This is a genomic window from Lentzea tibetensis, from assembly GCF_007845675.1.
GTDB lineage: Bacteria > Actinomycetota > Actinomycetes > Mycobacteriales > Pseudonocardiaceae > Lentzea > Lentzea tibetensis.
This window is the reverse complement of record NZ_VOBR01000003.1, coordinates 111,483-226,825: the sequence shown is the minus strand read 5'-3', so window position 1 is coordinate 226,825 and position 115,343 is coordinate 111,483. Positions and strand designations below refer to the sequence as shown.

Here is a 115,343-nt window from a genome sequence, read left to right as displayed (position 1 = left end):
GCGTCGCGGTGACCATCTCCGCACTGCGCAAGAAGCAGAAGCAGGCCACCATCGGGTTCACCGTGCTCACGCTGATCCTGGTGTACGCGCTGGTGGAGAACGTCATCGAGAAGCCGGACGGCATCGCGATCTCCGCGGGCTTCATCCTCGGCATCGTGGTGATCTCGCTGGTGTCCAGGGTCAGCCGCACGACCGAGCTGCGCGTCGAGGCCATCGAGTTCGACGACGCCGCGCGGCGGTTCGTCACGGACTCGATCGCGCACGACGGCGCGTTGACGATCATCGCGAACAAGCGGCAGGACGGCGACAAGGCCGAGTACGACGCGAAGGAGGCCGAGCAGCGCGGGATGAACCCGGTGCCCGGCGCCGCGGACGTGCTGTTCATGGAGATCGACATCAGCGACCCGTCGGAGTTCAGCAAGACGCTGCACGTGCGCGGCGTCGAGGTGGACGGCCACCGCATCCTGCGCTCGTCGTCACCGGCCGCGCCGAACGCGATCGCCGCGATCCTGCTGGCGCTGCGCGACGCGACGGGCGTGCGGCCGCACGCGCACTTCGAGTGGTCGGAGGGCAGTCCGCTCACGCACCTGTTCCGGTACCTGATCCTGGGACAGGGCGACACGCCACCGGTGGTGCGCGAGATCCTGCGGACGCACGACGAGCAAGACCCCTCGAAGAGGCCGTCGATTCACGTAAGCTGACCCCGGTCCTGCAACCGGGGGAGGACAATTCGTGAAGATTTCCTTGCACCGCAAGCTCTTCGTTCCCATCGTCGCACTCGCGACCGTCGCGGCGGGACTCGTTCCCGCTGCGGCAGCAACGGATTCCACCATCCGGCCGGTGCGCCAGTGCGCCGACCTCGTCCGCGACTTCGACGTGCCGCACGCGATGACGCACGTCAAGTCGGCGACCGTCGTGGCCGCCGGTGCGGAGGCCGAGCACTGCGACGTGCGCGGCACCATCGAACCGAACATCGGCTTCCAGCTGAAGCTGCCGACCAGCACGTACCGCGGCCGGTACCTGCCGTACGGCTGCGGCGGGTTCTGCGGGTACCTGCAGGCGCCGTCGTTCCCGCAGTGCGGTCCGGGCGCGGGTGACGCGGCCGTCGCGGCGACCGATGACGGCCACCTGGCACCGCCGGAGAACCCGTTCGACACGACCTGGGGGAAGAACAACCAGGCCGCGCGGGACGACTACTTCTTCCGCGCACCGCACGTGTTGTCCAAGGCCAGCAAGCGAATCATCCAGGCGTTCTACGGCAAGGCGCCGACCAAGTCGTACTTCTCGGGCTGCTCCAACGGCGGCCGCGAGGCCTTGCTGCTGGCACAGCGTTATCCGGACGACTTCGACGGCATCATCGCCGGGGCGCCCGCCAACCACTACGGCCCGATCGTCGTGCTCCAGGCGTGGCTCGCGCGTCACCCGATCCCCGACGTGAAGCTGCCCGTGCTGCACAACGCGGTGATGGCCGAGTGCGACCAGCTCGACGGGCTCACCGACGACCAGATCGACGACCCGCGGGCGTGCGACTACGACCCCGGCAAGCTGCGGTGCGACGGACCGGACCAGCCGACGTGCCTCACCCAGCCGGAAGTCGACAACGTGCGCGCGCTGTACGCGGGCCCGACGGACGCGGCCGGCCGCAAGCTGTACCCCGGCGGCGGCGAGACGTACGGCTCCGAGCTCGCGTGGCGCGGCTGGATCACGCCGATCCCCGAGTTCGGCGGCTCGATCTCGGCGGGCCTCGCGGACAACGGGCTGCGCCACCTCGCCTACCCGATCGGCACGCCGCACTCGTCGCTCGCCGAGTTCAAGTTCACCGTGCCCGAGCTGCGCAGGCTGACGCCCGAGCTGCTCAAGGCGAACGCGATGAGCCTCGACCTGCGCGACTTCCGCCGCTCCGGCGGCAAGCTGATCATCTGGCACGGCGCGAACGACGAGGCCATCCCGTTCGACGGCACGCTGGACTACTGGCAGCGGCTGACGAAGGGCGTCCCGCAGAGCTGGGCACGCCTGTTCGTCGTCCCGTCGATGTACCACTGCGGGGACGGCTCCGGGCTCACCTCGTTCGACCCGTTCAAGGAGCTGATCGGCTGGGTCGAACGAGGGAAGGCACCGGACAAGGTGATCGCCGAGCGGCGTGACCAGCAGGGCAACGTCACGCGCACGCGCCCGGTGTTCCCGTACCCGTTGCGCGCCAAGTACGACGGCACCGGGAGCACGGACGACGCGGCGAACTTCGTGCCGTTCCGCCCGAAGCCGGCGAACGACCGGATCCACTGGGCGGGCGAGGACCTCTACGCCAAGCCCGGCCCCACCGCACCATGACAGTCGTGAGTGATTGGGAGGCCTATAGCGCTCCCAATCACTCACGAGGCTCTACCTGCGGAAGCGGTCGAGTGCGGCGAGCACGGCGCGTTCCATGCTGCTGCTCTCGTCCGCGGTGTGCCCGGCGTCGTTGAGGATCACCAGCTCGGCGTCGGGCCACCCCTGCGCGACGTCCCACGCTGTGGTGAGCGGGCCGCCGAAGTCGTTGCGGCCGTGGATGAGCACACCGGGGATGCCGGCGAGCTTGCCGAGGTCGCGGATCACCTGGCCGTCGGAGAGGAACGCCTCGTTGCCCCAGTAGTGCGTGACGAGCCGCGCGGAGAGGTAGCGGAAGTCCGGGTCGGCGAACCGGCCGGTGAAGTCGTTGTCCCCGCCGGTGATCGTGGCCAGATCCCACTTGCACCAGTCCCACGCGGCCTTCGCGCGCACCTCCGGGTCGGGCGAGTTGAGCAGCCGCTGGTACGCGGCCGGGATGTTGCCGTCGCGGTCCTCGGGCGGCAGCCCGGCCTGGAACGCCTCGAAGTGGTCAGGGAAGAAGATCCGCAGCCCGCGGGTGATCCACGCGTGCTCGGAGTGCCGCGACGTCGTCACGGCCGGGATCACCAGCTCCGACACGCGGTGCGGGTGCTGCTCGGCGTACACCAGCGCGAGCGTCGAACCCCACGACCCGCCCATGACGAGCCACTTCTCGATGCCGAGGAACTCGCGCAGCAACTCCATGTCCGCGACGAGGTGCGCGGTCGTGTTCGTCTCCAGCGACGTCGCCGGGTCACCCGCGTGCGGCGTGCTGCGAGCGCACCCGCGCTGGTCGAACTGCACGATCCGGTACGCGGCCGGGTCGAAGAACCGCCGGGTGGACGGCCGGGAGCCCGACCCCGGTCCGCCGTGGCACACGACGGCGGGCTTGCCGTCCGGGTTGCCGCTGGTCTCCCAGTAGATGTGGTTGCCGTCGCCGACCTCGAGCATGCCGTGCTGGTAGGGCTCGATCTCCGGGTACACGCCATCTCCCCTCAGATCTAACAGTGCTGTTATATTAGCGCAGTGCTAGGGACCCAGCTGCGTCATCTGCTCGAACTGCTCGACGGCGACGTCATGAAGATCTACGAAGAGCTCGGCGTCGAAGACCTGCGCCCCAGGTACGTGCCCGTCGTCCGGGCGCTGCGCGAGCACGGCCCGCTCTCGATCCGCGACATCGCCACGAAGCTGCGCGTCACGCACAGCGCGGCCAGCCAGACGGTCAACCAGATGGCCAAGGACGGGCTCGCCGAGCTGCGTCCCGGCACCGACGCGCGGCAGCGGATCGCGCACCTGACGCCGAAGGCCGAGGCGCTGATCCCGATCATGGACGCCGAGTGGGACGCGACCGAGGCCGCCCGCGAGCAGTTCGACGGCGAGCTCGCCTACCCGCTCAGCACCCTGGTCGCCGAAGCCATCGCGCTGCTCGAACGACGGCCGTTCCGCGAGCGGATCCACTACGACGGGCCGCCCGCTCCCCCGTCGTGATCGTCCGGGTTTGTCAGACCCTTCGGCTAACGTCGCACAGGTGATCGGGCGAGACCACCCAGCTGGCGTGCTGCGGGCGGAGATCAGCAGAGCCGTGGAGAGCCACGGCGGCCTGGTGCTGGTGACCGGTGAGGCGGGCATCGGGAAGACGACGCTCGTCACCCTCGCGGCGGAAGAAGCACGGGCGCGTGGCGCGCTCGTGCTCGGCGGTTCGTGCTGGGACTCGGACAACGCACCGGGCTACTGGCCGTGGACGCAGGTCGTCCGCGCGCTGCGCCGCACGAATCAGGGCCGCACGCACGCGATCAGCCACCCCGCGCTGTCCGCGCTGCTCGGCGAGACCACCTCGCAGGCCACCGACAGCTTCACGCTCTACGACGCCGTGACGACCGCGCTGGTGTCGGCCGCGCAGGACCGTCCGATCGTGGTCGTGCTGGACGACCTGCACTGGGCGGACGCGGCGTCGTTGAAGCTGCTGGAGTTCGCCGCGCAGCACACCTGGTTCGAACGGCTCGTGCTGATCGGCACGTACCGCGACGGCGAGGTCGACGAGCAGCTGATGTCCCCGTTGCTGGCCAAGGCGACGACCGTGACGCTCACCGGTCTCGACGCGGCCGAGGTCGGCGAGCTGATCGAGCGCACGACCGGCGCCAAGCCCGATCCCGAACTGGTCGCCGAGATGCACCGGCGCACCGGCGGCAACCCGTTCTTCGTCGAACAGACCGCGCGGCTGTGGCACACCGGCAGCACCACGACGATCCCGCCGGGCGTGCGGGACGCGTTGCAGCGCCGGATGTCGTTGCTGCCCCAGCCGGTCAGCGACCTGCTGACCACTGCGGCCGTGCTGGGCCGCGAGTTCCACCGCCCGGTGCTGGCCGCGACGGCGGGTGCACCGGCGCCGCAGGTCGACCGGCTGCTCGACCAGGCGGCGCAGGCGCGGCTGGTGATCTCGCTGGGCGGCGGGCGTTTCTCGTTCGTGCACGACCTCGTCCGCGAGACGTTGTACGCCGGCCTCGACGACCCGGCGCGGTGGCACGCGGCCGCCGCCGACGCGGTCACCGAACCGGCCGAGAAGGGGCGTCACGCCTACCTCGCCGGTGACCGCGTCGACCCGGCCAAGGCCGCGGACCTGCTCGTCGCCGCGGCACGGGACGCGAGCGACCGGCTCGCGATCGACGAGTCGATCGGGTACTTCCAGCGCGCGGCCGAACGCTCGGAGAACCCGCAGCGCAGGGTGATGATCGCGCTCGACCTCGGCCACGAGATGATCCACAACGGCGATCGCCCCGGCGGCTGGCAGGTCTTCGAGGACGCCGCCCGAGTGGCGCGTGAGGTCGACGACCCGGAGCTGCTGGCACGGGTCGCGCTGGTCGCGTACCGGTTCAAGGAGCCGACGGATGCCGTGCCGTTCCTCGACGAGGCGTACGAGCGGATGATCGGCAAGCCGGACCCCGGTCGCACGCAGGAGGAACTGGCCCGCGAGCTCAGCGCGTTCGTGGCGAAGCTGGCCCGTGACGGCGACGACGACGAGGTGCTGACGCACAGCCTGTGGGCGACCCACGACGTCACCTGGGGCCTCGGCAACGCGGCGGAACGCCTCGAGCTCACCGACGAGTTGATCGAGGTCTCCCGGCGCACGGGCTCCGTGACGACCGAGCAGTTCGCGATGTCACTGCGCTGGGTCGCCATGCTGGAGCTGGGAGATCCCGCCTACCTGGACCAGTTCCACGCGTTTCTCGCGCTCTGCGAACGGGCCGGGATGCCGCGTTTCACGTGGGCGTCGTCGATCGACCGGAGCGTCATCACCGCGATGATCGGCGGCTTCGACGAGGCGGAGGCGTTGCTGCGCCAGGCGGACGGGCTGTCGGGCGAGCACGCCTACCCGTCGACGATGCAGGTGCACCTGTGGTGGGCGCTGCGGATGCTGCGCGGTGACCTCGACGCGATCGACGCGATGAGGTCGGACATCGAGAACAGCGGCTACTCCTACCCCGGTCTGCTCGCCGGGCTCGTCGCGCTGCACCGCGGTGACGTGGAGGCGGCACGTCCGCACCTCGCCGAGTTCCCCACCAAGGACGAACGGCACCAGCGCTGGTTCGAGCCGCTGTGGTGGCGGTTCCGCGCCGAGTTCGCGGCCGCGACGGGCGACCGGGAGCTGTGCGAACAGGTGCGCACCGCGCTCATGCCGTACCGCGGTCAGTGGCTGGTGTCGTTGTACGGCTGCGACATCAGCGGTCCCGTCGACCTGTACCTCGGCCTGGTCGAGGCCGCGCTCGGACTGCCGTCGGCGACCGAGAAGTTCACCGCGGCCGTCGAGTCCGCTGAGCGGATGCGGTCGCGCCCCTGGGCGGAGAAGGCCCGCGCCCACCTGGGCATGCCGTTGGGGGACAACGAGTTCCACCGCGAGGGTCCGGTGTGGATGCTCCGGTTCGCTGGCCGTTCAGCGAACCTGCCGGACGCGAAGGGCCTGCGGGATCTGCACGTGCTGCTGAGCCGAGCTGGTGTACCGGTGCCGGCGGTGTCGCTGCTCGACCCGGACGCCGTGCCGTCCGCGCGGCTCGGCGGTGACGACATCCTTGATGCCCAAGCGAAAGCCGCCTACCAGCGACGGCTTTCCCAGCTGGACGAGGAGATCGACTCCGCGTCGCTCGCCGGGAACGACGACCGCGCCGCGGCACTGGACCGCGAGCGCGTGGCGTTGCTGGAGGAACTCCGTGCCGCGGCGGGACTCGCGGGACGAACGAGACGGCTGGGCGACGAGGCGGAGCGCGCGCGGAAGGCCGTGACGGCCAGGATCCGCGACACGCTCCGCAGGCTCGACGACATCCACCCGGAGCTGGCGGCGCACCTGCGCGCCGCCGTCTCCACCGGGTCGACCTGCCTGTACCAGCCGGCCGAGCGCGTTCACTTCCGGTTGTAGAGCCTCATCGTCAGCGCACCGAAGACCACCGTGAACGCGATCGTGTAGCCGAGCGTCCACGACAGCGCGCCCGCGTCGGCGCTGCCGCTCATGAAGCCGCGCACCGCGGACACGAGCTGCGTGATCGGGTTGACGTTCACGAACGCCTGGAGCCAGCCCGGCATCGTCGCCGGGTTCACGTAGACGTTGCTGAGGAACGTGAGCGGCATCAGCACGAGCATGCTCACGCCCATCACGGACTTCTCGCTGCGCATCAGCAGGCCGAACATCGTCCACACCCAGGAGAACGCGAACGAGAACGCCATCAGCACACCGACCGCGAGCACCACGCCGGTGAAGCCGCCTGCGGGCCGGTAGCCGAGCACCAGTCCGACCAGCATGATCGTCGTGGACGCCAGCACGTACCGCAGCAGGTCGCCGAGGATGTAGCCGACCATCGGCGCGGGACGCCAGATCGGCAGCGTGCGGAACCGGTCGAACACGCCCTTCTCGATGTCCGTGTTGACCGCGACACCCGTGTACATCGTGATCATCACGACGCTCGTGACCATGATGCCCGGCAGCAGGAACTGCAGGTACTCGGTCGGCGAGCTGGCCAGCGCACCGCCGAAGAGGTACGTGAACATCAGGATCATCATGATCGGGAACGCGGTGACGTCGAACAGCTGCTCGGGCACGTGCTTGATCTTCAGCACCGCGCGCCAGCCGAACGTGATGCTCGCGCTGAGCGCGCTCGGTCGCGGCGGCCGCGTCTTCGCAACGAGCACGGCCGCCAGCGCCTCCGGCTTCGGGGCTTCCAGTTGCTCGATGGTGGCGGTCATGCTGCCTGCTCCTTGTCGGTCAGTGCCAGGAAGACCTCGTCGAGGCTCGGCTGGCCGAGTGAGAAGTTGTCGACGGTGATGCCCGCGCGGGCGAGCTGGGCGAGTGCTTCCGCGGCCTGCTCGGTCGCGTGGCCCCCGAGACACGCGGTGAGCGCGACCGGGTCGGAGTCGAGCTGGATGTCGGCGTCGAGCACGCGCGTGAGCAGCTGCTGCGCCTCGGCGCGCTGGCCGGCGTCACGCAGCCGCACGTGGATCGATCCGACGCCGACGCTGGCCTTCAGCTCGCCCTTGGTGCCCTCGGCGATGACCTTGCCGCGGTCGATCACCGCGATGCGGCTCGCCAGCTGGTCGGCCTCGTCGAGGTACTGGGTGGTGAGCAGGACCGTGGTGCCCGCGTCCACGACGGCGCGGACGATGTCCCACACCTGGTTGCGGCTGCGCGGGTCGAGCCCGGTCGTCGGCTCGTCGAGGAACAGCAGCTGCGGCGTGGCGAAGATGCTGGCCGCGATGTCCAGCCTGCGCCGCATGCCGCCGGAGTAGTTCTTGACCTGGCGGTCCTTCGCGTCGGTCAGCCCGAACGCCTCCAGCAGCTGCTCGCCGCGTGCCCTGGCCGACTTGCCCGTGTGGCCGAGCAGCCTGCCGAGCAGGATCAGGTTCTCCGTACCCGTCAGGTCCTCGTCGACCGATGCGTACTGCCCGGTGAGGCTGACCAGCGCACGCACGGCGTCCGGATCGGCGCGCACGTCGTGCCCGAACACTTCGGCGACGCCGTCGTCGGGCTTGAGCAACGTCGCGAGCAGCCGGACGGTGGTCGTCTTGCCCGCGCCGTTCGGCCCGAGCAGCCCGTAGACGGTGCCCGCGGGGACCGCGAGGTCGACGCCGTCGACCGCACGGGTCTTGCCGAACACCTTGACCAGGCCTTTGGTCTCGATCGCCAGCATGTTCTTTCCTTTCAGGAGACGTAGGGACGGGCGTTCCTCAGCGCGGTGCCCCACCAGGTGAGCTGGTCGAGCAGCGTGTCGGCCTGGCGTTCTCGTTCACGCAGGTCGTCGTCGAGCAGGTTGATGCCGACGAAGTCGCGCATGGTGACGACGTGCAGCTCGGTGAAGACCGTGCGCAGCTGCTCGACGGCGAACCAGCCCTCGGAGCGGTGGCCGTAGGAGACGAACCCCGCGGGCTTGCCGTGCCACTCGTCGTAGGCGTAGTCGATGGCCTGCTTGAGCGACGCCGGGAAGCTCCGGTTGTACTCGGGGGTGACGATGACGAAGGCGTCCGCGTGGTCGATGCGCTTGGTGAAGTCCCGCATCGGCTCGGTGGCCTGCTCGGGGTAGCGCGCGGGGAAGTCGAACTCGGCCAGGTCGACCGTGGTGACGTCCAGGCCCGCGCGGGCACTCGCCCGGTCGGCGGCCCAGCGACCGATCTCGTCGCCGACCCGCCCCATCCGGGTGGACCCGACGATGACCGCGACCCGCAGTTTCTCCATCTCGCACCTCCTTCACCCAGGAGGCGCGAGATCTCCCGCTAGTTCGAAACTAGCGAGCGTCAGATCACGACCTGGCGGTTGACTGGATCAGTGCCACGTCCGAACAGGAAGCCCATCAGGCGGTCACTGCTGCCCGACCCAGTACGCAAGCGGCTCGACTGCGCCGAGCTGAGGCCGCTCAGGTGGTGGAGCGAGCACTGAAAGCCAAGCTTCACGACCGCTGCGCCGCGAACAGCATCGGACTCGTGCCCAGCGGTGGTCGCGACGACCGGCTCGTCCTGCGTGTGCCCAACGGAACCGAGACGATCGAAGTGCCTTTGTGGTGGGATCACACCGCAGACGAACCTTCGGGCGACGCTGACCCGTTGCGTCGATCCTGACCAGCTCGTCGAGTTCATCGAATCCGACGACGAACTGCAGGCGCACCTGAGGAAGAAGACCATCCCCGGTGTGACCACGATGTCCACGAACCAAGCTGGCAGGTTCGCCGCCCACTCGGTCTTGATCGCGAGCTCTCAGGCGATCAAGGACTGACGAGCTGGCGGAAACGCGAAGACGCCCCCTCTGCCGGGCGGGAGGCCGGGCGGAGGGGGCGTCGGAGGATGCCTGGCGGGGGAATCAGGCCTTGCCTCGTTTGGCGATCTCGTCCACGACGGCGGACTGAGAGTCGATGATCTTGCCGGCCAGTGCGCGCGAGCCGGCGTGGATGCCCTTGCCCTGCGCGTCCTTGGCCATCTGGATGCCGCTGCGCAGGTGCTTGGCGAGCGTCGGGAGGAACAGCGCGTCGAACTGGGCGCCCTTGGCGGCCTTGAGCGCTTCCATGTCCTTGGAGCTCAGCATTCCGGCCATGGCGTGCGTCGCCTTGGCGTCGTCGCCGGGCACCTGGATGTTCCACTGCTTGAGGTAGTCCGCCATCTGGGAGATCTCGCTGTTCTCGGCGTTCGCGATCTGGTCCGCGATGCCGGTGACGAACACGTCGGTCGACCGCTCCGGCGCGAGTTTCGCGATCTCGATCGTCTGGCGGTGGTGCGGGATCATTCGCAGGGAGAACGTCGCGTCCGCCTCGTTGGCGACCGCGTCCTCCTTGCCACCGATCATCGAGCAGCCCGAGGTGAGCAGTGCCAACAAGCTGATCACGACGACGAGCAGACGCGCGTGCATCCGTCCTCCCACTGAGTCTCCTGCCGGGGCATACGGGAGGGATGACCGGACGGTTCAGTTCACTTCGAAGCGAAGTCCGAAGTGGTTGAGGGTCGCGGGCAGCTCGGGCCCGAACGACACGCTCGGCGTGAAGTGGTGACGCGCGCGCAAGGCGGTCAGCACCGCCGCGCCGGTCCGCAGCACCAGGTCCCGGCCGGGGCAGACGCCCGGTCCCGCGCTGAACGGCACCAGTGCGGGCTTGCGGCCGTTGCGCCAGATCTCGGGGGCGAACCGGTGTGCGAACGGCAGCGTCTCGTCGTCTCGGTGGAAGAACGGCGTGTAGATGAGGTACGTCGTGCCGTCCACGGTGGACTCGCGCAGCAGCAGCGGCGTCGTCGGCCACAGGCGGACCGCCTCGAGCACGGCCAGGTCGTCGGGCGGCAGGGTGAGCGCGCGGAACGTCGACATGCCTGCCGCGTCGAACGCGAACAGCCAGTGCGGCACCTGCCCGTACGGGTCGACGCCCGGCGCCACCGGCACGTCCGCGATCGCGGCGGCCAAAGTGCCCTGCTCGGCGCGGTCGAGGTGCACGGCCAGGCCGCGCTGGAACCTCCGCCGCAGCCCGCGCCGCTGCGGGCGCAGGAAAGCCCAGTTCGCGGCACGGCGCAGCGCGGCGAGCGAGTCGGTCAGCCCGTTGTCGTCGCGCGCGCCCGTGCCCAGCACGATCCGGCGCACGATGCGCCACCAGCAGACGGCGAAAGTGTCCCAGTCCAGCGTCGTGGTGTGCTGCAGCATCCGGTCGACCTCGTACTCGACGACCGCCTCGACATCGACGTCCGCGGCCAGCACGATCTCGTTGAACGCCCGGCGCAGCTCGCGCAGCTCCCCGCGTGAGGTGAGCACGCCGTGCGGCTGGAAGTGCCGCAGCGCGGCGGTCTTCTCACGGGTGGCGGGTGCGAACGGTTCCGGCGAGTGCTCCAGCACCCGTTCGACTTCGGCGGGGTCGATGAGCAGCGCGAACTGCCTGCCGAAGATCCGCAGCGGGTACGGCGCGAGACCGTGCTTCGCGCGCAGTCTCTGCATGGCGCGGATACCGCACGCGTCCCACTGCTGCCGCTCGGCCAGCGCCATCACCCGCGGTCTGCGGATGATCACGCCCTTGGCCAGCGGCGTGAGCAGCACGGAAAAGATCATTTGGGGGCCCGTTGGGCCAGCGACTCCCACACCGCGTGCACGGCCTGCCAGACCAGCGACGCGCCGGACTTGCGCGGCGGCTCCATGTCGCGGTCCGAGTCGAGCGAGAGCAGCTCGCGCACGACGGCGACGACCACGTCCGGATGCCCGATCGGCGCCGGGCCCTCGTCGGTCACCGCGATGACCCGGACGTCGAGCCCCTCGACGGTCCGCTCGATCTCGGGGTCGACCAGCAGCAGCGAGCGAACCAGGCTTTGGTGCCGTGACGCGAGATCCAGCACCTGACCGGCCAGCGGACCGCTCGTGACGACGTCGATCGTCGCGCGGTCGCCGTGGTGCCTGGCGAGCACGCGGTCCATTGTGGACAGCCAGTCCGGCGCGGCGGGCGCGCGCAACCAGACGACGCGCAGGTGGTCGGTCAGCTCGCGCCAGGTCGCCGGGATCTCGCCGTGGCTCGCCGCGCCTGCCGGATCGATCACCAGCACGGTCGGCGCGTCCGGTGGACCCTCCACGACCACGCCCGGTCCCGACGCGCGAGCAGGCTCGCCGAAGTCGCGCATGACTCCTCCTCGAGGTCACCTCTCCCGGCGCAGATACCCGGTTTCAACCGCTTCCAACCCCGAAATGTGATGCCTTGACCGCTTTCCGCAGTCAGGTTTATGGTCTAGACCACAACTGGATCGGTGAGCGATCCACTGCTCCCCGGTTCCCGCCCCCTGCTCGGGGTCCACCCCGCCTGGGAACAGTCCAGAAGGAGCTTCACCATGCATTTGAAGCGGAAACTCGCTGTCATTGCAGGGTTAGCGCCCCTGCTGATCTTCACTCTCCCGGCCGCAACGGCGAACGCTCACGGTTACGTTTCGTCCCCGGCCAGTCGTCAGGCTCAGTGCGCACAAGGCATCGTCGCCTGCGGCAACATCAAGTACGAACCGCAGAGCGTCGAGGGCCCGAAGGGGCTGCGCAGCTGTCACGCGAACCTGGGTCAGTTCGCGGAGCTGAGCGACGACAACAAGGGCTGGCGCGTGAGCAACGTCGGCAGCTCGGCGTCGTTCACCTGGACCTTCACCGCACGGCACCGCACGGCGAACTACGAGTACTACATCGGTGGCACTCGGGTCGGTTTCGTGGACGGCGGCAACGTGCAGCCCCCGGCGACCGTCACGCACAACATCAACTTCGGTGGTTTCAGCGGACGGCAGAAGCTGCTCGCGATCTGGAACATCGGTGACACGGTCAACGCGTTCTACTCGTGCGTCGACCTGAACATCGGTGGCGGTGGCGGCAACCCGCCGACCACGACCACGCAGCCCCCGACCACGACGCCTCCGACGACCACACCACCGCCTGCAGGTGGCACGTGGGCGGCGAACACGGCGTACTCGGTCGGCCAGACGGTGACCTACGGCGGCTCCACGTACCGCTGCCGCCAGGCGCACACGTCACTGCCCGGCTGGGAGCCGCCGAACGCGGCAGCGCTCTGGGAGAAGATCTGAATCTCATGCGGCACAACCTGATCGCGGCTCTCGCCGCGGTGCTGGTGCTCGCGGGGTGGGGGGGGGGGGGGGGGGCGGGGGGGGGGGGGCGGGGGGCCGGGGCCCCCCCCCCCCCCACCACCCACCAGCGCCTCGGTCTCGTCGGCCCACAACGACGCGGACGTCATGTTCGCGCAGATGATGATCGCGCACCTCGAGCAGGGCGTGGACATGGCCGTGGTCGCCAAGGCGAAGGCGACCCGCCAGGAGCTGAGGGACCTCGCCGCGGCGGTCGACTCGACGCAGCGCGAGGAGCTCACCACGCTGAAGTCGTGGCTGCAGACCTGGGGCAAGCCGACGACGACGGACCACAACCCGAACGCGCACGCCCACCACGGCGGGCTGCCGCTCATCGACGCGAAGGTGCTCAACGACCTCAAGGACCTCAGCGGCGCCGAGTTCGACACCACCTACCTGAACCTGATGACCGGGCACCAGGGCGGCGCGGTCGAGATGGCCCGCACCGAGATCGCGGACGGCTCCAACCCCGAGACGAAGGCGTACGCGGACCGCGTCGTCCAGTCGCGGCAGGCGCAGGTCAGCCAGATGCTCGGCCTGGTCGGCTGATCACGCGGTCAGCACTCGGTCAGTGGATGGTCAGCGGCGTCTTTGACCCTGCGGGGCATGGACATCCTGATCTCCGGCGCGAGCATCGCCGGGCCGTCGCTCGCCTTCTGGCTGCGGCGGTTCGGCTTCAACCCCACGGTGGTCGAGCGCGCCCCCGCGCTGCGGCCGGGCGGCCAGGCCGTCGACTTCCGCGGCGACGCGCACCTGAGCGTGCTGCGTCGCATGGGTGTCCTCGACGAGATCCGCCGCCGGCAGACCGCGCGGCAGGACTGCGTGTTCGTCGACGAGTCCGGCCGGACGCACGCGGTGCTGCCTGCCGACTTCACCGCGGGCGAGGTCGAGATCCTGCGCGGCAACCTGAGCCGGATCCTTTACGACGCAACGTCTTCCGACGTCGAGTACGTCTTCGGTGACCACATCACCGGTGTGGTGGACGACGGTTCCGGTGTCGACGTGACGTTCTCGCGCGGCGCGCCCCGGCGGTTCGATCTGGTCATCGGCGCGGACGGCATGCACTCCGGGGTCCGGGCGCTGGCGTTCTCCGGCTGGACGCCCGAGTTCCTCGGCTACTACGTCGCGTCGTTCAGCGCTCCCGACTCCTACGGGAACACGATGTGCACGACGCCCGGCCGGGTCGCGAGCCCCGGCCTGTTCCTCTTCGCGTCCGAGGAGCTGGACTACGACCGGCGGGATGTGGCCGCGCAGAAGGAGATCGTCGCGCGGGCGTACGAGGGCATGGGCTGGCACACGCCCGAGCTGCTCGAGATCATGCGTGACGCGGAGGACTTCTTCTTCGACCCCATCACGAGGGTGCGGATGGATCGCATCACCAGTGGCCGCATCGGTCTGGTCGGTGACGCGGGGTACGGCGCGGCGCTCGGCGGCATGGGCACGGGGCTGGCGATCGTGTCGTCGTACGTGCTGGCCGGTGAGCTGGCGGCACATCGCGACCACGTTGCCGCGTTCGCGGCGTACGAGGCGCTGATCCGCCCGTACGCGGCGGGCTGTCAGGGCAATCCCGGACCGTTCCTCGCGCCGAAGTCGCGGACGCGGATCTGGTTGCGCGACAGGATGTTCAACGCGATGGCCCGGCTGCCGCTGGGCGGGATGTTCGCGCGGATGGACATGAAGGCCGCCAACGGGATCACGCTCCCCGACTACGCCAGCGCAGGTCAGAGGTCGTGAGTGATTGGGAGGCCTATAGCACTCCTGATCACTCACGACCTGCTTTCGTCGGCGGCGAGTCTGGCGAACGCCTCGTCGACCTGCGCCCGTGCGGCGTCGTGCATCCAGCCCGGCCCGGTCTCCAGCACCGCCTGGTCCAGCAGCCGCCGCGCCTCGGCCAGCTCACCGCGCCGCCGGGCCAGCTCGCCGAGCCCGGCGTGCGCCAGCGCCCGCGTCGCCGCGAGCCCGGCCCGTCTGGCCAGCTCCAGCGCGAGCGAGTAGTCCCGTTGCGCGCCAACGAGATCACCGAGCGCCACCAGCCGGTCCGCGCGACGGCAGCGCAGCTCGGCGAGCTCCTCGGACGCACTGAGCTGGCCGACGACCTCCAGCGCCTCGTCGGTCAGCTCCACCGCTCTTGCCGGGTCCGTGGCGAGGTTGGCGAGCGCGTCGAGCACCTGGGCGAGCCCCCACCGTTCGCCGAGCGAGCGGAACTTGGTCAGCGCGTCGAGACAGGACCGTTCCGCGCCCTCCCGGTCGCCGCTGACGAACCAGGTGGTGTAGCCGTTGCTGAAGCCGACGAGGCCCTGGATCCACGGGTCGGTGCTGGACTCGATCTCGATCCGCAGCGGGTTGGTCTCCGTGTCCGGGTCCGGCGGCCCGGCCAGCATCGCCCACGCGATCAGCACGAACGGCTGCCTGATCGGCCCGGTGAGCCGCGGGAGGAGCTCGGCGACCTGCTCGGGCGCCGCGTGCGCCGCGATGATCACGTACTCCTCCGTCGCCGACGGTTCGAGCTGGGCGAGCAGCCGCTGGGCGAGCGGCACGACCTCGGCCCGCACCCCGCGCAGGTACCAGTACCAGGACAGCTCGCGGAACAGGTCGAGCGCCAGCGGTTCGTCCGCAGCCACGGCCCAGGCGAGCGCCGCCCGGAGGTTCGCGTGCTCGGCGCCGAGGCGGGCGATCCAGGTGAGCTGCTCTTCGTTGCGCAGGTGCGCGTCCGCCTCCGCGGCCAGGTCGCGGAAGTACTCGGCGTGCCTCCGCGCCGTCGCCTCCGGGTTCTCCAGGCGTTCGGCGCAGAACGCGCGGATCGTCTCCAGCATGCGATAACGCCCGTCGGACACCTCGACGAGCGACTTGTCGACCAGGCCCGCCAACAGGTCGAGCACGTCGTCCGACGCGCACACGTGCGCCGCCGACTCGAGCGTCGCACCGCCGGCGAACACCGACAGCCGCGCGGCCAGGTCCTGCTCCTCCTCGTCGAGGAGGTCCCAGCTCCACTCCACGACCGCGCGGAGCGTCTGGTGTCGTGGCGCGACCGTCCTGCTGCCCCGGTTCAACAACCGGAAGCGATCGTCCAAACGGGACGCCAGCTCGCCGGTCGTGAGCGTGCGGAGCCTGGCCGCCGCGAGCTCGATCGCCAGCGGCAGACCGTCGAGCGCGGCGCAGATGCGGCGGGTGTCGTCGTCCGGGGTGAACTCCGGGCGCACGGCTCTCGCCCGGTCCTTGAAGAGGCTGACCGACGGTTCCAGCTCCAGCGGCGGGACCGGACACAGGACCTCGCCGGTGATGTTCAGCGCCTCCCGGCTCGTCGCGATGACGCGCAGGTCCGGGCAGGCGCCGAGCAGGTCGTGGGCGAGCTGCGCGGCCGCGTCGATCACGTGCTCGCAGTTGTCCAGTACCAGCAGCACTTTGCGGTCGTGCAGCGCAGCGACCAGCCGTTCGCGCGGATCCTGTTGCGGCAGACCGGATTCACGCAGGCCGAGTGCGCCGAGCACGGTCTGCTGGACGCCGGTGCCGTCGCGGAGCTGGGCGAAGTCGACGAAGCACGACTCGCGCGGGTCGCGGGCGGCGGCCTCGACGGAGAGCCTGGTCTTGCCCGCGCCACCGGGACCGGTGAGCGTGACGAGCCGTTCGCGGTCCAGCAGGTCCGCGATGCGCGTCAGCTCCCCTTCGCGGCCGACGAAGCTGGTCAGCTGCGCGGGCAACCCGGTCCGCGCCACCGTCTCCCCGCGCAGCACCGCGAGGTGCACCGCGGCCAGCTCGGGCGACGGGTCCGCGCCCAGCTCGTCGGCCAGCAGGCGGCGGGCGTCCTCGTACACCTCGAGCGCCTCGGCCTGCCGTCCCGCGCCGTACAGCGCGCGCATCAGCTGCCCCCGCAACCGTTCGCGCAACGGGTGCGCGGCCACGAGCTCCTGCAGCTCGGCGACCAGTCCGGCCTCACCGAGCAGCAGGTCGGCGGCGACCCGGTCCTCCAGTGCCGCGACGCGCAGCTCCTCCAGCCGGGCGGCCTGGGCGGTGGCGACCGGGACGTCCACCAGCGCGGGCCCGCGCCACAGCTCCAGCGCCGAGCGCAGCAGTGACGAAGCCGACGCGGCGTCACCCGCCTCCAGCGCGCGGCGCCCGTCGGCGGCCAGCCGCGTGAAGCGGTGCGCGTCGACGTCGTCCGGCGAGACGACGATGCGGTACCCGGCCGGGTGGAACTCGATCACACCGCTGCCGAGCGTGCGGCGCAGGCGGGAGACCTGGCCCTGCAACGCGTTCGCGGCGTCACCGGGCGGGTCCTCGCCGTACAGGCCGTCGATCAGGCGGTCCGTCGGCACCACGTGGCCTGCCTCGAGCAGCAGCAGCGCGAGCAGCGACCGGGGCCGCGGTCCGCCGAGCGCGACCGGGCCGTCCGCCGTGCGCGCCTCGAGTGGCCCCAGGATGCCGAACGTCACGCCGCCGATTCTCGCCTATCTTGATCCGGTGGATGGCGTCCGTTTCGGAATACTCGGCCCGCTGCAGGTCACGTACCAGCAGCGCGAGGTTCGCGTACCGCCCGGACAGCCGATCAGGGTGCTCGTGGAGCTGCTGCTGCACGCGGGCCAGGCCGTGTCGGTCGACCACCTGATGACCGCGCTGTGGGAGGACGAGTCGCCGCCCAGCGCGCGGAAAGCCGTGCAGGTGCACGTGTCGCAGCTGCGGCGGTGCCTCGCGGACCTGCCCGGCGTGACCCTCGCCGGGTCGCGGCAGGGCTACCGGCTCGACATCCCCGCGGACTCGCTCGACCTGCAGGAGTTCCGGCTGCGGGTCGGGCGCGGCGAGTTCCGCGACGCGCTGGCGTTGTGGCGGGGCCCTGCGCTCGCCGACCTCGCGGACACCTCACGCGGGCTGCGCATGGCGTCCGCGCTCGAGGAGGAACGCCTGGCCGCCGTCGAACGCGGCGCCGACGTGGCGTTGAGCAGCGGTGAGCACCACGCGCTGGTCAGCTCGTTGACCAGCGAACTCGCAGCTCACCCGTTGCGCGAGCGTTTGCGCGGCAGCCTGATGCTCGCCCTGCACCGGTCCGGCAGGCAGGCCGACGCGCTCACCGTCTACGAGGACGGCCGCCGCCTGCTGGCCGACGAGCTGGGCCTCGACCCCGGCCAGGAGCTGCGCGACCTGCACGCCACGATCCTGTCCGGTCCCGCGAGCTCCCCGCTCAGCCCGCGCGAGCTGCCGTCGCAGCCGCCTACGTTCGTCGGACGCGCCGACGAGTGCGCCGCGCTGCTCGACGCGCTGGGTTCCGGTTCGACGGTCGCCGTGCACGGGCCGGGTGGGCAGGGGAAGTCCGCGGTCGTGCTGCGGGTCGCGCATCAGGTCGCCGACCGCTTCCCCGATGGCCAGCTGTACGCGGACCTGCGCGGCGCCTCCCCCGGACTCGACCCGCTGCCGCCCGCCGAGGTGGTGCGCCGGTTCCTGCGCGCGCTCGGCACGCCACCGCTCGCCGTCCCGACCGACCCGGCGGAGGCGACCGCGCTGTACCGGTCGCTGCTGGCGCGCCGGAAGGTGTTGCTGGTGCTGGACAACGCGGTCGACGCGGCACAGGTCGTCCCGCTGCTGCCCGGTGGTCCCGGCAGCGCGGTGCTGATCACCAGCAGGCGCGTGCTGGCGACCGTGGACGGACGGCACTTCGCGCTCGGACCGCTGCCCGAGCAGCAGTCCGTCGAGCTGCTGGAGGTGCTGTCCGGTTCGTCAGGCGAAGGCGCGCTCGAGGTGGCCCGCGCGTGCGACCACCTGCCGCTGGCACTGCGGGTCGCGGCGGCCCGGCTGCGCAGCCGCCCGGACTGGACGATGGCCACGCTGGCGCGCAGGCTCGCCGACCAGCGGCACCGGCTCGACGAGCTGAACTTCGACGACCTCGGCGTGCGGTCGAGCCTCCAGGTCAGCGTCGCCGGGCTGCCCGCACGGGCCGTGCGCGCGTTCGCGTTGCTCAGCAGGCTGCACGTGCCGTCGGTCAGCTCCGGTGTCGCCGCGGCACTGCTCGACGTGTCTGATGTGGACCGTGAGCTGGACGCGCTGGTGGACGCGCGGCTCGTGGAACCAGGGGACAGCGGATACCGGATGCACGACCTGCTGCGCCTGCTCGGCACGGAGCTTCCAGTCGATGAACCGCAGGCGCTGGAGCGCGCACTGGCCCACTACCGCGACACGCTCGCCGCCGTGCACGCCCGGCTGCGGCCGCACGCGTTCGGCGCGCTGGGTTCGCTGCCCTCGACCGATGACATCGACTCGCCCGTCGAGTGGATCACCGCCGAGGCCGACAACCTGCTCTCGGCGGCGCGGGCCGTCGCGGACACCGACGGTCTCGCGCAGTACGCGCTGACCATCGCTCACATGCTGTACTCGCACCTCTACAAGCAGGACCGCACGGCCGAGCTGGTCGAGTTGGGCCGGATCGCCACGACCGCCGCACGTCGGTGCGGCACACCGGAAGCAGCGCAGACCGCATTGCTCGTGTCGTCCGCCGCGAACCGGCGGATCGGCTCGTTCGCACTGGCTCGTGAGCAGCTGGCCGAAGTGCTGGAGGCGCGTGCGGACGACCCGTTCGGGCAGGGCCGCGCGCTGACCGGCATCGGGTTGATCCACCGCGAGCTCGGGGAGCTGCCCGAAGCGCTGGCGTGCCTGGAGAAGGCGGTGGACCTCGTGGTGCGGCACGGGCCCGATGGCGCGGAGCGGGTCGCGTTGAGCGCGCTCGCCCAGGTGCACCAGCTGGCCGGGCGGTACGTCCCCGCGCTGGACGCCGCACGGGAAAGCCTTGATCTGGCGCGGAAGCACGACGACCCGGCCGGTGTGGCGTACGCGCTGGCGTCGGTCGGTCAGGCGCAGTTGAGGCTGGGTGATCTCGACGCGGCGCGGCTGGCGTTCGACGAGTGCGTCGAGCTGTGCCGGATCACCGGTGAGCACAACGACGAGTGGGGCGCGTTGCTGTGCCGCTCGGAAGTCCTGCTGGCACAGGGTGATCCCGCTGCGGCTGACGATGCGCGCCAGTGCCTGGCGTTGACGTCGAAGCGCGGTGACCGTTACGGCGAAGGCGCCGCACACCGTCAGCTCGCCAAGATCTTGGGCGATGCACAGCACAAAGGCCGGGCGGCCGAATTGCTCGGCACGCCCGGCCTGCGTTGTGACAACTTGCTGGAATCAGTGCTGGTCGATCAGCCGCAGTGCTCGAAGCCGCTCGTGTAGCCGCCCGAGGAGCCGACCTGGCCGCCCCACTTCACGCACTTGCCGGGGGCCGCCTTGCGGACCGGACCGGCGTAGTAGCCGTAGGCACCCGAGTCGGTGACGCGAGCCGCACCCTGCACCTCGAGGAACGCGGAGGTGCTGGTCTCCTGGCCGAGCGAGACGGACTTGATGGTGGTGACGCAGTTGTTGCCGTTGCCCGAGTTGTAGAGCAGGAACACCTTGCCGCCGGTCACGGCAGCCTGGTCGACGACCTTGTAGCCGTCGCCGCAGACCTCCTCGGGGGTGTACGGGTTGCCGGGCGTGCCGCCGCCACCGCAGTTCTTCGACGTGTAGGACTTGGAGCCCCAGTAGAGGATCTGCGCGCCGTTCCACTTGATCTTCTGCGCGGTGCCGTTCAGCAGCTGCTCGTAGTGCAGGTGCGCACCGGTGGAACCGCCGGTGTTGCCGACGTTGCCGATGGTCTGGCCCTGCGAGACGTTCTGGCCGACGGAGACGCGCTGCGCCGACAGGTGGGCGTACCGGGTGGTGTAGCCGGAGCCGTGGCTGATCTCGATCCAGCGGCCGTAGCTGGTGCTGCCCTCGTTGCGCACCTTGGTGACCGTGCCGGACGCCGACGCGACGACCGCGTCACCCTCGTCCGCGCCGCGGTTCAGGTCGACCGCGTTGGCGGGGCTGTGGTTGGTGCGGGTCTGGCCTTCCCAGACCTGGCCGCACGGGAACGGCATCTGGAAGTTGGTCGCGGCGCTGGCCGAGCCGCCGCCGATCGTGAGCACGCCCACGCTGATCGCGAGGCCGAGGCCTGCCGAAAGGATCTTGCCGATCTTCACTTGAAAACTCCCCTTATCCGATGATTCGACGGACCTTGGTGTACGGATTTCCGTGCCGGTACAGATCGCTGATGCGCACGCTCTTGCCGTCACGCGGCGGAGCGGCTTCCAGGATCTTGTTGTCTCCCAGGTAGATCGCGACGTGCGTCGTCGCGTCCGAGTCGTTGTCCGACCGTCCCCAGAAGACGAGGTCGCCGGGCTGGCGAGCGGACAGCGCCACCGCGCGGCCCTTGGTGTTCTGCGGTCCGGTCCAGCTGCCGATGTCGATGCCGGCGCCCTTCCAGAACGCGTAGAGCGTGAGGCCGGAGCAGTCGTAGCCGAGGCGGTTGTAGTCGTCGCCCTGGCTCGGGTCGCCGTCCGGGTAGTGGTGGATGCCGTAGGACGCACCGCCCTTGCCACCCGCACCCCACGAGTAGTTGAAGCCCTTGCCCATCTGGGACTTCGCCGTGTCGATGACGCGCTTGACCTTCTCGGCGTTCGTGCCCGTGGCCGGCCCCGCGGGGCCGTTGCTGCGGCCGTGGACGACGTTGCCCGGAGGCTCCTCGCCGCCGTCGATGCCGTCGGTGTCGCAGCGCGGCAGGCCCTGCACGAACCCGTCGACGCCGGTCTTCACGTACGTGTCGGGCACCCACAGGTTGTCCGTGGTGAAGTCCCAGATCGTGCCGCCGTCGGCCTGCGCCTGGCACTTGACGGGGACCTGCTGCCCCTCCTCGTACTTGTCGACGACCGATCCCGGCGCGGTCGCCGCGTCACCCTTGTTCTTGCGGCCGTTGAGATCCGTCTTCGCCGGGTAGCTCTTCGGGATGGCGCACTTGGCCATCACCATGCCGTCGGAGCCGGTCTCCACGTAGCCGTCCGGGATCCACAGCCCCTCGACCGTGAGGTCCCAGATGCCCTTGCCGCCGTACTCAGGACCCTTGTCCTGGCAGACGATCTTGACCTTGGTGCCCTTGGCGTACATGTCGGCGACGCGCTGCTTGCCGACCGGCACGTCCGGGTCCTTGACCGTCCGACCGTCCAAAGTGGTCGTGACGGGGAACGAGCGCACCTCCGCCTGCGCCGTGCCCTGCACCATCGGGGCGAGTACCGCGACCGCGGCGAGCGCCGTGAGAATCGCCTTCTTCACGGTCAGCACCGCTCACTCGTGCGGGCGCTGCGCTCAGTGCCTCCGATGCTCAGGTTGCCGTCGGCCCTGGTGCACTTGTTCAGCGTGTTCGTGCCGAGCGACCAGATCTCCGCCTGCGCCTTCCTCGGGTCGCTGCACTGCGTGCCCTCGCGGGCATCTCCGTTGGCACGGACGGCCGCGCAGATCTCGTAGGAGCGGTGCGAGGAGCGGAAGCCCTCCCAGACGTAGACGTAGCCGAAGTTCTGGCCGCATCCCGCGTACTGCTTGACCGACGCGGCGGTCTGGCCGTTCCAGGTGATGTAGGCGGTGGAGCCGATCTGGGTGGACCGGGCGCAGTGCGGGTTCGTCTCGGCGCTGGCGGGCGCCGCTGCGAGGACCATGCCACCGACGGCGAGCACACCGGCTCCGAGGACGCTGGCGATCTTGCTGAACATTCTTTCTCCTCAAGGCTTTCTCAGTCGGTGACGTATCCGGTCATGGCACTGACTGTGCTCAGCCGTCCTGACAGCGACCTGACAGCGCATCTCGCCGACCTGTCAGCGCGGCGCTCCCTCATTCGGCTTACCGGCATGCCGTTTGCGCTGGTCAGAACCTCTGACACTTCGCTGACACCGGGGTCTGACACGCGTGACAGCCGCCACTTCGCGAGGTCTTGCGGGGGCCTTGCGTCGCCTTTTCCCGGCCGTCAGCGCGCGGTGCGCGAGCCGTAAGCGAGGTGTTCCACGCTGCGCACATGACTTGGTGGAAGCGTCCGTGGGTGGCACCGCTGGGGTTCGTGGTGCTCGTGTTCCTGGCTTTCTCGATCCCGCCGTACCTGTCGCTCGACCCGGCGCAGTCGCGCGTGCCCGCGACGTGGGCGGGGCACTACCCGCTGCTGGTCGTGCACGTCCTGTGCGGGTCGGTCGCGCTGGCGACGTGCGGCCTGCAGGTGTGGCCGTGGTTCCGATCGCGGTTCCCGGTGTGGCACCGCCGGATCGGCCGCGTCTACTTCTTCGCCGGCGTCTTCCCTGCGGGCCTGACGGGTCTGGTCGTCGGAGCGACCACGCCGTTCGGGCCGGTCGCGGGCACGAGCAACGTCATGCTCGCCACGCTGTGGCTGCTGACGTCGGTGACGGGCTACCGGATGGCGCGGCAGCGGCGGTTCGGCGACCACCGGCGGTGGATGATCCGCAGCTTCGCGCTGACCGCGTCGATCATCAGCAACCGGATCTGGGGCGTCGTCGCGTACCTGTCGCTGATGTCGTTCTACCCGGAGTCGGAGATCGGGCCGCTGGTCGCGGGCATCTCGACCTGGCTCGGGTGGACCGTCCCGCTGCTGCTCAGCCAGTGGTGGCTGGAGCGGCGCAATCCGGCCCGAAAGAAGGTGACGACCGAGCGTGAGGTGTCGGTAACGTCCAGCGCATGAAGCTGCTGCTCGCTGTTCTGCTCGCCCTGTCGGTGTCCCCCGTGGCCAGCGCTTCCCCGGCCACGACGCACTGCGAGTTCACCCCGACCCCGGAGAACCCGGCCGCGCGCCCGGTCCACCGGCCGTCACCGCGGGCCCGCTCCCAGGGCACCGTGCACGTGACGATCCTGACGAACTACGGCACGGTCGTCGCCGAGCTCGACCGCGCCAACGCACCGTGCGGCGTGCACAACTTCGCGCACCTCGCACGCAGCTTCTTCTACACGCACACGCAGTGCTTCCGGCTGACGAACTACGACCGGCTCGGCGTGCTGCAGTGCGGCGACCTGATCGAGGCGGAGAAGGGCGGCCCCGGCTACAAGTTCGTCGACGAGGTGACCGGGCAGGAGAAGTACCCGCGCGGCACGATCGCCATGGGCAACCAGGGGCCGGGCACGAACGGCAGCGAGTTCTTCGTCGTGCACTCGCAGGCGTTGATCCGCCCGGTCTACACGATCCTCGGTCGCGTCACGCACGGCATGGACGCGCTGGACCGCATCGTGGCGGCCGGCATCATCCCCGGCCCGAACGGCGAGCCGGACGGGCTGCCGCGCAAGCCGGTCCGGATCCTCCACGTGATCGCGCACTAGTCCAAGGGGCTCATGAACGACCACAGCCCGCCTTCGGGGTCGCGGGCGCTGTACTCGCGGAACCCGTACGGCTGGTCCACCGGCGGGTAGACGACGTCGGCGCCACGTTCGACCGCACGCGCGTGGTGGGCGTCGACGTCCTCGACCATGACCGCGGTCGTGGCCGTCGACGCGCCGAGCGTCTTCGGCGACGCGAGCCCGAACTCCGGCGACACCCGGTGCAGCCAGATCACCCCGTCGCCCGCCTGCACCTCACCGTGGACGCAGACCCCGTCCGCGAAGTCGAGCCTGCCCTCACCCAGCCCGAACACCCCGACCAGGTGGGCGTGGGCCGCCGCGATGTCCTCGTACACCAGGATCGAGATCCTGCGCTGCACAGCCGTGTCGAGCATGACCATCTCCTCCATCGTCTCCAGCACGTCACTCGTCTTCGGCGGGAACGCGGCCAGCATCGCGGCCAGGCGTTTGCGCAGCTGCCCGCTCACCGCCAGCCGGTGGTCGACCAGGTCCAGGTGACGGCGCAGCGCGTGCTCCAGGTCCCAGCCGGGGTCGTCGAGCGCGCTCGCGATGTCGTCGAGGTGCAGCCCGATCCGCCGCAGCAGGCAGATCCGGTACAGGCGCTGCACGTCCGCCTCGTCGTACAGGCGGTGGCCGCCCGTGCTGCGCGACGGGGTCAGCAGGCCGATCTGGTCGTAGTAGCGCAAGGTGCGGACGGTCAGTCCTGATGAGTGCGCCAGTTCGCCGACCTTGAGTCCCATGCGGCTCACGGTAGGAGGTGACGTCGCGTCACCTTCAAGTTCAGCCGGTCGAGTGCCGGCGCCGCGCATCCAGGACACCCTGTCGCTGCCCACCGACACGCTATTGCGAGGCCGTGGCTTCCCCTGCTGCTCCGCTCCCGGCAGGTCCGCCGGACAGGAGTCCGCGCGCGATCCGAGCCGCGTTGCTGCCAGAGGAAACGGCCGACTTCGACCGCGACTACCAGCGAGCGCGCAAGATCGCGGCAGAGACGCTGAGCCTCGACGAGCTGCAGCAGACGCTCGAGCACTGGCACCGCATCGCACGGATGACCCAGGCCGATCCTGCCGCGCACCGGCGGATGCTCCTGCGGGCCGAACAGACGCTGCGCACCGGTGTACTGCCCACCGACAGCGTGTCCGCGGAGGACGTGCAGGCACTCCTGCGGGAGCGGCTGGGCCAGTAGTTGTACCGCGTCGAAACCGACCGAGGCACTGCATCAGATCGCCGCGCTGCCTCGTGAAGCCCTTGCCCGCTACGCCCAAGTGCTCGGCGTACTGGAGCTGACGCCGTGGAACGGCGCGCCCTACCACCGCGCCAACCCGGACGGCGCGTTGCGCGTGCTCTGGCTGCCACAAGGACGGGAACTGGCCGCAACGGCCTCTACCGTGGCGCTATGACGACGCTGACCCGCCGCGCGCTCAACCGGGCCACCCTCGCGCGACAGCTGCTGCTCGAACGCAGCACGATGCCGGTGCTCGACGCGGTGGAGCACCTGGCGGGCCTGCAGTCGCAGACGGTCAAGTCCTGGTACACGGGCATGTGGTCGCGCCTCGAAGCCTTCGACCCGCACGAGCTGTCGGCCCACCTGACCGAACGGCGCGTCGTGCGCATGGCGCTGATGCGCTCGACGATCCACCTGGTCACGGCCGAGGACGCCAGGTGGCTGCGCCCGCTCGTCGACCCGCCGATCGAGCGCACCACGATGGGCGCGTTCGGCAGGCACCTGAAAGACCTCGACAAGGAAGCCCTGGTCAAAGCCGGACGGGCACTCGTCGAGGAGCAGCCCATAACATTCACAGAACTAGGGAAATCACTAGAAAAAGAGTTCCACCGGGATCCGGCCGCACTCGCCCAGGCCATCCGCATGTGGGTCCCACTCGTGCAAACACCGCCGAGAGGGACGTGGACCGGTAGCGGCCTGGCGAAACACACGTCCATGGAGAACTGGCTCCACGGAGGACCTGTCACCGAGCCGACAGAAACCCTCGTGACCAGATATCTGAGGGCATTCGGTCCGGCGACCGTCAAAGACGCGCAGCAGTGGTCCGGAGTGACCCGCCTCAAAGAGGTCTTCGCGAGGATGAGCCTCGTCACGTTCACCGACGAACAGGGCCGCGAGCTGTTCGACCTGCCGGACGCGCCGAGGCCGCACGAGGAAACGCCCGCGCCGCCCAGGTTCCTGTACGACTTCGACAACCTGCTGCTCTCGCACGCGGACCGCAGCAGAATTGTCTCCGACTCGTACGATCCCGTACCGCTGATCAAGATCAATGAACAGCCGAACGCGCTCCTCGTGGACGGCTTCACCAAAGGCATGTGGAAAGTCACCAACCACGCGGGAATAGCGACGCTGGCCATTCACACGTTCGGACGGCTACCAAAGAATGAGGCCGACCAAGTGAGACGTGAGGGGTCAGAGCTGCTGTCGTTCCTCCATTCGCAGCAACGTCAGCAAATCGAATTGACCTTCTCTTGATGCTTCCTGTGATCTGCCTCGCCACCGGGAAGTATTTGCGCTGCTCCTGACGTTCCCTCACCTGAACGGCGGTTGTACCCGCCGGTAAGGTTTTTAATACGACCCCCCGTTAGTCCCCCAGTCGGTCCGAGCCGCCGCTCCTGCACCGGCTTATTAGCGCGTGCCTGAATACGCGCGGCCTTCGCCCCCCAGGAGGAAAGCTTGGAAACCGAGTTCGAACCTGCCCGCGTCGACGACGTCGACGAGCTGCTGAGGCTGTTCCGGCTGGTGTACGGCACGTCGTACGCCCTGCCCCTCGGCACGGACGGCGAGGTCATGGCCAGGGAGATCAGCTCCCCGAAGACGACGTGGCTGGTCGAGCGCAAGAACGGCAAGATCATCGCGTCCATCATGGGCACGGTCGAGCCGTCGGACCGCATGGGCAAGATGCAGGCGCTCGTCGTGGACCCGCGGCACCGCGGCGGCGGCATCGCGAACCGGATGGTCGGCGACCTCGCGAAGGTGCTGCTCGCCACCGGCGACGCGGACTCCGTGTACGGCACCGCGCGCACCACGAGCGCCGTGCCGCAGAAGATCCACCTGCGCAACGGGTTCCACGCGCTCGGCATCTTCCCGAACCTGCGCAAGGCCGAGCGGCACGAGACCATGGTGCTGCTCACCAAGTACCGCGACGGCGTGCTCGAGAACCGCCACCCGGTGCACAAGGCGCCCCAGAGCCTCGGCCCGCTGCTGAAGACCGTGCACGAGACCGTCGGCCTGCCGGTGTTCCCCGAGCTGGTGCCGGAGAGCGAGTTCCAGGCCGCCGAGAGCTCCGGCTCCATCGAGCTGATCGACGCGCCGAACTTCGTGCAGCAGCACTTCGACAGCACGATGATCGACCCGGTGCGCCGGTTCTACCCGCTGCACAAGCCGAACGTGCTGCTCGCCGAGTCCACCGGCGCTTACCAGGTGTACGCGCACCTGAGCCGCAAGGACGGCTACTGCACGCTGATCGGCGCGACCCCGTCGCCGATGGACGTGGCGCCGCACATGGAGAAGCTGATCGACGAGCTGAACGGCTACGGCGCGTTCTACATCGAGACGATCGTGCCGCTCTACGCGTTCGAGGAGCTCAGCGCGGCGCTCGCGCACGGCTTCCTGCCCGTCGCCATGTACCCGGCGATGCGCAAGGAGGGCGAGCGCTGGCACGACTACGTCGTCATGGCGCGCACCATGCAGCCGCTGGACTTCCGCGGCCTCGCGATCGACGCAGCGTTCCAGCCGTTCGCCGAGCAGTACATCGACCTGTGGACGCAGAAGTTCCTCAACACCAGCGGAGTGTTCCGGTGAACCAGCACCTCGGACCGGTGACGGTTCCCGACTCGGCACGGCTCGGTGCCGTGCAACAGCTCTGCGACATCGCGGACCCGTACGACCACAGCGACGAAGCGCTGTTCATCGAGGCGATGAACGAGTCGAACCGCTGGCACGCCGAGAGGTCGCCGTTCTTCGCGTCCCTTTGGGATGGTCGGCCCATCGACAACGTTGTCGAACAGCCTTACGTGCACGCGAACTTCTTCAAGATGCACGAGGTGCTGAGCATCCCGCGCGCGGACGTCGCGGTGCACGCCACGAGCTCCGGCACGACCGGGCAGAAGTCGCAGATGTTCTGGGACAGCTGGACGCACCAGGCCGGTCAGCGCATGGTCGCGCGGATCTACGACCACTACGGCTGGATCGACGCCCGCGAGCCCGTGCACTACCTGCTGTACACCAACCAGCCGACGCCGAGCGTCAAGCTGGGCAGCTCGATGACCGGTCAGTTCATGACGGACTTCGCGCCGGTCCAGTCCGTCCACTACGGACTCGCGCACACCGGCACCGGGCACGAGTTCGACGCCTTCGGCTGCATCCGCGCGCTCCAGGAGTTCGCGGACTCCGGCCTGCCGGTGCGGATCTTCGGCTTCCCCGCGTTCCTCAGCTTCACGCTGGACCGCATGCGCGCCATGGGCCTGCCGCCGCTGAAGCTGAACGAGCGGTCACTGGTGCTGTTCGGCGGTGGCTGGAAGTCCAACGCGGACAAGCAGATCAGCAAGACCGAGATGCGCGACAAGATCACCGACATGCTGGGCATCCCGGACGGGCGGGTGCGCGACGGCTACGGCTCGGTCGAGCACTCGATCCCGTACCTGGAGTGCGCGCACCACAACCTGCACGTCCCGACCTGGTCGCGGGCGCTGGTCCGCGACGTGAAGACGCTGGACGTGCTCGGGTTCGGCGAGCCCGGCTACCTCCAGTTCGTCTCCCCGTACATCACCTCGGCACCCGCGCAGAGCGTGCTCATGGGCGACCTCGCGGCGCTGCACGCGCCGGACGAGTGCGGTTGCGGTGCGAAGACCCCGTGGTTCGAGATCCTCGGCCGCGCAGGCGTCTCCCGCAACAAGTCCTGTGCGATCGCGGCTGCGGAACTCTTGAAGGGCAAGTCATGAACCAGCACTACTGGCAGGGAGAGTGGGTCTCCGACACCGAGGCCGACCTCCGGCTCGACACGCTGGAGGACCGCACCCAGCAGGTGATCACGGGACCGCGGCTGAGCCCGCTCGTGGTCATGGCCGCCGCCGAGCGCCTGATCCCGAAGCTCGGTGAGCACCGCGGCAGGCTGGAGGCGTGGGGCCTCGGCGACGCCGAGATCGAGGGCACGCTCGGCACGCTGGCCTACGCGCTGAGCCGAGTGGAGCTGGAGCGCAAGGTCACCCGCGAGCTCGGGGGCGTCGACCCGGCCCGCCTGGCGCGGTTCGACTTCCGCCAGCCCACCTACGAGGCGTGGGTGCCGCTGGGCCTGCTCGCGCACGTCACGTCCGGCAACGCGGCCGCGGCAGGCGTGCTGAGCGGCATCGAGGGCCTGCTGTCCGGGAACCTCAACGTCATCAAGGTGAGCAGCGACGACTCGCGCTTCACCGCCGACGTGCTCGCCGCGCTGGCCGACGAGGACCCGTCCGGCCAGATCGCGGCACGGCTGGTCGTGCTGCACTTCTCGTCGTCGCGTCGCGAGTGGCTGAGCCGCATGTGCGGCGCGGCGGACGCGGTCGCGGTGTGGGGTGGCGAGGAGGCCATCGCCGGCGTCGCCGAGCTGGTGCGCCCCGGCACCCGGCTCGTCGACTGGGGCCCGAAGCTGTCGTTCGCGTACCTGACGGCGGACAATTGGTCCGATGTGGACGCTCTCCGCGCGATCGCGACCGACATCTGCCAGAACGAGCAGCAGTCGTGCTCCAGCCCGCAGGTGATCTACCTGGACACCGAGCACGACTCGGACGTCTTCGCGTTCGCCGCGCGCTTCGCCGGTGTGCTCGGCCAGGTCGCCGCGCCCGCTCGCGAGCCGTCGCAGGCCGAGTGGGCGGAGATCAACAACACCGTCGTCGTGACCAGGCTCGAGGAGCACCTCGGTCTCACCCAGGTGCACGCCGGTGACCACTGGCGGGTCCTCGCGGACACCAGGTCCGCGCTGCGCGCCTCGCCGCTGTACCGCACGGTGTGGGTGAAGCCGTTGCCGCGCAAGCAGATCGCCGCGACGCTGCGGCCGATGCGCCGCTACCTGCAGACCGTGGGCCTGGCCGCGTCGCGTCCCGACACCGCGGCGCTCGCCAGGACGTTCGTGTCCGTCGGCGCGCAGCGGATCACCGTGCCCGGCGAGATGCAGGGCGGCTACAGCGGTGAGCCGCACGACGGCGTGTACGCGTTGCAGCGCTACAGCAACCGCGTCTCGGTGAAGCTCGACGAGCGGTTCGCGTGCGACGCGAGCCTCGACGACCTGGACGAGGTGCGTCAGCTCGCGCCGCCGCCGGTCGCGGTCACGCCGAAGACCGGCTTCGAGACCCTGCAGTCCGCCGACGACCACGCGGACGTGTACTTCCGCAGCGGCGGCAGCGCCGGTGCGCCGAAGCTGTCCGCGTTCACCTGGGCCGACTACGACGAGCACATGCGGTTCGGCGCGGAGAGCCTGCTCGCGACCGGCCTGGACGCGCGCACGGACCGGGTGATGAACCTGTTCTTCGGCGGGCACATGTACGGCAGCTTCATCAGCTTCTTCTCTTCTCTGGAGCGGATGGGCGCCGTGCAGTTCCCGATGGGCGGCGAGTGGCACCAGCTGGACAACATCGCGCAGTCCATCGTGGACAACCGGGTCAACACGCTGCTGACCGCGCCGAGCTTCGTGCAGCGCCTGTTCACCGAGCAGGGCGACCTGCTGCGGTCGTACGGCGGCGTGCGCAAGATCTACTACGCCGGTGAGCACTTCGCGGAGCAGCAGATCGCCTGGCTGCGCGAGGAGTTCGGGGTCGAGGTCGTCCGCTCCGCCGCGTACGGCAGCGTCGACGCGGGCCCGATGGGCTACCAGTGCGAGCACTCGTCCACCCGCGTGCACCACCTGTTCACCGGCCTGCACACGCTGGAGATCCTCGACCCGGACGCGGACCAGCCGGTGCGCGGCACGCAGCCCGGCCGTCTCGTGTTCACCGCGCACACCCGGCGCGGCCAGCGGCTCGACCGCTACGAGATCGGCGACCTCGGCCGCTGGGTGCCCGGCGACTGCCCGTGCGGCCGCCGCACGCCGCGGTTCGAACTGCTGGGCCGCGTCGGTGACGTGTTCCGCATCGGCGCGCAGACCATGAACTACCGCCGGTTCGTCGCGGCCGCCGAGGACGGCTTCGGCTACGCGGGCGCGCTGCAGCTCGTGCTGAGCGAGCACATCGAGGCCGAGCAGCTGACCGTCCTGCTGGAGCAGGGCAAGACGCACGACCTGGCACGCGCCGAGCGCGCGTTCCTCTCCCAGTACAAGGAGCTCTCCGAGGGCGTCGAGCACGACCGCCTCATCCGGCTGCGGGTCGAGTCCGTGCCGCTGGACGAGTTCCACCGCACCGCGACCAGCGGCAAGTTGATCTCCGTCGTCGACCGGCGAGGAAGGGCTATCTGATGACCACGTCATCTCCTCTGGCAGACCTGCGCTCGCTGGTCGAGCACGCACGCGCGAACTCCCCGTTCTACAAGGAGCTCTACGACGGCCTGCCCGCCGACTGGACCGTCGCCGACCTGCCGATCATCGAGCAGGCGAAGTTCTGGGACGCGAACACGTTGCGGGACAACCAGGTCATGACCGGCCCGCACACCGACGGCATCGTCTTCAAGACCGGCGGCACGACCAACGCGCCGCGCGTCTCCTGGTACTCGCGCGACGAGTGGCGCTCGATGGCCGAGGTGTTCGCGACCGGCATGCACGCCGCAGGCGTCCGCGAGGGCGACCGGGTCGCGAACCTGTACTACGCCGGCGAGCTGTACTCCGGGTTCATCATCACGATGAACACCCTCGAGCTGGTGAACACCGTGCAGCTGCCGATCGCCGGTGGCGCGCCGCTCGACTTCACCCTGCAGACGCTGCAGGACTTCCACGCGACCGTCGTCGCCGCGTTCCCCACGTCGCTCGTGCGGCTGGCGCAGTACGTGATCGACAACGCCGGTTCGCTGCCGGAGATCCGGCTCGTGCTGTTCAGCGGTGAGGCGTTCTACGGCGACCAGCGCACGGTCGTGGAGACCGCGTTCCCCAACGCCGTCATCCGCTCCATCGGCTACGGCAGCGTCGACGGCGGCATCCTCGGCGCGTCGGTCGCCGACTCGGAGGACCCCCGCGTCTTCCGCGCGTTCCGGCCGTCGCGGCTGCTGGAGATCGTCGACGTCGACACGAACGAGCCGATCGAGGAGCCGGGTCGTCCCGGCCGCCTGCTCGTCACCGACCTGTCGCGCACGCTGATGCCGATCATCCGCTACCCCGTCGGCGACCTGGCCGAGTGGATCTCCTTCGAGGAGGGCACCTTCCGCCTGCTCGGCCGGGCGGACGAGGGCGCGCGCTGCGGGCCCGTCACACTGCACCTGGACTACCTGCGCTCGGTCGTCGCCGAGGCGCTGGAGTCGCGGCACGTCACCGGTTTCCAGGTCGTGCTGCGCCGCGTGGACGCCAAGGACCAGCTCGTGCTGCGCGTCGCGTGCACGGCCGAGGACCGGGAGTCGTTGTACCCGGCCATTTCCGACGGCGTCGACCGGATCAGCCCGCGGTTCGCCGACCACGTGCGGCGCGGTGTGATCAACCCGCTCGTCGTCGAGTGGGTCGACGCGCTGCAGACGAACCCGCGCACCGGCAAGACGATCCGGCTGGTCGACGAGAGGCCGGTCGCCTGATGCCCGACGGCGACCACCGCCTGATCTGCCTCGGTCTCGTCCCGCGCAAGTCCCTTGGCGTACAGCACTACTCGATCGCACTGCTCATCCCGACCCCCGCCCGCAAGTCGAGCGACGAAAGGCCGATCACCCGATGAACGACGACCAGCAGCTGATCTCGCTCGGCCTCGTGCCGCGCAAGTCGCTCGGCGTGCGGTACTACTCCGTCGCGCTCGTGTTCCCCTCTCCGTCGAGCGACGAGAAGCGGGTGTCCTGATGTCGCGCGACTTCCGGCTGGTGTGGCTGGGCCAGGTGCTCAGCCAGGGCGGCACGCGGTGCTACCAGATCGCGCTGCTGTGGTGGCTGCTCAGCTCGCTGCCCGCCGACTGGCGCGGCCTCGCGTCCGGCGCGTTCCTCGTCGTGGGCGCGCTGCCCGCGCTGGTGCTGGTCGGCCAGATCGGCCGGTTGATCTCGCGCGTGCCGTCGCGGACGGTGATGCTGCGCGCCGAGCTGATCGCGTTCGTGTTCGTCGCGGTGCTCGCGGTGTTCGCGTTCCAGGACGCGGTGCCGGTGTGGTCGGTGTACGTGGTCGGCCTCGTGCTGGCGACGTGCCAGGCGTTCTTCGACCCCACGCTGATGAAGGCGCTGCCCGAGCTCGTCGAGCCGGAGCAGATCCAGAAGGCGGTCGGTTTCGGCACGTCCACGCAGTCCGTCGCGAACTTCGCGGGCGCGGCGTTCGGCGCGGTGCTGCTGGCGTCCGTCGGGTTCCCCGGCGCGGTCGCGATCAACGCGGTGACCTACGGCGTGTCCGCTGCGTGCATCGCCGCCGCGCGGTTCCGGCCGATGCCCGCCGGCCCCGCGCCCGAGGCGTCGAACGGCACCTGGACGTTCCTCGGCACGCTGCCCGGCATCCGGCCGCTGCTGCTGTGCTTCGCCGCGGTGAACTTCTTCTCCGCGCCGACGCTGCTGGTGCTGCCGCTGTACACGAAGTCCGTGCTGGGACTGGGCCCGTCGACGCTGGCGATGCTGGAAGCCGCGCTGTGGCTGGGTCTGCTGATCGGCGCGTTCACCGCGCCGAAGATCCCGGTGTCCGGTCCGGTGACCAGGTTCGGCGCGCTGTGCGTCGCCGCGTTCGGCGTGTTCCTCGCGGTGCCCGGTCTGGCCGTGTCGCCGGTGCTCTACACGGTGACGCTCGCGGTCAGCGGGTTCTGCCTCGGCGTCTGCAACGTCAAGTTCACGACGCTCTTCCAGGAGGTCGTGCCCGACTCGGCGAAGGGTCGCTTCTTCGCCGCGCTCATGGCGTCCGTGGCGACGACGTTCCCGGTCGCGTTCCTGGCGTTCGGCGCGTTCGGTGACGTGGTGAGCGCCCAGGTGCTGTGCCTGTTCCAGGGCGCGGGGCTCCTCGCGCTGAGCCTGGTGCTGGCGCGGCTGCGCGAGCCGGTACGTCATTTGTCCACAGTGTCCAACTGAGACGAACCGGGGCTCCTTCGGCGGCGTGCGCAGTCCATCGCACGTCACGAAGGAGCCCCTCCATGTTGCGCAAGATCCCCGTTCTCGCTCTGCTGCTGTGCGCCGCCGTCGCGACGCCCGCGCAGAGTGCCACCACGCTGCCGGACTCCGTCGCCAGCTGGTGGACCGAGGGCGACACGCTCGTCGTGTCCGTCACCTCACGCGACGCGGCCGCGACGAGATTCCTGGCCACGCTGCCCGGGAAGGTCCGGGTCGTCCAGGAGCCGAAGCTGCTCATGGCGACGGACGTCAAGGGCGGCGACGGCTGGAACAACGGCACCAGCCGCTGCTCGGTCGGGTTCTCCGCGACCGGTTCCGGTGGCAGCAAGCACTTCATCACCGCCGGCCACTGCACGAAGGTGAAGGGCGCCACCGCCCGCTCCACCACCACGCTCACCACGATGGGCACGGTGAACGGCAGCACGTTCAGCAAGACCGGCGACTTCGGCAAGGTGGACGTGACGTCGGCCGAGTTCGCGCTGACGCCGAAGGTCAACGGCTACGGCACCGGTGACGTGACGATCAAGGGCTCGACCGAGGCCGCGATCGGCGCGTCGGTGTGCAAGTCCGGCAGCACCACCAAGGTCACCTGCGGCAAGATCACCGCGAAGAACGTGTCGTTCAACGCGGGCAACGGCGTGATCGTCGAGGGCCTGACCAAGACCGACATCTGCTCCAACCCCGGCGACTCCGGTGGCGCGGTCTACGCGGGAGCGCAGGCGCAGGGCATCGTCTCCGCGGGCACGGCCAACTGCACCAGCGGCAAGCTGACGCTGTTCCAGCCGATCGGCGAGGCGCTGTCCGCGTTCGGCGTGACGCTCGTGCGCGGTTAGTGTGTCGCGGTGCGGAAGATCCTGGTCATCGGTATCGGCGCGGGCGACCCCGACCACCTGACGGTGCAGGCGGTCAAGGCCCTCAACACGGTCGACGTGTTCTTCGTGCTGGACAAGGGCGAGGTGAAGCAGGAGCTGGTCGACCTGCGGCAGGAGATCCTCACCAGGCACGTGACGCGCCCGTACCGGGTGCTCGAAGGCCGTGACCCCGATCGGGACCGCACCGCGGGCGACTACGTGGGCGCGGTGGACGACTGGCGTCGCCGCCGCGCCGACGTGTTCGCGTCGCTGCTGGAGTCGCTGGGTGCCGATGAGGTCGGGGCGTTCCTCGTGTGGGGCGACCCGTCGCTGTACGACAGCACGCTGCACATCCTCGAAGACCTGCTGGCGCGCGGTGTTCCGTTCGAGCACTCGGTCATTCCGGGCATCACGTCGGTGGCGGCGCTGACCGCGCGGCACCGGGTGAACCTCAACCAGGTCGGCAAGCCGGTGCAGATCACCACCGGCCGCAGGCTCGCCGCCGGCTGGCCGTCCGATGTGGACGACGTGGCCGTGATGCTGGACGCGCACTGCGCGTTCGCCGACGTCCCGCCGGACACGTACGTCTACTGGGGCGCGTACCTCGGCATGCCGGACGAGATCCTGATCTCCGGGCGGGTGGGGGACGTGGCCGCCGAGATCGTTCGCGTGCGCGCGGAAGCCCGTGAGCGCAAGGGTTGGATCATGGACACCTACCTGCTGCGCAGGAGCTGATCCACCGAGCGCACGACCAGGTCGCGGCTCGCGACCGGCGACGAGAACCCCAGTATCGACAGGTGCACGACCAGGCTCAGCAGCTCCTCGGGGTCGAAGTGCTGGGGCAGTTCGCCCTTTTCCTGCGCCTCCGCGATCGCGGCGACCTTGTGCACGTACGCCTTCGCCTCGGCCTCGGGGATCGCGTCGAACCCGTTCTCCAGCCGGTGCCACGCGGCGAGCCGCAGCACCTCGGGGTGCTCGACGTACCGGTCGAACAGGCGTCCCGCGTAGCCGGCGAGGTCGTCCGCCGTGATCGGGACGGCCTCGATCGCCGCGTCGACCTGCTGCTTCAGCACCTCGTCGAACAGGCCTTCCTTGCTGCAGAAGTACGCGTAGATCATCGCCTTGTTGGCGCCCGCGTTCTTCGCGATGCGATCGACGCGCGCGCCCGCGATGCCGTGCTCCGCGAACTCCTGCACGGCCGCGGCCAGCAGTTTCCGCTTCGTCTCTTCCTTGTCCCTCACCACTCCCCGATTCTAACCAACTAGTTGGTTGACAGCCAGCCATGGTCGTGCCATGGTTTTGTAACCAACCAGTTAGTTAGGAGCGGACATGAAGGTCGCACTGGTCACAGGCGCTTCCTCCGGCATCGGCGAGTCCACGGCTGTCGCACTGCAGGACGCGGGCTACACGGTCTACGCGGCCGCGCGGCGGGTGGATCGGATGTCCTCGCTGGCCGCGCGGGGCATCAAGGTCGTGAAGATGGACGTCACCGACGACTCGTCGATGGTCTCCGGGATCGCGCAGATCATCGACGAGTCCGGCCGCATCGACGTGCTGGTCAACAACGCGGGCTACGGCTCGTACGGCGCGTTCGAGGACGTGCCGCTGTCCGAGGGCCGCTACCAGTTCGAGGTCAACGTGTTCGGCCTCGCCCGGCTGGTGCAGCTGACCACGCCGCACATGCGGGCGCAGGGCAGCGGCAAGATCGTGAACGTGTCGTCGATCGGCGGCAAGATCTACGAGCCGCTCGGCGGCTGGTACCACTCGACGAAGTTCGCCGTCGAAGGGCTGTCCGACTCGCTGCGGCTGGAGCTCAAGCCGTTCGGCATCGACGTCGTGGTGATCGAGCCCGGTGCGATCAAGACCGAGTGGGCGGGCATCGCGGTCGACAACCTGATGAAGACGTCCGGATCCGGTGCTTACGCGTCGCAGGCCAAGGCGTTGGCTTCCTTCTTCTCGCGGGCCACGGACGGGTCCGAGCCGTCGGTGATCGCGGATGTGATCGTTCGGGCCGTCAAGGCTCGGCGGCCTCGCACTCGGTACGCCGCTGGGTATTTGGCTCGGCCGATTCTGTTCCTGCGGCGGGTTCTGCCGGATCGCGCTTTTGACGCTATGTTCCTGAGCATGATTCGTCGGTTCGCGTAGGTCGCCGTTTTGCCTGGTCAGTTGCGCTTTGCTTGATCAACGGCCCGTTCACGCGGCTGGTCTGGGGATTCGCGGAACGTTCGGGGGCCGCCGATCGTTGCGCAAAAGGAAAGCGCGCGGGGGCAGCGGCGGTCCGCCCTCGGCCCTGGGCCGGTGTCAGTCGACAGGTGCAGGCTGGGGCAGGCGGCGGTGCCCGAGGTGGTGCTGGTCGGCGTGGTGCTGGTCGACAGTGGCGGAGCCGGAGTCAGGCGACGGCGGCCGGAATGGTGCTGGCGGACAGGCCCGAGCGGGTGTCGGCCCGCGAGTTCCGGCCAGAGCAGCCGCCGGTGCCCGGACCGGGTCAACCGACAGGGCCGGCGCGGATCAGTCGACGGTGTCCGGGGCGGAGCGGGCGATGCTCGCCAAAGTGGCCAGTGCCGCGGCCAGCGTCGCCGGCGGTGGCGAGGCCAACGCGAGACGGACGGCGTTCGGGGCATGGCTCGGCCCCACCGCGAACGCGGCGGCCGGGGTCACCGCGATGCCGCGCCGAGCGGCCGCCGCCACGAAGGTCTCGGCCCGCCACGGCTCGGGCAGCTCCCACCACATGTGGTAGGCGCGGAGGTCGCGGCGCAAGGTGAACCCGTCGAGTGCGCGAGTCGCGATCTCCTGGCGTGCCAGTGCGTCGCGGCGCTTCGCGGCGCCGATCTCGGCGACCGTGCCGTCCGTGATCAGGCCGGTCCCCGCGTCCAGTGAGAACCGCGGGGCCGCCCAGCCACCAGAGCGGACGGCGGTGACCACCCGGTCAACAACCGAGCCGGGCGCGGCGATGATGCCGAGAGTCAGGCCCGGCGCGACGCGCTTGGACAGGCTGTCGACGATCAGCGTGCGGTCGCTGTCGATCAGCGGTTCGTCGTGCAGGAAACCGTTGACCCGGTCCTCGATGGCGAACAAGCCGTTAAGGCGCAAGGCTTCCGCGATGTCGGCGCGGCGACAGGAGGACATCGTGACGCCGAGCGGGTTGTGCAGTGCGGACTGCAAGTACACCGCGCGCACCCCCTGGATACCGGCCGGGACAAGGCCTTCGTCGTCCATCGGCAGCGGCACGAGCACGACGCCGAGCCGGGCGGCGATGCCCTTCACGACCGAGTAGGTGAGGCGTTCCACGCCGAGCCGTTCGCCGACAGGCACCAGACTCGCGATGGCGGCCGCGATGGCCTGGCGGCCGCCGCCCGCGAACACGATCTGCCGGTCCGCGGGGATGAGTTGCCGGGCGGCGGCGCGGGCCTGCGGGGTGCCGGTGACACCGACGGGTTGCTGGGCCTCGGCCAGCACATCGGGGCGCAGCATGCGGGTGAGGCTGCGGGCCACGAGTGCGGTTTGCTCTGGCACTACTGGGAAGTTGAGCTCGAGGTCGACGTGCGCGGACGCGGGTTCGGCCAGTGGGAGCTCGGTGACGTCCTCGCGGGCGCGGACGAACGTGCCGCGGCCTACCTCGCCCACCGCTAGGCCGCGGCGCACCAGCTCGCCGTAGACGCGGGACACCGTGGACGGCGCGATGCTGTTGCGGCGCGCGAAAGTGCGCTGCGGCATCAGCTTCTCGCCCGGACGCAGCCGACCGTGAGTGATGTCCGAAGCCAGACGGTCGGCGAGCGCCTTGTAGTCGTCCATCAGAATTGCTCCGAGTACATTGTTCTCATTGCATTGAGGCGAATGTACTCGTTAACGTCGAGTCATGGAACTGGCATTTGACGACGAAGGCGCTGGCCCGGCGCTCGTGCTGGTGCACGGCCACCCGTTCAACCGCTCGATGTGGCGGCCCCAGGTCGAGCACTTCCGGAGCAGCCACCGGGTGATCGCGCCGGACCTGCGCGGGTACGGCGCATCGCCGGTCGTTCCCGGGAAGACGCCGCTCGCCGCGTTCGCGTGGGACATCGCGGACCTGCTCGACCGACTGAAAGTGGAAAACTGCATCATGGCCGGGTTGTCGATGGGCGGCCAGATCGTCATGGAGTTCCACCGGCTGTTCCCGGAACGGTTGCGCGGCATGGTGCTCGCGGACACCAGCCCGGTCGGGGAAACGCCCGAGGGCAAGGAGTTCCGGTACGCCACCGCGGAACGGCTGCTCGCCGAGGGCATGGAGCCGTACGCGGACGAGGTGCTGCCGCTGATGGTCTCGCCCGCCAACGCGGAGGCGTCCAAGATCGTGCTGGAGATGATGCGGGCGTCACCGCCGGAGGGCGCGGCTGCGGCGTTGCGCGGGCGCGCGGAACGGCCGGACTACGTGGAGTCGTTGGCGCACACCGAGACCAAGACGTTGATCGTGGTCGGACGCGAGGACGCGTACACGCCGGTGAACGAGGCCGAGGAGTTGCACAGCAGGATGCGCGACTCGGAGCTGGTGATCGTCGAGGGTGCGGCGCACCTGCCGAACCTGGAGCGGCCGGAGGAGTTCAACGCGGCGCTGGAGCGATTCCTCGGCAGGGCCTGAGCGGTCCCTCAGTAGCGCTGGTACCAGCGGCGCTTGACGACGTCCGTGATCACGCAGGTGATGTTGTCCGGGCCGCCGTTGCCGTTGGCCAGCGCGACGAGCCGCCACGCGGCCTCCTCGCCGTCCTCCACCGAGGCGAGCACCTCGCCGACGTCCTCGATGGACGAGTAGTCCGTGAGGCCATCGGAGCACAGCAGGTAGCGGTCGCCCGCTTTCGCCTCGTGCAGCGTGATGTCCGGCTCGTGCGACCCTCCACTTTGGAGTGCCCGGATGACGTACGCGCGGCGCGGGTGGTTGAGCGCCTCCTCGGGCGTCATGCGGCCCGCGTCGACAAGGGCCTGGACCATGGTGTGGTCGTGCGAGATCTGGATGAGCTCACCGGCGCGCAGCAGGTAGGCGCGCGAGTCGCCGATGTGCGCGAGCTCGAAGGTCAGTCCGTTCCAGCGCATCGCGGTGAGCGTGGTGCCGGTGCCCTCCGGCGCTTCCAGGTCGAGCCTGCGCGCGATCTCCGCGACCGCCGCACCGAGGTCGCCCGCGAACGTCTCCAGTACGTCGATCGCGATGCCGCTGGCGACCTCGCCGTGCGCGTGGCCGCCCATGCCGTCCGCGACCGCCTGCAGGTCGGGGCCTGCGAAGTACGCGTCCTCGTTCTGTTCGCGCATCAACCCCGGATCGGACGCAGCAGCGACCCGCAGCTCGTGTGTCATGCCACCAGTAGAGCAGTTGTGAACTGACTTCACAAGCACTAGTGTTGACCGCATGGACGAGACCGTGAACGCGGGGGACATCGCACGGCTCGTCGACGTGGGACGGGCCGCCGTCAGCAACTGGCGCAGGCGGTACGACGACTTCCCGCAGCCCGTCGGCGGCACCGCGTCCAGCCCGCTGTTCTCGTTGCGCGAGGTCGAGGAGTGGTTGCGGCGCAACGGCAAGCAGTTCCACGTCTCCCCCGCCGACCGCCTCTGGCAGCAGATCAAGGACGACGACCTGCGTCTCGGCGAACGCGTCGCCGAGGCGGGCAGGCACACCGATCCTGCCACCTTCGAGTTCCTCTACGAGCGTTACGCCGAGGCCCACTCGCGCCAGCTCAACGTCACCCCGGACGACATCGCGAAGCTCATGGTCGAGCTGGCCGAGGCCGACCGCGGCACGGTCGTCGACCCGGCGTGCGGCACCGGCACGCTGCTCAAGCAGGCCGGCGGCGCGCGGAAAGGCCAGGAGCTGGACCCGACGAGCGCCGAGATCGCCAGCATCCGGCTGCCCGAAGCGCAGATCCACACCGGCGACTCGTTGCGGCACAACGCATTCGCCGAAGCCACAGCGGACGCCGTCGTGTGCGACCCGCCGTTCCACGAGCGCTCGTGGGGTCACGAGGAGCTGGTCGGCGACCCGCGTTGGGCGTACGGACTGCCGCCGCGCGGCGAGCCCGAGCTGGCGTGGGTGCAGCACTGCCTGTCGCTGACGAGGCCGGGCGGCCGCGTCGCGATCCTCATGCCGAGCGCGGCCACGTCACGCCGTCCCGGCAAGCGGATCCGCGGCAACCTCCTGCGCGCCGGCGCGTTGCGCGCGGTCATCACGGTGGCGGGCGGCCGCGACATCTGGCTGCTGCGCCACCCGCTCCCCGACGAACGCCCACCCGAGCACATCCTGCTGCTGGAGGAGTTCAGCCCCGACGCCGAGCCGAACACGCGGATCATCGACCTGCTCGACGACCACGTCGACCTGAGCCCGTCGCGGCACAGCAGGGCCGACGTCGCGACCGCGTTCCTGCACGCCCGCGCGACCTTCGCACTGCCGGAGCCACCCGCGCTCGAACGCCGCGAGCCACCGCCGATGACGACGATCGGCGACCTGGTCCGCACTGCGCCCGGCAGCGTCACGGTCACCTCGCCGACCGGCGCCAGCTACGACATCGACCCGGAGGTCGTCGACCCGGACTACCTGTCCGGACTGTTGCGCGCGGCGCTGGCCTGCACTCCGACGGGATCGAGCAGGCTGGACCTGAAGCGCACGCCCGTTCCGCTGATCGAGATCGACGAACAACGCCGCTACGGCGAAGCGTTCCGGCAGCTCAAGGCGATGGAGGACGGATTCGCCGAGGCCGCGGAGCTCGTCCGGCTAGGCTTCACCGGACTTCTGGGTGGGCAGCTCGAGCCGTAGGAGGGCGAATGCTGATCGCCGACCGCTACGAGCTCGACGACCTCCCGCTCGGCCGGGGCGGCATGGGTGCCGTGCACCGGGGCCACGACAAGCACCTCAACCGCCGCGTCGCGGTGAAGCTGCTCCAGCTCCCCGGCGGCCACGAGCACGAGCTGGCGCACCGCTTCGCCCGCGAGGCCAGGATCGTCGCCCGCCTCGAACACCCCGGCGCGCCGGTGCTCTACGACTTCGGCACGCACGACCACCTGCTGTACCAGGTCATGCAGTTCATCGACGGCGTCACCATCGCGGACCTGGTGAGCGAGCACGGCCCGCTGCCCGTCCCGTGGGCCGCTTCCGTTGCCGCGCAGTCGTGCGCCGTGCTGGCCGCCGCGCACGGGTTGTCGATCTGCCACCGCGACCTCAAGCCCACCAACCTGATGCTGTGCCCGGACGGCAGCGCCAAGGTGCTCGACTTCGGGCTGGCCGTGCTGCGCGAGAGCGACGTCGCCCAGTTCAGCAGGGCCGGGCAGATCATCGGCACGCCCGCGTACATGGCGCCGGAACAGGTGCGGCTCGGCGTCGCCGAACCGCGCAGCGACCTGTACGCGCTGGGGTGCGTGCTGCACGAGATGCTGACCGGGGAACAGCTCTTCACCGGTCCGACCGCGTACGCGGTGTTCGACCGGCAGGTCAAGGAACGTCCTCCGCGCACCGGGACCGTGCTCGACGACCTGCTCCAGTCGTTGCTGGCCAAGGAACCGGAGCACCGGCCCGCCAGCGCCGCCGAGCTCTTCGACGTGCTGCAGCCGTTCGCGACGAACCTGCCGCCGCTGCCCGGATTCCTGCACCCCGGCCCGAATCCCGGCCACATGTACGCCAGGGTCGCCGGCCGCTAGTCCCGCACCTGAAATTTCACCTGCGAAGCCCGGCTCGACCCGCTGGGACGCAGACCGTCCCCCTGTTGGGATGTCCTTGCGGGCCGCCGAAAGGCCGATCGTGGACGAATGTCCTGACCGTCGCCCGATGATGCGGGTTAACTGGGCGGCCAGCGTGACCGGGGGGATATCTGGAGGGGTCATGAGTGCGCCGCACGCGGGCCGGGCTTTTGCCGTGCCACCGGATCCGGGGCGGGCAGGCACCCTGGACGAGCTCATCGAGGGGCTGCGGTTGTTGAAGGTGTGGGCCGGGAGCCCGTCCTACGACACGATCAAGGACCGCATCAACACGGCATGGCGGACAGCCGGCAGGCCCGCCGGCGAGCTGGCGAGGAAGACCACGGTCGTGGACTGCTTCCGGCCTGGCCGACGGAGGCTGAACACCGACCTGGTGGTGGCGGTGGTGGCGGCGTTGCGCCCGGACGCGGGGTACGTGGCGCAGTGGCGGCAGGCGCTGTGCGCGGTCGTCGGAGAAATCCAGGCGGCGGCGCAGGTCCGGGTCCAGGACCGGTTGCCGCCTGATCTGGTGGGGTTCACCGGCCGGGCCACCGAGCTGGACCTGCTCCGTCGAGCGCTGCACCGCGGCAGCGCGGATGGTGGCCCGGTGGTGATCTCCGCGATCGCCGGGATGGCCGGGGTCGGCAAGACCCAGCTGGCCGTCCACATCGCGCACCTGCTCGCCCAGGACGAGCTGTTCGACCGGGTGCTGTTCGTCAACCTGCGCGGGTTCCACCCCGACCCGGCCCAGCCACCGGCCGACCCGGCCGCCGTGCTGGACGGTTTCCTGCGCCTGCTCGGGTTGCCCGGCCAGCAGATCCCGCACGACCTGCCCGGCCGCTCCGCCGTCTACCGCAACCGGCTGGCCGGCACCCGCACCCTGATCGTGCTGGACAACGCCGCCGACGCCGACCAGGTCCGCCCCCTGCTGCCTGACACCCCCGGCTGCCCGGTGCTGGTCACCAGCCGACGCAGCCTCACCACCCTGCACCCCGCCGCACACCTGGCGGTGGACGTGTTCACCCCTGACGAGGCTCGGCGATTCCTCACCGACGCCATACCCGACGTTCCTGCCGGCGCGGACCCGGCCGCAGCGGCCCGCATCGCCGACCGGTGCGGCCACCTCCCCCTCGCGCTCGGGCTGGTCGCCGGACACATCCGCGACACCCCCGGCTGGACGCTGACCGACCACGCCGACCGGCTCGACGAACGCCACCGCTCCCGCCGCCTGGACACCGGTCTCCAGCTCGCACTCGACCTGTCCTACCGGCACCTGCCCCCCGGCCAGCGGCGGCTGCTGCGGTTGGCGGCGCTGCACCCCGGCCACGACCTCGACGCCTACGCGGCCGCCGCGCTGACCGACACCGACCTGTCCACCGCACGGAGCCACCTGCACCACCTGTGCCGCGACCACCTGCTGCAACAGGCCAGCTCCGGCAGGTACACCCTGCACGACCTCGTCCGCGCCCACGCAGGCAACCAGGCCACCGATGAGGATCCGCCACCCGCACGCCGGGCTGCGCTGACCCGCCTGTTCGACTACTACCTGTCCGCCACCGGCATCGCCATGAACGCTCTGCACCCCGCGGAGACGCACCGCCGGCCACAGGTACCCGAGCTCGGCACGCCCGCTCCGGCGCTGACCGACCCGGACGCCGCCCGCACCTGGCTGGGCACCGAACGCCCGACCCTCGTCGCGGTCGCGGCGCACACCGCCTCGCACGGTTGGCCCACCCACGCCATCCGGCTGTCGGTCACCCTCTTCCGCTACCTCATGGGCGGGTACCACACCGACGCCCTGGCGATCCACGGCCACGCCCACCACGCCGCTCAACGGTCCGGCGACCCGACCGGACTGGCCCACGCACTGAACGGACTCGGCACCACCCACATGCTGATGGGCCGGTACGGGCCGGCCGCCGAGCACTACCGGCAGGCCCTGGCCCTGTGCTGGGATGCGGGCGACCCCGTCGGCCGGGCTCGCACCCTGCACAACCTCGGCGTCGTCGAGACGTGGCGGGGTCGCTACCGGCAGTCCGCCGACCAGTACGAGCAGGCCCTGGTCTTCTTCCGGCAGGGCGGCGACCGCATCGGTGAAGCCCGCTCGTTGGCCTGCCTCGGGACGGTCGAGGAACGACTGGGCCGCTACCAGCAGGCCGTCGACCACCACGGGCAAGCCCTGGCCGTGCACCGGGAGGCCGGCGACCGGGCAGGCCAGGCCAACGCCCTCAGCGGGCTCGGCTGCGTCGAGGTGCGGCTGGGCTGGTGCGGTCCGGCCACCGACCACCTCCACCAGGCCCTGACCCTGTACCGGCAACTCGGCAACCGCACCGGCGAAGCCTGGGTCCTGGACACCCACGGTGCCCTCCACATGCTCCTCGACCAACCCGCCGAAGCGATCGGGCACTACCAGCACGCCATGGCCATCTTTCGCGTGATCGGCGAACGCCAGGGCGAAGCCTGGACGCTCAACGGCCTCGGCGAAGCAGCCCACACCACCGGGCGCCCCGCCGACGCCCTCGCCCACCACACCGAAGCCCTCACCATCGCCGCCGACATCGACGCTCTCGACCCGCAAGCCCGCGCTCACACCGGCCTCGGCCACGCTCACCGCACCCTCGGCGACCTCAGCTCCGCCCGCACCCACTACAAGCACGCGGTGGCCCTCTACACCGAACTCGGCATGCCGGAGGCCGATCAGGTCCAGGCGCACCTCGACGCCTAGGCGGGGATGCGGTTCACCTCGTGGTCGCCGGTCGCCCACAGGTGCTGCACGGCGTACGCGCGCCACGGCCGCCAAGCCGCAGACCTCTTCACCAGAGCCGCGGGTGTGGACGGAAGCCCCAGCGACGACGCCGCCAGCCGAACGCCCAAGTCGGTGGGGATGAACGCATCGGGGTCACCGAGCGCGCGCATCGCGATCACCTCGACGGTCCACGGCCCGAAACCGGGCAACGACGAGAGCGACGCCCGGACGGCCTCCCAGTCGGCCCCGGCACCGAGATCCAGCCCGGACGACAGCGAGTCCAGGAGCGCGCGCATGGTCCTGCGCCGCGACTCGGGCATCGCCAATGAAGACGGATCGACAGCTGAGAGCTCCGGGAACAGGTGCGTCAGCGAAGGATCGGATATCGGCGTCCCGTAAGCCTGGACGAGCCGAGCGGCGTGAGTCCGCGCCGCGGCCGTCGACACCTGCTGCCCCAGCACGGCCCGCACGGCGAACTCGGCACCGTCGACGGTCCTCGGCACCCGCCGCCCAGGAGCCTTGCGCACCAACGGTTCCAGCACCGGATCACGGGACAGCAGGGAGTCGACGGCGATCGGATCGGCGTCCAGGTCGAGCATCCACCGGCACCGCGAGATCGCGACGGACAGGTCCCGCAGGTCGGACAGCGCCAACGAGCAGGCCACGTGATCGGGCAACGGGCGCAGCGACACCACGCCGTGCCCGTGGGGCAGCCGCAAGGTTCGCCGGTACGCGCCGTCGCGCCACTCCTCGACACCCGGCACTGCGGTGGCGATCAGGTGCCCGAACAGGTTGTCCGGGCACAACGGCGCGCGGAACGGGAGCCACAGGGACAGCACCCCCGGCAGCGACGACCCGGACGAACGGCGGCGCAGCTCGGAAGGCGGCAGCGCGAACACCGAGCGCACGGTGTCGTTGAACGCCCGCACCGACGAGAACCCGGCGGCGAACGCGACATCCGCCATCGGGAGCGCGGACGTCTCGATCAGCAGTCGCGCCGTCTGCGCGCGCTGAGCCCGCGCCAGTGCCAGCGGCCCCGCGCCCAGTTCGGCCACGAGTGCGCGCTGCACCTGCCGGGTGCTGTAGCCCAACGCGGCGGCGAGACCCGGCACGCCCGAACGATCAACCACGCCATCGGAGATCAGGCGCATCGCCCGCGCGACGACGTCGGCGCGCTGGTTCCACTCCGGAGAACCGGGGGAAGCGTCGGGGCGGCACCTCTTGCAGGCGCGGAATCCGGCTTGCTGCGCCGTTGCAGCAGTCGGGTAGAACCGCATGTTCTCGACCTTCGGCGGGACCACGGGACAGGACGGCCGGCAGTAGATGCCGGTCGACGTCACCGCCGTGAAGAACCACCCGTCGAAGCGGGCGTCCTTCGACTGAACCGCCCGGACGCAACGCTCCGTGTCCTCGAACATGTCTCCAGCATCGCCGCGGTCACCGCGGACCGCTGGCGAGAAAACGACATCAACCCTCCGCCGTCAGCACGGCAGAGCGGCGTCTCGCGCGATCAGAGCGGCCTGCACGCGGTTGTCACAGCGCAGTTTCGTGAGCAGCCTGGACACATGCGCCTTGATCGCACCCTCGGAGAGGTACATGAGCCGCGCGATGCGCGCGTTGGCCATGCCCTGCGCCAGGTACACCAGCACCTCCTGCTCACGCCTGGTGAGCAGCGAGATCCGCGACCGCGCCGCGTCACGACGCTCCGAGTCGGCACCCGTGAAGTGGTCGACGAGGCTCCGCGTCGCGGACGGCGACAGGATCGCCTCCCCGGCCGCGACCACGCGCACCGCGTTCACCAGCGAGTCGGGCTCGCCGTTCTTGAACAGGAACCCCGCCGCACCGGCGCGCAACGCCGGGAACAGCATCTCTTCCGTCGTCGGCGTGCACAGCATGATCACCTGTGTGCCGGGGACGTGCCTGCGCACCATCCGGACGGCGCCGAGGCCCTCCATGCCGGGCATCGAGGCGTCCATCAGCAGTACCTGCGGGCGGTGCCGGCGCGCCAGCTCGACGGCGCTGTTGCCGTCGCTGGCCTCCCCGACGACCACCACGTTGCCGGAGCGCTCCAGCACTCCGCGGACTCCCGTGCGGATAAGGACCTCGTCGTCAGCGATGCCGACGGTGATCGTGCGCGGCTTGTCCACCAGTTGCAGACCCGCACTCGCCCACGAGTACTCCGACGAGGTGCTCGTCGTCAGCGTCATACGCACTCCCTGTCAGACCGGACCCAGCCACCAGTTTGTTCCCGAACGAGCTGCGGGAAAAGGCATGCATAACGGGCACCGACCGAACCGTCTCGGCTGCGCGTACGTGTAACGGGTTGCATACGTCAGGTCACCACCCCCGACCTGCGGCGTCGCAACGGTGCGACGGCGTTCGGCTGGCTGTTACACCATGGAGAAGAGAACATGTCGAGCATCGCTCGCTGTACGACGTGCGATGTGGCGCTGCCACCTTCGACGTCGGAGCAGCGCCGGTCCTACTGTTCGAACGCCTGCCGCCAGCGCGCATACCGCAAGCGCGTCGCCGCACCCCCGCCAACGCCTCTACCCAGGCAGAACGCGCGCGTGCTGAGCAATCTGCCGGCCGCTCGGGACAGCTTCGTCGGCAGGCAGCAGGAGCTGACGAAGATCGACCAGCTGCTCAGGAGGCACCGTCTCATCACGCTCGTCGGCAGCGCCGGTTCGGGCAAGACGAGGCTGGCTCTGGAGGCCGCCGAACGGCTGCGAAGGGGCCGAACGGACCGCGTGCTGTTGATCGAGTTGGGCGCCGTGACGGACAGCCGTTCGCTCATGCCGGTCGTCGCGGCCGCGTTGGGCGTGACGGAGCACGGCGATGAGCCGATCGGCCAGACGGTCGTCGAGACGCTCAGGAACATGCGCGCTCTCGTCGTGCTGGACAACTGCGAGCACCTGCTGGACGCGTGCGCCGAACTGGTCGACCTGCTGCTCAACCGCTGCCCGGCGGTCCGCGTGCTCGCGACGAGCCGCGAAGCGCTGTGGATCACCGGCGAGGTGAGCTTCCACGTCGAGGGCCTGCCCGTCCCGTCGACCGACCAGGACCTCGTGAACACGGCCGCACCGCGCAGCGACTCGGTGAAGCTGTTCGTCGACCGGGCCCGCGAGCGCAAGCCGGACTTCCGGCTCACCCCGGAGAACACGGCGACGGTCGCGCTGCTGTGCGCCCGGCTCGACGGCATGCCGCTCGCGATCGAGCTGGCGGCGCGGTGGATCCCGCTGCTGCCGGTGTCCGACATCTGCGACCGCATGGACGAGCCGCTGGAGCTGCTGACGCTCGGCTGCCGCAAGACCCCGCCGCGCCAGCGTTCGTTGCGGGAGGCCATCGACTGGAGCTACCGGCTCCTCGCGCCGGACGAGCAGTTCGCGCTGCGCAGGCTCTCGGTGTTCGACGGCGGTTTCGACCTGGCCGCGGCGACCGAGGTCTGCTCGACGGAACGGTCGGCCGAACCGGTGCTGGACGTGCTGTCGAGGCTGCAGGCCAAGTCGATGCTCACCGCGATCCCCGGCACCACCCGGTTCCGGCAGCTGGAGAGCATCCGGCTGCACGCCCGCGAGAAGCTGCTCGCGGCCGGTGAGACGGACATGGCGTACGAGGCGCTGGCCCGCTGGTTCACCGAGCTGAGCGACGTGCTGATCACCGCGCCGCTGTCCGTGCCCGCCGAGATGCAGCGCAAGCTCGACGACCACGTCGACAGCCTGCTCGCCACGGTCGAGTGGGCCGCCGACCGCGACGACGAACGGCTGCTGCTGCTCACCTCCGCGCTCGCCGACTGCACGGCGCGGCGCGGCCGGGTCAGCCAGGCGCGGTACCTGCTGCGGGACGCGCTGCGCAGGCCGGGCACGCGCGGCGACTACCGGTGCGTGGCGCTGAACCACGCGGCCAGGTTCGCGGCGGCGCAGGGCGACCACGACGAGGCGCTGGAGCTGACGGGCGAGGCGGCGCGGATCGTGCGCGACCTGAACCACCCGGCGCTGGTGATGAGCTGCCGCAGCACGCTCGCGGCCGTGCAGCAGTCCAGCGGCGAGCTGGAGGCGTCCGCGGAGAACCGCACCGAGTGCCTGCGGGTCGCCGAGATGCTGGGCGAGCCGCTGGCCCGCGCGACCTGCCTGGTCGACCTGGCGCGCACGGCGTTGCGGCTGGGCAAGTACGACCGAGCGATGAAGGCGGTCGTCAAGGCGCTGCCGCTGTGCCGCGCGTCGGGCATCCCGGCCCGCGTGGCGAGCGCGCTGAACACGATCGGCCTGATCGCGCTGATGCAGGGCGACCTCGAGGAGGCAGGCACGGCGTTCCACGAGTCGCTCCGGGTCGACGGCGACAACCCGATGAGCGGCCCGGACGCGTTGGAAGGCCTGTCGATCCTCGCGCTGTCCCGCGGCCAGGCGGAACGCGCGCTGCGGCTGGAGGCGACCGGGCGGGCGATGCGCCGGACCGTCGGCGTCGTCGCGGACCCGTTCTGGGAGCAGAAGGTCTCCGGCGCGATGCGCACCGCCCGCACGATGCTGACGTCGCAGCAGGCGAACGCGGCCGCGTGGGCACCGCTGACCCCGACCGAGACCGAGGCGTTCATCCAGGACGAGCTGTGGCTCGACCGCACCGAGGTGGACGAGGACGAGCTGGACGATCACGAGCGACGCGTCGTCGCGCTGCTCGCCACCGGTCTCACCAACCGGCAGATCGCCAACCGGCTCGGCGTCTCCGTGCGCACGGTCGCGTCCAGGTTGCAACGCCTGCGCGACAAGCTCGGCCTCTCGTCGAGAGAAGACGTCGCGGCGTGGGGTGCAGAGCGCGCAATCGGCTGACTTGAACAGGCCTCGGATGTAAAGGTTTACGTCTCAGTTCGGACTACTCCGTTCGAGTGACACGAAAGGTCTAGACCTTGACTGTTAAGTGGTCTGGACCACATGTTGCTGGCACCCCCTGCGACTGAGGAGTCCGATGTCCAAGTTCCGATGGCATCTTGCAGCTCTTTTCGCGGCCGTCGCCGCGTTGGTCCTCGGCCTTGCGGTGGTGCCGGCAGCGAGTGGCGCGGCCGGTGTCTCCGCCACGTTCTCCAAGGGTTCGGACTGGGGAACGGGCTACGAGGGCAAGTACACGATCACCAACGGCGGGTCCGCGGCCCTGACCTCGTGGACCGTCGAGTTCACGCTGCCCGCCAACCACCGCGTCGGCTCGCTGTGGGACGGCAGCCACACGACCAGCGGCCAGACCGTCACGGTGAAGAACACCTGGAACGGCACGGTCGGCGTCGGCGGCTCGGTCAGCTTCGGCTTCAACGTGACCTACACGGGCGCGTACTCGGCGCCGAGCAACTGCAAGGTCAACGGCGGCTCGTGTGACGCCGGTGGTCAGCCACCGACGACCACGTCGACGACGACCACGACCACCACCACGACAACGACGACCGGTAACACGACGACCACGACGTCGAACCCGCCGCAGCCCGGCGGGAAGGTCAACCTGGGCTACTTCGCGGAGTGGGGCGTCTACGGCCGCAACTACCACGTGAAGAACATCCAGACCAGCGGCTCGGCCGCCAAGCTGACGCACATCAACTACGCGTTCGGCAACGTGACCAACGGCCAGTGCACCATCGGCGACTCGTACGCCGACTACGACAAGGCCTACACGGCGGCGGACAGCGTCGACGGTGTCGCGGACACCTGGGACCAGCCGCTGCGCGGCAGCTTCAACCAGCTGCGCAAGCTGAAGAAGCTCAACCCCAACCTGAAGGTGTTGTGGTCGTTCGGCGGCTGGACCTGGTCCGGCGGCTTCGGCCAGGCCGCGCAGAACGCGGCCGCGTTCGCCGAGTCCTGCTACAAGCTGGTCGAGGACCCGCGCTGGGCGGACGTGTTCGACGGCATCGACATCGACTGGGAGTACCCGAACGCCTGTGGTCTGTCCTGCGACACCAGCGGTTTCTCCAGCTTCAAGACGCTGTCGCAGGCGCTGCGCAACCGGTTCGGCTCCTCGTACCTGGTGACCGCGGCGATCACCGCCGACGGCTCGTCCGGCGGCAAGATCGACGCCGCTGACTACGGCGGCGCGTCGCAGTACCTCAACTGGTACAACGTCATGACCTACGACTACTTCGGCGCGTGGGCGGCGCAGGGCCCGACGGCTCCGCACTCGCCGCTCAACAGCTACGCCGGCATCCCGCAGGCGGGCTTCAACTCCGACGCGGCGATCCAGAAGCTGAAGAGCAAGGGCGTCGCCTCGTCGAAGCTGTTGCTGGGCATCGGTTTCTACGGCCGCGGCTGGACCGGCGTCACGCAGGCCGCTCCCGGCGGCACCGCGACCGGCCCCGCTCCCGGCACGTACGAGCAGGGCATCGAGGACTACAAGGTCCTCAAGACCCGTTGCCCCGCAACCGGAACGATCGCGGGCACGGCGTACGCGTTCTGCGGTGGCCAGTGGTGGAGCTACGACACCCCGGCCACGATCGGCGGCAAGATGTCCTACGCCAAGAACCAGGGTCTCGGCGGCGCCTTCTTCTGGGAGCTGTCCGGTGACACCACGAACGGCGAGCTCATCTCCGCGATGAAGAACGGTCTCGGCTGAGCCACATCGCGTCCCCCGCGGTGAAACGGGCCCCCTCGACACGGCGTCGAGGGGGCCTCGCCGTTGCTCGACGACTCAGCGGGTCTCAGAAGATGAGGATCAGCAACAGGATCACGGCCACCACCGCGACGACGACCCAGAGGTTGCCCGGCCTGCTGCGGTGGTGGCTCCGGACCGTCGTGGTGCGGAACCAGCTGTACGGTGTGTGGCGGCGGTGCCGCCGAACCCAAGGCATGTCAAGGAGATACCCCGCGGCGCGGCATTTCTAACGCGCTTCGAGCACCGCCAGGTCGCGCAGGGCGTACCGGAGGTGCTCGCACTCCTCCTGCATCACCACGCCGAGGCAGCGGGCGACCGTTCGTTCCTCGTCGGGATAGCCGGGTGCGGGCGGACGCGAGCACAGCCGTTCGAGCTCTTCCTCGGTGAGGCCGTCGGCGATGCGCCGCACCCGCGCCACCCGGTCAGCGCGCACCTCCAGCACCTCGGCCCACGTCGGCCTGGCGTCGAGCTCGATGCCCAACGCCGCCGCGTCGGCCGCCGGGTAGGACGTGTGGGTGAGGCCGAGGCGGTGGAACGGCTCGGGTTCGTCGAGCACCGTGCTGAACGCCCACGCGTCCGTGGCGAAGACAAGGTGACGCACCGTCTCCACGAACGACCACTCGTCGTCGACGCGTTCGTGGCGTTGCGCTTCGGGCAGTTGTTCGGCGCGAGCCGTGGCATCGGCCCAGAGCCGTTCGATCGTCGCCCACATGGCGCGGAAGTCGTCCGGCGTCCGCATGGTCCGCAGCTGCGCGCGTTCGGGATGCCGCTTCTCCAGCTCGGCCTCGACGTACGCGGTGACGTCCACGTCGTTGACGACGAGGTTGCGCACCATCCCGGAGATGTTCACGTCGACCAGCCACGAGTCGACGACCCTGAGCCCGGTCAGGTCGCAGCTGCGGATCCGCACGCCACCGAGATCGGAATCGGTGAAGCGCGCGCCGCGAAAGGCGGTGGTGTGCTCGTGCTCCGCTGCCATCGCACCATTGTGGCCGGGCCGCTCACCCCGAGCGACCCGGCCACGATGATCTCCCTCTTAGAGACAATCGGTTAGCAGAAGGCGGCGTTCAGCAGCTGCTCGTAGCCGTCACCGTTGCCCGGCGCGGGTGACTGCGTGAGCGACACCTGGAGGCGCTTGGACGTGTCCGGCGTGGTCGCCATCTGCGTCTGGTAGCCGGGGATGCCGCCGCCATGGCCCCAGACCTTTGTGCCGCACGGCATGGTCTGGACGCCGAGCCCGAGGCCGTAGTCCGGGCTGACGGTCGTCGTCTTCGTCATCTCGTCGAGCTGGGCCTTCTTCAGCAGCTTCCCCGAGGCGAGCGACGAGACGAACGTGTCGAGGTCCTTCGTCGTGGAGATCATCTCGCCGGCCGCCCAGGCGACCGACGGGTTGAGCTTCGTGACGTCGACCGGCTTGCCCGCGACGGCGTAGTAGCCGTGCGCGTGCGGGCCGGGAACGGCGGCGCGGTCACCGGGGACCGAGGTGTCGTGGAGCCGCAGCGGTTCGAGGATGCGCCTCTCGACGGCCTTCTCGTACGGCCTGCCGGTGATCTTCTCGACGAGCAGTCCGGCCACGATGTAGTTGGTGTTGGAGTAGTTCCACTTCGTGCCGGGCGGGAAGTCGAGCGGCTTGCTGGTCGCGATGGCGACGAGCTCCGCGGGCTCCCAGTGCTTGTAGCGGATCTTCTCGAACTCCTCCGGGTTCAGCGGGATCCCGTCGGTGTAGTTGAACAGGCCGCTGGTGTGCTGGAGCACCTGCCGGACGGTGATGCTCTTGTCGATGAGTCCGGGCAGGTAGCGGTCGACGGGCGCGTCGAGCTCGACCTTGCCCTCGGCCACCAGCTGGAGCACCACGGTGCTGACGAAGGTCTTCGTGATGCTGCCGACCCGGAACCGCCCGTCGAGCGGCACCTGCTTGGTCGTGTCCAGCTCGGCGACGCCCGCGCGCGCCGTCAACCGGTCGCGCCGGTCGGTGATCCGTGCCTGCGCTCCCAGCGCTCCTCCGCCGCTGGTGAGCTTGTCCAGGGCCTGCTGGACTTCCTTCCGGTCGATGCCCGCGGTCGCCGTCGTGGTGTCGGCGAACGCGGTTCCCCCGGTGAAGCCCAGCAGGCCGATGACCGTCACTGTTGCCAGTAGTCGAATCCCCATGCACCACACCTTGCCGGTGCGATGCTGAAAGCACGACCACCTTTCGGCTCGTCGGTCCCCTAGGGGACTCAGACGGTGAGCGTCCATCCGGTGAGAGTTCCGGTGTCGGCGCGGTAGCGGTCCTGGACGCGGAGCTTCCAGTCGCCGTTGCGCGCCTCGCCGGAGACGTCGACCGTGTAGGTGGTGTCCAGGTTCGGCGTCGAGTCGCTGCTCTCGGTCTTCAGCCGGTACACGCTGCCGTCCGGTGCGACCAGCTCGATCCGCAGATCACCCCGGTAGGTGTGCTGGACGTGCACGTCGACCTTCGTGGCGGACAACGCGTTGCCGTCGCACCCGGCGATGGTGATCGTGCTGTCGACCGCGGCACCCGCGTCGGGGATCGCGAGGTCGGTGTCGTTGGACTTCGTCGCGCAGGACGGAACGGGGTTGCCGCCACCACCGCCGTAGGGGTTGGCCGCCTTGCCCGCCGCGTACTGCAGCATCGACTTCACCTTCGGCCAGTGCGTGCTCGTCTGGCACGAGTACGCGGGCAGGAAGCCGCTGCAGCTGCCGCTCTGCGCGCCGATCTCCCACACGAAGCTCGCCACGCCCAGGTCGTCGTACACCCAGTCGTCCGTCGCGCCCGCCGCGTTGTAGAGCACCTCGCCCGGCTGGCCGTACTGCCAGCCGCCCGCGAGCTGCGCCATGTCCTTGGCCATCGTGCGCAGCGGCGCGTCGTTGCCCGAGTCCTGCGTGCTCCAGCCCCACGGGAACAGCACGAGGTTCGAGTAGCTGTGCATGCTGACGACGACGCCGCGCGTGTCGTTCGCCGCGGGCGCGGTGTCACCGGTGGCGCGCTTGTCCGGGTAGAGCGAGCGCCACAGCGACTGCAGCGCCTTCGTCTCGGCCTCGGAGTCCGCCGACGGACCCTTGTAGGTCTCGTTGCACGGGTTCGTCGACGTGCCGGTGCCGCCGAAGTGCGAGCTCGTGTTGCGGTTCAGGTCGATGCCGATCTGACCGCTCGACGTGCAGTTGCCGTTGGTGTTGTTGGCGTTCTTGCGCTGCAGCTTCGGCGAGCTGCCGCCGGACTGCACGATGTCGACGCCGTCCGGGTTCGCGATCGGCACGACCCACACCTCGGTCGTGTCGAGCAGCGAGGTGACCTGGCTGTCCGTGCCGTAACCGGCGACGAGGTGGTCGATCCAGCGCCACGCCATGTCGCCGGTGGTGATCTCGCGGGCGTGCAGCTGGCCCATCACGAAGAACCGGGGCTTGGGCGCGTCCGTGCGGCGCTCGCAGTCACCCGCGTTCTTCTTGGTGATGCAGATGGCGCGCAGGTCGTGACCGCCCGCGCCCTGGGTCTTCTTCCACGAGTCGCCGTAGTCGACGACGGTCGCGAGATCCGGGCGTTGCGACGCCACCTGGTCGAGATGAGCGGCATGCGCGTTGATGGTGTGATAACCACCGTAGTAAGTCTCGTTCACATCAGCTGCGGCGCGCATGTCCGTTGACGGAGGCTGCCATTGCGGCGGTTCCATCACTGACTCCACGAGCGCGGTGAACCCGGCTTCTTTCAGCTTCTGACCAGCATCCTGGCCGCCGAGCACGAACAGGTCGTTCCCGTCGCGCTGCTCCAGCACGTCGAACCCGCGGGCGAGCAGGTCCTGTGCGCGGTCACCGAGCGGGGCGTTCACCCGGTAGACGTACGTGGGTCCCGGTTGCTGCGTGGCCGTTGCAGGGTTCGGCCCAGCGGCTCCGGTCGACGGCGCCAACAGGAAAGCGGCACTCGTCACGCCCGCCACCAGCAAGGCGAGGGGCTTTCGTCTCATTGTTGACATGATCCTCCTTCGCAGGGTGATCATGAGGATGTACGACGTCGGACGAATGCACCACCTACGGACGGCGGAACAGTTGCGTCCTGGTGGACGACGCGTGATGGGACCTGGTGTCTCGGCATGACAACGAGACAATAGGAGAATGATTAGTGTTCCGCCGTTAATCTATTCCCAATCACAGCTAGTGGCCAAACGCCGGGGGCTACGAGGATATTCATCTGGAGCGTGTCCATGGACCATCTCTACCTAGATCACCAAGCGGGCGAGATTTCCTACTACGCGATCCCTGACCGGTTCTACTCCCCCTGGCGGGGCTGGCTGGCCGACGACGACGAGGGCCTCGAGCCGACAATCGTGCGCAGCATGGATTGAGAGGATTCCCATGTCCCGAGCCGAACTGAGCACGTCCGGCCTCTCGAGCGTGGTCAGAGGCAAGGGTGGGCCACCATTGTTGCTCGTCCACGGAGCAGGCGGCAGCATCCAGGCGAACTACGGCCCGGTGCTGGCGCCGTTGACCAAGAAGTTCACGGTGATCGCGCCGGACCTGCCAGGGTCCGGCGCGACGCCGTGTTCGGACAAGCCGCTCCAGCTGGACGACCTGTCCGACCGGCTCGTGACGACCGCCGTCGAGGCGGGGTACGAGACGTTCGCGATCTCCGCGTTCTCGATGGGCACCGCGGTCGCGATCCGGACGGCGGTGCGGCACGCGGACCGGGTGACCGCGCTCGTGCTGACCGCGCCGTTCGCGAAGCTGGACGCGGACAGCCGCGCGAGGACCGACCGGTGGATCGAGCTGCTGGCCGTGTCCCCGCAGGAGCTGGCGCACTACGTGCTGAAGCTGATGGTGAGCCCCGAGTACCTGGGCAGGCTGTCACCCGGCCAGGTCGCCGGGTTCGCCGAGCTGATCGGCATGAGCGTGCCGAGGGGCGCGCCCGAGCACATCGACCTGCTCCAGCGCGTCGACGTGACGGAGGACCTGCCGCAGATCACCGTGCCCACGCTGGTGATCGGCCCGACGAAGGACCAGCTGCTGTCGACCACGCTGCCCCGCGAGGTCGCCGACCTGGTTCCGGGTGCCAAGTTCGTCGACATCCCGTGCGGTCACGCGACCGCCCTGGAGATGGCGTCGCTGTGGGCGTCGATCATGATCGAGTTCCTCGAGGAGTGAGCCGGTGTGCCAGCGCGGTGTGGCGCCGTCCAGCTCCGACGGTGCGCACCGCCTGGCCGATGGCTCGCTTCGACCCCACCAGCACGACCAGCTTCTTCGCGCGGGTGACCGCGGTGTAGAGCAGGTTGCGCTGCAACATCATCCACGCGCTGGTGGTCATCGGGATGACCACGCAGGGGTACTCGCTGCCCTGTGAGCGGTGGATGGTGACCGCGTACGCGTGCGACAGCTCGTCCAGCTCGCTGAAGTCGTAGTCGACCTCCTCGTCCTCATCGGTGCGGACGACGAGCTTCTGCTCCACCGGGTCGAGCGCGGTGACGACGCCGAGCGTGCCGTTGAAGACGCCGTTCGCGCCTTTGTCGTAGTTGTTGCGGATCTGGGTGACCTTGTCCCCGATCCGGAAGACCCGCCCGCCGAACCGCTTCTCCGGCAGGTTCTCCCGCGCGGGTGTCAACGCCTCCTGCAGCACCGCGTTCAGCGCACCCGCGCCCGCCGGGCCACGGTGCATCGGCGCCAGCACCTGGATGTCCCTGCGCGGGTCGAGCCCGAACTTCCGCGGGATCCGGTTCGCCACCACGTCCACGGTCGTCTCGGCCGCCTGCTCAGCCTCGTCCACGGCGAACAGGAAGAAGTCCGGGAGGCCCTGGATCTGCGGGTAGTCGCCGGAGTTGATGCGGTGGGCGTTCATCACGACACCGGACTCCTGCGCCTGCCGGAAGACGTGCGTCAGCCGGACGTGCGGGATCGGGCTGCCGGGTGCGAGCACGTCCCTCAGCACCTCGCCTGCACCGACGGACGGCAGCTGGTCGACGTCGCCGACGAGCAGCAGGTGCGCGCCGGGTGCGACGGCCTTCACGAGCTTGTTGGCCAGCAACAGGTCCAGCATCGACGCCTCGTCGACGACGACCAGGTCCGCGTCGATCGGGTTGTCCCGGTCGTACGCCGCGTCGCCGCCGGGCTTGAGCTCCAGCAGGCGGTGCACGGTCCTCGCCTCGTGGCCGGTCAGCTCGGTGAGGCGCTTCGCCGCACGTCCGGTCGGCGCCGCGAGCACCACCTTCGCGTTCTTGGCCACGGCCAGCCGGACGATGCTGCGGACCGTGAAGCTCTTGCCGCAGCCCGGTCCGCCGGTGAGGACGGCGACCTTCTCGGTGAGCGCGAGCTTGACCGCCTCGGCCTGGTGCGCCTCCAGTTCGGTGCCGAGCCACTGCAAGGCCTTGTCCCAGTCGACTCCCCGGAACGCGGGCATGCGGTCGCCGCTCGTGCGGAGGAGGGTGGTGAGCTGGTTCGCGAGCGAGATCTCCGCGCGGTGGAAGGGAACGAGGTAGATGGCCGTCAGCTCGTCCGGCAGCTGCTCGCGGACGACGCCCTCCTCGGCGACCAGCTCGGCGAGGCACTCGATGATCAGTCCGGTGTCGACCTGCAGGATCTTGATGGCGTCGGAGATCAGCTCCTGCTCGGGCAGGAAGCAGTTGCCGTTGCTCGTGGCCTCGGACAGCGTGAACTGCAGGCCCGCCTTGACCCGCTGCGGGCTGTCGTGCGGGATGCCGACGGCCTTCGCGATCAGGTCGGCGGTGCGGAACCCGATGCCCCACACGTCGGACGCCAGCCGGTACGGCTCGTCGCGCACCACGTCGATGGCCTTGTCGCCGTACTGCTTGTAAACGCGCACCGCGAGGCTCGTGGACACGCCGACGCCCTGGAGGAAGAGCATGACCTCCTTGATGGCCTTCTGCTCCTCCCAGGCGTCCGCGATCAGCTTGGTGCGCTTGGGGCCCAGCTTCGGGACCTCGATGAGGCGCTTCGGCTCGTCCTCGATGATCCGGAGCGCGTCCACGCCGAAGTGCTCGACGATGCGGTCCGCGAGCACCGGGCCGATGCCCTTGATCAGGCCGGAACCGAGGTAGCGGCGGATGCCCTGGACCGTCGCGGGCAGCACGGTCGTGTAGTCGTCCACGTGGAACTGCTTGCCGTACTGCGGGTGGCTGCCCCACCGGCCGCGCATCCTGATCGACTCGCCCGGCTGCGCCCCGAGCAGCGCGCCGACCACGGTGACCAGGTCACCTCGCCCCGTGTCGACCTTGGCGACGGTGTAGCCGTTGTCCTCGTTCGCGTAGGTGATCCGTTCGAGGACCGCTTCGAGGACGGCGGCGTTCATGCGATCAACCTAGCTCCTGCGCGGTCTGCACAGGACCTTCACAACATGCACCTGCGCTCTCCATGACCTCCACATAGAGTCCGAGCCATGACAGGGGGACAGCGACGCGTTCTGGTCGTCGAGGACGAGCTGACGATCGCGGAGTCGGTGGCGGCGCGGCTGCGTGCCGAGGGCTTCGTGGTCGACCTCGCGCACGACGGCCCGGCCGCCGTGGCGAAGGCGCTCGAGATCGAGCCGGACCTCGTCGTGCTCGACGTGATGCTGCCCGGTTTCGACGGGCTCGAGGTGTGCCGCCGGATCCAGGCGCAGCGGCCGGTGCCGGTGCTGATGCTGACCGCGCGCGGCGACGAGACGGACCTGCTGGTCGGGCTCGCGGTGGGGGCCGACGACTACCTGACCAAGCCGTTCTCGATCCGCGAGCTGGCCGCGCGGGTGCACGTGCTGCTGCGGCGCGTCGAGCGGGTGTCGGCCGCCAGCCGCATCGTGCTCGGCGACCTGCGGATCGACCTGACCGAGCGGCGCGTGCACCGGGGGCCCGCCGAGGCGCACCTGACGCCCACCGAGTACGAGCTGCTGGTGTTCCTCGCCGAACGGCCGCGTGCCGTGCAGGCGCGGGAACGGCTGCTCAACGAGGTGTGCGGCTGGCACGCGGGCGCGTCGTCGCGGACCGTCGACAGCCACGTCAAAGCGTTGCGCCGCAAGCTGGGCGCGGACCTGATCCGCACGGTGCACGGCGTGGGGTACGCGCTGGAGGTGCCGCGGTGAGGCTGATGGAGCACCTGCCGCGGCCGCTCGACCCGATCCGGTCGATCAAGCTGAAGCTGGGCATCGTGCTCGTCGCGTCCGGCGCGGTCTGCATGGCGTTCTTCCGCTACAAGATCGGCTGGTTGCCCGCGCAGACCACGGTCGCCGCGCTCGTGCTCGGCCTGGTCACCTCGCAGCTGCTCGCGCACGGCATGACCAGCCCGCTGCGCGAGATGACGAGCGCCGCCCGCGCCATGGCTCAGGGCGACTACACCCGCCGCATCCGCGCCACCTCGCGCGACGAGGTCGGCGAGCTGGCCGACGCGTTCAACCTGATGGCCAACGACCTGGCCACCGCGGACCAGCAGCGCCGCGAGCTGATCGCCAACGTGTCGCACGAACTGCGCACCCCGATCTCGGCTCTGCAAGCGGTGCTGGAGAACGTCGTGGACGGCGTGGCCGAGGCCGACTCCGACACCATGCGCACCGCGCTCGCCCAGACCGAACGTCTCGGCAAGCTGGTGACCGAGCTGCTCGACCTCTCGCGCATCGACGCGGGTGCGCTCAGCCTCAACCGCGAGGAGCTGTTCGTCGACACGCTGCTCGCCGACGTCGTCGCCGAAGCCCGCGTCGCCGCACCGCAGGCCCAGTTCTCGATCTCGGTCACCCCACCGGACCTGACCGTCATGGCCGACGCCGAACGCCTGTACCAGGTCGTCGTCAACCTGCTCGACAACGCCGCCCGCCACGGCCCGCGCGCGGGCAGGATCGACGTCATCGCGTCCGCCACCACCGACTCGATCCTCATCGAGGTTCGCGACGAGGGCCCCGGCATCGCCGTGGCCGACCGCGGCCGCATCTTCGAACGCTTCACCCGAGGCGAGCGCGCCGGAGGCGGCGGCACCGGACTCGGACTCGCCATCGCCCGCTGGGTGGTGGACCTGCACGGCGGCACCATCGCCGTCGTCGACCCCGGATCCCGCATCCGGGTCGCACTTCCCCGCTACTGACCTTCATTCAGCCCTGACGCGCGCACACTCGGTGGTGCGGCGATGACGCATGCCCTGGAGACGAACAACCATGCCCACGTCCGATCACGACGACCGCGCCACGCAGGGGCCTGACGAGCCCGATGCCGAGTGGAGCGGCGCGGCCAGCGACGCCTCACCTGGCGAGGAACCGTTGCCCCGGCAGGAAACCGACGACGACGCCGAGCCTGAGGCGGACGACGAAGACCCGCGGTCCGAACACGAATTCGACGACGAACCCGAGGCATCCGACACCGACGAGCCAGAAAGCGATCCGGTCATCAACGCTCCCCGCACCACCAAGGCCCAGTCCGGTCCCGCGGTGAAGATGTTCACCCCGCCGCCCTACCCGACCGGCGGCCCGATGATCCTCCAGCAACCCCCTGCCCCGGTCTTCCCGTGGTGGCGCCCGCCCCAGAGCCCGGCACCGGCGAAGGTCATCTGGGTGGGTGTGGCGACCGGTCTCGGCGCGGCGGCGCTGACACCGCAGACGATCGGCATCGGCTGGTTGCTGGCCGGCCTGGTCGGACTCGGCGCGTTCGTCTACTACGTCAAGCGCCCGACCGCGGCGCAGGCGGTCTGGCTGGCCGCGGCGATCGCACTGCTGGGCATCGGCGCGATCAGGGACGCCGACTGGCTGTTCCCGTTGTGCGTGATGGCTTCGGTGCTCTGCGGCGCGATGGCGCTGGTGAACGGCCGCTCGGTGCTGAGCGTCGCGTTCAGCGCGATCGCGATCCCGTTGGCGGCGCTGAGGTCGGTGCCGTGGGTGGCGCGAGGGCTGGCGAACGCGCGGCCGCGCAACGTGCGGTCGGTGATCTCGGTCGGCGTGAGCCTGTTGCTGCTCATGGTGTTCGGGTCGCTGCTCGCCAGCGCGGACGCGACGTTCAACGAGTTCATGAACCGGCTGACCCCGTCGATCGACCCGGACAAGGCGTCCTGGTGGATCTTCATGTTCGTCGTGGCCGGGTTCGGCGCGTTCGGAGCCTGCTACCTCGTCACGTCACCCGCGCAGATCAAGGACGAGGGTGCGCGCAAGCCGGGGACGTTGCGGCCCAAGGACTACGCGCTGCCGGTCGGCGTGCTCGTGGTGCTGTTCACCGGGTTCCTCGCGACGCAGGTCGCGGTTCTGTTCGGCGGCAACGACTACGTGCAGCGCACCGCGGGCGTGACGTTCGCCGAGTACGCGCGGTCCGGGTTCTGGCAGCTGCTGTGGGTCACCGTGCTGACGCTGGCGGTCATCGGGGTCGTCGCGCGCTGGTCGGCCAAGGAGACGGTGCGCGACCAGATGTGGCTGCGCGGGTTGCTCGGCGCGCTCGCCGTGCTGACGCTGGTGATCGTCACGTCCGCGCTCAGCCGGATGTGGTTCTACCAGGAGGCGTACGGGTTCACCGTGCTGCGGCTGCTGGTCGGCGCGTGCGAGCTGTGGCTCGGGCTGGTGTACCTGCTGGTGATCGCGGCAGGCGTCCAGCTGAGGGCGGCCTGGCTGCCGCGGGCCGTCGTCGGCACCGGAACGGCGTTCTTCCTGGCGCTGGCCGTGCTCAACCCCGAGGCGATCGTGGCCGAGCACAACGTCACGCGCTGGAAGGAGACCGGCAAGATCGACACCTACTACCTCCAGCAGCTGTCCGGTGACGCCGTCCCCGCGATCTACGAACTGCCCGAACCGTTGCGCAGCTGCGCGATCTGGAGCCCGCGGCTCATGCCCGTCCACGACGAGGACTTCCGCGACTGGAACCTCAGCCGGGAGAAGGCGCGCAAGCTGCTGGCGGACAACCCGCTGATGAATTCGTGCCAAGAAGACCGCCCAAACAGGTGAAACCGGTGTGAGGCGGCGCACCAACCGAAGAAAAGTCGGGTCACAGCGCGGTAAAGTTGCTGGTCAACCCCGGAAGGTGGAAGTAGCCGCGCTGTGACCGTTGTGATGGAGCCCGTAGCCCTTTCGATGTTCACCGCAGGCGAGGCCACCCAGGCGCGCACGCTGCTGGACATCCTGCGCGCGAGTGCCGAGGAGCACCCGAACGCGCTCGCCGTCGACGACGGCACGACCGCGCTGACGTACCGCGCGCTCCTCACCGAGATCAACGACCTGAAGGCCAAGCTCTCCGCCGAGGGCATCGGCGTCGGCGACCGGGTCGGCGTGCGCGTGCCGTCGGGCACCGTGGACCTGTACGTGAGCATCCTCGCGACGCTCGCCGTCGGCGCCGCGTACGTCCCGGTCGACGCCGAGGACCCGGACGAGCGGGCCGAGCTCGTGTTCGGCGAGGCGGGCGTCTGCGCCGTGCTCGGCGCCGGCCGGTCCATCACCGTCAAGGACGCGCCGATCGGCGTCGAGGGCGAACCCGGCCTCGACAACGACGCGTGGATCATCTTCACGTCCGGCTCGACGGGCAAGCCGAAGGGCGTCGCGGTCACGCACCGCTCGGCGGCCGCGTTCGTCGACGCCGAGGCGAACCTGTTCCTCACCGAGGAGCCGATCGGCCCCGAGGACCGCGTGCTCGCCGGCCTGTCCGTCGCGTTCGACGCGTCGTGCGAGGAGATGTGGCTGGCGTGGCGCTACGGCGCCTGCCTCGTCCCCGCTCCGCGCTCGCTCGTGCGCACCGGCATGGACCTCGGGCCGTGGCTCGTCGAGCAGGAGATCACGGTCGTCTCGACCGTCCCGACGCTCGCCGCGCTGTGGCCGGTCGAGGCGCTGGACGACGTGCGGCTGCTCATCTTCGGCGGCGAGGCGTGCCCGCCCGAGCTGGCCGAGCGGCTCGCGGTCGAAGGCCGCGAGGTCTGGAACACCTACGGCCCAACGGAAGCAACTGTCGTCGCGTGCGCCGCGCAGCTGACCGGCGAGGGTCCGGTGCGCATCGGGCTGCCGCTCGACGGCTGGGAGCTCGTCGTCGTCGACGCGGCCGGCGAGGTCGTGCCGATGGGCGAGTCCGGCGAGCTGGTCATCGGCGGCGTGGGCCTCGCGCGCTACCTCGACGAGCAGAAAGACGCCGAGAAGTACGCGCCGCTGCCGTCGATGGGCTGGGACCGCGCGTACCGCAGCGGTGACATGGTCCGCGCTGAGCCCGAGGGCCTGATCTTCCTCGGCCGCGCGGACGAGCAGATCAAGCTCGGCGGCAGGCGCATCGAGCTCGGCGAGGTCGACGCGGCGCTGCAGGCGCTGCCCGAGGTCGCCGGCGCGGCCGCGGCCGTGCGCACCACGCGCGGCGGCAACCAGCTGCTCGTCGGCTACGTCGTCGCCTCGGAGAACTTCGACCAGGCGGCCGCCGTGGAGCAGCTGCGCACCGAACTGCCCGCCGCGCTCGTGCCGCTGCTCGCGGTCGTCGACACGCTTCCCACCCGCACCTCCGGCAAGGTCGACCGGGCCGCGCTGCCGTGGCCCCTCGAGTCGCTGGACACCGCGGCCGTGCAGTTCGAGGGCACCCAGGGCTGGCTCGCCGAGCAGTGGGTGTCCGTGCTGGGCACCGGTCCGGCGAGCCCGGCCGCGAACTTCTTCGCGTGCGGCGGCAGCAGCCTCTCCGCCGCGCAGCTCGTGTCGCTGATCCGGGTCAAGTACCCGAGCGGCTCCGTGTCCGACGTCTACCAGTTCCCGACGCTGCAGGCCATGGCGAAGCGGCTGGAGTCGTTCGACGCCGAAGCGGCCGAGGTGCGCGTCGTCGCGCCCACGCCGCGGTGGACCGGTGTCCTGCAGACGCTGCTGATGATCCCGCTGCTCACCATCGCCGGTGCGCGCTGGGTGACGCTGCTGGCCGCGCTGAGCAACGTCATCGGCTGGACGCACGTCTCGTGGTGGTGGGTCGCCGCGGGCTGGGCCGTGTTCATCAGCCCGCCCGGCAGGCTCGCGATCTCCGCGATCGGCGCCCGGATGTTGCTGGGCGGCTTGAAGCCCGGCGCCTACCCGCGCGGCGGCAGTGTCCACATGCGACTGTGGACGGCCGAGAAGCTGGCCGAGCTGTCCCGTGCCACCGAGCTGTCCGGCTCGTGGGTCACGCACTACGCCCGCGCGCTGGGCGCCAAGATCGGTGCCGGTGTCGACCTGCACTCGCTGCCGCCGGTCACCGGCATGCTGAAGATCGGCCGCAACGCGGCGGTCGAGCCCGAGGTAGACCTGTCCGGCCACTGGCTGGACGGCGACGTCCTGCGCGTCGGCCGCATCCGCATCGGCGCGGGTGCCACGGTCGGTGCGCGCAGCACGCTGTTCCCCGGTGCGCGGATCGGCAAGCGGGCCGAGGTGGCGCCGGGTTCCGGTGTCGCCCGCTCGGTGCCGACCGGCCAGCGCTGGGGCGGTGTGCCCGCGACGAAGTCCGGCAAGGCCGCGCGCGACTGGCCGCGGCGCCGTCCGGCGCGGTCGCACTTCTGGAGCTTCATGTACGGCGTCAGCTCGGCCGCGCTGAGCGCTTTGCCCGTGCTCGCGGCGCTGCCCGCGGTGCTGTACGTGCTGGGCGGCCCGCTCACGTTCTCGGGCGGTGTGCTCTCCGGCAGCCAGATGACGTTGCGCTCGGCGCTGCTGGACGTGCCGGTGGCGTCGGTGATCTGGTTCGGCTGCTACGCGCTGCTCGTGCTGGTGTCCGTGCGGCTGCTCGGCATCGGCATGCGCGAGGGCTACTACCCCGTGCACGGCCGGATCGCGTGGCAGGCGTGGACGACCGAGCGGCTGATGAACACCGCGCGCACCGCGCTGTTCCCGCTGTACGCCAGCCTGTTCACGCCGGTGTGGCTGCGGGCGCTCGGCATGCGCGTCGGCCGCCGCGTCGAGGCGTCGACGGTCGTGGCGCTGCCGAAGATGACCCGCGTCGGCGACGGCGCGTTCCTCGCCGACGACACGATGGTCGCCTCCTACGAGCTCGGCGGCGGCTGGATGCACCTGGCGACGGCTCGCGTCGGCAAGCGCGCGTTCCTCGGCAACTCCGGCATGACCGCTCCCGGTCGCGCGGTGCCGAAGGGCGGGCTGGTCGGCGTGCTGTCCTCGACGCCGAAGCGCACCAAGGCCGGTGACTCGTACCTCGGCATGCCGCCCATGAAGCTGCCGCGCACCGCGGAGGGCGGCGACCAGAGCCGCACGTTCGACCCGCCGCGCAGGCTGATGATCGCCCGTGCGCTGGTCGAGCTGTGCCGGTTCGCGCCGGTGGTGCTGAACGTGGCGCTCGTCGTGCTGGTGCTGTTCGCGCTGCGCGAGTTCGGCGTGTGGGCGCTGCTCGCCAGCGGGCTGGTGCTGTTCGCGGCCGGTGTCGCGGCGTGCCTGGTGGCGCTCGTCGCGAAGTGGACGCTGATCGGCCGGTTCCGCACGCGGGAGTACCCGCTGTGGAGCGCGTTCGTGTGGCGCAACGAGCTGGCGGACACGTTCGTCGAGACGCTCGCGGTGCCGTGGCTGGTCGGGTTCTCCGGCGGCACGCCGATCATGAACACGTGGCTGCGCCTGCTCGGCGCGCGCATCGGGCGCGGTGTCTGGTGCGAGTCGTACTGGCTGCCCGAGGCGGACCTCGTGCGACTGGGCGACGGCGCGACCGTGAACCGCGGTTGCGTGGTGCAGACGCACCTGTTCCACGACCGCATCCTGCGGATGGACCGGGTCACGCTGGCCGAGGGCGCCACACTGGGCCCGCACGGCATCGTCCTTCCCGGAGCGTCCGTCGGCGCCCACACGACTGTCGGACCCGCTTCGCTCGTCATGCGCGGCGAAGAGGTACCGTCCGGGACAAGATGGCTCGGAAACCCGATCTCCGCTTGGCAATGACGTTCTCAGTACGGCACTACGAGCTCGAACTGGACTACAAGCCGCACGCCGCACGCCTGGCAGGGCGTGCGGTGCTGACGGCTGTCGCGCCGAAGCCGCTGCCCGGCTTCGAGCTGTCGCTCGGGCCGTTCCGCATCAACAAGGTGCTGGTGAACAGGAAGCCCGTTCGCTACACGCACAGCAACGGCAAGCTCCGCATCCGCGGCGCCGTGCGCGGCGAGTTCACCGTCGAGGTGCACTACGTCGGCACCCCGCGCCCCGTGCGCACGATGTACTGGGGCGAGCTGGGCTGGGACCAGCTCGCCGACGGCTCGATCGTCGCGTCGCAACCGTTCGGCGCGCCGTCCTGGTTCCCGTGCAACGACGTCGTGTCGGACAAGGCGACCTACCGCATCACGGTGGTCGCGCCGTCGCCGTACACCGTGGTGTGCAACGGGGTCCTGGCCGACGGCCGGATCGGCGGCAGCACGACGACGTGGGTCTACTCGGCGACGGAGCCGATGGCGACCTACCTGGCGTCGGTCCAGATCGGACAGTACGTCGAGGTCGCGCCGCGCGTGTTCGCGCCGCAGCGGCTGCGTCGCCTGGCGGCGCACGACTTCGCCCGCCAGCCGCGGATGATCGAGGTCTTCGAGGACCTGTTCGGCCCGTACCCGTTCGACCAGTACTCGGTGGTGATCACCGACGACGACCTCGAGGTACCGGTCGAGGCGCAGGCGCTGTCGACGTTCGGCGCGAACCACGTGGACGGCCGCCGCGGCTTCGAGCGGCTCGTCGCGCACGAGCTGGCGCACCAGTGGTTCGGCAACAGCGTCGGGATCGCGGACTGGCAGCACATCTGGCTCAACGAGGGTTTCGCCTGCTACGCCGAGTGGTTGTGGTCGGAGGCGTCGGGCGGTCCCACGGCCACCGTCATGGCCGCACGCGCACGCGACATGCTCTCGCGGCTGCCGCAGGACATCGTGATCGGCGACCCGGCGATGCGCGACTGGTTCGACGACCGCGTCTACAAGCGGGGCGCGCTGACCCTGCACGCGCTGCGCGGCGCGCTGGGCGACGACTCGTTCTTCGCGCTGCTGCGCGAGTGGACGTCGCGGCACCGGCACGGCACCGCGACCACCGAGGACTTCCTGGCGCTCGCCGGGCATCGCGACCTGCTCACGCCCTGGCTGTTCGCGGCCAAGCTGCCCTAGGTTCCCTTGGGTCCTGAGAAGGCCTGGTCGCGCTGGGTGCCGTCCGGGCTGTCGCCGAACACGCGCGCGTCGGTGTGGTGGTCGGACCTCTCCGCGGCCGCAGGGCCGGTGCCGGTCTCGGTCTTCCGCATGCGGACCTGCGGCATCGCACCCTGCCGTCGCACCCAGTCGACGAGGTGCTCGCGGACGAGGCAGCGCAGGTCCCACAGCTTGCCGGCGTCAGGTGCGCTGACCAGCGCCCGCACCCGGACGAGCGTGTGCACGGCCTCGGTCACCTGGAGCACGCTGACGCGGCCGTCCCACAGGTCGTTGCCCTCGAGCATGGCGCGCAGCTCGTGTCGCATCTCCTCGACGGACACCGTCCAGTCGACATCGACGTCGACCGTGCCGAGCAGCTCGGACTGCGTGCGCGTCCAGTTCTCGAACGGCGTCTTGAGGAAGTAGCTGGTGGGCAGGATCAGCCGCCGGTCGTCCCACAGGTGCACGACGACGTAGGTGAGCGTGATCTCCTCGACCCGCCCCCACTGCTTCTCCACCACGACGACGTCCGCCAGCCGCAGCGCGTCGCTGAACGCGATCTGCACACCGGCGATCACGTTGCCCAGCAACGACTGCGCCGCCAACGCCGCCACCGCACCGATCACACCGGCCGAGGCGAGCACCGTGGTCCCGATCGCCCGGACGCTCGGGAACGTCATCAGCATCGCGCCGACGGCGAGCACCCCGAGCACCGCGGCCGCCACGCGCCGCACCAGCGCGATCTGCGTGTGGACGCGCCGCGCGTGCCGGTTGTCGGTGACGTCCGTCGGGACGCGGGCGAGCGCCACGTCCGCGAGGGTGTTGAAGAAGGCGACCAGCAGCCACGCGCCGGCCGCGATCAGGGCGACGCCTGTCGCGTGCAGTGCGGGGCCGCGCCAGTCGCCCGGTGTCCGGGACAGGCTCAGTGAGATCTGGACGGCCAGGAGCACGCCGAAGAGTTGTCCTGGGCGGTACATGCGGCCGGAGTGGGTGAGTCGGCGGACCGCGCGGTGGACGACCTCGACGGCGATCAGGGCCAGCAGTGCCGAGATGCCAATGGTGATCAGCAGACGCGCCCATTCGGGCATGCGCCATCACCTCCCTTCGAATGGAGGTACCCGTTCAGGGGAAGTCTGACACCAGGGACCGGCCAAGTCAGAGCACGGCGGACACCTCGGCGCGCCCGACGACCGGCGGGCCCTCCATCACCGCGACCTTGGCGCCGACATCGGCCGTCAGCCACCGGACCGATGCGCACGCGACCGGTTCCTCGATGTCGTTCACCGCAATATGGTCGCGGAGTGGACTTCGTGATCGCGCACGGCGTGCAGACCACCGCCGACCACTGGGCCGAGGTGGCGCGCAGACTGCCCGGCCGCGTGCTCGTACCCAACCGCCGCGGCCGCGCGGACAGTCCGCCCATCGGCCCGGACTACGAGCTGCGCACCGAGGTGGACGACCTGCACCGCGTGCTCGACACCACCGAGCACCCGTTCCTGGTCGGCCACAGCTACGGCGGCCTGATCGCGTTGCTGGCCGCCGCCGAACGCGACGACCTGACGGCGCTCGTCCTGTACGAACCGGTGGTGCCGGTCGACGGGCCGTTCGCCCGCGAGCCGCTGAAGGCCATCACCGAAGCGCTCGACGCGGGCGACCGCGACAAGGCGTTCGAGATCGTGTCCATCGAGCTCATCGGTGACTCGCCGCGGTACGCCGAGGCGTTCCGCACCCGCAACCCGGTGGGTTGGTCAGCGATGCTGGAGCTGATCGACAGCACCCGCGCCGAGATCGAGGCGCTGGACCGCTTCCGCTACGACCCTGCGGTGCTGGAGAAGATCACCGTCCCGACGACGGTGCTGCTGGGCGAGCGGACCGATCGGCCGGAACTCGTCTACGGCCGGGCTGCCCGCAGCTTGACCCGAGAAATCGAAGGCGCGGAGCTCGTCATGCTCCCCGACCAGGGCCACATCGCCCACCTCACCGCACCCGACCTGCTGGCCGACACGATCACAAAGTTCATACAACACCGGTAACCGAAGCGGCACACTGTGTCACATGATGACGGGGGATCAGGTCGTTCAGGGCCTGCCGTGGAAGTGGCGCGCCCAGGGGACGATCTTCCTCATCGGCGGCCTCGGCTTCCTGTTCGACGCGTGGGACGTCACGCTCAACGCGTTTCTCATCCCGCTGGTCGCCGAGGAGTGGGGGCTGAGCCTCGCCGAACGCGGCTGGGTGGGCACGGCGAACCTGATCGGCATGGCGGTCGGTGCGTTCGGCTGGGGTGCGATCGCGGACGTCGTCGGTCGCAAGAAGGCGTTCAGCCTGACGCTGCTGATGTTCTCGGTGTTCACCGTCGCGGGTGCGCTGAGCCCGGACTTCGTGACGTTCTGCGTGTTCCGGTTCCTCGCGGGTGTCGGGCTCGGCGGGTGCATCCCGGTCGACTTCGCGCTGGTCGGTGAGTTCACGCCCGCCAAGTACCGGGGGCGCGTGCTGGCCGCGATGGACGGGTTCTGGCCGCTCGGCGCGACGTTGTGCGGCATCGTGTCGGCGGCTCTGCTGCCGTTCGACAACTGGCGGCTGCTGCTGCTCACCATGGTGCTGCCGGGTCTGCTGCTGTTCTGGGTGCGCAGGTCGGTGCCCGAGTCGCCGATGTTCCTCGTCCTGCGCGGACGGCAGGCGGAGGCCAAGCAGGTCATCGACGACCTGGTCACCAGGACCGGCGCGCCGAAAACCGAGTGGCGGCTGCCCGACCCGCAGACGGCGCCGCGCCTCTCCCCCGGCACGATGTTCAAGCAGCTCAAGGAGATCTGGCGGTTCGACCCGCGCCGCACGGCCGCGCTGTGGCTGCTGTTCCTCGCGGTGTTCCTGCTGTACTACGGCGCGGTGACGTGGCTGCCGAGCATCCTCAAGCAGCAGGGGCTCGGCACGTACGCGGCGTTCATGGTGACGACGCTGACGGTGGCGGTCGGCATGGTCAGCGCGCTCATCGCCGCCTGGCTGGTCGACGTGTTCGGGCGCAAGTGGGTCATCGGGGTGTCCGCTCCGCTCGCGGCCGTGGCGCTGGTGATGTTCGCGCTGCAGCTGAACGTCGAGACGTCGGCCAAGGTGTGGATCACGCTGTACGGGTTGCTGATCCAGATCGCGATCCCGGCGCTGTACGCGTTCGCGCCCGAGCTGTACCCGACCGAGCTGCGGGCCAGCGGGTTCGGGTGGGCGTCGACGGTCAGCCGGGTCGGGGCCGGGCTCGTGCCGGTGCTGTTCGGTGCGCTGCTGTGGCCGCACCTCGGGCTACCGCTGACGTTCGCCGTCATCGGTGGCGTGGTGGTGCTGGCGGTGGTGGCGATGGCCGTCGCGATACCGGAGACGAAGCTGCAACCGTTGCGGGTGAGCGTTCCGTCCTAGGCGCATGAGAAGAGCACTCGTCGCCGCGTGCGTGCTCGCCGTCGCGGGCTGTGGTAGCAACGGGGTACCGGCAACCACCCCGGAGGTGACGTCCGTGCCGCCGTCGATCAACAAGAGGTACGTCGCACAGGCCGAAAAGGACGGTGCGAAGAGCGTGACGCTCCTGGTGTCCGTCAAGGCGGGCCAGCAGGAGGCCGTGGAGCAGGCGCTGCGCGAGCTCGGCGCCGCCGTCGAAGCGCAGGACCCGCGGATCGGCTACGTCAAGGCCGAGGTGCCCATCGGGAAGGTCGACGCCGTGCCGAACCTGCCCGGTGTGTCCAAGGTGGACGTCGACGAGCCCATCAACAACCGCCTCCCCGAGCCGTGAACGCCGTGAGGGGAGCTTTGCCGGCGCCCAGCGCTGGCGAAGCTCCCCTCATGGCAATCAGAACTAGCTGACCGACTGGACGATCACGGCACCGCGGCCGACGACGTCGTTGCCGGACGTGCGCACCTCGAGCTCACCGCGCAGCACGCGGCCCGCGCCGGGCTGGCCACCGGCGGTGATGACGCCCGCGACGTTCCACGAGGCACCGGCCGGACGGTCCGCGTCGGCGTCCGTCACGGACAGGCTGCCGAGCGAAGCCGCGGTGTAGACGTCGAAGTAGTCGTACTCCGTGGTGCCCGCGGGCACCGCGTAGCCGTCCACCACGACCTTCCACGCACCCGCTGCCGGGTTCGCGATCGTCACGGACTCCTCGGAGTCACCGTCCGCCGACGCACCGGCCTGCACGCAGGTCCCGGTGGTGCAGTTGAGGACGATGAGGTCGAGGTCGGCGGCCACGTCGGTCGTGTTGCCGATCGTCGCCGTCAGCGACGAGGAACCCGGTGCGACGGTGACGTCGTAGACCTGCTGCGCCAGGTTCGCGATCGACGGACGAGCCGTCTTCGCACTGCCGACCGCACCGCCCACGAGACGGCCGGTGAAGGCTGCCTGCGAGTTGGTGACGGTGTAGGCGCGGTTCACCGGCACGCCGAGCTGCGCCGATGCGATCACGTCCGGGTTCGGGCTGATGGTCGTGCCCAGCACCGAGGCCGTGACCTTGTACGGAGCGGCGTCGGCGTCCGAGGTGCGACGCGCCTCGACGACGATCTCCCACACACCCGGCATCGGGTTGGTCAGCGTGCGGCTGGTGGCGGTGCCACCGGCGCAGCCTGCTCCGGCGTCGGGGTTGTAGCAGCTGGTCGACGCGGTGCTGTCGAGCGGAACACCCTGCGGGGTGAAGCGCAGGAAGCGCACCTGGCCCTTGCCGGCCTCAGTGCCACCGGCGGCCAAGTCGATCTTCAGCGCGCTGGTGCCCTTGGGCACGTTCACGAACAGGCTCGTGCCCTTGTTGCGGCCGACCGTGCCGGACTTCGACACCGCGAACTTGTTGGCGGCGGAGAAGTTCTCGGTCGCGAACACGGAGTTCAGCGTCTGCACGTCGACACCCGGCGTGTTGCTGTCGTTGAGCTCCAGCACCGCGGAGTGCACACCGGCCGACTTCGGCTTCACCTTCACGGCGAAGGTGACGGGCTGGTTGAGCGGCAGGCGCACCGTCTTGTCGGACGTGAACGTGCCGTCGTTGCCCTTCCACTTCACCGAGTAGCTGATCGACTTGTTCGCACCGGTGGTGCGGGTCAGCGTGTAGGTGCGGGTGTACTCCTTGCCCGCCTCGACGCCCTCGCGGTCGTGGATGCCGACACCGACGTTCGGGGTCGCCAGCAGACCGGACAGCACCGTGCTCACCGGGACGGCCGTCTTGACGGCGTTCGGCGCCGGGTTCTTCTTGAGGATGTCGTACGCGGCCGGGGTGTTGAACAGACCGGCGCCCTGCTCGTACGCACCCAGGTTCGGGATGTACGTGGCGCTGGACTGGATCGCGTAGCGCAGCGCGCCCGAGGTCGGGCGCTGGCCGTTGTGCGAGGCCTTGTACGCGCCGACGAGCAGCGCCGCGGCACCGGTCGCCTGCGGGGCGGCCATGGACGTGCCGTTGAACATCGAGTAGCCGGCGGGCAGGGCGTACGTGCCCGGCAGCGGACCGCCGGCCTGCCAGCGCGGCGTCGTCGAGATGGCCGAACCGGGCGCGATGATGTTCGGCTTGAAGCCGCCGTCCTCGGCCGGGCCGCGCGACGAGAAGCCGTGCAGGTTGTGCTTGTCCTTGGTGACCGAGCCGTAGTTCGAGAGCCAGGTCTCCTTGGTGATGTACGAGCCGACGCTCACCGCGTCCGTCGCCACGGACGGGTCGCCGACGGTGTTCGCACCGGCGCCGCTGTTGCCCGCGGAGATGAACAGCTGCACGTTGTACTCGTTGATCGTGCGGTTGTAGAGCTCCGCACGGGCGTTGTTGCCGTCGTTGAGCGCCGGCAGGCCGCCGATGGAGATGTTGACGACGTCGGCACCGTTGCGCGCGGCGTAGAGGACGCCGTCGATCAGGCCGGAGCTGGTGCAGGACGGCGTCGAGAGGCAGACCTTGACGGCCATCAGCTTCGCGCCGGGGGCCGCACCGGTCATCTTGCCGTCGAACAGCTTGTTGGCCGACGTGATGCCCGCGACGTGCGTGCCGTGCGCGGCGGCCGCGATGCCCAGGTTGACGTACGGCGTGCCCGCGGTGTCGTAGATCGAACGGTCGGTCTGCACGACGAAGGCGACGCGGTCGATCACCGGGGTGGCGGGGTTGTCGGTGCCGAAGTAGCCGACGTCCTGCTTGACCTTGTAGTCGAGCATCCGCTTCTGGTTGGTGAAGTTGCCGTCACCGTCGAGGTCTACGAAGACCTCCTTGGTCTGGATGTCCTGCAGCACGCCGAACGCGTCCGTGCGGTCACCGTCGCGGTTGATGTCACCGCCGATCTCGCTGGCCGCGGTGCCGAGGTCACCGGCGGTCTCGCGGAAGAGGCCGAACGAGTACGGGCCACCGGTCGACGGTGCCGTCCACTCGCGGCCGCCCTCGGTGAACTTGCCGACGCGGCCGGTCTTGGTCATGGCGACCCAGGTGCCGTCGCCCGAGGTCACGCCGTTGGCGTTGTACCAGTCGACCACCTTGCGCTCGCCGGTGGTCGTCGTCGACAGCGCGGGGCTGTCGAGGTCGATGCCGGTGTCGAGGATGGCGATCGTGGTGCCGCGGCCGTCCCACTTCGGGTGCGCGTCGGTGAACTGCACGGCCTGCGTGTCACCGATGGGCATGTAAGGGTTCTTCTTGGGCGTCTTCGAGTCCGGCGCCTTCTGCGGGATCGGGTCCTGCACACCGTCCGGCTTGGGCTCGTCCCGCGCGATCAGGCCGTCGACGTCGACCGAGCTCACGGACTTCAGCTTCGCGGCCTTCTCCGCGTTGTCGCGCGGAATGGTGACCTTGACGTAGTCGACGTCCTTCTCGGTCTTCTGGACCGTGGCGCCCAGCGCCTTGAGGTCGTTGATCGCCGCGTCGGTCTTGCCGTCCTCCGCGGCGACCAGGAGGTCGACCGTGGCCTTGCCCTGAGCGGTCGCTTCGGCGACCAGTTCGCGGTCGTGCTTGTCGAGCTGCTTGTCCGCCTCGTTGGCGGCGGAGGTACCCGTCTGCGCGAGAGCGGAAGTGGCGGCGAAGCCGAGGCCCGATGCACCGAGCACCGCGGCCAGCAAGGCCGCTCCGGTGCGGTGTCTCCACCGAGACGTTGTGTTGATCACGGCGCAAACCCTTCGTGGGGAAAGAATGCGAGTAGCACATCTCTCCGGGCTTGGGCGATCAATCAGACAGGTGGAGCAACGTTGAACTCCACATTGGACTGTCTGGCGGCTTGTGTTGGCACGCCTGAAACGCTGCGCGTGGTTAGAACGCGCATCCCTCTCACAGTCAAGGGCTGATGGGCGGGAATGTCAACCTGCTGTCAACGGTGAACGTGCATTAACCGTAACGGAATCGACGCTACTCGCGATTGATTCATCGCCGCCACTGCTCGGTCCGAGCAGTTATTTGTGTTGGACAGGTTCGAACCACGCGGCGAGTCTGCTCGTGAGATGTTGTGAAAGACGTTCACGATCAGAGGAGCTCGCAGTGTCCCTGCCCACGAGGCAACTCGGCAACACCGATCTGCACATCACCCGAGTCGGCTTCGGCGCATGGGCCGTCGGTGGTGGTGACTGGGCCTACGGCTGGGGTGAGCAGGACGACGCCGAGTCGGTCGCCGCGATCCGCTACTCCGTCGAGCAGGGCGTCAACTGGATCGACACGGCCGCCGTCTACGGCCTCGGCCACTCCGAGGTCGTCGTCGCCCGCGCGCTCGCGGACCTGCCCGCAGCCGACCGCCCGCTCCTGTTCACGAAGTGCGGCCTCGTGTGGGACGAGGAGAACCCGCTCACGCCCCCGGCGCGCATCATGAAGCCCGCGTCCGTGCGGCGCGAGGTGGAGGACTCGCTGCGGCGGCTGGACGTCGAGACGATCGACCTCTACCAGGTGCACTGGCCCACCGAGTGCGGCACGCCGATCGAGGAGTACTGGCAGGTGCTCGCCGACCTCAAGTCGTCGGGCAAGGTCCGCTGCATCGGTCTGTCCAATCACGACGTTCCGGCGCTCGACCTGGCCGAGAAGGTCTCGCACGTCGACTCGCTGCAGCCGTCGTTCTCCGCGATCGAGCGCAGGAACGCGGCGGAGATCGCGTGGTGCGCGGCGAACGACACCGGCGTGATCGTGTACTCGCCGATGCAGTCCGGCCTGCTCACCGGCGCCTTCTCCGCCGAGCGCGTGGCGGCGCTGCCGGAGAACGACTGGCGCCGCCAGTCCGGCGACTTCGGCAAGGGTCTCGCCGCGAACCTCGCACTGACCGACGCACTTCGCCCGATCGCGGAACGGCACGGCGTCGAGCTGGCCGCGGTGGCCGTGGCGTGGACGCTCGCGTGGCCCGGTGTCACGGCCGCGATCGTCGGCGCGCGCCGTCCGGCGCAGATCGACGGCTGGCTGCCCGCCGCGGCGCTGGAGCTGACCGCCGACGACCTGGCCGAGATCACCGCCGCGATCGAGCGGACCGGTGCCGGCCGGGGTCCCGTCAGCCCCGAGTAGTCCCTGGTCAAAGGTCGTGAGTGATCAGGAGTGCCACAGGCCTCCTAATCACTCACGACCTTTGTCAGGCGCGCTTGTGGTCGCCGGTCGTGCCGTCGATCAGCTCGCGCAGGATGTCCATGTGGCCCGCGTGCCGCGCGGTCTCCTCGATCATGTGGATGAGCACCCAGCGCAGCGACACCTGGTCGCCGGACCACGGCGTGCCGACGGCCTCGACGTCCAGCTCCGCGATCACCTCGTCGGCGGCGGCACGAGCCCGCGCGTAGAACGCGAGGACGTCCTCGGTCGTCTCGTGCGGTTCCACGCGGAAGTCGGCGTCCGGGTCGTCGGGGTCGAACTCGGGCTTGTCGAACGGCTTGCCGAACGTGTCGCAGAACCAGCCGGCCTCGACCCACGCCAGATGCTTCACGAGCTTCAACAGGCCCAGCCCCGACGGCGTCATCGGCCTGCGCAGGTCCTCGTCGGACAGTCCGTCCAGCTTCCACACCACGGCGTCGCGGTGGCGCTCGAGGCTCACGTGCAGGCTCTCCTTCTCGCCGCCCGTGAACGGCACCCGTCGCGTCATGGCCGCACGGTAGCGAGCAGCGCGTCGTCGAGCCGAACCAAGTACGCGCGGCCGAACTCGCCGTCCTCCAGGTCGTTCACCAGCGCGTCCGGCAGGTCCTGAACGACCTGGGCCGATCGCGACGCGGCCGCGAGCGCGATGGTCGCGACCGTGTCGACGTCGCCGGTGTACGCGACGCACGTCCGCAGGATCTCGCTGAGCGACCGGCCCGTCGTCAGCGCCGTGAGCGCGGCCCGGACGCTCATCCAGCCCTTCGAGCCGACCTTGCCGTGCCACGGTTTCGCCCACTGGGCGCCGAGGACGCCGGCGACCCAGTTCTGCGTCTCGGCGAACGGGCCGAGCTCGTGGTGGCAGTAGTGCACGGCGAGTGCCGCGGCCTGCGCGGCGGAGATGCCGAGCGGGGTGTCGTGCGTGACGCGGGCCTGGACGGCCGCGTGCTCGAGCACGGCGGCGACGTCCGGCAGCAGCCCGATCGGTGCGGCGCGCATGGCGGCACCGCTCTTGTCGCTGTCCGGCCTCATCCGCTCCAGGAACGCGGCCCCGTCACGCGTTTCGCGCAGGAACGCGTGGAACCGGCCCGCGTAGCCCGCGCGCGGGTCGCGGTGGAACACCTCGACGAACTTGTCCGCCAGCACGCGCGGCGTCCACGGCTCACCGGTGATCAGCAGCTCGGCGAGCGCCAGCGTCATCTGGGTGTCGTCGGTGTACGCGCCGGGCGCGATGTCGGGGTGCGTGGGGTGCTGGACGTACCGCTCCAGCGTGTTGTGCTCCGCGACGAACGACGGGTCCGCGTACTCGAAGCACGCGCCGTACGCGTCGCCAACGGCAAGTTCGACCATCATGCGATGAGTTTCGCCGACGGCGGTGGTCTACTCGGACATGAACTCAGTCATCAGCAACATCGGGATCTCACTCGACGGCTTCGTCGCGGGCCCGAACCAGAGCGTCCAGAACCCGCTCGGCGAGGGCGGGGAGCGGCTGCACGAGTGGATGTTCGGCACCGGCACCTGGCGCGGGGACGGCAGCCCGCGCACGGCCGACGACGACGTCGCCGACGAGATCGTCGGCGGCATGGGCGCCTTCATCATGGGCCGCAACATGTTCGGCGGCGGCCGCGGGCCGTGGGAGGGGACGTGGCGGGGCTGGTGGGGCGAGAACCCGCCCTACCACGGTCCCGTCTTCGTGCTCACCCACCACGAACGCGAACCGCTGGAGATGGAGGGCGGCACCACGTTCTTCTTCGTCACCGACGGCGTCGAGTCCGCGCTGAAGCAGGCTCGGGCCGCGGCGGGAGACGCGAACATCTCCGTCGCGGGTGGCGCGAAGGTGGTCCAGCAGTTCCTGGCGGCCGGGTGGCTCGACGAGCTCAACCTGCACGTCGCGCCGATCGTGCTGGGGTCGGGCGAGCGGCTGCTGGAGAACGTCGGGGACCCCGTTCTCGAGCCGGTGCGGGTGATCGCCTCCCCGAAGGTGACGCACATCCGGTACCGGGTTGTGCGGTAGGCATGCCGGAAGCCGCACGACGCGCTAATTTGCGCGCATGGACCTGGACCTGGTCGCCGACGAGATCTACGGGCTGGCGCTCAAGGAGTTCGTGGCGGTCAGAAACCAGCGCGCCCGCGAGGCGTCCGACAAGGACCTCGCGAAGGCGATCTCGGACCTGCGCAAGCCGACCGTCGCCGCGTGGGCGGTGAACCTGCTCGTCCGCGATGCTCCGCCCGAGCTGGAGCAGGCGCTCGGGCTGAGCGAGGCGAAGCTGGACGTGCGGGAGCTGGGGCGGCGGCGCAAGGAGCTGCTGGAGGCGTTGACCTACCGGACCTTGGAGCTCACCGGTCCGCTCGCGGAGGCCGTGCTGGAACAGGTGCGCGCCACCATCGGCGCCGCGATGGCCGAGCCGTCGCTCGCGGAGGCCGTGCGCGAGGGCCGGTTGACCAAGGCACTGGAGTACTCGGGGTTCGGTGCCGCCGAGGTGTTCGCGCCCGTCGTGCCCGCCGGTGAGGACGCACTGGCGCGCAAACGCCGGGAGCGGCGCGAGCGCAAGCTGGAGGAGGCCGCGGCGGCGCTGGAGGAAGCCGACGACGCGCTGCGCGAGGCCAAGACGATCGAGGCCGCCGCGCAGCGGTCGTACGACCGGGCCGTCGAGCACCTGGACGAGGCCAAGCGCCAGGTGCGCGCGGCCACCAAGGCGCGCACCGCCGCCGAACGCAAACTGGCCGAGATCCAATCCGACTGAAGGTGCCGCTGAGGGCCCGGAACTGTCGGTGCCGGCTGGGAGAATGAAAGCAGGGGACCCCCTGGCGGGGACGCCTGCGGAAGCACGCACGTGCCAGGCACCGGCATGGTGTCGGTCACATCGGGCAAACACCCGAAGCCGCCCGGAACACGCGTGGCTCGTTGTACGTTCAACTAGTGGTTGCCCGCGGTGCTGGAGCACGGTGCCGGGATTCGCGCTGAAACTACCCCCAGTCGGCGCGACGCCCGTGTCCGCCGCCGCCGAACGCTCGCGCGCGGGACAACCAGCCGTCGGCCGACCGGTTCCCCCCTCTCCGGGATCGGCCGACGGCGCCCCAAACCGACTCCCACCAGGCCCGGCGCGCTGGAACCAAATCTGAAACCTATTCAGGTCTCGTGCGTGACCAGCGGTGGATCTAGACTCGCGCAATGGCACATGACGCGGATGTCATCGTCGTCGGCGCGGGCCTCGCTGGCCTGGTCGCCACCGCAGAGCTCGCTGACGCGGGCCGCAGGGTGATCCTGCTCGACCAGGAACCGGAGGCCTCACTCGGCGGCCAGGCGTTCTGGTCGTTCGGCGGTCTCTTCATGGTCGACACACCGGAGCAGCGCAGGCTGCGCGTGAAGGACTCGCACGACCTGGCGCTGCAGGACTGGTTCGGCAGCGCCCAGTTCGACCGCGAGGAAGACCACTGGCCGCGGAAGTGGGCCGAGGCGTATGTGGACTTCGCCTCCAGCGAGAAGCGGTCGTGGCTGCACGCGATGGGCGTGCGGTGGTTCCCGTTCGTGCAGTGGGCGGAGCGGGGCGGCTACCTGTCCGACGGCCACGGCAACTCGGTGCCGCGGTTCCACGTCACGTGGGGCACCGGCCCCGGCGTCGTGGAACCGTTCGAGCGCCGGGTGCGCGAGGGCGTCGCGAAGGGGCTCGTCACGCTGAAGTTCCGGCACCGGGTCACCGAACTGTCGACGACGGGCGGCGTGGTCGACGGGGTCAAGGGCGAGGTGCTCGAACCGAGCGACGCGCAGCGCGGTGAGCCGAGCTCCCGCACCGTGGCGGGCGATTTCAGCCTGTCCGCGCAGGCGGTGATCGTCACGTCCGGCGGCATCGGCGGCAACCACGAGCTGGTGCGCCGCAACTGGCCGGAGCGCATGGGAACGCCGCCCAAGCACATGCTGTCCGGCGTCCCGGACCACGTCGACGGCCTGATGCTGGAGGTCGCGCAGAAGGCGGGCGGCGAGATCATCAACGCCGACCGCATGTGGCACTACCCCGAGGGCATCGCGAACTACGCACCGATCTGGAGCAGGCACGGCATCCGGATCCTGCCCGGCCCGTCGTCGCTCTGGCTCGACGCGGACGGCAAGCGGCTGCCGATCCCGCTGTTCCCCGGATTCGACGCGCTGGGCTCGCTGGAGCACATCACGACGCACGGCCACGAGCACTCGTGGTTCGTGCTCAACAAGCGGATCATCGGCAAGGAGTTCGCGCTGTCGGGCTCCGAGCAGAACCCGGACCTCACCGGCAAGGACACGCGAGCCGTGCTCAAGCGCGCGCTGCCGGGTGCGGTCGCGCCGGTCGAGGAGTTCGCCAAGCGCAGCAAGGAGTTCATCCAGGCGACGACCGTCGCCGAGCTCGCGAAGGGCATGAACGCGCTCACCGGCGACGACCGGATCGACGCCGCCGCACTGGAACGGATGATCGTCGAACGTGACCGCCAGGTCACCGCGGGACTGAGCAAGGACATGCAGGTCAACGCGATCCGCGCGTCCCGGCACTTCCTCACCGACAAGCTGGTCCGCGTCGTCGAACCGCACCGCATCCTCGACCCGAAGGCCGGCCCGCTGATCGCGGTGCGGCTGTCCGTGATCACCCGCAAGACGCTGGGCGGGCTGCACACCGACCTGTCGTCGCGGGTGCTCGGCGCGGACGGCAAGCCGGTGCCCGGCCTGTACGCGGCCGGCGAGGCGGCGGGCTTCGGCGGTGGTGGTGTGCACGGCTACCGCGCGCTCGAGGGAACGTTCCTCGGCGGCTGCCTGTTCTCCGGCCGGGTGGCCGGACGGTCCGCGTCCGATCAGGTGACCTGACGCAGAAGATCGAACTGAGACGCATCCGGTCACGTTCCTCGCGCACTTCCCTGCTTGCGAGAGGAACAACCGAATGCTGTTGCGAAGTGGAATCGCGCTGGCGGCCGTGCTGCTCGGACTGACGGGCACGGCCGTCGCGGATCCCGGTGACGGTGACGTGTCGACGCAGGTCGTCGGCGGCACCCGAGCATCCACAAAGGACAACCCGTTCGCCGTCTTCATGGTGTTCACCGGCAAGATCACACCCATCTGCGGCGGCTCGATCGTCGCACCGAACAAGATCCTCACCGCCGCGCAGTGCGTGGACGAGGGCGTCACCGGACCGAAGCCCGTTCCGCCGGGCTCCCGCCAGATCGTGGCCGGTCGCGACGACTTCCGCAGCACAACAGGCACGGTCGCGAACATCACCAAGATCGTGCTGCACGAGAAGTACGACGGCATCTCGTTCGACTTCGCGGTGCTGACGCTCGACCGCAAGCTGACCCAGAAGCCGATCCAGCTGGCAGGCGCACTGGACAGCGGCCTGTACAAGCCCGGCAAGAACGCGACCGTGCTCGGCTGGGGCGACACGACTGAGGACGGCGAGACCTCGCAGTTCCTGCTCAAGGCGTCCATCCCGATCCTGCACGACGCGGACTGCACCAAGTTCTGGGGCAAGGACGACGAGGGCGTCGACATCTACGACAAGAAGTCGATGATGTGCGCGGCCCACAAGGGCGGCAAGATCGACGCCTGCCAGGGCGACTCCGGCGGCCCGTTCGTCGCGGGCGGCAAGCTCATCGGCACGGTGCAGTCGGGCATCGGCTGCGCCCGTCCCAACTCGCCCGCGATCTACGGCCGCGTCTCGACGGTGAACGCGTGGGTGAAGCAGCAAATCTTGTACTGAACCAAATGAAAGCGCTCTCCGTGTCGTAGTCGTGCGCTTACTCTCCGGAATCCTTCTCGCGTCGGCCGTGCTGCTCCCCTTGAGCGGCACGGCTGTCGCCGATGACGAACCATCCACCCAGGTAGTCGGCGGGACGAAAGCATCCACAAAGGACAACCCGTTCGCGGTTTTCCTGACCAGGCCGGGCAAGCGGAACAGCTTCTGCGGCGGCAGCATCGTCGCACCGAACAAGGTCCTCACCGCCGCGCACTGCGTGGAGGAGGGCGGCAAGCCCGACGACCCGGCGACGGTGAACGTCGTCGCGGGCCGTGATGACGAACGCACCGACGCCGGTGTGGTCGCCAAGGTGAAGAGGCTGGCGGTGCACCCGAAGTACGACGGCTTCGGCCCCGACTTCGCCGTGCTCACGCTGGACCGCGTGCTGCCGTACAAGCCGATCTCCTTGGCCACCAGCAAGGACAGCGGCCTGCAGCAGCCCGGCAAGCAGCTGACCGTGCTCGGCTGGGGCAGCACGCAGAAGGCGGGCGGCGGCGAGTCGCCGCTGCTGCTCAAGGCGAAGCTGCCGGTCGTGCCGGACAAGTCGTGCCTCACCTTCTACGGCAAGGACGACGAGGGCATCGACGTCTTCAACCCGAAGCAGATGATCTGCGCCGGTGACGTCGATGGCAACCGCGACTCGTGCTTCGGCGACTCGGGCGGCCCGTTCGTCGCGAGCGGCAAGCTCGTCGGCGTCGTGTCGTTCGGCCCGCCGCAGTGCGCGCAGCCCAACGCCCCGGCCGTGTACGGCAAGGTCTCCTCCGAGGAAACCTGGATCAAGCAGCAGATCCTGTACTAGTCAACCGCTTTCACTGCGTGGACGCGGGTTGACGACTTCTCCCGACACCGGTGTGCTGGGCCCATGACCCAGATCGGTGTACTGGTAGGCAACCCGCGTCCGGCGTCACGCACCTGGCACGCGGCACTCGCACTGCGCGACGCCGTGCGCCAGGTGCTCGACCACCCCGTCGCGGACACCGGCCCGCTGGTCGACGCGGCCGACCTCGCGCTGGAGGTCTTCGTCCCCGGCGGCGAGAAGGTCCGTGCCGCGCTGGACGAACTGGCTCGCGCGGATGTGCTGGTCATCGCCTCCCCCACCTACAAGGCCACCTACACGGGACTGCTCAAGGCAATGCTCGACCAGGCGCCGTCAGGCTGGTTGCGCGGCAAGGTCGTCGTCCCGCTGCTGGTCGCGGCGGCGGACCGGCACGCGCTGGCGGTCGAGCTGCACCTGCGGCCGTTGCTCGTCGAGCTGGGCGGACTCGTTGCGGGACAAGGCATCTTCCTCAACGAGTCGGTGCTGTCGATCTCGGCGGAGGACCTCACCGCGAAGCTGGTCGGCCACCTCGACGCGGCCGCGTTGAACGCGCTGGTGGCCTCACAGCCAGCGCACCCCGTCGGCTAGCCCGACGGACCGCATGGCCCACTGCAACCGGGTGTAGAGCGCGGGGTCGGCTTCGGCGATCTTCTCCAGGAGGACGCCGTGGTTGAGGAAGGCCACCGGATCCGCGAGGTACTGCACCCGGCACAGGTCGTCTTCGAGGCCGAGCTCGATCAGCCGGACGAGCGCGCGGACGGCGACCAGCGCAGGGGCCTCCAGCTCCGCCCAGGCCAGGATCCGGTTGAGTGCGTCGAACACCACCGCCGGGTGTTCGACGCGTTCCAGCAGCAGCATCGCGACCTCGGACAACGGACCGGGCGCCGTGCCGTAGTGCAGTCCAGCGAACAGCGCGAGCAGCGCGACGTCCGTCGACACGGACTCGTCCTGGGCGATCAGCCGCAGCAGGAGCTCCCAGTACCGGTGCACGTCCGTGATCGCGAGCAGGCACGCCTGGTACTTGGCGTTCCTCTCCTCGGAGTCCGCCGCGTTGCCCGCCCACGCGTCCATCAACAGGTGCACCGGTGAGACGAAGTCCCTGCCGGAGGGCGTGGTGCGGTTCATCGACTGCCCCAGCGCGTAGGACACGGGCAGCACCGCGTGCGCGGCCAGGTCCAGCACGCCGGCGCCGTGGATCGTGTTCTCGTGGATCAGGTCACCGGTCTCGGTGAAGTTGATCCCCCTGGCGTGCCCGAAGGCGAAGTCACGGCCTTCACCACGCCTGACGTCCACGCGGGCGGCGAACGCCGACCACTCCTCCGCGGACATCTGCGAACGCCACAGGTAGGTCAGGCTCGCCCACTCGCGCACCCGGTCACCGTCACCGAGGTCGGTCGACCGCAGCTCACCCCCGATCACGACGATCAGCAGCGCCAGGTTCGCGGTGTACGCGGCGATCCGCCCCGGCACCGTCATCGGCCTCGGCGAGTAGCGCGGGTACCCCGCGTCCGAACGCGGTAGCTGCGCCGCCCGCAGCAACCGCACCAGCAGCAGCCGCAACGCGTCTCGCTGCCTCCGCTCGAGCCCGATCGAGAGCTCCCGCAGCGCCGTCATCACCGGCGCCCGAGTGGTGAGGGGCGCGAACGACAGGAGCGCGTGCAGCAGGCCGTCGTCGCACCGGCCGTCGCCGAAGGGTGACGAGGGTGCGGCGAGGTCGCGTTCCGCCAGGTCGCAGAGCACCTGGTGGATGAGCCGCGCGACCAGGTACTCGCCGAACGTCGCGTGCAGGAACTCGTAGGTCTGCAACGTCGCGTCGTCGCGGGTGGCGCACGCCTCGTGCACGAAGAAGAACCGGCCCAGCACCAGCTGCGCCGCGGTGAGGTGCGCGCGCACGCCCCGCTCGGGCTCCGCGGCACCGAACAGCGCTTCCAGGTCCTCGTTCAGCGAGGTCTCGTCCACCCACTGCGCACCGCGGTTGAACATGGCGAAGGCGACGATCGAGAGGTACCCCAGCTCGCGTTCGACCCCGCGCTCGATCTCCTCGTCCGGCAGCGAGCTGCCCTGCCTGGACACCTCCCTGCGCGCGAACCGGCGCAGCAGCCCCTCGTACAACGTCGAGCGGCTGAGCAGTCGCGAGCCGTCCGACAGGACGTTCCCCTCGAGGTCGTACAGGGCGAGCATGAACAACAGCAGCGGCTGCTCGGCCAGATCGGCGTGCTGGAGGACCACGTCCGCTTCGAGCGGGTGCAGGGCGTTGGCGCGGAAGTAGTCCCCGTTGGCCGTGTTCCAGCCCGCCAGCCAGTGCGCGACCTGGGCCTCGCCGAACGGTTCGAGGCGCAGCGCCGTGGTGCCCTCGGGGACACGCGCCCGGTGCGCCACCGCGATGCGGCTGGTGACCACGACGATCACCGCGCGCCCCTGGGTGCGTTCGCGCCGCTGGAACTCGCTGATCTTCGTCAGGTAGTCCGACCGGCTGACCCCGGTGGCCTGCAACAGCTCGTCGAACCCGTCCAGCAGCACGACGGGGACGGCCTGGCCAGCCGACCGGGCGAGTGAAGGCCAGTCGATGCGCTCGCCGGTCGCGTCCCGGATGGCGTGCTCGATCTGCTCCTGCACATCCGCTTCGGCCGGAACGTCCCGCAGCACCACGCGAATGGGCAGGAAGTCGGAGGCCGGCAGCAGCGCCGCCACCATCTTCGTCAGCACCGACTTGCCCGAACCCGGTTGTCCCAGCACGACCAGCGGTGCCGAGACGGCGCGCGACGAGGTGAGGTACCCGGCGAGGAAGTCCTGGATGTCGTCGCGCCGGGGGACGGCGGCCCACCACGAGTCGAACGAGATGTCGTCCTCGCGCGTCACCTCCGCCACCTTGAACAACGGCGCGACGTAGGCCTGGCGCAGCGGCGGCACCACGAGATCACGCGGCAGGTCACCGGTTTCCACCAGCGGCCGGTCCAGCACGTCCGCGTACGCCTTGGCCAGGCCGGAGCGCCGCGCGTCGGGAACGTCGCCGCTGGCGACGCTCTCCAGCAGCGCGCGCAGGTCGTCCAGCCTGCTGCGGGTGGCGGCGTGCTCGTGCAGCGACGTCCACACCGAGAACTCGGGGCAGTCGAGCGCGAGCTTGCGGTACATCGCCTCGTACCGGGCGACCGCCTTGCCCGGCAGCTCTTCGGACACCGAAGAGACGAACGCCTGCCTGCGCCGCGCGTCGAGCTCGTCCCACCCGGCCAGCCCGCTGACGAACGAGAGGAAGCTGCCGACGCGGGCGCGGTACTGCACGCCCAGCGCCGCCACCAGGTCGGCGAACGGCCACTCGGCGCTGGGCTGGGGCGTGTCCCAGCGCAGCAGCTCGCCGACGAGGTCGACGGTGCGCGGGAACTGGCCGGGCGCGGACGTCATGACACCGAGCTGCTCGGGACGCGTGAGCCCGACGTCGACGGGGAGGGAGAGGTCGGCCAGCGCGTCGAAGAACGCCGTCACCACGATGATGCTGTGCGCGGCTTCCAGCAGCTGCGTGCGGTCGAGGCGCGACATGCCCTGCACGCGCGTGCGCACCGTGCGCACGAGGTCCTTGCCGAGCCGGACGACCTCCGACCGCGCGTCGATGAGGTTGACGCCGCCGGTGAGGAGCACCCCGGCGGAGGACAGCCGGTCCACCAGCTTGGCGGCGTCCGTGTCGCCGCCCAGCAGCTTGACGGCGTCCTGATAGCTGAAGCCGGAGCGCATTCTGGCCATGTCGTTCGACAGTACCGGGAAGTGATCACCCATTTCGCGGGCCGCTGTGATCGGGGGCACAAACAGCCCGTTTGACGTTCACGCTCATGAATTGCATCCGCCCCGGTTGGACAGGACCGCCGTGATCAGTAAGCTCGTGGGGCAGCACACCCGCAGTGGTGGTGTGAGCAGTGTTTTTCACTCGTTCGGCGGAATCTGACGGGTGGAGATCGCAAACTCGTATCGATCGCCGCGCGGCGATCGATAGAGCGGATCAAACAGGGTCCACACGAATGGCCACCAGAGCTGAATGAACATGGTCGACAGCCGAGAGCCCGCCGTTCGCTGGGCGGCGGCGATCTCCAGCACCCTCCTCGTCAACCTGACGCGCCCGCAGCTCGAAGAGCTGCTGATGGGGTATGTCGACGCGCTGCTCAAGGACGAGCCGGAAGCCGCCCGCCAGGTCGGCCGCTCGATGGTGGAGCACGACTTCATCTCCTCGTCGACGATCGAGGAGTCGATCCGCTTCCTCGGTGAGCTGACCCCGTTGCGCCCCGCGCTGCTCGGCGCGCTCGCCGCCGGCTACGCCGAGGCGCTGCGCGACCGGACGCTCGACCAGCAGGAGATGAGCCGCCAGGCCGCGATGCTCACGATGAAGCGCGCGGAGGAGGTCGCCCGCGCGGGCGAGGCCAAGTTCCGGGCGATCTTCCGCGCGTCCGGCTTGGCGATCGTGGTCAGCGCGCTGGACGGCCACATCGTCGAGTTCAACGACGCGCTGCTGACCCTCGTCGACTACGACGAGTCCGACCTGCGCGCGATGCTCGGACGCGAGCTGCTGCACCCGGACGACCGCCAGTCGATGGCCGAGATCGCCGAACGGCTGATGTACTCCGACTCCGACCACGTGCGCGTCGAGAAGCGGCTGGTGCGCAGCGACGGCGAGATCGTCACGGCGCTGCTGGCCGTGTCGCTGATCCGCGAGGACGACGGCACACCCGCGCACTTCGTCACCATGATCGAGAACATGAACGAGGTGCGCGCGCTGCAGACGCAGCTCGTCAAGCAGTCGCTCAACGACATGCAGACGGGCCTGCCGAACCGGTCGCAGTTCCTCGGCTGGCTGGAGGGCGCGACCGGCACCAAGGGCCCCGAGACGCTGGCGCTGGTGCAGATCGACATCGACGGCTTCCGCGTGGTCAACGACGCGTTCGGCCACGAGGCGGGCAACCGGGTGCTGATGTCCACCGCGAACCACCTGAGATCGGTGTTCGGCGAGATCGGGCAACTGGCGCGCATCGGCGAGGACGAGTTCGGTGTGCTGATCAAGAACCCGGCCGACGTGCGCAGCGTGATCGCACTGGTCGAGGACTTCACCAGCCGCCTCGAAGAGCCGCTCTGGGTCGGCACCAGCGGCATCGGGGTCACCGCGAGCGTCGGCATCGTGGCCCGCCAAGCCCGTGGCAGCGACGCGGCGCACGTGCTGCGGGCGGCGGACGTGACGGTCGGCTGGGCCAAGCGGGACGGCAGAGCGCAGTGGGCGCTGTACGACCCGACCCGCGACAAGCACGACAAGGAACGCTTCACGCTGGCGGCCTCGATCCCCGGCGCACTGGAGGAAGACCAGTTCCGGGTCGACTACCTTCCGGTGTACTCGTTGCGGGACAACAGGATCCTCGCCGTCGAGGCCAAGCTGACCTGGGACCACCCCGAACGCGGCGTGCTGTCCTCCGAGGAGTTCCTCGGCATCTCCGCCGACACCGGCATGATCGTGCGACTGATCCACTGGGCGCTGAAGCGCGCCTGCGCGCAGGCGGGCGAGTGGTTCGCCGAACTGGGCGAGTCGACACCGGTGCTGAGCATCGACCTGCCGCCCCGCGTGTGCCAGGAACCCGAGCTGGTCGCCGAGGTCGCGCGGGTGCTGGAGCAGTCCGGGCTGCCCGCGACGCTGCTGCGGTTCGAGCTGCACGAGAACCTGCCCGCTTTGCTGAACGACGAGCAGATCGACGAGCTGACGATCCTCGCGGAGCGCGGCATCCAGCTGGTGCTCGACCAGATGGGCGGCGGCAACGTCGGCGTCGACAAGCTGCGCCAGCTGCCGCTGACGGGCGTCAAGTTCACCGGTGCCGTGGTGCACGGGCTCGACGACGGTGCCAATCGGGTCGACGAGACCGCCTCCGTCGCCCTGCTGGAGTGGTCGAAGGTGCTGCGCGTACCGCGGCTCGCCGAGGACGTGCGGACCGCCACCGAAGCACGCAGACTCGCCGAGCTCGGCGTGTCCGGCGGACAAGGCCCCTACTTCGGCGCCGCACTCACCGCCGACGAGATCCACGCACTGCTCGTGGGTTCTTAGCCAGTCCCCTGGCAATCCTCAGTCTGCTCACATCTCGGACGGCCACAGTGGAGCCATGACCGAGAAGAGCTTCCCCGCGATGAGCGGATCACTCGTCGAGACCGTCGAGCCTGCCACGCCGAAGTTCTGGCGTCGTCGCACGGCAGGTGTGGTCACCGCGGCCGCGCTGGTCGCCGGACTGTTCGGTGGTGTCGCAGGCGCGGTGATCGGCGGTGACGTCGCCACGCCGGCGGCCGCCACCGCACGGACCGTTGCCGCGCAGTCCACTTCGGACATCTCCGCGATCGCGGACAAGGTGCTGCCGAGCGTGGTGCAGGTGAACCTGCCCAACGGCGTCGGCTCCGGAGTCGTGCTGAGCGCCGACGGCCGCATCCTCACGAACAACCACGTGGTCTCGGGCGCGCAGGAGGTGAGCGTGACGTTCAACGACGGCAAGACGGCGCAGGCCACCGTGGTCGGCACCGACCCGTCGTCGGACCTCGCGGTGCTCCAGGTGTCCGGGGTCAGCGGGCTGACGCCCATCACGTTCGCCGACTCCGACGACGTGCACGTCGGTGACGCCGTCGTGGCCGTCGGATCGCCTTCGGGGCTCCAGGGCACCGTGACGTCCGGCATCGTGTCGGCGCTGGACCGCAAGGTGACCGTGCCCGGCGAGACGCGCCGCTCCTCGGTCAGCTACCAGGCCATCCAGACCGACGCGTCGATCAACCCCGGCAACTCGGGCGGGCCGCTGGTGAACTCCGCGGGCCAGCTGATCGGCATCAACTCGGCGATCTACTCGCCGTCGAGCGGCGCCGGTGAGGCGGGCAGCGTGGGCATCGGGTTCGCGATCCCCAGCAACCAGGCCCAGAAGATCGTCGACCAGCTGTCGTAGGTAGGTCGTCGGGGGCGCCTTTCACGGAGGCGCCCCCGACGGAACCCGCTCACTCGTCGGTGAGCGCGCCGGTCGTGCCGCGCCGCAGCTGCACGACCTTGGTGGTTTCCTTGGACACCGGAACGTTGTAGTTCGGGTCCTGGGCACTGGCTCGCGTGTAGACCTCGGCCTTGCCGCGCTGGAACGGCGTGGTGCCCGCCGGCTCGGCGGACGCGGTCCACGGGACGTTCTCCCCCGGCTTGCACGCGACCTGCGTCGAGTAGTTCCCCTTGATGATCACGTTGTTCTTCACCTGGGTGACCGTGCCCGCCACGGTCGCGGAGACCGGCACGGAGCAGGTGACGGTGCCGGACACGACGGCCTTCCCGTTGACCGGGTTGGCCTTGCCCTCGTCGTTGATCGCGGGCCCCAGCGCCAGCTCGGCGGGTGCGGGCGCGTTGGCGATGTGCACCTCACCGCGCAGGGCCGCGTCCCAGTGCTCGCAGTGCTGCTCGTAGGTCGCGTCGAGCTTCTCGACGTAGCCGTGCGGCCCCCACTTGACGTTCTGGACGGTGAACGTGCCGCTCAGCTCGTTGCAGCCGCGACCGTTGCCGCTGAGGCTCAGGCCGGGACCGGCACCCTGGAACGGGTACCGCGTCGCACCCTCGTAGGTGCGGGCCGTCAGCTCCTGCCCCTTCGGCGCGGCGAGGTCGAGATACCACCAGTCGCCCTGCACACCGTTGACGCGCACACCGACGTAGTTGCGGTTCTCGCCCGCGTTGACGGTCAGCTCGTCGCCGTTGGCGGGCGAGTACTTGTACGACCCGCCTCCGGTGATGTAGTCGCCCGGATCACCGGAGAACACCAGAGATCCGCTGGTCACCGGCTGCGCGCCGGCCGGTGCGACGGCCAGCAGTGCGCACCCGGCGGCCACGCCTGCGAACACGACGACGCGTTGAAGAACCCTCATTGCCCCCATGAACTCCCCCGGATGTGGTGGTCAGGGCGCCCCCAGACGCCCCGCACCAAGTAGTACCGAGAGCTCCCGGCCGAGTGTTCCGCCGGGCGGACGTAATCTGCGGTGTCCTTCAGGGGATCTGAACTACACCTTCGGGAAAGCGCTTGCCGGACGACTCCCGCCGAAGTGCCCTTGTCGGACTCGCCGGTAGGGGTCTAGACCAGGGTGATGCCTAGTCGACGACAGTTCATGGCCGCGGCGGCACTCACCCCCGCGGTCGCGGCAGTTCCCATCCCGAGCGCGGCGGCCGGCACCCGCGACTGGCCGACGGGTCCGGGACAGCGGATCCGCCCTCAGCAACCCGACCGGGAGCTGCGCCGCATCCTCAGCGCGCTGGACCAGCGCCGCATCGAGGCGTCGGTGCGCAAGCTGGCGAGCTTCGGCACCCGGCACACCCTCTCCAGCCAGACCGACCCGATCCGGGGCATCGGCGCGGCCCGCGACTGGATTCTCAAGGAGCTCGGCGGGTACGGCATCCGCGCCGAGCTCCAGTCGTTCGTCCAGCCGCCCGGCGGGCGCATCCCGGTTCCCACGACGATCACCAACGTGCTGGCCACGCTGCCCGGCACGGACCCGAACCGCGTGTACGTGGTGTCCGGGCACTACGACTCGCGGGCGAGCGACGTCATGGACTTCACCAGCGACGCGCCCGGCGCCGACGACGACGCGTCCGGTGTCGCCGTGGTCATGGAGCTCGCCCGCGTCATGGCCGCCAGGAAGCCGAAGGCCACGATCATCTTCGCCGCCGTGGCGGGCGAGGAGCAGGGGCTGCTGGGCGCGGCACACCTCGCCGAGTCGCTCAAACCCGTTGACCTGCAAGGGATGTTCACCAACGACATCGTCGGCGCCGCACCGCCGGACGCCGACCGGGTCGTGCGGCTGTTCGCCGAGGGCGTGCCCACGTCCGAGACGCCGGAGCAGGCCGCGATCCGGCGCTCGGTCGGCGGCGAGAACGACTCGCCCAGCAGGCAGCTCGCGCGGTTCGTCACGGACGTCGCGAACAACAGCGCCACCGGCATGACCGTCGAAGTGATCTACCGGCGGGACCGGTACCTGCGCGGCGGCGACCACATCCCGTTCCTCGAGCGCGGCAGGCCCGCGGCGCGGTTCACCGAGCCGCACGAGAACTACGCGCACCAGCACCAGAACGTGCGCGTCGAGAACGGCGTGCAGTTCGGCGACCTGGTCGAGTTCTGCAGCTTCCCCTACATGACCGGGGTCGCCAGGGTCAACGCGGCGGCGCTGTGGTCGCTCGCGAACGGGCCGAGCACGCCGAAGAACGTGCGCATCCGCACGAACCGGCTCACCAACGAGACGGACCTGGTGTGGGACAAGGGTTCCGACGCCGCGGGCTACGAGGTGGTGTGGCGGCCGACCCAGGAGGCCGACTGGACGCACCGCATCCCGGTCGGCGCCGTCACCGCGCACACCGTCGACCTGTCGAAGGACAACGTGTTCTTCGGCGTGCGGGCCGTGGACCAGGAAGGCCACCGCAGCCCGGTGGCCTTCCCCGTCCCAGCGCCTTAGCCCAGCCACTCCGGGCGCAGCGGCATGTGCGACTTGACGCCGTCGAGTCGCACGCCGAGCACCTGGTGCAGCTGGATGTTGTTGCGGTCGAAGCCGAGCCTGGAGGCGGCGAGGTACAGGCGCCACACGCGCGCCCGTGCCTCGCCGACCTCGCGGACGGCCTCGTCCCAGTGCGACTCGAGGTTGCGGCACCAGGCGGCCAGCGTGAGCGCGTAGTGCTCGCGCAGGTTCTCCTCGTGCCGCACCTCGAACCCGGTGTCGTGCATCAGCGACACGATGTGGCCGGGGCCGACGAGCTCGCCGTCCGGGAACACGTACCGGTCGATGAAGCCGCCGGTGCGGGCAGGCTGCAGGTTGTCCGGCCGGGTGATGCAGTGGTTGAGCAACCGCCCGCCCGGCTTGACCTTCGCGTACAACGACCGGAAGTACGCGGGCAGCTTGGCCTTGCCGATGTGCTCGGTGAGCCCGATCGAGCTGATCGCGTCGAACCCGGTCTCCCGCACGTCGCGGTAGTCGAGGTGGCGGACCTCGGCCAGCTCGGACAACCCGGCGTCGATGATCGCCTTCTGCGCCCACTCGGCCTGGTTGCGCGACAGCGTCACGCCGATCGCGCGGACGCCGTACTCGCGGGCGGCGTGCATGACCATGCCGCCCCAGCCGCACCCGACGTCGAGCAGCCGCATGCCCTCGCGCAGCCCCAGCTTGCGGGCGACGAGGTCGTGCTTGGCGAACTGCGCTTCTTCCAAAGTGGACTCGAGGGTCGGGTACACCGCGCACGTGTACGCCATCGACGGGCCGAGGATCCACTCGTAGAACTGGTTCGACACGTCGTAGTGGTGCGCGATCGCCTGCCGGTCGCGCTCCTTCGAGTGCCGCAGGCCGTGCAGCCGGGTCTCCTGCGGCGGCGGGCTCACCCGGTTGTTGATCCGGGTGCGGCCGAGGAAGCTCAGCAGCCCGAGGCGTTCCGCCCACGGGATCTCCCGCAGCGAGAACTCGGAGAGCTGCGCGAGCGCGCCGTGCGCGTCACCGATGATCTCCAGGTTGCCGGTGACGTACGCCCGCGCGAGGCCCAGCTCCCCCGGCGCGGACGCCAGGTACGACAACGCTTCGGGAGTGCGCACCTCGATGTGGACGGGTGCGTCGTCCGGGCCTGCGCTGCTGCCGTCGTACGCGCTGAAGCGGACGTCTCCGCCGCCACCGGTGATGCGCTGGAACACGTTGGCCAACCGCATGGTGATCATCTCCCCCTGACACACTTCGCGTAGAGATCTGGTAGCCGGTTCGTCTGGTCGTACTTCTCCTTCAACGAGCGGTAGGCCGGCCCGTTGTACTTGTCCCAGAAGTCCGTTTCCTCGTAGTACGAGTCGGAGTACAGCGACTTGTGGCCGCCGAGCCTGGCGACCTCGTGCTCGATCATCCGGTTGCGGTCGCCCATCCGCTCGCCGGGACGGACCGGGACCTCGGACCAGAAGCCGACGTTGACGTACAGCACGTCCGGGTCCATCGGGTAGAGCGGCCAGCCCTCGGACGTCCGCAACCGCACCGGGCACAGCCAGATCGGCGAGATGCCGATCTCGCGGTGGAAGAAGCCGAGGAACTCGGCGAGCGCGCTGACCGGGATCTCGACGTCCTGGATCACGGGTTCCCGCGTCGAGGGCGGCTTGAAGCGGCGGTACCGGGCCACCAGCGACCGGTACACGTCCGACCGCAGGTAGCGCTTCGGCCACATCCTGCGCACGACCGGGTTCTGCGCGCCGAACGCGCGGGAGCACCAGAACCAGTCCGTGTCCCAGCGCCAGAGGTAGTCCTTGATCGTCAGATGGTCGTGTCTGAGCCTCTGGATCGACCGGTAGTAGATCTGGTTGCCGGTGTAGTCACTCGTCGCCGGTGCGATGTCGACGAAGTTGCCGAGCGTCAGGTACATCTCATCCGCTGAGAAGACCGTGCCGTCGACGAAATCCGCCGAACCGTCCGCGCACACCTGCGCGATGACCTCGGCGCACTCGGCGGCGGAACCGAACGGAACGTGTCGCAACCGGACAAAAGGCTTGACAGGTTCGAGCTCGATCTCCAGTCGCAGCGCGTATCCGAGCGTGCCGTAGGAGTTGGGGAAACCGCGGAACAGGTCGTCGTCCGGTTTGGCGACCACGACGTCACCCTGGCCGGTCAGGACCTCCAGCTCCCGCACGGACTCGTGCGGCAGGCCGTTGCGGAAGGACGTGGACTCGATCCCCAGCCCGGCGACCGCGCCGCCGAGCGTGATGGTCTTCAACTGCGGCACCACCAGCGGCATCAGGCCGTGCGGCAGCGTCGCGTCCACCAGGTCTTCGTACGTGGTCATGCCCTGCACCTGCGCGGTGCGTGCGACCGGGTCGACCGACAGGACCCGGTTCAGCCTGCCGACCTCCAGTCCACCGGACTGGTCGGCTCGGAAGCGGAAGAGGTTGGAGGTGGATTTCGCCAGCCGCACAGGCGCTCCTTCACGCATGGCGGCGAACTGCGCGCGTACGGCCGTGACGGCCTGATTGTGCTCAGCCTCGCTCACCCACTCGACGTTATTCCGCGACAGCGCTGTTGGCACGTCCAAATGTCCTAACGAGCCACAGTCACCCTGATGTTTGAATGGGAGGCGTGCGGATTCAGTTGCTCGGCCGGGTGGACGTCGACGACACGCCGCTGACCACTCGACAGCGCTGCCTGCTCACCGCACTGCTGCTGGAGCCCGGTCGCGCCGTGCCGATGTCCCGTCTGCTGGACGCGGTCTGGGGCGACGACCAGCCGTCCACGCCCGCGAACGCGCTGCGCACGCAGATCCACCGGCTGCGCCGCACGCTCGCCGACGTGCCGGACATCGTGCTGACCACGGTCGGCAACGGCTACTCGCTGGAGATCGATCCCGGCCTCGTCGACCTGCACCGCTTCCGCAGGCTCGTCGCCGAGGCGCGCACGACCGACGACCCGGTGCTCGCGACGCAGCTGCTGCGGTCCGGTCTCAGCCTGTGGCACGGCCCGCCGCTGGAGGGCCTGCCGTCGACGCCGCTGTGGGACGGCCTCCGCGCCGCACTCGACGCCGAGCGCACCGCGGCGCGCCACGAGCTGAAGCAGGCCGAGACGCAGCCGCTCGAACCGACCCAGGTGCCGCACCAGCTGCCCGGCGCGATCCCGGACTTCACCGGGCGCGGCAAGGAGCTGAACCAGCTGGCCGAGAGCGCCGAAACCGTTCTCATCACGGCGATCGACGGCACCGCGGGAGTCGGGAAAACGGCACTGGCGTTGCACTTCTCGCACAGCGTGCCCGACCGGTTCCCGGACGGGCAGCTGTACGTGAACCTGCGCGGCTTCGACCCGCACGACCGGCCGCTGCGACCGGGTGACGTGCTCACCCAGTTCCTGCGCGCACTGGGCATCAAGCCGGAACGCGTCCCGATCAGCGTGGACGAGCAGTCCGCGCTGTACCGCACGCTGCTGTCCGGCCGCCGCATGCTGGTGCTGCTGGACAACGCGGTCGACGCGGACCAGGTGCGGCCGCTGCTGCCGGGCAACGAGTCGTGCCTCGTGCTGATCACCAGCCGCAACCGGCTCGCCGAGCTGGACGCGCTGCCGCTGTTCCTCGACGTGCTCGACCCGGACGAGGCGGTGGAGCTGCTGCGCGAGCTGCTCGGCGACGACCTGGTCGACGCCGAGCCCGCCGCGGCGGCCGAGCTCGCCGCGCTGTGCGGCTACCTGCCGCTGGCGCTCCGCATCGCCGCCGCCAACACGGCGCCATCGCCGACCCCCAGCCTCCGGCCCGCCCCCACCGGGATGTCGATCAGCAACGTCGTCGCGGACCTGCGCGAGGAGAACCGGCTCGCGGCGCTCGCGATCGCGGACGACGAGCAGGTGGCCGTGCGAGCCGCGTTCGACCTGTCGTACAAGGCGCTCACACCCGCCCAGCGCAGGCTGTTCCGGCGGCTCGGGCTCGTACCGGGACTGGACTTCACCGCCGAGTCCGCGACACGGCTCGCGGGTGAACCGGCCGACCCGGATCAGCTGGTCCGCGCGAACCTTTTGGAAGAACATGCGTCCGGGCGCTACCGGTTCCACGACCTGTTGCGGCTCTACGCGTACGACCGCGCGCAGAGCGACGACACCGCCGAGCAACGCCGTGCCGCGTGCGACCGGCTCTACGAGTGGTACCTGGACACGACGCACCAGGCGGCGCAGTTCGTCGGCGCCGAGTTCTGCCACCTCGGTCCGGGCAAGCCGGAGGAGTCGCGGTTCTCGTCGAGCGCGGACGCGGTGGCGTGGCTGGAGTCCGAGCGCGCCAACCTGGTCGCGGTGAGCGCGTACAGCCCGAACCGGGTCAAGTGGCTGCTCGCGGATCGGCTGCACGGGTTCTTCAAGCTCCGCAGGCACGGCGCGGACTGGCTGGCCGTCGCGGAAGCCGCGCTGGCCGGGGCCGGCACGGACGAGGCGGGCAGGCTGACCGCGTTGCACAACCTCAGCAACGCGCATTGGAGCCGCGGCCAGCACCAGCGGGCCATCGAGTACGCGCAGGCCGCGCTGGCGATCGCGTGGCCGGAGGCGCGGGCGCGGATCCTGAACTCGACCGGCCACGTGTACCGGGAGATCGGTGACATCGACACCGCGCTCGACTGCTACACCGAGGCCATCGAGCTGAACCGCGCGCAGGGGTTCCTGGACGTGCTGCCGTCCAACTACTTCGGGCTCGGCGCGACCTGCTGGCAGCAGGGCAGGCTCGAGGAGGCGCGGTACTTCCACGGCGAGGCGCTGCGACTGGCCCGCGAGAGCGACTCCGCGTACTTCGCCGGGTTCTACCTGGGCGTCGTCGGCGGGCCGCTGCGCGACCTCGGTGACGTGGACACGGCCATCGAGTACATGACCGAGTCGGTGCGGGTGCTGAAGGAGCACGGCGCGCGCTCGCACGCGTCGTACATGCTCGACGACCTGTCCTGGGCGTACCGGGACGCGGGCCGGTACGACGAGGCGCTGCGGATCGGCCGGGAAGCGCTGGACATGGCGCTCGACATCGGCGATCCGGGTGCCGAGACCGACGCGCGCAACACGATCGCGTCCGTGCAGGAGCTGATGGGCGACCTCGACGAGGCGCAGGAGCACCACGCCCGCGCGCTGGTGCTCGCGCGGCGCACCGGGTACCGGCACGGCGAGGCGGTGGCGCTGATCGGCCTCACCTCGACCACGGCGGACGTGACGCACGCGCTGCAGTCGTTGTCGATCTCCCGGATGGCCGGCTACAAGCTGCTGGAGGCGCAGGCGCTGACCGTGCTCGCCGAGGTCCACCTGCGCCGGGGCGAGGACGGCCAGGCACACCGGTACGCGCACGAGGCGCTGGCGTTGCACGAGGCCAGCGGCCACCACGTCGGGCTCAGGCGGACGAGGGAAGTGCTGTCCCAAGTTACCGGCCGGTAGTAGCGTGGCGGCATGGCGACCCACGAAGTCATCAACCAGGTACCGCCGCTGACCGGGCACGACGTCTCGGCGGACCCGGCACTGCTGACCTGGGTGGACGAGCCGTCGCTGCGCGCACTGGGCAGGCTCGCCGGCACCCCGGAGTGGCAGGACCGGGGCAGGCTGGCGAACGTCAACCCGCCGGTGCTGCACACGCACGACCGGTACGGCAACCGGATCGACGAGGTCGAGTTCCACCCGGCCTGGCACGACCTGATGGACGTCGCCGTCACGCACGGCCTGCACGCCGCGCCGTGGCGCGAGGGCAACCACCTGCAGCGCGCCGCCAAGTTCTACGTGTGGAGCCAGGTCGAGGCGGGCCACGGCTGCCCGATCTCGATGACCTACGCGGCTGTTCCCGCGCTGCGGATGAACCCCGTGCTCGCCGAGCAGTACGAGCCGCTGCTGGCGTCGCGGTCCTACGACTTCGGGCTGCGCGCGCCGCTGACCAAGAGCGGGCTCATCGCGGGCATGTCGATGACCGAGAAGCAGGGCGGTTCGGACGTCCGCGCGAACACGACCGTCGCGCGGCCTTCCGGTTCTGACTACCTGCTGACCGGCCACAAGTGGTTCACGTCCGCGCCGATGTCGGACGTGTTCCTGACCCTGGCACAGGCACCCGGCGGTCTGTCGTGCTTCCTCGTGCCGCGCGTGCTGCCGGACGGCACCCGCAACGCCATCACCCTCCAGCGCCTGAAGGACAAGCTGGGCAACAGGTCCAACGCCTCCGCCGAGATCGAGTACACCGACGCCGTCGGGTGGCTGGTCGGCGAGGAGGGCCGGGGCGTCCGCACGATCATCGAGATGGTCAACACGACCAGGCTCGACTGCGTGCTCGGCTCCGCGTCCGGCATGCGGCTCGGCGTCACGCAGGCCGCGCACCACGCCGCGCACCGCAAGGCGTTCGGCTCGCTGTTGATCGACCAGCCCGCGATGCGCAACGTGCTGGCGGACCTGGCCGTCGAGTCCGAGGCGGCCACGACCGTCGCGATGTGGCTGGCGTCGGGTCGCTCGCGGCTCGGGCTGGCGGTCACCAAGTACTGGGTGTGCAAGCGCGGCCCCGCTCACGCCGCCGAGGCGCTGGAGTGCCTGGGCGGCAACGGGTACATCGAGGACTCCGGCATGCCGCGGCTGTTCCGCGAGTCGCCGCTGAGCTCGATCTGGGAGGGCTCGGGCAACGTGGCGGCGCTGGACGTGCTGCGTGCGCTGTCCCGCGAGCCGTCGTTGGTCGAGGAGTACCTGGAGCTCGTGACCGGCGTGGATCCCCGCGTGGACTCGGCCGTCGCGGCGCTGAAAGCCTCACTGTCCGATGTGGACGAGTCGCAGGCGCGCAGGCTGGTCGAGCGGATGGCGTTGATCCTGCAGGGCGCGCTGCTCGTGCGGCACGGTCACCCCGCGGTCGCGGACGCGTTCTGCGCGTCGCGACTGTCCGGCGACTGGGGTGTCGCGTTCGGCACCCTGCCGCGCGGCACGGACTTCGGCGCGATCCTCGATCGAGCTGTGCCCCTGGTGTGACGCCTTCTCGCCTATCGTTGGCCGGGTGACGACTTATCCGTTCGACACCCCGCCCGGTGCCGACACGGAACCCGAGGGCGTGCGCCTGCTCGAAGAGGCGCCGATGGTTCGCGCGTCGATGGACGGGCGGGAGGTGTGGCTGGCACTCGGCTACGACGCGGTCCGCCAGGTCCTGTCCGACCAGCGCTTCAGCCGCGAGGCCGCGGCCGGGCCGGGCAGCCCGCTGGTCAACCAGGCCGGTGCCAACCCCCAGCTGCTGGTCAGCATGGATCCGCCCCGGCACACGCGGGTGCGCAGGCTGATGGCGAACGCGTTCACCCCGCGCATGGTCGACCGCCTCGCCCCGCGCGTCGACGAGCTGGTGTCCACCCTGCTCACCGACTTCTCCCGGTTGGCGCAACCCGCTGACCTGGTGCGCCACTTCGCCGAACCGCTACCGATCATGGTGATCTGCGAGCTGCTCGGCGTGCCGGCCGAAGCCCAGGAGCGGATCCGCGGCTGGGCGGGTGTGCTGATCGCGCGCACCGCGTACACGCCGGCCGAGATCGGTGCGGCGATCAAGCAGGTCGACGGGTACCTGGCCGCGTTGATCGAGGAACGCCGCGCGGCACCGGACGAGGCGTTGATCTCGGCGTTGATCGCGGTGAACGACGAGGGCGGCCACCTGTCGCCGTCCGAGCTGGTGTCGAACGTGCAGCTGCTGCTGATCGCCGGGCACGAGACCACGGTCAGCCAGATCGGCAACTCGCTGGTCACCCTGTTCCAGCACCCCGCGCAGTGGGAGTTGCTGCGCTCGGATCCGGCCCTGCTGCCCCAGGCCGTGGACGAGCTGCTGCGGCACTCGCGGCTCACGTCCGCGACCATGCCGCGCGTGGCCGTCGCGGACACACCGGTCGGGGAGGTCGTGGTGCGGGCGGGCGAAGCCGTCATCCCGTTGATCACAGTGGCCAACCGGGATCCTTCGGCGTATCCGTCACCCGAGGTCTTCGACATCACGCGGGCCGGACCCGCGCCCCACGTCGGACTGGGGCACGGACCGCACTTCTGCCTCGGCGCTCAGCTGGCGCGGCTCGAACTGCGCGCGGCCCTGGGCGGGTTGCTCGCGCGGTTCCCCGGACTGGCGCCCGCGGTGCCGGTGGACGAGCTGGAGTGGAAAACGGGCTTGTCGACCCGAGCGCTCCACTCTCTGCCCGTCACCTGGTGACCACGGCGCCACGCCACCAGCGCCTCACTTCTTGGCCGACACGACCTCGGTCGCCTTGCGCACCTGTTCGTCGATGCGGTTCTGGTGCTGCTTCAGCGCATCGGCGTTGTCCTCGATGAGCCGGTTCTGATAGGCGGTCCGCACCGCCACCCAGATCCCGTTCACGTCGTGCTTCTTGCGGCAGGCGACGTCGGCGCGCGCCGTGGCGATCTCCTCCGGCGAAGCGTCGTCACCGCCGAACTTCTTCTCGCCGTTGGGCCCCCACGGGTCGGCGTAGTCGTACCCCGCCTCCTTCATGCAGGCGCTCCACTTGCCCCAGGCGCCCTTCAACCTGCTGTCCTCCTCGGTCAGCTTGGTCGAGTCGCGCGACAGGGCGATCACGAAGTTCTCGTCGCCGGGCTTGTCCACGCTCTGCGACGCGAGCCCGAGTGCCCGTTGAGCTTCGCCTGCGCAGCCTCCCTGGGGAACATCGCCCTTCTTCGACGCGTTCTGCCCGCGCCCGTTCAGCACGGCGACCATCTCCTCCGGCCAGGGCTTCTGGTCCTTCCTGATCTGCTCGGCCTTGTGAACGGACTCGAGCGTCTCCGGATCGGAGTAGCCGTACTTCGCCACCTCCGCGTCGTCGACGACACCGATGACGCGGCCCCGCACCTGGTCCGCCTCGCGGTCGGGCAGCTCCATCTCGAAGCCGAACCGGCGCAGGCACTTCTGCACCAACAGGTCCTGGCCCTTCCGGACGGTGGCCCTGCGCTCCGGCGAGATCAGGTAGCCGTCGAGCGGGAACGTGACGTCCGCGTCGACCTGGATGACCGGAACCGGTCCCAGCGGGGGCTCGGGTCGTGGTTCGTCCGGCTGTGCCGAGCACGCGGCGATCGCGAACAAGCCCGCCCCGATCACCACCGCCTTCAGGTGGTTCCTAGCCATTTCTTCTCCCCCAGAGGATCCAGGTCCGAAGTGGACCGACTTCGCGTCCACTTCGGTCCTGGGCCGACATTTCACCACTGTGAGTGCGTCACACCCACCGATGTGAGGACGCCTGGTCGTTGCACGGCAACGCGCCGCACCAGTCGTCCACGAACGAGTAGTACGTCCCCTGCGGAACGAACCAGATCATCTCCACGTAGTTCGGGTGCCTGAACGACTGGATGTCGTCGGGCGCACCGTAGAAACCGTTGTTGAACACCGAGCTGGTGCGGTTGTCGAGGTAGAAGCTGACCTGACCGTCGTAGCAGGCGTTGTCGGCGTAGTTGGCGTCGTTGCCTGCGAACGCCGCGATGCACTCGCGCCAGTCGCGGTTGCCGTAGAGGCAGTAGTAGCCACCGCCGCAGTACTGCCTCATGTCGGGATATGCGGCCGACGCGGGCTGCGCCATGCTGACCATCACCAACGGCAGCATCATGACGAACGCCGATGCCAGACGTGCGAGCTTGCTCAATTCACTTCCCCCAGTTCAACTAGCCACTTCACTGCCGCGGATGCGTCACACCCAGCGGTGCGAGGAAGCCTGGTCGTTGCACGGCAACGCGCCGCACCAGTCGTCCACGAACGAGTAGTACGTCCCCTGCGGAACGAACCAGATCATCTCCACGTAGTTCGGGTGCCTGAACGACTGGATGTCGTCGGGCGCACCGTAGAAACCGTTGTTGAACACGGAGCTGGTGCGGTTGTCGAGCGCGTAACCGATCGGCCCGTCGTAGCAGTAGTCATTGCCGTAGTTGGTGTCGTTGCCTGCGAACGCCGCGATGCACTCGCGCCAGTCGCGGTTGCCGTAGAGGCAGTAGTAACCGCCGCCGCAGTACTGCCTCATGTCGGGGTAGGCGGCCGACGCGGGCTGCGCCATGCTGACCATCACCAACGGCAGCATCATGACGAGCGCCGATGCCAGACGTGCGAGCTTGCTCATTTCAGTTCCCCAGTTCACTGATCACTTCATTGCCGCGGTTGCGTCACACCCAGCGGTGCGAGGAAGCCTGGTCGTTGCACGGCAACGCGCCGCACCAGTTGTCCACGAACGAGTACCAGGTTCCCTGCGGAACGAACCAGATCATCTCCACGTAGTTCGGGTGCCGGAACGACTGGATGTCGTCGGGCGCGCCCACGTAACCGTTGTTGTAGACAGAGCTGGTGCGGTTGTCGAGCTCGTAGCGGATCGCGCCGCCGTCGTAGCAGCCGTCGTTGGCGTAGTTGGCGTCGTTGCCCACGAACGCCGCGATGCACCCGCGCCAGTTGGCATCGCCCATGGCGCAGTAGTAACCGCTGCCGCAGTAGTCCCTCATGTCGTAATACGCGGCCGACGCGGGCTGCGCCGTACCGACCAGCACCAACGGCACCAGAAAGCTGAACGCCGCGGCCAAGCGAGCGAGCTTGCTCAAGTCACTTTCCCCAGTTTCACTTGTCAGTCATCGCGCGACGGGCAGCACGAAGAAGCCGATCTCGAAAGATCGACTGCATCGTGAGGGATCAGAAGTTGATCAGGTGTGCCTGACAGACACGTCCACGTACGCCCCCCAGCGCGCGATGGGCCCTCCCCCAGTAGAGGACCACCCACTGACTTTACGAAGCCGGAAGCGGATTTGTCCAGCGGCAGGCGTGGCCTGCCGCCGACATCACAGACCCAGCTCGCGGGCGATCAGCATGCGCTGCACCTCGGAGGTGCCCTCGCCGATCTCCAGGATCTTGGCGTCGCGGTAGAAGCGGCCGACCGGGTACTCGTTCATGAAGCCGTACCCGCCGAAGATCTGCGTGGCCTCGCGCGCGTTGTCCATCGCGGCCTCGGACGCGACGAGCTTCGCGATCGCCGCCTCCTTCTTGAACGGCTCGCCGCGCAGCATCTTCGACGCGGCCGCGTAGTAGGCCAGCCGCGCGGTGTGGGCGCGCGCCTCCATGTCCGCGATCTTGAACTGGATCGCCTGGTACGTACCGATCGCGGCGCCGAACGCCTCGCGCATGCGGACGTAGCGCAGCGACTCGTCGATGCAGCCCTGCGCCAGGCCGACGCTCAGCGCGGCGATCGCGATGCGGCCCTCGTCCAGCGTGCGCAGGAACTGCGCGAAACCGCGGCCGCGCTGGCCGAGCAGGTTGGCCTCGGGGACGCGGCAGTCCGAGAAGGACAGTTCACGCGTGTCGGAGGCTGACCAGCCGACCTTGGAGTACTTCTTCGACACCGTGAAGCCCGGCGTGCCGGCCGGAACGATGATCGACGAGATCTCCTTGCGGCCGTCCTCGCCGACGCCGGTGACCGCGGCGACCGTCACCAGGCCGGTGATCTTCGTGCCGGAGTTGGTGATGAACGCCTTGGTGCCGTTGATGACCCACTCGCCGTCGACGAGCTTCGCCGACGTCGTCAGGCCGCCCGCGTCCGAACCGCTGCCCGGCTCGGTCAGGCCGAACGCGCCCATGCGCTCACCGGTCACCAGGTGCGGCAGCCACTCGGTCTTCTGCTCGTCGGTGCCGAAGCGGTACACCGGCATGGCACCGAGCGACACCGCGGCCTCGAGGGTGATCGCGACCGACGAGTCGACGCGCGCCAGTTCCTCGAGGGTGAGGCAGAGCGCGAAGTAGTCGCCGCCCATGCCGCCGAACTCCTCGGGGAACGGCAGGCCGAAGAGGCCCATCTGGCCCATCTTGGCCACGATCGCGTACGGGAACTCCTCGCGCTCGTAGAAGTCCGCGATGACCGGCGCGACCTCCTGGTGCGCGAAGGCCTCGACGGTCTTGCGCAGGTCCTCGTACTCGGCTGGCAGTCGGAAATCCAACATCGCTCTACTCCTCGTGGGGCACGACGACGGCTAGGGGCTGGTCCAGCGCGACCTGTTGGCCTGCCTGGACCTGTACTTCGGTGAGCACGCCGTCCACGGGTGCGGTGACGGTGTGTTCCATCTTCATGGCCTCGACCACGAACAGAGCTTGTCCCGCGGTGACCGAGTCACCAGCGGATGCGCGCACGACGAGCACGGTGCCCGGCATCGGCGACTTCACCGGACCGGCCGAACCACCGGCCGCACCCAGTGCGCCGACGAGGAACTCGGCCTCGGTCAACGCCCACGAGTGGCCGTCCGCGCCGAGCCACAGGACGTCGCCGTCGCGCGCCACGGCGTAGCGGCGGGTGCCGACCACCAGGTCGTCACCGTCCAGGAAGGCGCGCGACCGCACCGGATCTCCTGATCCCACCACGACCTCGTCGCCGCGCACGCGCACGTCGACGTCGTTGATGCGCCAGGTCGCCCACGCGTGCTCGCCGACCCGCCAGCCACCCAGCTGGTCCCACGGGTCGTCGCCGTGCGGCACGAGCGAACGCTCGAGGCCGGCGGCGACGTAGACGGACTCGGGCACCTCGGCGGACACCAGCGAGTCCAGCTTGCGCTCGACCAGACCGGTGTCCAGCGCACCCGCGCGCACGTCGGGATCGCGCAGAAGTGCGCGCAGGAACGGGATGTTCGTCGTCACGCCCAGCAGCACCATGCGGCCGAGAGCGGCGTCGAGCTTGCGCAACGCCTCGGCGCGCGTGCGGCCGTGCGCGATCACCTTGGCCAGCATCGGGTCGTAGTCCGAGCCGACGACCAGCCCGACCCGCAGCGCGGAGTCGACCCGCACGTCGGTCGGCTCGCGCAGCGCCAGCACCCGGCCACCGGTCGGCAGGAAGTTGCGCGCCGGGTCCTCGGCGTAGATCCGCGCCTCGACGGAGTGCCCGCTCAGCGACACGTCCAGGTCGAGGGTTTCGCCTGCCGCCACGCGGAGCTGCCACTCGACGAGGTCGACGCCGGTCACCATCTCGGTCACCGGGTGCTCGACCTGGAGCCGGGTGTTCATCTCCATGAAGAAGTAGTCGCCGGACGCACCGTCCACGATGAACTCGACGGTGCCCGCACCCACGTATCCGACGGACCGCGCGGCCTCGACGGCCGCCTGTCCCATCGCCTCGCGGGTCTCGGCCGACAGGAACGGCGACGGCGCCTCTTCGATGATCTTCTGGTGCCTGCGCTGGAGACTGCACTCGCGCTCACCGAGGTGGATGACGTTGCCGTGCGCGTCGGCGAGCACCTGGATCTCGATGTGCCGCGGGTTCGTGATGAACCGCTCGATCAGCAACGTGTCGTCACCGAACGAGCCGCGCGCCTCGCGCCTCGCCGACTCGATCGCGTCGCGGAGCTCGGACTCGGCGTGCACCAGGCGCATGCCCTTGCCGCCACCACCGGCGGAAGGCTTGAGCAGCACCGGGAAACCGACCTCCAGCGAGGCCTCGACGAGGTCGTCGTCGGACATCCCGGCCTGCGTGCGACCGGGCACGACCGGCACACCGGCCGCCTGCACGGTCAGCTTCGCGCGGATCTTGTCGCCCATCGCGTCGATCGCGTCGGCGGGCGGTCCGACGAACACCAGACCGGCCTCCGCGCACGCCCGTGCGAACTCGGTGTTCTCCGCGAGGAACCCGTAGCCGGGGTGGATCGCTTGCGCGCCAGCGGAAAGCGCCGCATCGATGATCCGCGGGATGGAGAGGTAGCTCTCCCGCGCGGCGGCGGGACCGATGCGCACCGCGGTGTCCGCGAGCCGCACGTGCAACGCGTCGGCGTCCGCGTCGCTGTACACCGCGACGGAACGGATGCCCATCGCCTGAAGAGCCCGGATGACCCGCACCGCGATCTCACCGCGGTTGGCCACAAGAACGCTGTCGAACATCCTCATCACATCCGGAAGACGCCGTAGGAGACGGGCTCGATCGGCGCGTTCGCCGCCGCCGACAACGCCAGTCCGAGGACCGTGCGGGTGTCGCGGGGGTCGATGACGCCGTCGTCCCACAGCCTCGCCGTGGAGTAGTAGGGGTTGCCCTGGTCCTCGTACTGCTGGCGGATCGGCGCCTTGAACGCCTCCTCGTCCTCAGCCGACCAGGCGTCGCCGAGCTGGTCGCGGCGCACGGTCGCGAGCACGGACGCCGCCTGCTCGCCGCCCATGACGGAGATGCGCGCGTTGGGCCACATCCACAGGAAGCGCGGCGAGTACGCCCGGCCGCACATCGAGTAGTTGCCCGCGCCGAACGAGCCACCGATGATCATCGTGAACTTCGGGACGCGGGCGCACGCGACGGCGGTGACCATCTTCGCGCCGTGCTTGGCGATGCCGCCGGCCTCGTACTCGCGGCCGACCATGAAGCCGGTGATGTTCTGCAGGAACACCAGCGGCACGGAACGCTTGTCGCACAGCTGGATGAAGTGCGCGCCCTTGACCGCGGACTCGCCGAACAGGATGCCGTTGTTCGCGACGATCCCGACCGGGTGGCCGTGGATGCGCGCGAAACCGGTGACGAGCGTCTGCCCGTACTCCTTCTTGAACTCCTGGAACCGGCTGCCGTCGACGATCCGCGCGATGACCTCGCGCACGTCGTACGGGGTGCGGCTGTCCGTCGGCACCACGCCGTACAGGTCGTCCGGGTTCACGACGGGAGCCTCGGACTTCTCGACGTCCCAAGGCCTCTGCGCGCGCGGACCGAGCGTGCTGACGATGCTGCGCACCATCCGCAACGCGTGCGCGTCGTTCTCGGCGAGGTGGTCGGTGACGCCGGACGTGCGCGAGTGCAGGTCGCCGCCGCCCAGGTCCTCGGCCGTGACGACCTCACCGGTCGCGGCCTTCACCAGCGGCGGACCGCCGAGGAAGATCGTGCCCTGGTTGCGGACGATGATCGCCTCGTCGCTCATCGCCGGGACGTACGCGCCACCTGCGGTGCACGAGCCGAGCACGGCCGCGATCTGCGGGATGCCGCGGGCGGACATGGTGGCCTGGTTGTAGAAGATCCGGCCGAAGTGCTCGCGGTCCGGGAACACGTCGTCCTGCTTGGGCAGGAACGCGCCGCCGGAGTCGACGAGGTAGATGCACGGCAGGCCGTTCTGGAGCGCGACCTCCTGCGCCCGCAGGTGCTTCTTGACCGTGATCGGGTAGTAGGTGCCGCCCTTGACCGTGGCGTCGTTGGCGACGATGACGCACTCGCGCCCGGACACCCGGCCGACGCCGGTGATGATGCCCGCGGCCGGCGCCTCGTCGCCGTACATGCCACCCGCGGCCAGCGGGGAGAGCTCGAGGAACGGCGAGCCGGGGTCGACGAGGTCGTCGACGCGGTCGCGCGGCAGCAGCTTGCCGCGGTCGACGTGCCGCTGGCGTGCCTTCTCCGGGCCGCCGAGCGCGGCCGCCGCGAGCTTGGCGCGCAGCTCGTCGACCAGCGCCGAGTGTTCCTTGGCGTACCGGTCCGACGGCTCCGCGGTGCCGCGGAGGACTGGGGCGTCCATGAGCTCCTCGTGGTCATCAGGTTAGCGGGCGTTAACTACAGATGCTAACGCTCGCTAACCTGACTTTCCACTCGAACTCAGATGAACTTCTCCAGCGCGGGCAGATACCCCAGTTCCTGGCCATTCCGGTTGGGGTGGAACGACTCGTCGACGGGCACGCTCAGGCTCGTCAGCCACGGGTCGGCCGAGCAGATGCGGTGTCCGGCGAACCGGCTTCCGACCGGCACGAACGTGAATTTCTTCGCGTTCGCCCGTGCTTTCACGACTTCGACGAGAACGTCCGCGGCCTCGTTGAGCTTCGCCCGCTTCGGCTCGCTCAGCTCGGTCGGGCAGAACGCCGGGACCTCGTACAGCCGCGGATAGCCGACCACGACCACCTTCGCCCGCGGCGAACGGGTGCGAATGTCCTGGTAGAGACTGTTCAGCCGACCGGGGAGCTCGGTGCGGGCGAACGTCTTCGCCACCTCGACGCGGTCCGCGCACTGCTGGTCCGTGCCGGTCGTGCAGGTGGTCATCACGTCGAAGAAGCCCGCGTCGTTCCCACCAATCGAGATGGTCACGTGGGTGGTCGTTTCCCGGAGTGTGGACAGCTGGGTGGCGCGCACGTCGGCCGTCGTCGCACCCGAGCACGCGACGAAACCGAACTCGGCGGCCTTGCGCTTCGCGGCCCAGAGCACCGGGTAGGCGTGGGCGCTGCGCTTGCAGTCACCGCTGTCGCCGTAGTCGCCCGCGGCGACACCGGACGAGTACGAGTCGCCAAGAGCGACGTACCGAATTGCAGTCGTGGGCGGGGGGGGGGGGGCGGGGGCCCCCCCCCCCAAGAGGAAAACCCACGATACCAAGACCGCAAGTCCTAGTCCGCGGCGCCACGCGCGCCTTACCTAATGCCCGTCGGGGCCGGGGGGGGCGGCGCGGCGCCCACGACCAGAAGGAGTACCAGCATCGAACGCATGCCGGACTGTCTAGCCCGTTCAGGTGAACGGCGAAAGATCAGCCGGTGACCGCGGTCAGCTGCGGCAGGTAACCCTTCGACTGCCCGTTCCGGTTCGGGTGGTACGACTCCTCGACCGGCCAGCTGAGGCTGTTCATCCACCAGTCCGACGAACAGATCTCGTGCCCTGTCCACGGGGTGCGCAGGTCGCGGAACGTGAAGCCCTTCGCACCCGCGCGCTGCCCGATGACGACCGCGAGCGCGTCCGCAGCGCCGTTGATGGCGGCCCGCTTCGTCTCGCTCAGCCCGGCGTTGCACGAGCCGGGCACCTTGTACATGCGCGGGTAGCCCAGCACGACGACCTGGGCGCCCGGCGCGCGGTTGCGGATCTGCGCGTAGACGTTGTCCAGCAGGCCGGGCAACGTGTTCTGCACGTACGTCTTGGCCTGGTTGGTGCGGTTCGTGCAGTCCTGGTCGGTGCCGAACGTGCAGGTGGTGATCACGTCGGTGAAGCCGGCGTCGTTGCCGCCGACCGTGACGCTGACCAGCGTGGTGGACGCGCTGAGCGCGCCCAGTTGGTTGAGGACGTCACCAGTGCGCGCGCCGGAGCACGCCTGGAAGCTGAAGCTCGCCACGCTGCGGGCCGCTGCCCAGAGCGCCGGGTAGGCGTAGTTGCTGCGCTTGCAGCCTCCGCTCGACCCGATGTAGCTGCCGGTACCGACGCCCGACGAATAGGAGTCGCCGAGCGCGACGTAGTTGACGGGAGCGGCGCTCGCGGGTTGCGCGAGAACCAGGGATCCGATTGCGGCGATCGCCGCAGACAGGATGAAACGGGCAGGGTGCATCGCAGCCTCCTGACAGAGGACAACGCAGTGGGGGTGACGCAGGGCACACCAATGGTTACCGATGGGTATGACCTCTGTGAAGTATTCGTCAATAGTTAACAATAAAGCTGTCTACCAGGAGAAATGTCGTCTCAACTGGCGCTATGTGAACGCCTGCTAACCTGCCGTTGTGTCGTCAACAGAAACCGCGAAACCCTCGCGTCGCGAGCAGATCCTGACCGCGGCGGCCGAGCTGTTCGCCCGGCACGGGTTCCACGGGGTGGGCATCGACGACATCGGTGCGGCCGTCGGCATCTCGGGTCCCGCGCTGTACCGGCACTTCCGCAGCAAGGACGCCATGCTCGGCGAGATGCTGACGTCCATCTCCGAGCGCCTGCTCGACGGCGGCCAGGCTCGCGTCGACGCCGCCGCGGACGCCGCGTCGGCACTGCACTCGCTGGTCCGCTGGCACGTCGACTTCGCGCTCGAGGACCCCGCACTGATCACCGTGCAGATGCGGAACCTCGCCAACCTCACCGACCCGGACCGGCGCCGGGTGCGCACGCTCCAGCGCCGCTACGTCGAGGTGTGGGTGGAGACGATCAGGCGCACCGTGCCGTCCGCCGACGAGCCCACCGCACGCGCGGCGGCGCACGCGGTGTTCGGCCTGATCAACTCGACGCCGCACAGCGCGCACCTGGACCGCGACCAGATGGCCTCGCTGCTGTCCCGCATGGCGCTGGCCTCGCTCACCGCGGCGGATCTGGCCCCGTTGACCGCCTGAGCTGCACGGTTGGCGGGGGTGCGTTGCCTTTCCGTAACCTGGCTCGCCAATGGGCGCGCGCAGACTCTTCCTCCTTCTTCCGGTGTGGTTTCGGTTCACGCTGGTGACGCTCGCGGTCTTCTTCTGCGGCGTCGTGCTCAGCCGTCCGGCGGGTGCGAACGACGAGAGGCCGCTCACCGGTGACGTCGCGGTCGCCGCGAGAGCCGTCGACGCGTTCGCCCACCCCAGCGCGGGCCACGACCCGCGCAACGACCTCCCGCACGACTTCGCCGAAGAGCAGAACCGCACGCCCAGGACGGTCACCGCACCCGACGGCACGCAGCGGGCCGTCGACGACGGCGGCGGCTGCTCCGGGCCCGCCGGTGACACCGAGTGGGACTTCAGCGTCGCCTGCCGCGCCCACGACCTCGGCTACGACCTGCTGCGCTACGCCGAGCACAAGGGCAGGCCGCTGCCGCACGACGCGCGCAAGGAGCTGGACGACCGGCTGGCCGCGGACCTGCACCGCCAGTGCGAGATCAACCCGCGCGACGCCAAGACGACCTGCCACGCCGTCGCCGAGGTCTACGCGCAGGGGCTGAAGTTCAACAGCTGGCGCCAGCGGTGGGGCCCGCCCGGCCACGAGCCCGTGGTGGCGTGGGCGTTCGGCAGCGCGGTGGTCGTGTTCCTGCTCCTGGCCCGCACGGGCAACCGGCGCCGGGAGGACCCGCTGGCGCCGCACCCCGTCGTGCAGGACCGCTACGCCACGTTCCTGCGCATCGCGAGCCTCGGCCTGCTGGTCATCGGCGAGACGATCGCGACCATCGCGCACTGGACGGGTTTCGACCCGAACTGGTTGTGGGCGTTGCAGGTCGTGCCGATCTTCTTCTTCGCGGGCGGCCACGCGAACCTGCTCAGCTGGCAGGAGCACCAGGAGCACAAGGGCGGTTTCGGCTGCTACATCTCCAGCCGCATCAGCTGGCTCATGCGCCCGGTGCTGGCGTTCGTGCTGCTGTGGGTGGTGCTGTTCGCCGCGCTGAACCTGCTCGACGTGGAGGTCGACGCGTACAGCAGGCTGATCACGCATCCGTTGTGGTTCCTCGGTGTCTACATCCTCGCGGTGTGCGCGACGCCGGTCATGGCGTGGCTGCACCGCAACCACCGGCTCACCACGCCCGCCGTGCTGACGGCCGTGACGATCGGCGTCGAGGTGCTGCGCGCGAGCCTCGACTGGCGCACCGGCGGCTACGTGATCCTGTTGCTGGGCGCGCTGCTCATGCAGCAGTACGGCTTCTTCTACGCCGACGGCAGCCTCGACCGGATCCCCAAGCGCACGCTCGCGGGCGTCAGCGCGGTCACGCTGCCCGCCATCGCGACGCTGGTCTACTTCGGCGGGAACCCGCGCAGCGTCATCATCCTCGGGCTCGGGCAGGTGTGCCTCGCGCTGCTCGCCCGCAGGCCCATCTCGAACTGGCTCGCCGGCCGCTCGTGGCACGTCATCGACTTCGTCCGCACCGCGCCGATGACGATCTACCTGGCGTACCTCGTGGTGCTCGGCCTGGTCGTCTGGATGATCGGACTGGTCACCGCACCGGTCGTGCTCGTGCTGATCCTCGTGCCGCTCCTCCTGGTGTTCCACCGGTTCGAGACGCGCCGCACGTGGTTTCCGAAGCTGAGCCACGAGTCGCACCGCACCCGGCTCGCGACCGGGCTCGGCGCGGCCTACGGCGTGTTCGGCGTGCTGGGTTTCGTGGTCACCGGGTTCCTCGGCGCCGAGGCGACGCTGGTCGTGCTGCCGGTCGACCCGCTGCAGAACGTCATCCACCTGCTGCTCGGCTGGTACCTGATCCACATCGCCCGCACGGGCAGCTGCGACAAGCGGTTGCCGTGGCTGCTCACGGCACTGGCGTGCGTTCCTCCGCTGCTGGTGCTGGAACCGACGGCGTTCGTGGTCGTGCCGCACGTCGCCACCATCGGGCTCGCGCTGCTGGCATCCATCCCCAGGCCACCAGTGCGAACACCGGCAGCCACGCCAGCCGCTGCCACACCCAGCCAGGGTGATCTGGTGGGGAGCTCAGGCCCGGTCCGCTGACGACCAGCGTCACCATCACCAGAGCGCTCTGGTGCACCAGGAAGATCGGCAACGCCCGCACGTTCAACCAGCGCGCCACCGACGTCTCGCCCAGCCGCGACAGCATCGGCGCGACGGTCAGCACCAGCCCGATCTGCGCCAGTGCCAACGCGAGCGCCGCGTACGTCGGCGGAGACAGGTTCGACAGCGCGGCGCCGGGAATCCCCACCGCGCTCACCGGGTAGCCGCCGAACCGCACCAGCAGCACGTAGCCGACGACACCGCCGACCAGCAGCGGCGGACCGGGAATCCGCTTGCGCGCCAACGCGTAGCCGAGCTGCCACACCGCCCACCACACCGCGTACGGCACGAAGAACACCAGCGCCACCGGAACGAGCACACCCCACGAGTGCTCGTCCAGGAAGCGCACGACGGGCTTCATCGCCAGCAGCACCAGGTACGCGCCGAGGAACCACAGCGGCGTCGTCACGATGTAGACCACCGTCATCACGGTCCCCTGCGGGAACCCGCGCATCGCCAGGCCGGCCAGCACCAGCGCCCAGCACCCGAGCAGCACCGCCACCGGTACCGCGAGCTGCCGGACCCGCGCGAGCCACGGCGTCCGCGAGTGCGCCGCCGCGTAGCCACCCGCGAAGAAGAACAGCCCCAGCGTCTGCAGCACCCACGAAACCGGTACCAGCGCAGGCATCCAGCGCAACGGGCTGTCCACGCCCAGCCCGTTGTCCCCCGGCACCAGCACGGTCACCAGCCAGTGCCCCAGCACCACGCCGACCACGGCGACGAAGCGAACGCCGTCCACAAAAGGGTTCCTCACGGCTGCTCCCCCACTGCGATCAGCGAAAGCGCGTGCAGCGAGGCACTACCGGGCTCGTAGTACGAGTCGTGGCTGCCCTCGGCCGCGAACGACCGCGCGCCGAACGACCGCGCAGTCGGATCGGTGCCGTGGCCGAGGTCGAAGAGCCGCACCTTCGGCACCCACCGCGTCCAGTCGCCGGATGCGCGTGCCGCCCACACCCGCGCGGTGGTGCCCAGCTCGGCGACGCTGGACGCGCGCACACCGGGACTTCCGGTGAACACGATGTCGTCCACCGCGAGATCACGCGCGGCCAGGCCGACGACGACGGACCCGTAGCTGTGCCCGAACACGTGCACGTGCGCCTGGGACGGCAACGCGTGCACGAAGTCGACCAGCTCGCGCGCACCGGCCGCCGCCAGCCTGCCGGTCGCCGCGTCGACGCCGAGTCCTTGCGGCGTGCGGTATCCGAGCCAGGCGACCACCGCCAAGTCATCACGCGCGGTGTGGTCGTACAGCTCGCGTGCCATCCGGCCCACCGTCCGGTCGAACCGCGCGACGTCCACATCGGACCCCGGCACGATGACCGCCACGTGCCGGGCGGTGCTGATGTCCCCGAGCACCGTCACCTTCCGCGCGACCGCACCCGTCCAGTCGGTGGCGGGGGCCGCGAACACCAGCAACAGCACCAGAATCGTCTTCCGCATGACACGGAAGCTAGGAAGGTGAACGGGCCCCGGTCGTCACGCCGGAGAGCCATTACCCCGGTACCACGAGCCCGCTCTCGTAGGCTGCGATGACGAGCTGGGCCCGGTCGCGCAGCACGAGTTTCGCGAGCACCCGGCTCACGTGCGTCTTGACGGTCTGCTCGGCGAGCACGAGGTGCGCGGCGATCTCCGCGTTCGACATGCCCTTCGCCACCAGCACGAGAATCTGCGTCTCGCGGTCGGTCAGCACCGACAACGCGGCGGGCCGCACGCGTTCGATCCGGCGCGTGCGCACGAAGTCCTCGATGAGCCGCTTGGTGATCGACGGTGCCAGCAGCGCGTCGCCCTGCGCCACCACGCGCACCGCGTTCACGAGCTCGGACGCGGGCGCGTGCTTGAGCAGGAACCCACTGGCACCGGCGCGCAACGCCTCGTAGACGTAGTCGTCGAGGTCGAACGTGGTCAGCACCAGCACGCGCGGGCAGTTCACGCCCTCCAGCAGCAGCTTGGTCGCGGTGAGCCCGTCCATCTCCGGCATGCGGATGTCCATCAGCACGACGTCCGGCTTCAGCTCGCGCGAGAGCGCGACACCGGACAGCCCGTCACCGGCGGCGCCGACGACCACGATGTCCTCCTGCGCGCCCAGCAGCGCGGAGAAACCCTCGCGCACCATCGCCTGGTCGTCGACGACGACAACCCTGATCACTTGCCCCCCAAGGGAATTCTCGCCCGGACGGCGAACCCGCCGTCGTCCGTCGACTTCACCGTCAACGTCCCGCCGTGCACCGCGACCCGTTCCCGCATGCCGGTCAGCCCACGCCCGCCGCCCCCACCCAACGACGGCCCGCCCGCGGTGTTGCGCACCACCACGTCGAGTTCGTCGCCCTCGCGGTGCACGTGCACGGAGACGACCGAGCCGGGCGCGTGCCGCTGGGCGTTCGTGATCGCCTCCTGCACGACGCGGTACGCGGTGAGCCCGACGGCCTCCGGCACGTCGCCCACGTCGATCTCGGCCGCGGACCCGGTCCC

The 115,343-nt window shown here is 69.8% G+C and carries 97 protein-coding genes and 1 pseudogene (2 of these 98 cut by a window edge); 53 read left to right on the top strand and 45 right to left on the bottom strand.

Annotated features, from left to right (window positions below; genetic code table 11):
• Positions 1–701, top strand: the final stretch of a protein-coding gene (locus FKR81_RS05245; protein ID WP_146349781.1) for an APC family permease. It extends 1,282 nt beyond the left edge of the window; the window shows 701 of its 1,983 coding nt (coding positions 1,283–1,983); its start codon lies off the left edge, out of view; it ends in the stop codon at positions 699–701.
• Between the two features lie 31 nt (positions 702–732).
• On the top strand, positions 733–2,328 hold the full coding sequence (locus FKR81_RS05240; protein WP_328593124.1) for a tannase/feruloyl esterase family alpha/beta hydrolase: 1,596 nt from the start codon (positions 733–735) through the stop codon (positions 2,326–2,328).
• A gap of 51 nt (positions 2,329–2,379) precedes the next feature.
• Here FKR81_RS05240 and pip read toward each other — a convergent pair whose 3' ends face one another.
• Positions 2,380–3,327, bottom strand: a complete 948-nt coding sequence (gene pip / locus FKR81_RS05235) for a prolyl aminopeptidase (protein WP_186762784.1) — start codon at positions 3,325–3,327, stop codon at positions 2,380–2,382.
• Positions 3,328–3,369: 42 nt separating this feature from the next.
• Between pip and FKR81_RS05230 the strand changes: the two genes are divergently transcribed.
• Positions 3,370–3,831: a MarR family winged helix-turn-helix transcriptional regulator gene (locus FKR81_RS05230; protein ID WP_235921310.1), complete on the top strand. Its 462-nt coding sequence runs from the start codon at positions 3,370–3,372 to the stop codon at positions 3,829–3,831.
• 40 nt (positions 3,832–3,871) lie between these two features.
• Positions 3,872–6,751: an ATP-binding protein gene (locus FKR81_RS05225; RefSeq protein ID WP_146349780.1), complete on the top strand. Its 2,880-nt coding sequence runs from the start codon at positions 3,872–3,874 to the stop codon at positions 6,749–6,751.
• Here FKR81_RS05225 and FKR81_RS05220 read toward each other — a convergent pair.
• The 7 genes from FKR81_RS05220 to FKR81_RS05190 form a co-directional block, all read right to left on the bottom strand.
• Positions 6,736–7,572 (bottom strand): ABC transporter permease, encoded by an 837-nt coding sequence (locus FKR81_RS05220; RefSeq protein WP_146349779.1) that lies wholly within the window; start codon positions 7,570–7,572, stop codon positions 6,736–6,738. The genes FKR81_RS05225 and FKR81_RS05220 overlap by 16 nt on opposite strands.
• Positions 7,569–8,513 carry an ATP-binding cassette domain-containing protein gene (locus FKR81_RS05215; protein ID WP_146349778.1) on the bottom strand — a complete coding sequence of 315 codons (945 nt, stop codon included), beginning with the start codon at positions 8,511–8,513 and terminating at the stop codon, positions 7,569–7,571. The genes FKR81_RS05220 and FKR81_RS05215 overlap by 4 nt, the downstream gene beginning before the upstream one ends.
• A gap of 11 nt (positions 8,514–8,524) precedes the next feature.
• Positions 8,525–9,055 (bottom strand): NADPH-dependent FMN reductase, encoded by a 531-nt coding sequence (locus FKR81_RS05210; RefSeq protein WP_146349777.1) that lies wholly within the window; start codon positions 9,053–9,055, stop codon positions 8,525–8,527.
• 59 nt (positions 9,056–9,114) lie between these two features.
• Positions 9,115–9,522 carry a hypothetical protein gene (locus tag FKR81_RS05205; RefSeq protein WP_146349776.1) on the bottom strand — a complete coding sequence of 136 codons (408 nt, stop codon included), beginning with the start codon at positions 9,520–9,522 and terminating at the stop codon, positions 9,115–9,117.
• Positions 9,523–9,673: 151 nt separating this feature from the next.
• Complete coding sequence (locus FKR81_RS05200; RefSeq protein WP_146349775.1) at positions 9,674–10,216, bottom strand: DUF305 domain-containing protein; 543 nt, start codon at positions 10,214–10,216, stop codon at positions 9,674–9,676.
• A gap of 54 nt (positions 10,217–10,270) precedes the next feature.
• The gene (locus FKR81_RS05195; RefSeq protein WP_146349774.1) at positions 10,271–11,389 is read right to left on the bottom strand and encodes a cytochrome P450 family protein; all 1,119 of its coding nucleotides are present in this window, start codon (positions 11,387–11,389) and stop codon (positions 10,271–10,273) included.
• Positions 11,386–11,949 carry a hypothetical protein gene (locus FKR81_RS05190; protein ID WP_146349773.1) on the bottom strand — a complete coding sequence of 188 codons (564 nt, stop codon included), beginning with the start codon at positions 11,947–11,949 and terminating at the stop codon, positions 11,386–11,388. Before FKR81_RS05190 ends, FKR81_RS05195 begins: the two co-directional genes overlap by 4 nt.
• 204 nt (positions 11,950–12,153) lie before the next feature.
• Here FKR81_RS05190 and FKR81_RS05185 point away from each other — a divergent pair, with 204 nt between their 5' ends.
• From FKR81_RS05185 to FKR81_RS05170, 3 genes are all read left to right on the top strand, one after another.
• Positions 12,154–12,882 carry a lytic polysaccharide monooxygenase gene (locus tag FKR81_RS05185; RefSeq protein WP_146349772.1) on the top strand — a complete coding sequence of 243 codons (729 nt, stop codon included), beginning with the start codon at positions 12,154–12,156 and terminating at the stop codon, positions 12,880–12,882.
• Positions 12,883–13,047: 165 nt separating this feature from the next.
• The gene (locus tag FKR81_RS05175; protein ID WP_146349770.1) at positions 13,048–13,488 is read left to right on the top strand and encodes a DUF305 domain-containing protein; all 441 of its coding nucleotides are present in this window, start codon (positions 13,048–13,050) and stop codon (positions 13,486–13,488) included.
• A gap of 48 nt (positions 13,489–13,536) precedes the next feature.
• Positions 13,537–14,673, top strand: coding sequence for an FAD-dependent monooxygenase (locus FKR81_RS05170; RefSeq protein WP_407936504.1), 1,137 nt, complete (start codon positions 13,537–13,539; stop codon positions 14,671–14,673).
• A gap of 32 nt (positions 14,674–14,705) precedes the next feature.
• On the opposite strand, the gene FKR81_RS05165 is transcribed toward FKR81_RS05170, so the two are convergent.
• Positions 14,706–17,369 carry a BTAD domain-containing putative transcriptional regulator gene (locus tag FKR81_RS05165; protein ID WP_235921309.1) on the bottom strand — a complete coding sequence of 888 codons (2,664 nt, stop codon included), beginning with the start codon at positions 17,367–17,369 and terminating at the stop codon, positions 14,706–14,708.
• Between the two features lie 28 nt (positions 17,370–17,397).
• Between FKR81_RS05165 and FKR81_RS05160 the strand changes: the two genes are divergently transcribed.
• A complete protein-coding gene (locus FKR81_RS05160) occupies positions 17,398–20,136 on the top strand; it encodes an AfsR/SARP family transcriptional regulator (RefSeq protein WP_186762783.1) in 2,739 nt (912 codons plus the stop codon).
• On the opposite strand, the gene FKR81_RS05155 is transcribed toward FKR81_RS05160, so the two are convergent.
• Genes FKR81_RS05155 through FKR81_RS05145 form a run of 3 tightly spaced genes read right to left on the bottom strand, consistent with a single transcriptional unit; the run spans position 20,106 to position 22,523 of the window.
• Entirely contained in the window at positions 20,106–20,963 is an 858-nt protein-coding gene (locus FKR81_RS05155; protein WP_235921308.1) for a M23 family metallopeptidase, read from the bottom strand. The two genes, FKR81_RS05160 and FKR81_RS05155, sit on opposite strands and share 31 nt — an antisense overlap.
• A gap of 13 nt (positions 20,964–20,976) precedes the next feature.
• A complete protein-coding gene (locus FKR81_RS05150) occupies positions 20,977–22,089 on the bottom strand; it encodes a C40 family peptidase (protein ID WP_146349766.1) in 1,113 nt (370 codons plus the stop codon).
• A 2-nt stretch (positions 22,090–22,091) separates the two neighbouring features.
• Positions 22,092–22,523, bottom strand: a complete 432-nt coding sequence (locus tag FKR81_RS05145; protein ID WP_146349765.1) for a hypothetical protein — start codon at positions 22,521–22,523, stop codon at positions 22,092–22,094.
• 299 nt (positions 22,524–22,822) lie between these two features.
• Here FKR81_RS05145 and FKR81_RS05140 point away from each other — a divergent pair, with 299 nt between their 5' ends.
• On the top strand, positions 22,823–23,494 hold the full coding sequence (locus FKR81_RS05140) for a DUF2306 domain-containing protein (RefSeq protein WP_146349764.1): 672 nt from the start codon (positions 22,823–22,825) through the stop codon (positions 23,492–23,494).
• Positions 23,491–24,123 carry a peptidylprolyl isomerase gene (locus FKR81_RS05135; RefSeq protein ID WP_146349763.1) on the top strand — a complete coding sequence of 211 codons (633 nt, stop codon included), beginning with the start codon at positions 23,491–23,493 and terminating at the stop codon, positions 24,121–24,123. The genes FKR81_RS05140 and FKR81_RS05135 overlap by 4 nt, the downstream gene beginning before the upstream one ends.
• Here FKR81_RS05135 and FKR81_RS05130 read toward each other — a convergent pair.
• Positions 24,120–24,881 (bottom strand): MerR family transcriptional regulator, encoded by a 762-nt coding sequence (locus tag FKR81_RS05130; RefSeq protein ID WP_146349762.1) that lies wholly within the window; start codon positions 24,879–24,881, stop codon positions 24,120–24,122. The two genes, FKR81_RS05135 and FKR81_RS05130, sit on opposite strands and share 4 nt — an antisense overlap.
• A gap of 113 nt (positions 24,882–24,994) precedes the next feature.
• Here FKR81_RS05130 and FKR81_RS05125 point away from each other — a divergent pair, with 113 nt between their 5' ends.
• From FKR81_RS05125 to cobF, 11 genes are all read left to right on the top strand, one after another.
• Positions 24,995–25,324, top strand: coding sequence for a DUF6247 family protein (locus FKR81_RS05125; protein WP_146349761.1), 330 nt, complete (start codon positions 24,995–24,997; stop codon positions 25,322–25,324).
• Positions 25,325–25,534: 210 nt separating this feature from the next.
• Positions 25,535–26,617 carry a winged helix DNA-binding domain-containing protein gene (locus FKR81_RS05120; protein ID WP_146349760.1) on the top strand — a complete coding sequence of 361 codons (1,083 nt, stop codon included), beginning with the start codon at positions 25,535–25,537 and terminating at the stop codon, positions 26,615–26,617.
• 201 nt (positions 26,618–26,818) lie between these two features.
• A complete protein-coding gene (locus FKR81_RS05115; RefSeq protein WP_146349759.1) occupies positions 26,819–27,946 on the top strand; it encodes a GNAT family N-acetyltransferase in 1,128 nt (375 codons plus the stop codon).
• Positions 27,943–29,085 carry a LuxE/PaaK family acyltransferase gene (locus FKR81_RS05110; RefSeq protein ID WP_146349758.1) on the top strand — a complete coding sequence of 381 codons (1,143 nt, stop codon included), beginning with the start codon at positions 27,943–27,945 and terminating at the stop codon, positions 29,083–29,085. Before FKR81_RS05115 ends, FKR81_RS05110 begins: the two co-directional genes overlap by 4 nt.
• Complete coding sequence (locus FKR81_RS05105) at positions 29,082–31,565, top strand: acyl-CoA reductase (protein WP_146349757.1); 2,484 nt, start codon at positions 29,082–29,084, stop codon at positions 31,563–31,565. The genes FKR81_RS05110 and FKR81_RS05105 overlap by 4 nt, the downstream gene beginning before the upstream one ends.
• On the top strand, positions 31,565–32,821 hold the full coding sequence (locus FKR81_RS05100) for a phenylacetate--CoA ligase family protein (RefSeq protein WP_146349756.1): 1,257 nt from the start codon (positions 31,565–31,567) through the stop codon (positions 32,819–32,821). Before FKR81_RS05105 ends, FKR81_RS05100 begins: the two co-directional genes overlap by 1 nt.
• Positions 32,821–32,958, top strand: a complete 138-nt coding sequence (locus FKR81_RS43330) for a hypothetical protein (protein WP_186762782.1) — start codon at positions 32,821–32,823, stop codon at positions 32,956–32,958. The genes FKR81_RS05100 and FKR81_RS43330 overlap by 1 nt, the downstream gene beginning before the upstream one ends.
• A complete protein-coding gene (locus FKR81_RS45585) occupies positions 32,955–33,077 on the top strand; it encodes a hypothetical protein (RefSeq protein ID WP_268891523.1) in 123 nt (40 codons plus the stop codon). The genes FKR81_RS43330 and FKR81_RS45585 overlap by 4 nt, the downstream gene beginning before the upstream one ends.
• The gene (locus FKR81_RS05095; protein WP_146349755.1) at positions 33,077–34,270 is read left to right on the top strand and encodes an MFS transporter; all 1,194 of its coding nucleotides are present in this window, start codon (positions 33,077–33,079) and stop codon (positions 34,268–34,270) included. The genes FKR81_RS45585 and FKR81_RS05095 overlap by 1 nt, the downstream gene beginning before the upstream one ends.
• A gap of 62 nt (positions 34,271–34,332) precedes the next feature.
• A complete protein-coding gene (locus tag FKR81_RS05090; protein ID WP_146349754.1) occupies positions 34,333–35,142 on the top strand; it encodes a S1 family peptidase in 810 nt (269 codons plus the stop codon).
• A 9-nt stretch (positions 35,143–35,151) separates the two neighbouring features.
• Positions 35,152–35,895 carry a precorrin-6A synthase (deacetylating) gene (cobF, locus tag FKR81_RS05085; protein ID WP_146349753.1) on the top strand — a complete coding sequence of 248 codons (744 nt, stop codon included), beginning with the start codon at positions 35,152–35,154 and terminating at the stop codon, positions 35,893–35,895.
• Here cobF and FKR81_RS05080 read toward each other — a convergent pair.
• The gene (locus tag FKR81_RS05080; protein ID WP_235921307.1) at positions 35,874–36,401 is read right to left on the bottom strand and encodes a TetR family transcriptional regulator; all 528 of its coding nucleotides are present in this window, start codon (positions 36,399–36,401) and stop codon (positions 35,874–35,876) included. The two genes, cobF and FKR81_RS05080, sit on opposite strands and share 22 nt — an antisense overlap.
• Before the next feature lie 88 nt (positions 36,402–36,489).
• On the opposite strand from FKR81_RS05080, the gene FKR81_RS05075 reads away from it, so the two are divergent.
• Positions 36,490–37,305, top strand: coding sequence for an oxidoreductase (locus FKR81_RS05075; protein ID WP_146349751.1), 816 nt, complete (start codon positions 36,490–36,492; stop codon positions 37,303–37,305).
• A 363-nt stretch (positions 37,306–37,668) separates the two neighbouring features.
• Here the strand turns inward: FKR81_RS05075 and FKR81_RS05070 are convergent, their stop codons facing one another.
• The gene (locus FKR81_RS05070) at positions 37,669–38,952 is read right to left on the bottom strand and encodes an aminotransferase-like domain-containing protein (RefSeq protein WP_146349750.1); all 1,284 of its coding nucleotides are present in this window, start codon (positions 38,950–38,952) and stop codon (positions 37,669–37,671) included.
• A 64-nt stretch (positions 38,953–39,016) separates the two neighbouring features.
• Here FKR81_RS05070 and FKR81_RS05065 point away from each other — a divergent pair, with 64 nt between their 5' ends.
• On the top strand, positions 39,017–39,772 hold the full coding sequence (locus FKR81_RS05065) for an alpha/beta fold hydrolase (protein ID WP_146349749.1): 756 nt from the start codon (positions 39,017–39,019) through the stop codon (positions 39,770–39,772).
• A gap of 8 nt (positions 39,773–39,780) precedes the next feature.
• Here the strand turns inward: FKR81_RS05065 and FKR81_RS05060 are convergent, their stop codons facing one another.
• Positions 39,781–40,479, bottom strand: a complete 699-nt coding sequence (locus FKR81_RS05060) for a PP2C family protein-serine/threonine phosphatase (protein WP_146349748.1) — start codon at positions 40,477–40,479, stop codon at positions 39,781–39,783.
• Between the two features lie 52 nt (positions 40,480–40,531).
• Between FKR81_RS05060 and FKR81_RS05055 the strand changes: the two genes are divergently transcribed.
• From FKR81_RS05055 to FKR81_RS05045, 3 genes are all read left to right on the top strand, one after another.
• Positions 40,532–41,932 (top strand): N-6 DNA methylase, encoded by a 1,401-nt coding sequence (locus FKR81_RS05055; protein WP_146349747.1) that lies wholly within the window; start codon positions 40,532–40,534, stop codon positions 41,930–41,932.
• A gap of 8 nt (positions 41,933–41,940) precedes the next feature.
• Positions 41,941–42,810: a serine/threonine-protein kinase gene (locus tag FKR81_RS05050; protein WP_146349746.1), complete on the top strand. Its 870-nt coding sequence runs from the start codon at positions 41,941–41,943 to the stop codon at positions 42,808–42,810.
• A gap of 181 nt (positions 42,811–42,991) precedes the next feature.
• Complete coding sequence (locus FKR81_RS05045) at positions 42,992–45,571, top strand: tetratricopeptide repeat protein (protein ID WP_146349745.1); 2,580 nt, start codon at positions 42,992–42,994, stop codon at positions 45,569–45,571.
• Here the strand turns inward: FKR81_RS05045 and FKR81_RS05040 are convergent.
• Positions 45,568–47,010, bottom strand: a complete 1,443-nt coding sequence (locus tag FKR81_RS05040; RefSeq protein ID WP_146349744.1) for a DNA-3-methyladenine glycosylase 2 family protein — start codon at positions 47,008–47,010, stop codon at positions 45,568–45,570. The two genes, FKR81_RS05045 and FKR81_RS05040, sit on opposite strands and share 4 nt — an antisense overlap.
• A 63-nt stretch (positions 47,011–47,073) precedes the next feature.
• Positions 47,074–47,799 carry a response regulator gene (locus FKR81_RS05035; RefSeq protein WP_146349743.1) on the bottom strand — a complete coding sequence of 242 codons (726 nt, stop codon included), beginning with the start codon at positions 47,797–47,799 and terminating at the stop codon, positions 47,074–47,076.
• Between the two features lie 363 nt (positions 47,800–48,162).
• Between FKR81_RS05035 and FKR81_RS05030 the strand changes: the two genes are divergently transcribed.
• Positions 48,163–50,415, top strand: a complete 2,253-nt coding sequence (locus tag FKR81_RS05030) for an ATP-binding protein (protein ID WP_186762781.1) — start codon at positions 48,163–48,165, stop codon at positions 50,413–50,415.
• A gap of 136 nt (positions 50,416–50,551) precedes the next feature.
• Positions 50,552–52,174 (top strand): glycosyl hydrolase family 18 protein, encoded by a 1,623-nt coding sequence (locus FKR81_RS05025; protein ID WP_146349741.1) that lies wholly within the window; start codon positions 50,552–50,554, stop codon positions 52,172–52,174.
• An 85-nt stretch (positions 52,175–52,259) separates the two neighbouring features.
• Here FKR81_RS05025 and FKR81_RS43325 read toward each other — a convergent pair whose 3' ends face one another.
• The 4 genes from FKR81_RS43325 to FKR81_RS05010 form a co-directional block, all read right to left on the bottom strand.
• Complete coding sequence (locus FKR81_RS43325) at positions 52,260–52,409, bottom strand: hypothetical protein (protein WP_186762780.1); 150 nt, start codon at positions 52,407–52,409, stop codon at positions 52,260–52,262.
• A 30-nt stretch (positions 52,410–52,439) separates the two neighbouring features.
• Entirely contained in the window at positions 52,440–53,192 is a 753-nt protein-coding gene (locus FKR81_RS05020) for a DinB family protein (protein ID WP_146349740.1), read from the bottom strand.
• 71 nt (positions 53,193–53,263) lie between these two features.
• The gene (locus FKR81_RS05015) at positions 53,264–54,361 is read right to left on the bottom strand and encodes a serine hydrolase domain-containing protein (protein ID WP_146349739.1); all 1,098 of its coding nucleotides are present in this window, start codon (positions 54,359–54,361) and stop codon (positions 53,264–53,266) included.
• A gap of 68 nt (positions 54,362–54,429) precedes the next feature.
• Complete coding sequence (locus tag FKR81_RS05010) at positions 54,430–56,169, bottom strand: M14 family zinc carboxypeptidase (protein WP_146349738.1); 1,740 nt, start codon at positions 56,167–56,169, stop codon at positions 54,430–54,432.
• 237 nt (positions 56,170–56,406) lie between these two features.
• Here FKR81_RS05010 and FKR81_RS43320 point away from each other — a divergent pair, with 237 nt between their 5' ends.
• The gene (locus tag FKR81_RS43320; protein WP_186762779.1) at positions 56,407–56,547 is read left to right on the top strand and encodes a hypothetical protein; all 141 of its coding nucleotides are present in this window, start codon (positions 56,407–56,409) and stop codon (positions 56,545–56,547) included.
• 10 nt (positions 56,548–56,557) lie between these two features.
• Positions 56,558–57,343, top strand: a complete 786-nt coding sequence (locus FKR81_RS05005; protein WP_146349737.1) for an alpha/beta fold hydrolase — start codon at positions 56,558–56,560, stop codon at positions 57,341–57,343.
• Here FKR81_RS05005 and recD2 read toward each other — a convergent pair.
• Positions 57,318–59,498, bottom strand: coding sequence for an SF1B family DNA helicase RecD2 (gene recD2 / locus FKR81_RS05000; RefSeq protein ID WP_146349736.1), 2,181 nt, complete (start codon positions 59,496–59,498; stop codon positions 57,318–57,320). The genes FKR81_RS05005 and recD2 overlap by 26 nt on opposite strands.
• 87 nt (positions 59,499–59,585) lie before the next feature.
• Between recD2 and FKR81_RS04995 the strand changes: the two genes are divergently transcribed.
• From FKR81_RS04995 to FKR81_RS04975, 5 genes are all read left to right on the top strand, one after another.
• Positions 59,586–60,263, top strand: coding sequence for a response regulator transcription factor (locus tag FKR81_RS04995; RefSeq protein ID WP_146349735.1), 678 nt, complete (start codon positions 59,586–59,588; stop codon positions 60,261–60,263).
• 5 nt (positions 60,264–60,268) lie between these two features.
• Complete coding sequence (locus tag FKR81_RS04990; protein ID WP_146349982.1) at positions 60,269–61,252, top strand: HAMP domain-containing sensor histidine kinase; 984 nt, start codon at positions 60,269–60,271, stop codon at positions 61,250–61,252.
• Positions 61,253–61,322: 70 nt separating this feature from the next.
• On the top strand, positions 61,323–63,086 hold the full coding sequence (locus tag FKR81_RS04985; protein ID WP_235921306.1) for a DUF4153 domain-containing protein: 1,764 nt from the start codon (positions 61,323–61,325) through the stop codon (positions 63,084–63,086).
• A 105-nt stretch (positions 63,087–63,191) separates the two neighbouring features.
• A complete protein-coding gene (locus tag FKR81_RS04980) occupies positions 63,192–66,998 on the top strand; it encodes a Pls/PosA family non-ribosomal peptide synthetase (protein ID WP_146349980.1) in 3,807 nt (1,268 codons plus the stop codon).
• The gene (locus FKR81_RS04975; protein WP_235921304.1) at positions 66,995–68,191 is read left to right on the top strand and encodes a M1 family metallopeptidase; all 1,197 of its coding nucleotides are present in this window, start codon (positions 66,995–66,997) and stop codon (positions 68,189–68,191) included. The genes FKR81_RS04980 and FKR81_RS04975 overlap by 4 nt, the downstream gene beginning before the upstream one ends.
• On the opposite strand, the gene FKR81_RS04970 is transcribed toward FKR81_RS04975, so the two are convergent.
• Positions 68,188–69,297 (bottom strand): mechanosensitive ion channel family protein, encoded by a 1,110-nt coding sequence (locus tag FKR81_RS04970; RefSeq protein ID WP_146349733.1) that lies wholly within the window; start codon positions 69,295–69,297, stop codon positions 68,188–68,190. The genes FKR81_RS04975 and FKR81_RS04970 overlap by 4 nt on opposite strands.
• Positions 69,298–69,364: 67 nt before the next feature.
• Positions 69,365–69,493, bottom strand: a complete 129-nt coding sequence (locus tag FKR81_RS45580) for a hypothetical protein (protein WP_268891521.1) — start codon at positions 69,491–69,493, stop codon at positions 69,365–69,367.
• 17 nt (positions 69,494–69,510) lie between these two features.
• Between FKR81_RS45580 and FKR81_RS04965 the strand changes: the two genes are divergently transcribed.
• The 3 genes from FKR81_RS04965 to FKR81_RS04955 are packed head-to-tail and all read left to right on the top strand — an operon-like array spanning position 69,511 to position 71,978.
• Complete coding sequence (locus tag FKR81_RS04965; protein ID WP_186762778.1) at positions 69,511–70,242, top strand: alpha/beta fold hydrolase; 732 nt, start codon at positions 69,511–69,513, stop codon at positions 70,240–70,242.
• A 22-nt stretch (positions 70,243–70,264) separates the two neighbouring features.
• Positions 70,265–71,611, top strand: coding sequence for an MFS transporter (locus tag FKR81_RS04960; protein WP_146349731.1), 1,347 nt, complete (start codon positions 70,265–70,267; stop codon positions 71,609–71,611).
• 4 nt (positions 71,612–71,615) lie between these two features.
• A complete protein-coding gene (locus tag FKR81_RS04955) occupies positions 71,616–71,978 on the top strand; it encodes a hypothetical protein (RefSeq protein ID WP_146349730.1) in 363 nt (120 codons plus the stop codon).
• Between the two features lie 63 nt (positions 71,979–72,041).
• Here FKR81_RS04955 and FKR81_RS04950 read toward each other — a convergent pair whose 3' ends face one another.
• Positions 72,042–75,290, bottom strand: a complete 3,249-nt coding sequence (locus FKR81_RS04950) for a S8 family serine peptidase (protein ID WP_146349729.1) — start codon at positions 75,288–75,290, stop codon at positions 72,042–72,044.
• A 367-nt stretch (positions 75,291–75,657) separates the two neighbouring features.
• On the opposite strand from FKR81_RS04950, the gene FKR81_RS04945 reads away from it, so the two are divergent.
• Complete coding sequence (locus tag FKR81_RS04945; RefSeq protein WP_235921302.1) at positions 75,658–76,659, top strand: aldo/keto reductase; 1,002 nt, start codon at positions 75,658–75,660, stop codon at positions 76,657–76,659.
• Positions 76,660–76,723: 64 nt separating this feature from the next.
• On the opposite strand, the gene FKR81_RS04940 is transcribed toward FKR81_RS04945, so the two are convergent.
• Positions 76,724–77,224 (bottom strand): DinB family protein, encoded by a 501-nt coding sequence (locus FKR81_RS04940; RefSeq protein ID WP_146349728.1) that lies wholly within the window; start codon positions 77,222–77,224, stop codon positions 76,724–76,726.
• Positions 77,221–78,066 (bottom strand): ADP-ribosylglycohydrolase family protein, encoded by an 846-nt coding sequence (locus FKR81_RS04935; RefSeq protein WP_146349727.1) that lies wholly within the window; start codon positions 78,064–78,066, stop codon positions 77,221–77,223. Before FKR81_RS04935 ends, FKR81_RS04940 begins: the two co-directional genes overlap by 4 nt.
• Before the next feature lie 37 nt (positions 78,067–78,103).
• Here FKR81_RS04935 and FKR81_RS04930 point away from each other — a divergent pair, with 37 nt between their 5' ends.
• The 6 genes from FKR81_RS04930 (at position 78,104) to FKR81_RS04905 (ending at position 83,868) form a co-directional block, all read left to right on the top strand.
• A complete protein-coding gene (locus FKR81_RS04930) occupies positions 78,104–78,727 on the top strand; it encodes a dihydrofolate reductase family protein (RefSeq protein ID WP_146349726.1) in 624 nt (207 codons plus the stop codon).
• 37 nt (positions 78,728–78,764) lie between these two features.
• Positions 78,765–79,457 carry a hypothetical protein gene (locus FKR81_RS43315; RefSeq protein ID WP_186762777.1) on the top strand — a complete coding sequence of 231 codons (693 nt, stop codon included), beginning with the start codon at positions 78,765–78,767 and terminating at the stop codon, positions 79,455–79,457.
• 428 nt (positions 79,458–79,885) lie between these two features.
• Positions 79,886–81,541 carry an FAD-binding dehydrogenase gene (locus FKR81_RS04920; protein WP_146349725.1) on the top strand — a complete coding sequence of 552 codons (1,656 nt, stop codon included), beginning with the start codon at positions 79,886–79,888 and terminating at the stop codon, positions 81,539–81,541.
• A 73-nt stretch (positions 81,542–81,614) separates the two neighbouring features.
• The gene (locus tag FKR81_RS04915; RefSeq protein ID WP_146349724.1) at positions 81,615–82,427 is read left to right on the top strand and encodes a S1 family peptidase; all 813 of its coding nucleotides are present in this window, start codon (positions 81,615–81,617) and stop codon (positions 82,425–82,427) included.
• A 79-nt stretch (positions 82,428–82,506) separates the two neighbouring features.
• On the top strand, positions 82,507–83,262 hold the full coding sequence (locus FKR81_RS04910) for a S1 family peptidase (protein WP_186762776.1): 756 nt from the start codon (positions 82,507–82,509) through the stop codon (positions 83,260–83,262).
• Positions 83,263–83,325: 63 nt separating this feature from the next.
• Positions 83,326–83,868, top strand: a complete 543-nt coding sequence (locus FKR81_RS04905) for an NADPH-dependent FMN reductase (RefSeq protein ID WP_146349722.1) — start codon at positions 83,326–83,328, stop codon at positions 83,866–83,868.
• Here the strand turns inward: FKR81_RS04905 and FKR81_RS04900 are convergent.
• Entirely contained in the window at positions 83,842–87,015 is a 3,174-nt protein-coding gene (locus FKR81_RS04900; protein WP_146349721.1) for an NACHT domain-containing protein, read from the bottom strand. The two genes, FKR81_RS04905 and FKR81_RS04900, sit on opposite strands and share 27 nt — an antisense overlap.
• Positions 87,016–87,310: 295 nt before the next feature.
• On the opposite strand from FKR81_RS04900, the gene FKR81_RS04895 reads away from it, so the two are divergent.
• Both FKR81_RS04895 and FKR81_RS04890 read left to right on the top strand, forming a co-directional pair.
• On the top strand, positions 87,311–89,344 hold the full coding sequence (locus tag FKR81_RS04895; RefSeq protein WP_186762775.1) for a putative bifunctional diguanylate cyclase/phosphodiesterase: 2,034 nt from the start codon (positions 87,311–87,313) through the stop codon (positions 89,342–89,344).
• Positions 89,345–89,399: 55 nt separating this feature from the next.
• Positions 89,400–90,218 (top strand): S1C family serine protease, encoded by an 819-nt coding sequence (locus FKR81_RS04890; protein ID WP_146349719.1) that lies wholly within the window; start codon positions 89,400–89,402, stop codon positions 90,216–90,218.
• Between the two features lie 49 nt (positions 90,219–90,267).
• Here FKR81_RS04890 and FKR81_RS04885 read toward each other — a convergent pair whose 3' ends face one another.
• Positions 90,268–91,167, bottom strand: coding sequence for a hypothetical protein (locus FKR81_RS04885; RefSeq protein WP_146349718.1), 900 nt, complete (start codon positions 91,165–91,167; stop codon positions 90,268–90,270).
• A gap of 216 nt (positions 91,168–91,383) precedes the next feature.
• On the opposite strand from FKR81_RS04885, the gene FKR81_RS04880 reads away from it, so the two are divergent.
• Complete coding sequence (locus FKR81_RS04880) at positions 91,384–92,742, top strand: M28 family metallopeptidase (RefSeq protein ID WP_146349717.1); 1,359 nt, start codon at positions 91,384–91,386, stop codon at positions 92,740–92,742.
• Here FKR81_RS04880 and FKR81_RS04875 read toward each other — a convergent pair.
• Together FKR81_RS04875 and FKR81_RS04870 are read right to left on the bottom strand one after the other, a co-directional pair.
• Complete coding sequence (locus FKR81_RS04875; protein ID WP_146349716.1) at positions 92,739–93,974, bottom strand: SAM-dependent methyltransferase; 1,236 nt, start codon at positions 93,972–93,974, stop codon at positions 92,739–92,741. The two genes, FKR81_RS04880 and FKR81_RS04875, sit on opposite strands and share 4 nt — an antisense overlap.
• Positions 93,975–93,979: 5 nt before the next feature.
• The gene (locus FKR81_RS04870; protein WP_146349978.1) at positions 93,980–95,230 is read right to left on the bottom strand and encodes an FAD-binding oxidoreductase; all 1,251 of its coding nucleotides are present in this window, start codon (positions 95,228–95,230) and stop codon (positions 93,980–93,982) included.
• 143 nt (positions 95,231–95,373) lie between these two features.
• On the opposite strand from FKR81_RS04870, the gene FKR81_RS04865 reads away from it, so the two are divergent.
• From FKR81_RS04865 to FKR81_RS04855, 3 genes are read left to right on the top strand one after another with little or no spacing between them, the layout of a single operon-like run.
• Complete coding sequence (locus FKR81_RS04865) at positions 95,374–98,172, top strand: ATP-binding protein (protein WP_186762774.1); 2,799 nt, start codon at positions 95,374–95,376, stop codon at positions 98,170–98,172.
• 12 nt (positions 98,173–98,184) lie between these two features.
• Complete coding sequence (locus tag FKR81_RS04860; protein WP_146349714.1) at positions 98,185–99,726, top strand: acyl-CoA dehydrogenase family protein; 1,542 nt, start codon at positions 98,185–98,187, stop codon at positions 99,724–99,726.
• A gap of 25 nt (positions 99,727–99,751) precedes the next feature.
• Positions 99,752–100,930 (top strand): cytochrome P450, encoded by a 1,179-nt coding sequence (locus FKR81_RS04855; RefSeq protein ID WP_235921300.1) that lies wholly within the window; start codon positions 99,752–99,754, stop codon positions 100,928–100,930.
• Between the two features lie 24 nt (positions 100,931–100,954).
• Here the strand turns inward: FKR81_RS04855 and FKR81_RS04850 are convergent, their stop codons facing one another.
• The 9 genes from FKR81_RS04850 to FKR81_RS04810 form a co-directional block, all read right to left on the bottom strand.
• Positions 100,955–101,854: a hypothetical protein gene (locus FKR81_RS04850; RefSeq protein ID WP_146349713.1), complete on the bottom strand. Its 900-nt coding sequence runs from the start codon at positions 101,852–101,854 to the stop codon at positions 100,955–100,957.
• Between the two features lie 88 nt (positions 101,855–101,942).
• The gene (locus FKR81_RS04845) at positions 101,943–102,365 is read right to left on the bottom strand and encodes a hypothetical protein (protein ID WP_146349712.1); all 423 of its coding nucleotides are present in this window, start codon (positions 102,363–102,365) and stop codon (positions 101,943–101,945) included.
• 45 nt (positions 102,366–102,410) lie between these two features.
• Positions 102,411–102,833, bottom strand: coding sequence for a hypothetical protein (locus FKR81_RS04840; protein ID WP_146349711.1), 423 nt, complete (start codon positions 102,831–102,833; stop codon positions 102,411–102,413).
• 43 nt (positions 102,834–102,876) lie between these two features.
• On the bottom strand, positions 102,877–103,302 hold the full coding sequence (locus FKR81_RS04835) for a peptidase inhibitor family I36 protein (RefSeq protein ID WP_146349710.1): 426 nt from the start codon (positions 103,300–103,302) through the stop codon (positions 102,877–102,879).
• A gap of 234 nt (positions 103,303–103,536) precedes the next feature.
• A complete protein-coding gene (locus FKR81_RS04830) occupies positions 103,537–104,688 on the bottom strand; it encodes an acyl-CoA dehydrogenase family protein (RefSeq protein ID WP_146349709.1) in 1,152 nt (383 codons plus the stop codon).
• A 4-nt stretch (positions 104,689–104,692) separates the two neighbouring features.
• Positions 104,693–106,606 carry an acetyl/propionyl/methylcrotonyl-CoA carboxylase subunit alpha gene (locus FKR81_RS04825; protein ID WP_186762773.1) on the bottom strand — a complete coding sequence of 638 codons (1,914 nt, stop codon included), beginning with the start codon at positions 106,604–106,606 and terminating at the stop codon, positions 104,693–104,695.
• A 5-nt stretch (positions 106,607–106,611) separates the two neighbouring features.
• Positions 106,612–108,204: a carboxyl transferase domain-containing protein gene (locus tag FKR81_RS04820; protein WP_146349707.1), complete on the bottom strand. Its 1,593-nt coding sequence runs from the start codon at positions 108,202–108,204 to the stop codon at positions 106,612–106,614.
• Between the two features lie 77 nt (positions 108,205–108,281).
• A complete protein-coding gene (locus FKR81_RS04815) occupies positions 108,282–109,025 on the bottom strand; it encodes an SGNH/GDSL hydrolase family protein (protein WP_235921299.1) in 744 nt (247 codons plus the stop codon).
• Positions 109,026–109,194: 169 nt separating this feature from the next.
• Positions 109,195–109,980: an SGNH/GDSL hydrolase family protein gene (locus FKR81_RS04810; RefSeq protein ID WP_146349705.1), complete on the bottom strand. Its 786-nt coding sequence runs from the start codon at positions 109,978–109,980 to the stop codon at positions 109,195–109,197.
• Positions 109,981–110,149: 169 nt separating this feature from the next.
• On the opposite strand from FKR81_RS04810, the gene FKR81_RS04805 reads away from it, so the two are divergent.
• Positions 110,150–110,743, top strand: a complete 594-nt coding sequence (locus tag FKR81_RS04805; RefSeq protein WP_146349704.1) for an SACE_7040 family transcriptional regulator — start codon at positions 110,150–110,152, stop codon at positions 110,741–110,743.
• Between the two features lie 49 nt (positions 110,744–110,792).
• Positions 110,793–112,289: pseudogene (locus FKR81_RS45790) on the top strand (phospholipase A2); the annotation flags it as partial.
• Positions 112,290–112,617: 328 nt separating this feature from the next.
• On the opposite strand, the gene FKR81_RS44885 reads toward FKR81_RS45790, so the two are convergent.
• The 4 genes in view from FKR81_RS44885 to FKR81_RS04780 are tightly spaced (at most 52 nt apart) and all read right to left on the bottom strand, a layout consistent with a single transcriptional unit that may run on beyond the window.
• A complete protein-coding gene (locus FKR81_RS44885) occupies positions 112,618–113,628 on the bottom strand; it encodes an acyltransferase family protein (protein ID WP_146349702.1) in 1,011 nt (336 codons plus the stop codon).
• Complete coding sequence (locus FKR81_RS04790; RefSeq protein ID WP_146349701.1) at positions 113,625–114,314, bottom strand: alpha/beta hydrolase; 690 nt, start codon at positions 114,312–114,314, stop codon at positions 113,625–113,627. The genes FKR81_RS44885 and FKR81_RS04790 overlap by 4 nt, the downstream gene beginning before the upstream one ends.
• 52 nt (positions 114,315–114,366) lie before the next feature.
• The gene (locus tag FKR81_RS04785; protein ID WP_146349700.1) at positions 114,367–115,020 is read right to left on the bottom strand and encodes a response regulator transcription factor; all 654 of its coding nucleotides are present in this window, start codon (positions 115,018–115,020) and stop codon (positions 114,367–114,369) included.
• Positions 115,017–115,343 carry the end of a sensor histidine kinase gene (locus FKR81_RS04780; RefSeq protein WP_235921339.1) on the bottom strand. 813 nt of this gene lie beyond the right edge of the window, so 327 of the gene's 1,140 nt are visible here — the last part of the coding sequence; its start codon lies off the right edge, out of view; its stop codon occupies positions 115,017–115,019. Before FKR81_RS04780 ends, FKR81_RS04785 begins: the two co-directional genes overlap by 4 nt.

Coding starts and splice junctions, on each gene's coding strand:
- FKR81_RS05220 (WP_146349779.1), bottom strand. CDS start 7,572: ATGACCGCCACCATCGAGCAACTGGAAGCCCCGAAGCCGGAGGCGCTG.
- FKR81_RS05215 (WP_146349778.1), bottom strand. CDS start 8,513: ATGCTGGCGATCGAGACCAAAGGCCTGGTCAAGGTGTTCGGCAAGACC.
- FKR81_RS05210 (WP_146349777.1), bottom strand. CDS start 9,055: ATGGAGAAACTGCGGGTCGCGGTCATCGTCGGGTCCACCCGGATGGGG.
- FKR81_RS05200 (WP_146349775.1), bottom strand. CDS start 10,216: ATGCACGCGCGTCTGCTCGTCGTCGTGATCAGCTTGTTGGCACTGCTC.
- FKR81_RS05195 (WP_146349774.1), bottom strand. CDS start 11,389: ATGATCTTTTCCGTGCTGCTCACGCCGCTGGCCAAGGGCGTGATCATC.
- FKR81_RS05190 (WP_146349773.1), bottom strand. CDS start 11,949: ATGCGCGACTTCGGCGAGCCTGCTCGCGCGTCGGGACCGGGCGTGGTC.
- FKR81_RS05185 (WP_146349772.1), top strand. CDS start 12,154: ATGCATTTGAAGCGGAAACTCGCTGTCATTGCAGGGTTAGCGCCCCTG.
- FKR81_RS05175 (WP_146349770.1), top strand. CDS start 13,048: ATGTTCGCGCAGATGATGATCGCGCACCTCGAGCAGGGCGTGGACATG.
- FKR81_RS05145 (WP_146349765.1), bottom strand. CDS start 22,523: ATGTTCAGCAAGATCGCCAGCGTCCTCGGAGCCGGTGTGCTCGCCGTC.
- FKR81_RS05140 (WP_146349764.1), top strand. CDS start 22,823: ATGACTTGGTGGAAGCGTCCGTGGGTGGCACCGCTGGGGTTCGTGGTG.
- FKR81_RS05135 (WP_146349763.1), top strand. CDS start 23,491: ATGAAGCTGCTGCTCGCTGTTCTGCTCGCCCTGTCGGTGTCCCCCGTG.
- FKR81_RS05130 (WP_146349762.1), bottom strand. CDS start 24,881: ATGGGACTCAAGGTCGGCGAACTGGCGCACTCATCAGGACTGACCGTC.
- FKR81_RS05120 (WP_146349760.1), top strand. CDS start 25,535: ATGACGACGCTGACCCGCCGCGCGCTCAACCGGGCCACCCTCGCGCGA.
- FKR81_RS05105 (WP_146349757.1), top strand. CDS start 29,082: ATGAACCAGCACTACTGGCAGGGAGAGTGGGTCTCCGACACCGAGGCC.
- FKR81_RS05100 (WP_146349756.1), top strand. CDS start 31,565: ATGACCACGTCATCTCCTCTGGCAGACCTGCGCTCGCTGGTCGAGCAC.
- FKR81_RS43330 (WP_186762782.1), top strand. CDS start 32,821: ATGCCCGACGGCGACCACCGCCTGATCTGCCTCGGTCTCGTCCCGCGC.
- FKR81_RS45585 (WP_268891523.1), top strand. CDS start 32,955: ATGAACGACGACCAGCAGCTGATCTCGCTCGGCCTCGTGCCGCGCAAG.
- FKR81_RS05095 (WP_146349755.1), top strand. CDS start 33,077: ATGTCGCGCGACTTCCGGCTGGTGTGGCTGGGCCAGGTGCTCAGCCAG.
- FKR81_RS05090 (WP_146349754.1), top strand. CDS start 34,333: ATGTTGCGCAAGATCCCCGTTCTCGCTCTGCTGCTGTGCGCCGCCGTC.
- FKR81_RS05075 (WP_146349751.1), top strand. CDS start 36,490: ATGAAGGTCGCACTGGTCACAGGCGCTTCCTCCGGCATCGGCGAGTCC.
- FKR81_RS05070 (WP_146349750.1), bottom strand. CDS start 38,952: ATGGACGACTACAAGGCGCTCGCCGACCGTCTGGCTTCGGACATCACT.
- FKR81_RS05065 (WP_146349749.1), top strand. CDS start 39,017: ATGGAACTGGCATTTGACGACGAAGGCGCTGGCCCGGCGCTCGTGCTG.
- FKR81_RS05060 (WP_146349748.1), bottom strand. CDS start 40,479: ATGACACACGAGCTGCGGGTCGCTGCTGCGTCCGATCCGGGGTTGATG.
- FKR81_RS05055 (WP_146349747.1), top strand. CDS start 40,532: ATGGACGAGACCGTGAACGCGGGGGACATCGCACGGCTCGTCGACGTG.
- FKR81_RS05050 (WP_146349746.1), top strand. CDS start 41,941: ATGCTGATCGCCGACCGCTACGAGCTCGACGACCTCCCGCTCGGCCGG.
- FKR81_RS05045 (WP_146349745.1), top strand. CDS start 42,992: ATGAGTGCGCCGCACGCGGGCCGGGCTTTTGCCGTGCCACCGGATCCG.
- FKR81_RS05040 (WP_146349744.1), bottom strand. CDS start 47,010: ATGTTCGAGGACACGGAGCGTTGCGTCCGGGCGGTTCAGTCGAAGGAC.
- FKR81_RS05035 (WP_146349743.1), bottom strand. CDS start 47,799: ATGACGCTGACGACGAGCACCTCGTCGGAGTACTCGTGGGCGAGTGCG.
- FKR81_RS05025 (WP_146349741.1), top strand. CDS start 50,552: ATGTCCAAGTTCCGATGGCATCTTGCAGCTCTTTTCGCGGCCGTCGCC.
- FKR81_RS43325 (WP_186762780.1), bottom strand. CDS start 52,409: ATGCCTTGGGTTCGGCGGCACCGCCGCCACACACCGTACAGCTGGTTC.
- FKR81_RS05020 (WP_146349740.1), bottom strand. CDS start 53,192: ATGGCAGCGGAGCACGAGCACACCACCGCCTTTCGCGGCGCGCGCTTC.
- FKR81_RS05015 (WP_146349739.1), bottom strand. CDS start 54,361: ATGGGGATTCGACTACTGGCAACAGTGACGGTCATCGGCCTGCTGGGC.
- FKR81_RS05010 (WP_146349738.1), bottom strand. CDS start 56,169: ATGAGACGAAAGCCCCTCGCCTTGCTGGTGGCGGGCGTGACGAGTGCC.
- FKR81_RS43320 (WP_186762779.1), top strand. CDS start 56,407: ATGGACCATCTCTACCTAGATCACCAAGCGGGCGAGATTTCCTACTAC.
- FKR81_RS05005 (WP_146349737.1), top strand. CDS start 56,558: ATGTCCCGAGCCGAACTGAGCACGTCCGGCCTCTCGAGCGTGGTCAGA.
- recD2 (WP_146349736.1), bottom strand. CDS start 59,498: ATGAACGCCGCCGTCCTCGAAGCGGTCCTCGAACGGATCACCTACGCG.
- FKR81_RS04995 (WP_146349735.1), top strand. CDS start 59,586: ATGACAGGGGGACAGCGACGCGTTCTGGTCGTCGAGGACGAGCTGACG.
- FKR81_RS04990 (WP_146349982.1), top strand. CDS start 60,269: ATGGAGCACCTGCCGCGGCCGCTCGACCCGATCCGGTCGATCAAGCTG.
- FKR81_RS04985 (WP_235921306.1), top strand. CDS start 61,323: ATGCCCACGTCCGATCACGACGACCGCGCCACGCAGGGGCCTGACGAG.
- FKR81_RS04980 (WP_146349980.1), top strand. CDS start 63,192: ATGGAGCCCGTAGCCCTTTCGATGTTCACCGCAGGCGAGGCCACCCAG.
- FKR81_RS04975 (WP_235921304.1), top strand. CDS start 66,995: ATGACGTTCTCAGTACGGCACTACGAGCTCGAACTGGACTACAAGCCG.
- FKR81_RS04970 (WP_146349733.1), bottom strand. CDS start 69,297: ATGCCCGAATGGGCGCGTCTGCTGATCACCATTGGCATCTCGGCACTG.
- FKR81_RS04960 (WP_146349731.1), top strand. CDS start 70,265: ATGATGACGGGGGATCAGGTCGTTCAGGGCCTGCCGTGGAAGTGGCGC.
- FKR81_RS04955 (WP_146349730.1), top strand. CDS start 71,616: ATGAGAAGAGCACTCGTCGCCGCGTGCGTGCTCGCCGTCGCGGGCTGT.
- FKR81_RS04940 (WP_146349728.1), bottom strand. CDS start 77,224: ATGACGCGACGGGTGCCGTTCACGGGCGGCGAGAAGGAGAGCCTGCAC.
- FKR81_RS04935 (WP_146349727.1), bottom strand. CDS start 78,066: ATGATGGTCGAACTTGCCGTTGGCGACGCGTACGGCGCGTGCTTCGAG.
- FKR81_RS04930 (WP_146349726.1), top strand. CDS start 78,104: ATGAACTCAGTCATCAGCAACATCGGGATCTCACTCGACGGCTTCGTC.
- FKR81_RS43315 (WP_186762777.1), top strand. CDS start 78,765: ATGGACCTGGACCTGGTCGCCGACGAGATCTACGGGCTGGCGCTCAAG.
- FKR81_RS04920 (WP_146349725.1), top strand. CDS start 79,886: ATGGCACATGACGCGGATGTCATCGTCGTCGGCGCGGGCCTCGCTGGC.
- FKR81_RS04915 (WP_146349724.1), top strand. CDS start 81,615: ATGCTGTTGCGAAGTGGAATCGCGCTGGCGGCCGTGCTGCTCGGACTG.
- FKR81_RS04905 (WP_146349722.1), top strand. CDS start 83,326: ATGACCCAGATCGGTGTACTGGTAGGCAACCCGCGTCCGGCGTCACGC.
- FKR81_RS04900 (WP_146349721.1), bottom strand. CDS start 87,015: ATGGCCAGAATGCGCTCCGGCTTCAGCTATCAGGACGCCGTCAAGCTG.
- FKR81_RS04895 (WP_186762775.1), top strand. CDS start 87,311: ATGGTCGACAGCCGAGAGCCCGCCGTTCGCTGGGCGGCGGCGATCTCC.
- FKR81_RS04890 (WP_146349719.1), top strand. CDS start 89,400: ATGACCGAGAAGAGCTTCCCCGCGATGAGCGGATCACTCGTCGAGACC.
- FKR81_RS04885 (WP_146349718.1), bottom strand. CDS start 91,167: ATGAGGGTTCTTCAACGCGTCGTCGTGTTCGCAGGCGTGGCCGCCGGG.
- FKR81_RS04880 (WP_146349717.1), top strand. CDS start 91,384: ATGCCTAGTCGACGACAGTTCATGGCCGCGGCGGCACTCACCCCCGCG.
- FKR81_RS04875 (WP_146349716.1), bottom strand. CDS start 93,974: ATGCGGTTGGCCAACGTGTTCCAGCGCATCACCGGTGGCGGCGGAGAC.
- FKR81_RS04870 (WP_146349978.1), bottom strand. CDS start 95,230: ATGCGTGAAGGAGCGCCTGTGCGGCTGGCGAAATCCACCTCCAACCTC.
- FKR81_RS04860 (WP_146349714.1), top strand. CDS start 98,185: ATGGCGACCCACGAAGTCATCAACCAGGTACCGCCGCTGACCGGGCAC.
- FKR81_RS04850 (WP_146349713.1), bottom strand. CDS start 101,854: ATGGCTAGGAACCACCTGAAGGCGGTGGTGATCGGGGCGGGCTTGTTC.
- FKR81_RS04840 (WP_146349711.1), bottom strand. CDS start 102,833: ATGAGCAAGCTCGCACGTCTGGCATCGGCGCTCGTCATGATGCTGCCG.
- FKR81_RS04830 (WP_146349709.1), bottom strand. CDS start 104,688: ATGTTGGATTTCCGACTGCCAGCCGAGTACGAGGACCTGCGCAAGACC.
- FKR81_RS04825 (WP_186762773.1), bottom strand. CDS start 106,606: ATGTTCGACAGCGTTCTTGTGGCCAACCGCGGTGAGATCGCGGTGCGG.
- FKR81_RS04820 (WP_146349707.1), bottom strand. CDS start 108,204: ATGGACGCCCCAGTCCTCCGCGGCACCGCGGAGCCGTCGGACCGGTAC.
- FKR81_RS04810 (WP_146349705.1), bottom strand. CDS start 109,980: ATGCACCCTGCCCGTTTCATCCTGTCTGCGGCGATCGCCGCAATCGGA.
- FKR81_RS04790 (WP_146349701.1), bottom strand. CDS start 114,314: ATGCGGAAGACGATTCTGGTGCTGTTGCTGGTGTTCGCGGCCCCCGCC.